Annotated in this window: 95 protein-coding genes (2 of these 95 running past the window's edge); 22 read left to right on the top strand and 73 right to left on the bottom strand. The window is 38.1% G+C overall.

Translation table 11 applies throughout. The features are described from left to right. Window positions 1–8,711: the beginning of a Calx-beta domain-containing protein gene (locus ACZZZW_RS14395; protein WP_463494339.1), read on the bottom strand. It extends 17,263 nt beyond the left edge of the window; the window shows 8,711 of its 25,974 coding nt (coding positions 1–8,711); its start codon is at window positions 8,709–8,711; its stop codon lies off the left edge, out of view. Window positions 8,712–9,286: 575 nt separating this feature from the next. Here ACZZZW_RS14395 and ACZZZW_RS14390 point away from each other — a divergent pair. Next, window positions 9,287–9,460 (top strand): hypothetical protein, encoded by a 174-nt coding sequence (locus ACZZZW_RS14390; RefSeq protein WP_463494337.1) that lies wholly within the window; start codon window positions 9,287–9,289, stop codon window positions 9,458–9,460. 33 nt (window positions 9,461–9,493) lie between these two features. Here the strand turns inward: ACZZZW_RS14390 and ACZZZW_RS14385 are convergent, their stop codons facing one another. From ACZZZW_RS14385 to proS, 5 genes are all read right to left on the bottom strand, one after another. Next, entirely contained in the window at window positions 9,494–10,141 is a 648-nt protein-coding gene (locus ACZZZW_RS14385) for a response regulator (protein WP_463494336.1), read from the bottom strand. 620 nt (window positions 10,142–10,761) lie between these two features. Further along, window positions 10,762–11,376: a Crp/Fnr family transcriptional regulator gene (locus tag ACZZZW_RS14380; RefSeq protein WP_055911496.1), complete on the bottom strand. Its 615-nt coding sequence runs from the start codon at window positions 11,374–11,376 to the stop codon at window positions 10,762–10,764. Window positions 11,377–11,490: 114 nt separating this feature from the next. Then, window positions 11,491–12,342: a TIGR02757 family protein gene (locus ACZZZW_RS14375; protein WP_463494334.1), complete on the bottom strand. Its 852-nt coding sequence runs from the start codon at window positions 12,340–12,342 to the stop codon at window positions 11,491–11,493. 211 nt (window positions 12,343–12,553) lie between these two features. Continuing rightward, on the bottom strand, window positions 12,554–13,693 hold the full coding sequence (locus ACZZZW_RS14370; RefSeq protein ID WP_055911502.1) for a cystathionine gamma-synthase: 1,140 nt from the start codon (window positions 13,691–13,693) through the stop codon (window positions 12,554–12,556). A gap of 82 nt (window positions 13,694–13,775) precedes the next feature. Further along, window positions 13,776–15,248, bottom strand: a complete 1,473-nt coding sequence (gene proS, locus ACZZZW_RS14365; protein WP_055911505.1) for a proline--tRNA ligase — start codon at window positions 15,246–15,248, stop codon at window positions 13,776–13,778. A 196-nt stretch (window positions 15,249–15,444) separates the two neighbouring features. Here proS and ACZZZW_RS14360 point away from each other — a divergent pair, with 196 nt between their 5' ends. Together ACZZZW_RS14360 and ACZZZW_RS14355 are read left to right on the top strand one after the other, a co-directional pair. Continuing rightward, window positions 15,445–16,455 carry a hypothetical protein gene (locus tag ACZZZW_RS14360; RefSeq protein ID WP_055911508.1) on the top strand — a complete coding sequence of 337 codons (1,011 nt, stop codon included), beginning with the start codon at window positions 15,445–15,447 and terminating at the stop codon, window positions 16,453–16,455. Window positions 16,456–16,476: 21 nt separating this feature from the next. Further along, entirely contained in the window at window positions 16,477–18,015 is a 1,539-nt protein-coding gene (locus tag ACZZZW_RS14355) for an OmpP1/FadL family transporter (RefSeq protein WP_463494331.1), read from the top strand. A 49-nt stretch (window positions 18,016–18,064) separates the two neighbouring features. Here ACZZZW_RS14355 and ACZZZW_RS14350 read toward each other — a convergent pair whose 3' ends face one another. The 3 genes from ACZZZW_RS14350 to ACZZZW_RS14340 form a co-directional block, all read right to left on the bottom strand. After that, window positions 18,065–20,488, bottom strand: a complete 2,424-nt coding sequence (locus ACZZZW_RS14350) for a hypothetical protein (RefSeq protein WP_463494329.1) — start codon at window positions 20,486–20,488, stop codon at window positions 18,065–18,067. A 47-nt stretch (window positions 20,489–20,535) separates the two neighbouring features. Continuing rightward, entirely contained in the window at window positions 20,536–22,371 is a 1,836-nt protein-coding gene (locus ACZZZW_RS14345) for a UbiD family decarboxylase (protein ID WP_463494327.1), read from the bottom strand. Between the two features lie 105 nt (window positions 22,372–22,476). Continuing rightward, complete coding sequence (locus ACZZZW_RS14340; protein ID WP_463494325.1) at window positions 22,477–22,956, bottom strand: Dps family protein; 480 nt, start codon at window positions 22,954–22,956, stop codon at window positions 22,477–22,479. Between the two features lie 282 nt (window positions 22,957–23,238). Here ACZZZW_RS14340 and ACZZZW_RS14335 point away from each other — a divergent pair, with 282 nt between their 5' ends. Continuing rightward, complete coding sequence (locus ACZZZW_RS14335; protein ID WP_463494323.1) at window positions 23,239–24,768, top strand: muramidase family protein; 1,530 nt, start codon at window positions 23,239–23,241, stop codon at window positions 24,766–24,768. Continuing rightward, the gene (locus tag ACZZZW_RS14330) at window positions 24,765–25,415 is read left to right on the top strand and encodes a uridine kinase family protein (protein WP_463494321.1); all 651 of its coding nucleotides are present in this window, start codon (window positions 24,765–24,767) and stop codon (window positions 25,413–25,415) included. Before ACZZZW_RS14335 ends, ACZZZW_RS14330 begins: the two co-directional genes overlap by 4 nt. A gap of 245 nt (window positions 25,416–25,660) precedes the next feature. Here the strand turns inward: ACZZZW_RS14330 and ACZZZW_RS14325 are convergent, their stop codons facing one another. The 5 genes from ACZZZW_RS14325 to ACZZZW_RS14305 all read right to left on the bottom strand — a co-directional run bounded on the left by ACZZZW_RS14325 (window position 25,661) and on the right by ACZZZW_RS14305 (window position 31,917). Then, window positions 25,661–26,320 carry a CoA transferase subunit B gene (locus ACZZZW_RS14325; RefSeq protein ID WP_055911530.1) on the bottom strand — a complete coding sequence of 220 codons (660 nt, stop codon included), beginning with the start codon at window positions 26,318–26,320 and terminating at the stop codon, window positions 25,661–25,663. Between the two features lie 74 nt (window positions 26,321–26,394). Beyond that, window positions 26,395–27,111 (bottom strand): CoA transferase subunit A, encoded by a 717-nt coding sequence (locus ACZZZW_RS14320; RefSeq protein WP_463494319.1) that lies wholly within the window; start codon window positions 27,109–27,111, stop codon window positions 26,395–26,397. 296 nt (window positions 27,112–27,407) lie between these two features. Next, window positions 27,408–28,499: a PQQ-dependent sugar dehydrogenase gene (locus ACZZZW_RS14315; protein WP_463494317.1), complete on the bottom strand. Its 1,092-nt coding sequence runs from the start codon at window positions 28,497–28,499 to the stop codon at window positions 27,408–27,410. A gap of 504 nt (window positions 28,500–29,003) precedes the next feature. After that, window positions 29,004–31,382 carry an endonuclease MutS2 gene (locus ACZZZW_RS14310; protein ID WP_463494315.1) on the bottom strand — a complete coding sequence of 793 codons (2,379 nt, stop codon included), beginning with the start codon at window positions 31,380–31,382 and terminating at the stop codon, window positions 29,004–29,006. A 1-nt stretch (window position 31,383) separates the two neighbouring features. Further along, complete coding sequence (locus ACZZZW_RS14305; RefSeq protein WP_463494314.1) at window positions 31,384–31,917, bottom strand: DUF4296 domain-containing protein; 534 nt, start codon at window positions 31,915–31,917, stop codon at window positions 31,384–31,386. A 93-nt stretch (window positions 31,918–32,010) separates the two neighbouring features. On the opposite strand from ACZZZW_RS14305, the gene ACZZZW_RS14300 reads away from it, so the two are divergent. The 4 genes from ACZZZW_RS14300 to ACZZZW_RS14285 all read left to right on the top strand — a co-directional run bounded on the left by ACZZZW_RS14300 (window position 32,011) and on the right by ACZZZW_RS14285 (window position 35,784). After that, window positions 32,011–32,712 (top strand): YggS family pyridoxal phosphate-dependent enzyme, encoded by a 702-nt coding sequence (locus ACZZZW_RS14300; RefSeq protein WP_463494312.1) that lies wholly within the window; start codon window positions 32,011–32,013, stop codon window positions 32,710–32,712. Between the two features lies 1 nt (window position 32,713). After that, window positions 32,714–33,181: an N-acetyltransferase family protein gene (locus tag ACZZZW_RS14295; protein ID WP_463494310.1), complete on the top strand. Its 468-nt coding sequence runs from the start codon at window positions 32,714–32,716 to the stop codon at window positions 33,179–33,181. A 1-nt stretch (window position 33,182) separates the two neighbouring features. Continuing rightward, window positions 33,183–34,451, top strand: a complete 1,269-nt coding sequence (locus ACZZZW_RS14290; RefSeq protein WP_463494308.1) for an aspartate kinase — start codon at window positions 33,183–33,185, stop codon at window positions 34,449–34,451. A gap of 145 nt (window positions 34,452–34,596) precedes the next feature. Further along, on the top strand, window positions 34,597–35,784 hold the full coding sequence (locus tag ACZZZW_RS14285; protein WP_463494306.1) for a class I SAM-dependent methyltransferase: 1,188 nt from the start codon (window positions 34,597–34,599) through the stop codon (window positions 35,782–35,784). A 212-nt stretch (window positions 35,785–35,996) separates the two neighbouring features. Here ACZZZW_RS14285 and ACZZZW_RS14280 read toward each other — a convergent pair whose 3' ends face one another. The 4 genes from ACZZZW_RS14280 to ACZZZW_RS14265 form a co-directional block, all read right to left on the bottom strand. Next, a complete protein-coding gene (locus ACZZZW_RS14280) occupies window positions 35,997–36,194 on the bottom strand; it encodes a cold-shock protein (RefSeq protein WP_463494304.1) in 198 nt (65 codons plus the stop codon). 210 nt (window positions 36,195–36,404) lie between these two features. Further along, a complete protein-coding gene (locus tag ACZZZW_RS14275; protein WP_463494302.1) occupies window positions 36,405–37,040 on the bottom strand; it encodes a peroxiredoxin in 636 nt (211 codons plus the stop codon). A 160-nt stretch (window positions 37,041–37,200) separates the two neighbouring features. Further along, the gene (locus ACZZZW_RS14270) at window positions 37,201–38,298 is read right to left on the bottom strand and encodes a S1C family serine protease (RefSeq protein WP_055911565.1); all 1,098 of its coding nucleotides are present in this window, start codon (window positions 38,296–38,298) and stop codon (window positions 37,201–37,203) included. An 8-nt stretch (window positions 38,299–38,306) separates the two neighbouring features. After that, window positions 38,307–38,873 (bottom strand): RNA polymerase sigma factor, encoded by a 567-nt coding sequence (locus ACZZZW_RS14265; RefSeq protein ID WP_055911568.1) that lies wholly within the window; start codon window positions 38,871–38,873, stop codon window positions 38,307–38,309. A gap of 205 nt (window positions 38,874–39,078) precedes the next feature. Here ACZZZW_RS14265 and ACZZZW_RS14260 point away from each other — a divergent pair, with 205 nt between their 5' ends. From ACZZZW_RS14260 to ACZZZW_RS14235, 6 genes are all read left to right on the top strand, one after another. Continuing rightward, a complete protein-coding gene (locus tag ACZZZW_RS14260) occupies window positions 39,079–39,300 on the top strand; it encodes a hypothetical protein (RefSeq protein WP_055911571.1) in 222 nt (73 codons plus the stop codon). 146 nt (window positions 39,301–39,446) lie between these two features. After that, window positions 39,447–39,665, top strand: coding sequence for a hypothetical protein (locus tag ACZZZW_RS14255; RefSeq protein ID WP_055911574.1), 219 nt, complete (start codon window positions 39,447–39,449; stop codon window positions 39,663–39,665). A gap of 129 nt (window positions 39,666–39,794) precedes the next feature. After that, window positions 39,795–40,016: a hypothetical protein gene (locus ACZZZW_RS14250; RefSeq protein WP_463494298.1), complete on the top strand. Its 222-nt coding sequence runs from the start codon at window positions 39,795–39,797 to the stop codon at window positions 40,014–40,016. A 140-nt stretch (window positions 40,017–40,156) separates the two neighbouring features. Further along, window positions 40,157–40,357 (top strand): hypothetical protein, encoded by a 201-nt coding sequence (locus tag ACZZZW_RS14245; protein ID WP_055911580.1) that lies wholly within the window; start codon window positions 40,157–40,159, stop codon window positions 40,355–40,357. A gap of 122 nt (window positions 40,358–40,479) precedes the next feature. After that, entirely contained in the window at window positions 40,480–41,826 is a 1,347-nt protein-coding gene (purB, locus tag ACZZZW_RS14240) for an adenylosuccinate lyase (RefSeq protein ID WP_055911583.1), read from the top strand. Window positions 41,827–41,913: 87 nt separating this feature from the next. Next, on the top strand, window positions 41,914–42,465 hold the full coding sequence (locus ACZZZW_RS14235; protein WP_055911586.1) for a NifU family protein: 552 nt from the start codon (window positions 41,914–41,916) through the stop codon (window positions 42,463–42,465). Between the two features lie 160 nt (window positions 42,466–42,625). On the opposite strand, the gene ACZZZW_RS14230 is transcribed toward ACZZZW_RS14235, so the two are convergent. From ACZZZW_RS14230 to ACZZZW_RS14170, 13 genes are all read right to left on the bottom strand, one after another. Continuing rightward, window positions 42,626–43,414, bottom strand: coding sequence for an inositol monophosphatase family protein (locus ACZZZW_RS14230; RefSeq protein WP_463494295.1), 789 nt, complete (start codon window positions 43,412–43,414; stop codon window positions 42,626–42,628). A 55-nt stretch (window positions 43,415–43,469) separates the two neighbouring features. Further along, window positions 43,470–44,621 carry a prolipoprotein diacylglyceryl transferase gene (locus ACZZZW_RS14225; protein WP_463494293.1) on the bottom strand — a complete coding sequence of 384 codons (1,152 nt, stop codon included), beginning with the start codon at window positions 44,619–44,621 and terminating at the stop codon, window positions 43,470–43,472. 274 nt (window positions 44,622–44,895) lie between these two features. After that, the gene (locus tag ACZZZW_RS14220; RefSeq protein WP_463494291.1) at window positions 44,896–47,322 is read right to left on the bottom strand and encodes a GAF domain-containing protein; all 2,427 of its coding nucleotides are present in this window, start codon (window positions 47,320–47,322) and stop codon (window positions 44,896–44,898) included. A gap of 140 nt (window positions 47,323–47,462) precedes the next feature. Further along, window positions 47,463–51,065, bottom strand: a complete 3,603-nt coding sequence (locus ACZZZW_RS14215; RefSeq protein ID WP_463494289.1) for a BamA/TamA family outer membrane protein — start codon at window positions 51,063–51,065, stop codon at window positions 47,463–47,465. A 161-nt stretch (window positions 51,066–51,226) separates the two neighbouring features. Further along, window positions 51,227–52,138: an SdiA-regulated domain-containing protein gene (locus ACZZZW_RS14210; RefSeq protein WP_463494287.1), complete on the bottom strand. Its 912-nt coding sequence runs from the start codon at window positions 52,136–52,138 to the stop codon at window positions 51,227–51,229. 63 nt (window positions 52,139–52,201) lie between these two features. After that, the gene (gene ppk1 / locus ACZZZW_RS14205) at window positions 52,202–54,241 is read right to left on the bottom strand and encodes a polyphosphate kinase 1 (RefSeq protein WP_463494285.1); all 2,040 of its coding nucleotides are present in this window, start codon (window positions 54,239–54,241) and stop codon (window positions 52,202–52,204) included. Then, complete coding sequence (locus ACZZZW_RS14200; protein WP_463494283.1) at window positions 54,241–55,455, bottom strand: Pycsar system effector family protein; 1,215 nt, start codon at window positions 55,453–55,455, stop codon at window positions 54,241–54,243. The genes ppk1 and ACZZZW_RS14200 overlap by 1 nt, the downstream gene beginning before the upstream one ends. Window positions 55,456–55,831: 376 nt before the next feature. Beyond that, window positions 55,832–56,854, bottom strand: coding sequence for an IS110 family RNA-guided transposase (locus ACZZZW_RS14195; protein WP_463494156.1), 1,023 nt, complete (start codon window positions 56,852–56,854; stop codon window positions 55,832–55,834). Window positions 56,855–58,192: 1,338 nt separating this feature from the next. Continuing rightward, window positions 58,193–59,353 (bottom strand): efflux RND transporter periplasmic adaptor subunit, encoded by a 1,161-nt coding sequence (locus ACZZZW_RS14190; protein ID WP_463494282.1) that lies wholly within the window; start codon window positions 59,351–59,353, stop codon window positions 58,193–58,195. 10 nt (window positions 59,354–59,363) lie between these two features. After that, complete coding sequence (locus ACZZZW_RS14185) at window positions 59,364–63,740, bottom strand: CusA/CzcA family heavy metal efflux RND transporter (protein WP_463494280.1); 4,377 nt, start codon at window positions 63,738–63,740, stop codon at window positions 59,364–59,366. A gap of 113 nt (window positions 63,741–63,853) precedes the next feature. Next, window positions 63,854–64,171 carry a DUF6660 family protein gene (locus ACZZZW_RS14180; RefSeq protein ID WP_055911619.1) on the bottom strand — a complete coding sequence of 106 codons (318 nt, stop codon included), beginning with the start codon at window positions 64,169–64,171 and terminating at the stop codon, window positions 63,854–63,856. Between the two features lie 141 nt (window positions 64,172–64,312). Beyond that, window positions 64,313–64,873: a DapH/DapD/GlmU-related protein gene (locus ACZZZW_RS14175; RefSeq protein WP_463494278.1), complete on the bottom strand. Its 561-nt coding sequence runs from the start codon at window positions 64,871–64,873 to the stop codon at window positions 64,313–64,315. Window positions 64,874–64,945: 72 nt separating this feature from the next. Next, on the bottom strand, window positions 64,946–65,494 hold the full coding sequence (locus ACZZZW_RS14170; protein WP_463494276.1) for a lipocalin family protein: 549 nt from the start codon (window positions 65,492–65,494) through the stop codon (window positions 64,946–64,948). A gap of 143 nt (window positions 65,495–65,637) precedes the next feature. Here ACZZZW_RS14170 and ACZZZW_RS14165 point away from each other — a divergent pair, with 143 nt between their 5' ends. Together ACZZZW_RS14165 and ACZZZW_RS14160 are read left to right on the top strand one after the other, a co-directional pair. After that, a complete protein-coding gene (locus ACZZZW_RS14165) occupies window positions 65,638–66,492 on the top strand; it encodes a hypothetical protein (RefSeq protein ID WP_463494274.1) in 855 nt (284 codons plus the stop codon). 200 nt (window positions 66,493–66,692) lie between these two features. Then, complete coding sequence (locus tag ACZZZW_RS14160) at window positions 66,693–66,848, top strand: hypothetical protein (RefSeq protein WP_463494272.1); 156 nt, start codon at window positions 66,693–66,695, stop codon at window positions 66,846–66,848. A gap of 106 nt (window positions 66,849–66,954) precedes the next feature. On the opposite strand, the gene uraH is transcribed toward ACZZZW_RS14160, so the two are convergent. From uraH to ACZZZW_RS14105, 11 genes are all read right to left on the bottom strand, one after another. Continuing rightward, a complete protein-coding gene (gene uraH, locus ACZZZW_RS14155; protein WP_463494270.1) occupies window positions 66,955–67,362 on the bottom strand; it encodes a hydroxyisourate hydrolase in 408 nt (135 codons plus the stop codon). A 3-nt stretch (window positions 67,363–67,365) separates the two neighbouring features. After that, window positions 67,366–67,917, bottom strand: coding sequence for a GlcG/HbpS family heme-binding protein (locus tag ACZZZW_RS14150; protein WP_463494268.1), 552 nt, complete (start codon window positions 67,915–67,917; stop codon window positions 67,366–67,368). Between the two features lie 51 nt (window positions 67,918–67,968). Continuing rightward, a complete protein-coding gene (locus tag ACZZZW_RS14145) occupies window positions 67,969–68,541 on the bottom strand; it encodes a Crp/Fnr family transcriptional regulator (protein ID WP_463494266.1) in 573 nt (190 codons plus the stop codon). Between the two features lie 42 nt (window positions 68,542–68,583). Continuing rightward, window positions 68,584–69,642: a Kelch repeat-containing protein gene (locus tag ACZZZW_RS14140; protein ID WP_463494264.1), complete on the bottom strand. Its 1,059-nt coding sequence runs from the start codon at window positions 69,640–69,642 to the stop codon at window positions 68,584–68,586. Window positions 69,643–69,907: 265 nt separating this feature from the next. Beyond that, window positions 69,908–70,303, bottom strand: coding sequence for a DUF805 domain-containing protein (locus ACZZZW_RS14135; protein ID WP_463494262.1), 396 nt, complete (start codon window positions 70,301–70,303; stop codon window positions 69,908–69,910). A 192-nt stretch (window positions 70,304–70,495) separates the two neighbouring features. Then, window positions 70,496–71,890, bottom strand: a complete 1,395-nt coding sequence (locus tag ACZZZW_RS14130; protein WP_463494260.1) for a DASH family cryptochrome — start codon at window positions 71,888–71,890, stop codon at window positions 70,496–70,498. 132 nt (window positions 71,891–72,022) lie between these two features. After that, the gene (locus ACZZZW_RS14125; RefSeq protein ID WP_055911647.1) at window positions 72,023–72,241 is read right to left on the bottom strand and encodes a hypothetical protein; all 219 of its coding nucleotides are present in this window, start codon (window positions 72,239–72,241) and stop codon (window positions 72,023–72,025) included. Between the two features lie 169 nt (window positions 72,242–72,410). Continuing rightward, complete coding sequence (locus ACZZZW_RS14120) at window positions 72,411–73,187, bottom strand: OBAP family protein (RefSeq protein ID WP_463494258.1); 777 nt, start codon at window positions 73,185–73,187, stop codon at window positions 72,411–72,413. Window positions 73,188–73,248: 61 nt separating this feature from the next. Continuing rightward, complete coding sequence (locus ACZZZW_RS14115) at window positions 73,249–73,506, bottom strand: SemiSWEET family sugar transporter (protein ID WP_463494256.1); 258 nt, start codon at window positions 73,504–73,506, stop codon at window positions 73,249–73,251. 179 nt (window positions 73,507–73,685) lie between these two features. Further along, entirely contained in the window at window positions 73,686–73,940 is a 255-nt protein-coding gene (locus tag ACZZZW_RS14110; RefSeq protein WP_055911655.1) for a hypothetical protein, read from the bottom strand. Window positions 73,941–74,169: 229 nt separating this feature from the next. Then, on the bottom strand, window positions 74,170–74,439 hold the full coding sequence (locus ACZZZW_RS14105; RefSeq protein ID WP_463494254.1) for a hypothetical protein: 270 nt from the start codon (window positions 74,437–74,439) through the stop codon (window positions 74,170–74,172). A 124-nt stretch (window positions 74,440–74,563) separates the two neighbouring features. On the opposite strand from ACZZZW_RS14105, the gene ACZZZW_RS14100 reads away from it, so the two are divergent. Next, on the top strand, window positions 74,564–75,043 hold the full coding sequence (locus tag ACZZZW_RS14100; protein ID WP_463494252.1) for a DUF1810 domain-containing protein: 480 nt from the start codon (window positions 74,564–74,566) through the stop codon (window positions 75,041–75,043). Between the two features lie 209 nt (window positions 75,044–75,252). Here the strand turns inward: ACZZZW_RS14100 and ACZZZW_RS14095 are convergent, their stop codons facing one another. After that, window positions 75,253–76,092: an AraC family transcriptional regulator gene (locus ACZZZW_RS14095; RefSeq protein WP_463494251.1), complete on the bottom strand. Its 840-nt coding sequence runs from the start codon at window positions 76,090–76,092 to the stop codon at window positions 75,253–75,255. 123 nt (window positions 76,093–76,215) lie between these two features. Here ACZZZW_RS14095 and ACZZZW_RS14090 point away from each other — a divergent pair, with 123 nt between their 5' ends. After that, entirely contained in the window at window positions 76,216–77,229 is a 1,014-nt protein-coding gene (locus ACZZZW_RS14090; RefSeq protein WP_463494249.1) for a zinc-binding alcohol dehydrogenase family protein, read from the top strand. A 331-nt stretch (window positions 77,230–77,560) separates the two neighbouring features. Here ACZZZW_RS14090 and glmS read toward each other — a convergent pair whose 3' ends face one another. The 28 genes from glmS to ACZZZW_RS13950 form a co-directional block, all read right to left on the bottom strand. Beyond that, window positions 77,561–79,399, bottom strand: a complete 1,839-nt coding sequence (gene glmS, locus ACZZZW_RS14085) for a glutamine--fructose-6-phosphate transaminase (isomerizing) (RefSeq protein WP_463494247.1) — start codon at window positions 79,397–79,399, stop codon at window positions 77,561–77,563. Window positions 79,400–79,482: 83 nt separating this feature from the next. Next, window positions 79,483–79,782 (bottom strand): hypothetical protein, encoded by a 300-nt coding sequence (locus ACZZZW_RS14080; RefSeq protein ID WP_055911670.1) that lies wholly within the window; start codon window positions 79,780–79,782, stop codon window positions 79,483–79,485. Between the two features lie 42 nt (window positions 79,783–79,824). Then, complete coding sequence (locus ACZZZW_RS14075; RefSeq protein WP_463494245.1) at window positions 79,825–80,382, bottom strand: hypothetical protein; 558 nt, start codon at window positions 80,380–80,382, stop codon at window positions 79,825–79,827. 160 nt (window positions 80,383–80,542) lie between these two features. Continuing rightward, window positions 80,543–80,959, bottom strand: coding sequence for a helix-turn-helix domain-containing protein (locus tag ACZZZW_RS14070; protein WP_055911676.1), 417 nt, complete (start codon window positions 80,957–80,959; stop codon window positions 80,543–80,545). 127 nt (window positions 80,960–81,086) lie between these two features. Then, entirely contained in the window at window positions 81,087–83,015 is a 1,929-nt protein-coding gene (locus ACZZZW_RS14065) for a polysaccharide biosynthesis protein (protein WP_463494243.1), read from the bottom strand. Between the two features lie 36 nt (window positions 83,016–83,051). Further along, on the bottom strand, window positions 83,052–84,110 hold the full coding sequence (locus ACZZZW_RS14060; protein WP_463494241.1) for a GNAT family N-acetyltransferase: 1,059 nt from the start codon (window positions 84,108–84,110) through the stop codon (window positions 83,052–83,054). A 27-nt stretch (window positions 84,111–84,137) separates the two neighbouring features. After that, window positions 84,138–85,175: a GNAT family N-acetyltransferase gene (locus tag ACZZZW_RS14055; RefSeq protein WP_463494239.1), complete on the bottom strand. Its 1,038-nt coding sequence runs from the start codon at window positions 85,173–85,175 to the stop codon at window positions 84,138–84,140. Between the two features lie 38 nt (window positions 85,176–85,213). Further along, a complete protein-coding gene (locus tag ACZZZW_RS14050) occupies window positions 85,214–85,708 on the bottom strand; it encodes a GNAT family N-acetyltransferase (protein ID WP_463494237.1) in 495 nt (164 codons plus the stop codon). Beyond that, window positions 85,705–86,676 carry a hypothetical protein gene (locus ACZZZW_RS14045; RefSeq protein WP_463494235.1) on the bottom strand — a complete coding sequence of 324 codons (972 nt, stop codon included), beginning with the start codon at window positions 86,674–86,676 and terminating at the stop codon, window positions 85,705–85,707. The genes ACZZZW_RS14050 and ACZZZW_RS14045 overlap by 4 nt, the downstream gene beginning before the upstream one ends. 11 nt (window positions 86,677–86,687) lie before the next feature. Next, window positions 86,688–87,491: a phytanoyl-CoA dioxygenase family protein gene (locus tag ACZZZW_RS14040; protein WP_055911694.1), complete on the bottom strand. Its 804-nt coding sequence runs from the start codon at window positions 87,489–87,491 to the stop codon at window positions 86,688–86,690. Window positions 87,492–87,544: 53 nt separating this feature from the next. Beyond that, entirely contained in the window at window positions 87,545–88,690 is a 1,146-nt protein-coding gene (locus ACZZZW_RS14035; protein WP_463494233.1) for a glycosyltransferase family 4 protein, read from the bottom strand. 87 nt (window positions 88,691–88,777) lie between these two features. Next, window positions 88,778–90,175 carry a pectate lyase family protein gene (locus ACZZZW_RS14030; RefSeq protein WP_463494231.1) on the bottom strand — a complete coding sequence of 466 codons (1,398 nt, stop codon included), beginning with the start codon at window positions 90,173–90,175 and terminating at the stop codon, window positions 88,778–88,780. A gap of 231 nt (window positions 90,176–90,406) precedes the next feature. After that, the gene (locus ACZZZW_RS14025; RefSeq protein ID WP_463494229.1) at window positions 90,407–91,486 is read right to left on the bottom strand and encodes an NAD-dependent epimerase; all 1,080 of its coding nucleotides are present in this window, start codon (window positions 91,484–91,486) and stop codon (window positions 90,407–90,409) included. 123 nt (window positions 91,487–91,609) lie between these two features. After that, window positions 91,610–92,692 (bottom strand): glycosyltransferase, encoded by a 1,083-nt coding sequence (locus ACZZZW_RS14020; RefSeq protein ID WP_463494227.1) that lies wholly within the window; start codon window positions 92,690–92,692, stop codon window positions 91,610–91,612. Window positions 92,693–92,700: 8 nt separating this feature from the next. Beyond that, on the bottom strand, window positions 92,701–93,597 hold the full coding sequence (locus ACZZZW_RS14015; RefSeq protein ID WP_463494225.1) for a glucosamine inositolphosphorylceramide transferase family protein: 897 nt from the start codon (window positions 93,595–93,597) through the stop codon (window positions 92,701–92,703). A gap of 1 nt (window position 93,598) precedes the next feature. Beyond that, entirely contained in the window at window positions 93,599–95,440 is a 1,842-nt protein-coding gene (gene asnB, locus ACZZZW_RS14010) for an asparagine synthase (glutamine-hydrolyzing) (RefSeq protein WP_463494223.1), read from the bottom strand. A 20-nt stretch (window positions 95,441–95,460) separates the two neighbouring features. Beyond that, window positions 95,461–96,561, bottom strand: coding sequence for a glycosyltransferase (locus ACZZZW_RS14005; RefSeq protein WP_463494221.1), 1,101 nt, complete (start codon window positions 96,559–96,561; stop codon window positions 95,461–95,463). A 6-nt stretch (window positions 96,562–96,567) separates the two neighbouring features. Then, on the bottom strand, window positions 96,568–97,170 hold the full coding sequence (locus tag ACZZZW_RS14000; RefSeq protein WP_463494219.1) for a sugar transferase: 603 nt from the start codon (window positions 97,168–97,170) through the stop codon (window positions 96,568–96,570). Next, complete coding sequence (locus ACZZZW_RS13995; RefSeq protein WP_463494217.1) at window positions 97,167–98,441, bottom strand: DegT/DnrJ/EryC1/StrS family aminotransferase; 1,275 nt, start codon at window positions 98,439–98,441, stop codon at window positions 97,167–97,169. The genes ACZZZW_RS14000 and ACZZZW_RS13995 overlap by 4 nt, the downstream gene beginning before the upstream one ends. A 19-nt stretch (window positions 98,442–98,460) precedes the next feature. Continuing rightward, a complete protein-coding gene (locus ACZZZW_RS13990; protein WP_463494215.1) occupies window positions 98,461–99,678 on the bottom strand; it encodes an O-antigen ligase family protein in 1,218 nt (405 codons plus the stop codon). Then, window positions 99,675–100,769 (bottom strand): glycosyltransferase family 4 protein, encoded by a 1,095-nt coding sequence (locus tag ACZZZW_RS13985; RefSeq protein ID WP_463494213.1) that lies wholly within the window; start codon window positions 100,767–100,769, stop codon window positions 99,675–99,677. The genes ACZZZW_RS13990 and ACZZZW_RS13985 overlap by 4 nt, the downstream gene beginning before the upstream one ends. Window positions 100,770–100,775: 6 nt before the next feature. After that, window positions 100,776–101,648: a glycosyltransferase family 2 protein gene (locus ACZZZW_RS13980; protein WP_463494211.1), complete on the bottom strand. Its 873-nt coding sequence runs from the start codon at window positions 101,646–101,648 to the stop codon at window positions 100,776–100,778. Window positions 101,649–101,658: 10 nt separating this feature from the next. After that, window positions 101,659–102,816 (bottom strand): DegT/DnrJ/EryC1/StrS family aminotransferase, encoded by a 1,158-nt coding sequence (locus ACZZZW_RS13975; protein ID WP_463494209.1) that lies wholly within the window; start codon window positions 102,814–102,816, stop codon window positions 101,659–101,661. After that, on the bottom strand, window positions 102,813–104,255 hold the full coding sequence (locus ACZZZW_RS13970) for a lipopolysaccharide biosynthesis protein (protein ID WP_463494207.1): 1,443 nt from the start codon (window positions 104,253–104,255) through the stop codon (window positions 102,813–102,815). Before ACZZZW_RS13970 ends, ACZZZW_RS13975 begins: the two co-directional genes overlap by 4 nt. A 4-nt stretch (window positions 104,256–104,259) precedes the next feature. Then, window positions 104,260–105,558, bottom strand: a complete 1,299-nt coding sequence (locus ACZZZW_RS13965; protein WP_463494205.1) for a nucleotide sugar dehydrogenase — start codon at window positions 105,556–105,558, stop codon at window positions 104,260–104,262. Then, window positions 105,551–106,099, bottom strand: a complete 549-nt coding sequence (locus ACZZZW_RS13960; RefSeq protein ID WP_463494203.1) for a UpxY family transcription antiterminator — start codon at window positions 106,097–106,099, stop codon at window positions 105,551–105,553. Before ACZZZW_RS13960 ends, ACZZZW_RS13965 begins: the two co-directional genes overlap by 8 nt. Before the next feature lie 314 nt (window positions 106,100–106,413). Beyond that, window positions 106,414–108,705 carry a GumC family protein gene (locus tag ACZZZW_RS13955; RefSeq protein ID WP_055911748.1) on the bottom strand — a complete coding sequence of 764 codons (2,292 nt, stop codon included), beginning with the start codon at window positions 108,703–108,705 and terminating at the stop codon, window positions 106,414–106,416. Between the two features lie 21 nt (window positions 108,706–108,726). Next, window positions 108,727–109,485, bottom strand: a complete 759-nt coding sequence (locus ACZZZW_RS13950; protein ID WP_463494201.1) for a polysaccharide biosynthesis/export family protein — start codon at window positions 109,483–109,485, stop codon at window positions 108,727–108,729. A gap of 705 nt (window positions 109,486–110,190) precedes the next feature. Here ACZZZW_RS13950 and ACZZZW_RS13945 point away from each other — a divergent pair. Further along, entirely contained in the window at window positions 110,191–110,868 is a 678-nt protein-coding gene (locus ACZZZW_RS13945; protein ID WP_463494199.1) for an acetyltransferase, read from the top strand. Between the two features lie 64 nt (window positions 110,869–110,932). Here ACZZZW_RS13945 and ACZZZW_RS13940 read toward each other — a convergent pair whose 3' ends face one another. Together ACZZZW_RS13940 and ACZZZW_RS13935 are read right to left on the bottom strand one after the other, a co-directional pair. Beyond that, window positions 110,933–111,322: a response regulator transcription factor gene (locus ACZZZW_RS13940; protein ID WP_025144721.1), complete on the bottom strand. Its 390-nt coding sequence runs from the start codon at window positions 111,320–111,322 to the stop codon at window positions 110,933–110,935. 44 nt (window positions 111,323–111,366) lie between these two features. Continuing rightward, window positions 111,367–112,131: a DeoR/GlpR family DNA-binding transcription regulator gene (locus tag ACZZZW_RS13935; protein ID WP_055911762.1), complete on the bottom strand. Its 765-nt coding sequence runs from the start codon at window positions 112,129–112,131 to the stop codon at window positions 111,367–111,369. Window positions 112,132–112,289: 158 nt separating this feature from the next. Between ACZZZW_RS13935 and ACZZZW_RS13930 the strand changes: the two genes are divergently transcribed. Beyond that, entirely contained in the window at window positions 112,290–113,882 is a 1,593-nt protein-coding gene (locus tag ACZZZW_RS13930; RefSeq protein ID WP_463494196.1) for a glycerol-3-phosphate dehydrogenase/oxidase, read from the top strand. Between the two features lie 14 nt (window positions 113,883–113,896). Beyond that, window positions 113,897–115,343 carry the 5' portion of a glycerol kinase GlpK gene (glpK, locus tag ACZZZW_RS13925; RefSeq protein WP_463494194.1) on the top strand. It continues 44 nt past the right edge of the window, so only the first 1,447 of its 1,491 coding nucleotides appear in the window; the start codon lies at window positions 113,897–113,899; the stop codon falls past the right edge of the window.

Below are 115,343 nucleotides of genomic sequence, written 5' to 3'. Positions count from 1 at the left end.
ATGGTTACTGTAGCACTGCCAGTTGCAATGGTTACTAAATTTCCTGTTACACTAGTTAACGTACCATTAAACGTTTCGCTCGGTTCAACTGTATTGTCGTTAATGATCGGAACAGTGAAAGTTTTAGTAGCACCCGCTGCAGAATTGGCAGGGAAGTTTAATGTTCCACTTGTTGCAGTATAATCTAAGCCGGCAATTGCAGTACCATTTGTTGTGGTATAATTAACATCAAATGCATTTTGTACGGCAGCGTTTAAAGTAACTGTAAAAGTTGCGGTTGCAGTTGCTTCATCAATACTGGTTGGTGTTGCAGAAATGCTTACCGTTGCAGTATTGTTATCAAGAATATTAATTGTAGCTGTTCTATCTGCAGGTGCAGTAGTGATACTTACCAAAGCGCTATTGGTAGAAACAAGATTGGCAATAACCGTTTCTGTGCCTTCTACTACTAAATCCGTTTTAACAGGTATAGTAATTGTTCCTGTGGTTTGACCAGCTGGAATGGTAATGGTTTTGGTTGTAATGGCAGTATAATCGCTACCCTCAGTTGCGCTTCCACCTAATGTATAGGTAATCTGCGTATCGGTTGATGATGGATTGCTCAAAGTTACATTGAACGTTCCGTTAACCGGTCCATTTTCATTACCGGCGGTACCTGCAGTAATTGTGGCTACTGAAGTATCATTATCGGTAATGGTTGCCGTAGCGGTTGCAGTTGCAATTGTAACTATGTTTCCTGTCGGATTACTCAACGTTGCCGAAAAAGTTTCACTTGGCTCAACTACATTATCGTTTGTAATGGCAACGGTAAAGGTTTGAATAGCACCAGCTGCTGATCCCGCAGGGAAAGTTATGGTGCCATTTTTAGCTGTATAATCTGTGCCTGCTTTCGCTGTACCATCTGCAGTTGCATAATCAACAGTGAAAGAATTTTGAATCGCTTTGCTTAAGGTAACTGTAAATGTTGCATTGCCACTAGCTTCATCATAACTTGTTGGTGTTGCAGAGATGCTTACGGTAGCTAAATCGTCATCGGCAATGTTCACCGTGGCACTTGAAGGGGTTACCGTGATGTTCGGGTTGTTCGTTGCAGCTGTGAAAGTCAGTACAACTGTTTCAGTACCCTCTACAATCTGGTCGTTGGTCACCGTAACCGGAACGGTAACAGTGGTCTGGCCAGCCAGGATTGTTGCAGTTGCAGGGATAGTGGTATAATCGGTGCCATTGGTGGCAGTTCCACCAACAGTGTACGTAATGGTGGTATTTGTAGCACTTGCCTTGCTCATCGTGAAAACAAACGAGCCGTTCGTACCAGGTTCAGCTCCATCTGTTGCAGCAACAGTGATGGCCGCCACATCGTCATCGGCAATGTTCACCGTGGCACTTGAAGGGGTTACCGTGATGTTCGGGTTGTTCGTTGCAGCTGTGAAAGTCAGTACAACTGTTTCAGTGCCCTCTACAATCTGGTCATTGGTCACCGTAACCGGAACGGTAACAGTGGTCTGGCCAGCCAGGATTGTTGCAGTTGCAGGGATAGTGGTATAATCGGTGCCATTGGTGGCAGTTCCGCCAACAGTGTACGTAATGGTGGTATTGGTAGCACTTGCCTTGCTCATCGTGAAAACAAACGAGCCGTTCGTACCAGGTTCAGCTCCATCTGTTGCAGCAACAGTGATGGCCGCCACATCGTCATCGGCAATGTTCACCGTGGCACTTGAAGGGGTTACCGTGATGTTCGGGTTGTTCGTTGCAGCTGTGAAAGTCAGTACAACTGTTTCAGTGCCCTCTACAATCTGGTCGTTGGTCACCGTAACAGGAACGGTAACAGTGCTCTGGCCAGCCAGGATTGTTGCAGTTGCAGGGATAGTGGTATAATCGGTACCATTGGTGGCAGTTCCGCCAACAGTGTACGTAATGGTGGTATTGGTAGCACTTGCCTTGCTCATCGTGAAAACAAACGAGCCGTTCGTACCAGGTTCAGCTCCGTCTGTTGCAGCAACAGTGATGGCCGCCACATCGTCATCGGCAATGTTCACCGTGGCACTTGAAGGGGTTACCGTGATGTTCGGGTTGTTCGTTGCAGCTGTGAAAGTCAGTACAACTGTTTCAGTGCCCTCTACAATCTGGTCGTTGGTCACCGTAACAGGAACGCTAACAGTGGTCTGGCCAGCCAGGATTGTTGCAGTTGCAGGGATAGTGTAATCGGTACCATTGGTGGCAGTTCCGCCAACAGTGTACGTAATGGTGGTATTGGTAGCACTTGCCTTGCTCATCGTGAAAACAAACGAGCCGTTCGTACCAGGTTCAGCTCCATCTGTTGCAGCAACAGTGATGGCCGCCACATCGTCATCGGCAATGTTAACCGTGGCACTTGAAGGGGTTACCGTGATGTTCGGGTTGTTCGTTGCAGCTGTGAAAGTCAGTACAACTGTTTCAGTGCCTTCTACAATCTGGTCGTTGGTCACCGTAACAGGAACGCTAACAGTGGTCTGGCCAGCCAGGATTGTTGCAGTTGCAGGGATAGTGGTATAATCGTTACCATTGTTGGCAGTTCCGCCAACAGTGTACGTAATGGTGGTATTGGTAGCACTTGCCTTGCTCATCGTGAAAACAAACGAGCCATTCGTACCAGGTTCAGCTCCGTCTGTTGCAGCAACAGTGATGGCCGCCACATCGTCATCGGCAATGTTAACCGTGGCACTTGAAGGGGTTACCGTGATGTTCGGGTTGTTCGTTGCAGCTGTGAAAGTCAGTACAACTGTTTCAGTGCCCTCTACAATCTGGTCGTTGGTCACCGTAACAGGAACGCTAACAGTGGTCTGGCCAGCCAGGATTGTTGCAGTTGCAGGGATAGTGTAATCGGTACCATTGGTGGCAGTTCCGCCAACAGTGTACGTAATGGTGGTATTGGTAGCACTTGCCTTGCTCATCGTGAAAACAAACGAGCCGTTCGTACCAGGTTCAGCTCCATCTGTTGCAGCAACAGTGATGGCCGCCACATCGTCATCGGCAATGTTAACCGTGGCACTTGAAGGGGTTACCGTGATGTTCGGGTTGTTCGTTGCAGCTGTGAAAGTCAGTACAACTGTTTCAGTGCCTTCTACAATCTGGTCGTTGGTCACCGTAACAGGAACGCTAACAGTGGTCTGGCCAGCCAGGATTGTTGCAGTTGCAGGGATAGTGGTATAATCGGTACCATTGGTGGCAGTTCCGCCAACAGTGTACGTAATGGTGGTATTGGTAGCACTTGCCTTGCTCATCGTGAAAACAAACGAGCCGTTCGTACCAGGTTCAGCTCCATCTGTTGCAGCAACAGTGATGGCCGCCACATCGTCATCGGCAATGTTAACCGTGGCACTTGAAGGGGTTACCGTGATGTTCGGGTTGTTCGTTGCAGCTGTGAAAGTCAGTACAACTGTTTCAGTGCCCTCTACAATCTGGTCATTGGTCACCGTAACAGGAACGCTAACAGTGGTCTGGCCAGCCAGGATTGTTGCAGTTGCAGGGATAGTGGTATAATCGGTACCATTGGTGGCAGTTCCGCCAACAGTGTACGTAATGGTGGTATTGGTAGCACTTGCCTTGCTCATCGTGAAAACAAACGAGCCGTTCGTACCAGGTTCAGCTCCGTCTGTTGCAGCAACAGTGATGGCCGCCACATCGTCATCGGTTATTGTAGCCGTACCTGTAGCTACTGCAATTGTGGTTGGTCCGGTAATGCCCGAAAGCGTAGCCGAAAAGTTTTCGTTTCCTTCAATAATATTGTCATTGATAACCGGCACGGTAAAGGTTTGCGTTGCACCGCTAGCGGCATTTGCAGGAAAAGTTATTGTTCCTGTTTTAGCCGTGTAATCTCCAGGCTGAACGGCTGTACCATCAGCAGTGTTATAGTTTACTGTGAAACTATTTTGTACCGCTCCTGTTAAAGTAATAGTAAAAGTAGACAAACCTGTAGAAATATCTTCCGCAACAGTAATATTGTTGATCGCTATCGATGAAGCATCGTTATCGTTTATAGTGGTAATCTGAGAAGTGGTTGTACCAAGTGAGGCAGGGCCAGTAGGCGTACCGATGCTAACCGTATAGTTTTCTGTTGGTTCAGAAATATTGTCGTTTACGATTGTAACCGTGAATGCTTGTGTGGCAATGCCAGATGCGTTAACCACCGTACCAGCAGCAAATGTTACACTTGCAGGTACATTGCTGTAATCGCTTGTTAGCTGGGCCGTAACCCCAACAGCCGATACAGGAATGGTAACCGCTGAACTCAACGTGGTATTCGCAGCTCCTGTAAGCGTTACGGTATAGTTGGCAACAGCATTCGTTCCCTCGGTAACTGTGGCATCACCGCTCAATGTCGCAACAGGACGGTCGTTATCTATGATCGTTGCCGTTCCTGTTGATGTAGCAGCAGGGATAGTAACCTGAGTACCGATGCTAGTGCCGTTCAACGTAACCGTAAAAGTTTCATCAGCCTCGGCAATATTGTCATTGATCACCGGGATACTGATTGTTTGGGTAGCCCCGCTTGCCGAGTTGGCCGGGAAGCTGATTGTCGCGTTGGTTGATCCCGTATAATCCGATCCAGCGGTTGCGGTACCATTTGCAGTTGAGTAAGTAACCGTAAAAGCGTTCTGTACCGCGCCTGTTAAGGTAACGGTAAATGTAGCAGGTCCGTTCGCCTCTCCTACCGAAACGGTTGGCGTAATGGCAACAGTGGCAAAATCGTTATCGTTTATAGTGGTAATCTGAGAGGTGGTTGTACCAAGTGAGGCAGGGCCAGTAGGCGTACCGATGCTAACCGTATAGTTTTCTGTTGGTTCAGAAATATTGTCGTTTACGATTGTAACCGTGAATGCTTGTGTGGCAATGCCAGATGCGTTAAGCACCGTACCAGCAGCAAATGTTACACTTGCAGGTACATTGCTGTAATCGCTTGTTAGCTGGGCCGTAACCCCAACAGCCGATACAGGAATGGTAACCGCTGAACTCAACGTGGTATTCGCAGCTCCTGTAAGCGTTACGGTATAGTTGGCAACAGCATTCGTTCCCTCGGTAACTGTGGCATCACCGCTCAATGTCGCAACAGGACGGTCGTTATCTATGATCGTTGCCGTTCCTGTTGATGTAGCAGCAGGGATAGTAACCTGAGTACCGATGTTAGTGCCGTTCAACGTAACCGTAAAAGTTTCATCAGCCTCGGCAATATTGTCATTGATCACCGGGATACTGATTGTTTGGGTAGCCCCGCTTGCCGAGTTGGCCGGGAAGCTGATTGTCGCGTTGGTTGATCCCGTATAATCCGATCCAGCGGTTGCGGTACCATTTGCAGTTGAGTAAGTAACCGTAAAAGCGTTCTGTACCGCGCCTGTTAAGGTAACGGTAAATGTAGCAGGTCCGTTCGCCTCTCCTACCGAAACGGTTGGCGTAATGGCAACAGTGGCAAAATCGTTATCGTTTATAGTGGTAATCTGAGAGGTGGTTGTACCAAGTGAGGCAGGGCCAGTAGGCGTACCGATGCTAACCGTATAGTTTTCTGTTGGTTCAGAAATATTGTCGTTTACGATTGTGACCGTGAATGCCTGTGTGGCAATGCCAGATGCGTTAAGCACCGTACCAGCAGCAAATGTTACACTTGCAGGTACATTGCTGTAGTCGCTTGTTAGCTGGGCAGTACCCGCAACAGCCGATACAGGAATGGTAACCGCTGAACTCAAAGTGGTATTCGCAGCTCCTGTAAGCGTTACGGTATAGTTGGCAACAGCATTCGTTCCCTCGGTAACTGTGGCATCACCGCTCAATGTCGCAACAGGACGGTCGTTATCTATGATCGTTGCCGTTCCTGTTGATGTGGCAGCAGGAATAGTAACCTGAGTACCGATGCTAGTGCCGTTCAACGTAACCGTAAAAGTTTCATCAGCCTCGGCAATATTGTCATTGATCACCGGGATACTGATTGTTTGGGTAGCCCCGCTTGCCGAGTTGGCCGGGAAGCTGATTGTCGCGTTGGTTGATCCCGTATAATCCGATCCAGCGGTTGCGGTACCATTTGCAGTTGAGTAAGTAACCGTAAAAGCGTTCTGTACCGCGCCTGTTAAGGTAACGGTAAATGTAGCAGGTCCGTTCGCCTCTCCTACCGAAACGGTTGGCGTAATGGCAACAGTGGCAAAATCGTTATCAGAGATATTTACTGTAGCTGTAGCATTAGCAGGTGTTGTAGTAATCAAAACCCCATTATTTGCAGATGTTAACGTAAGGGAGACATTTTCAACTCCTTCAGCCACCACATCATCTATAGGATTTACATTTACTACCACAGAAATACTCCCAGCAGGGATTATTGCCGAAGCGGTTATTGTAGAGTAATCTGAAGTATTGTTGGCTGAGCCCGTAATGTTATAATTAACCGTAACTGGATTTGCATTCGCATTTTGTATGCTAATCGTAAATACGCCAGGGGTTGCACTTCCCTCTGCTGTATTAGGGGTGGTAGCAACAATACTTACATAGTTATTTACCGTAACTCCGCTATTTGCAGTTATGTTATTACACTTATAAGGATTTAAAGGCGCAGAACCTGTTCCTTGTGTTGAAGAGCCTGTACACTCTGCATATGGATCAGTTGGTGTTCCTGTTGTGGCATTATTAGTTGCATCCGGATCAGTAACATCGGCAGGCCGCAATATAGTAGCTTCAACCGTATAACCTAATCCGGCTGTTGAAGCAGCAACAGGTCGCAACACAATTGAATAAGTCACAGTGCTTCCATTTGCCATGTCCAAATTTGATTTAAATGTATTGGAGGTAATGGCCGGATTATTTGCCGTTGCACCTGTTGTAAAAGATGGTGTTGCAGATACGACTTGAAAACCAGTTGGAGCATTAAATCCAAATGGAGCAGTAACCACATCACTTGGTCCGTTATTTTTTACAACAACGGTATAGGTTACCGTACCATTTAAATCAACGGTAGTTGCTGAAGGAGTTACACTTACAACTTGTAAATCTGCTTCTTTAACAATAATATTTTGATTTGCAGAGACAGATTGACCAATAATAAAACTCCATGTATCCATTCCTCTATTGTTACCATAATCTGTACTCCAGGAATGTGCAGTTGAAGATACACCGCTTGGAGAACCTCCAGATGGAGTAGCAGTATTAAACTGACTCCTGTCTAAATTAGCCGGAGGCGTACCCCCAGTTGTAAATGGATCACGCCAATAAACCCGATCAGTAGTGACTACAGCCGGATTAGTTACATCCAATAATTGAATAATAGTTCCACCAGGGTTTTCCTCCATATCTATAAAAGGAAAATGAACTTCAGCCCCTTGAAGCTGAACAGTTACTTTAGCAGGTACAGAGCCAGGGGGTAATTTATTTCCTGCACCATCCTTCCCGTCCCACTGAACAGGGTTTCTTCCAGCAAAGCCACTTCCACTAATAATCCTGGTTACGAAATAGTTTGGGTTTGTCGATGGTACAGTACTTTCAATTGTAACAGTATATCTCCCTGCAGAAGGAGAAGTATAATAAATAATACCACCTTTGCTACTTACCTGATTTGGCTGTCCCTCCACACCAGTTACTTCTACCATTGAAATAGTGGGAGGTGTTGGTGGATTTAATAACCAAGTACTTCCACCAGGTACAGCACCAGTGGAACTTGCGGGCAATTTATCTGTTGTACTAGAATTAGGTAAGGTGTAAAATATCTTATGAGTAATACTTGTTGGGGAATCATCAACCAATGGATTTTTGGATTGAGCAGCAATAGCAGTAGAACTTAAGCCTGTTTGAGCAACACTACTATACAAAGGGTCATCATTTGAATTAATAAATCCTTTATTATTAACAAAAAATGTAAAGCCTAAGCCGTTATTGCCATTATTATTAACTTTATAGATATAACCATCCTTAGTCAAAATATATAATACACCGTAAAACCCATAAGAATTAGTATTAGGTATGTCCAAATTAAGCACATTAGTATATACCCTGCCTGTTATTAATCCGCTATTTGCTGCATTAACAACAGAAACATCCCATGCCGAAATACAAGCTAAAGCACCTGAGGTACCACTTGCAACGCTTGACCCTGTTGTAGCTTGTGTCCAACTATCATATTTCACTTCTTGCCTATCCGTTCCTGTAGCTCCCTCCCCACCCGGACCAACAAATTCAACCTTATAAATACCAGCCGCACCACCGGTTGGCACTTTGTAATAAATTGGTAAATACCTACTCGATCCAACAGCCTGATTTGATCGTCTTGGCCCTGCAACCTCCCCTGCCCTATCCGGAATTAAACCAGTAGTACCATCAGGAGTGTAAGTAGTCACCGTTCCATCTGGCCTGGTAAGCTTAATAGTTGATGAGGTTCCTAATAACATCGCACTTGAAGCCATTGTAATAGTCTCATCTGGCTTAGCATACACATAATGAATACCTAAATTTGGATATGGAAATGATGAAGATGCTGTGGATGTTGTTGCTTTTAATTTAGCCCTACCTTGATTTGCAGCGGCTGTTCCAGGATATAAATCCTTACTACCATCGGCAAATGCTGAATTCAAATTTGTAAAAAGAAGTAAAACGGCTAAAATCAGTAACTGCACAAAATATTTACCGAAAAAGCTCGCTAAATTATTGTTAGTCCTCGAAAAATTTCGCGCAGGGGTACGCGAAGAGAGTAAATTTTTATTCATACACGGGATACTAGGGACTTACATCACTTGGAATGATGCAATTTGCAATAGTTATTTGTCGGTTATCAGCGTTACCTACGTAATCTCAAAACCTATGGTTTTAAAAAAAATGAAAAAATTTAAAACAATTTTGAAATTTTGTTCATTCCATTCATTTCAAGCCGCAAAGATATATTATTCCGTATCATAATTTTTACCTCCCGCCCAAAAAATGTCGTATTTAAAATACAAAAAGTTCCGAATTTGATTTTTATCATCAGTAAATTGCGTTTGCTAGTAATTAGACAGGTTTTTGAAAGTGTTGAAATTCAGAGAAGTTTGATTCTAATCAATTACTTTTCAACAACTTATAGCTATATAATTGTTGTGTCATATTGAATAATTAATTTCAAAATATGATAAGTACCAAATATGCGCAGTCATATTACTAATCCTTTATAAAATTACTTTTAAATCCTTTTAGTAAAACTTACAGGCAGCCACTAATAAAGTTATCAGGCACTCAATATCAAAATGAAAACGTTTAACAAAACTTTGCCTTTTAGAGATTGTTAGTTATACATAAAAACATGATTATGAAAACTCAAAGCAAAGAAAATACGGAAAAAACTAAAGGCACCTCTAAAGAAAAGGCATCATTTGATCAAAATGGAGAGGGTGCAGCGCCTAAATATGGCCAATCAGGCTCTACCCCGAACGAATCCGGAGAGAGCGGAGTTGGTACGACTAAAAAAAATAAAGAAAACTAATGCAATAAGATAAAAAGAGTGCTAACACTCTTTTTATCTTTCATAGATACTCATCTTTTCAGCAAGTTCTATAATGCTCTTTATTTTTAATTTCTGAAAAAGTCTTAGTTTGTAGGTACTTACTGTACCCATTTGAAGATTTAGCTGATTGGAAATCTCCAATACGCCAATGCCTTTGGTAAGTAATTCTGCAACTTCAAGCTCGCGGCCAGAAAGTTTTGTAAATGGATTATCTGCATCATTACCCAATATGCTGTTAAACATATTTTCTTTAACATTTCTGCTCGAATAACGGCTGCCAGCTAAAATGGTAGTAATTGCGGTTACAATTTCCGATTCTTCTGCATTTTTGGTTAAATATCCTGATGCGCCAGATTTTAAATAAGGAACAGCATAAATGTTTTCATTTAATGAAGAAAATACAAGGATTTTCCCATTTGGCTGAACCAATTTTAACTGATCTATAACCTTAAGGTTGTTACCGCCCGGTAAATTTACGTCGATGATAATTAAACTCGGCGACTTTTCTGCTTCTACAAGCGCCTGCTCCATAGTGGAAGCATGAATGATCTCGACACCAGGCCAAAAATCTGATATTAAACCTTTTAGGCCACGACGGATGATTTCGTGATCATCAGCAATGAGCACACTAAAAGTACTTACGGCATTTTTTGTTTTCATTATTTATAAGAATATTTCTGCAAGTTAATAAAAAGTTATTTTTTTGTACGCAATTGTAGTAAATTTTTCGTTCAATTATGTAAATATTATTATACACAAAATTAAAATTCTGTTAAAAACTAACCTAACACCAGAATTACCAGATTGTTTGGAGCCATAAATAATCAATAAAAACCTGTTTTGTTGATACCAAAAACACTCAAATTCCTCATCATCAACTTAACCAAAATGAACTTTATTATGCATCTCTAAAAACTTTCTGCTCTGTATTGGCAGCATTTTAACCATAAATACCGCTTAAGATCATATAATCAAACAATATGTGTAAATTTTGGTAAACCGTTAAACGTTTAAATATTATAAGCTTAAAAATTTGGGCAATAAACCTGTATTAAATATTAGAAATAAAACACATTATATATGTTATTTCTTTACAGAAATACATCATTATTCTAACAAGTACGATTATTGACAAAAATCAACAACAATATTAAAACTATATAACTTATTATACGCGTTTTAACTAAAAATAGAAATGGTGAACTTGGTAAATTGATTATCGAATAACAACTTTACACGAAAATACATTCAAGAGAGAAAATAAATTTAGAGATGAATTTTTAAATTTTAGCTCTAATCCTACTAAGTGTTTCAAGCCGAATGGCTAAAAATGAAGCAATATGCTTTAAAGAGACCCGGTTAATTAAACCCGGAAAAGACACTAAAAATCGCTTATACCTTTTTTCAGCAGATGAAATTCTGCATAAATAAGCCCTTTCCTCAGCCGAGCGGTAATACACTTCCATCATCTTCCTCCCTACAACATTGGCTTCAGGAAAATTCTCGTATAAATATTCTGAAAGTACATGTGGTATGGCAATTAAATCAACATCTTCCAAAGCCTGCAAATACTCCTCCGAATCACTATCTATCCATAGGTTACGAATCGTACCAACCACCTCATTCTCTTTGGCAATCCAGGTGGTAATTTCACTCGTTCCATCCTTTACAAAGCCTCTGACTACACCTTTTACAATCAAAAAAAGGAATTTATTACGGTCTACCGGAGAAACTAAAAATTTATTCTTTTTGTAACTTACAGGAAAAGTGTGTTGATTGATGCGTTTTTCAATTTCAATGTTTAAAGGATGAAATTTTTTGAAAATTGAGACCACGGGAGAAAAATTATTATATTTCTTCCATCTATCTTCATCAGATAAGTTGACTGCGAGCATATGAATACGGTTGGGACAGACAAATCCTGCGTTTTAAGCAGAATAACAATGTAATGATAAGAAGATAGAATTGAAAAAAGAAGTTTTTTTTGACATTTCTCAATTTTTTCGACCTTACAATATCTTTTCTACCCCTAGGCCAAACAAGGCGAAATCATATTTCACAGGATCCGAAGGATCAAATTGTTTCAAATTTTCGGTGAGTTCAACCGCCGTCAGCCAGTCAGTTTGCTTTCGGTTAATCAATCCCAACAAACGCCCTACCCTATCCACATGCACATCGCATGGGCAAATCAAATCCTTTGGTTTAAGCGTATCCCAAATGCCAAAATCCACACCATTATCATCTGCCCTAACCATCCACCTTAAAAACATATTTAGGCGTTTACAGGTCGATTTTTGCTTTGGCGAAGAAATGTGCTTTTTAGTGCGGTGCGGAAAATCCTCCAAAGAGAAAAAATAGGCCCTGAAGTGATTTAAAGCCTGCTCAATGGTGAAAGTTAATGTTCCGGATAAGCAAACTTCTGAAGCGTATTCAATTTCACTTCCAATGGATGAAACCGTTAAATATTCTGATAAAAAAGTATCTTGCTGAGGCACAAATGCCTGCTCCAAACTATCAAAATGCTGGTAATGCTGTTTAAAAAATGAAATAAAATAGAGTAAATCCGTATCGTTAAAAGTACGGTGCTTAAAATTTAGCAACCGCTTTAAATCATCGTCTGTATGGTTAATCACAAAATCATAAGGAGCATTATCCATGCGATTAAGCAATTCCTTACACTTGTTAATGATGGTTTTACGCTGCCCCCAGGCCAAAACAGCAGCAAAAAAACCTGCAATTTCAATATCCTGCTTTTTATCAAAAAGATGCGGAATACAAACGGGATCATTTGCTATAAAATATGGTCGGTTATACTGATCAACTTTACTATCCAAAAAATTTTTCAGCTCTAAAAATTGCATAGGTTATTTTGATTATAACGAAAGAAGTAGCGAACCCCTCGAACTGAATGCAGATGTACGAATGTGCTGGAATCCGTTAATATTTTAAAGGGTTCAATAAAAATTACGTCATTTCGACTGAAACGCAGTGGAGCGGAAAGATCTACCTAAATAAAGATTCCTCAACTTCATTGTACTCCAATCGAAATGACGGCAATTTATTACACTTAGCCTAAGCCAATGCGCGTTCCAGATCTTCCAAAAGATCATCAATATCCTCTACCCCAACGCTTAAACGCAAAAGGTTATCGGTAACGCCTACTTTCTCTCTTTCTTCCTTAGGAATTGAGCCATGAGTCATTGTTGCAGGGTGATTGATTAAGGATTCTACCCCACCTAAAGATTCGGCAAGGGTGAATACCTTAAAATTAGATGAAATTCTAAATGTTTCCTCCAAATCTGCACCTTTTAAGGTAATTGAGATCATTCCTCCAAAACCACGCATTTGTTTTTTAGCGATATCATGGTTAGGATGGTCTTCAAAACCCGGCCAGTAGATTTTATCAACCTTTGGATGAGTTTTTAAATAACGGGCAATGCGCTCACCGTTTTCGCAGTGCGCTTTCATTCTTAAATGAAGCGTTTTAATGCCTCTTAATACCAAAAATGCATCTTGCGGACCAGGGGTTGCACCACAGGCATTGTAAATAAACCAAAGGTCTTTATACAATTGCTCATCATTTGTTACCAACGCCCCCATCACCACATCAGAGTGACCACCAATGTACTTCGTTACCGAATGCATCACAATATCTGCTCCTAAATCTATAGGGTTTTGCAGGTATGGTGAAGCAAAAGTATTATCAACTGTAAGAATTAAGTTTTTCTCTTTTGTAATTTTTGCCACACCTTCAATATCTATAATTTGCATTGTTGGGTTTGTAGGGGTTTCAATCCATACCAACTTCGTTTTATCATTGATATAAGACAACATATTTTCTGGCTTCGAAAGATCCAGAAAATGGAATTTGATGCCATATTTGGTATAAATTTTTGTAAAAATACGATAAGATCCTCCGTAAAGGTCGTTTCCGGTAATAACCTCATCGCCAGGCTGCAATAGTTTTAATACGGCATCAGTTGCACCCATTCCACTCGAAAAAGCCAAACCATATCTGGCATTTTCCAAAGCAGCTAAACAGTCTTCCAAAGCTTTACGTGTTGGATTTGTTCCCCTCGAATATTCATATCCTTTGTTATCGCCGGGAGATTTTTGCCAATAAGTAGAAGTTTGGTAAATCGGTGTCATTACAGCACCAGTTGTTGGATCAGGCTCTTGACCTGCATGTATAGCTTTGGTTGCGAATTTCATTTTTTTTCAGATTTGAGATGCGAGACTTAAGATGTAAGATGAGATCCATTCTCAAATCTAACATCTCAAATCTCATGTCTAATTAATATGCTCTAGCGAACAATACCCTTTGGATTGAAGGCTTGCCTGAATAAATACATACCCCATCTTCCAGTTTATTATCTAAAGGAATACAACGTATGGTTGCTTTTGTTTCTTCTTTTATTTTTTGTTCTGTTTCTGGTGTACCGTCCCAGTGCGCTGAGATAAAACCTGCTTTGGTATCTAAAAGCTCTTGGAACTCTTCGTAACTATTGGCCTCAGTTATATGTTCATCACGATAAGCCAGTGCCTTGTTAAACATACTTTGCTGAATATCTTCCAATAATTTGATGATGTAGATATCCAATCCTTCCTGAGGTACAGTTTGTTTTAACTTGGTATCTCTACGGGCAATTTCTACCGTTTTATTTTCTAAATCCCTACCGCCAATGGCAACACGGATTGGCACACCTTTCAATTCATAATCAGCAAACTTAAAACCAGGTCGCTGTGTATCTCTGTCATCATATTTAACAGAAACGCCCATTCCCTTTAACCGCATGGTTAACTCATTTACATAAGTAGAAATTTTGGCAAGATCCTCATCACTCTTATAAATAGGAACAATTACAACCTGGATTGGTGCCAATTTTGGTGGAATAATTAAACCGGAATCGTCACTGTGTGCCATAATTAAAGCACCCATTAACCTGGTAGAAACACCCCATGATGAAGCCCAAACGTGATCGAGTTTTCCATCTTTACCAGTAAATTTAACGTCAAATGCTTTAGCAAAATTCTGGCCCAAAAAGTGCGAAGTACCTGCCTGTAAAGCTTTACCATCCTGCATCAATGCTTCAATACAATAAGTATCTAACGCGCCCGCAAACCTTTCATTTGGCGATTTACGCCCCCTGATTACAGGAACTGCCAACCAGTTTTCGGCAAAATCGGCATAAATGTGCAACATGCGTTCCGTTTCTTCAATTGCTTCCTGTGCAGTAGCATGTGCAGTATGGCCCTCTTGCCATAAAAATTCTGCAGTACGTAAAAACAACCTCGTACGCATTTCCCATCTTACCACATTGGCCCATTGATTAATCAATATCGGCAAATCGCGGTAAGACTGAATCCATCCTTTATAGGTATTCCATATAATTGTTTCTGAGGTAGGACGAACGATTAACTCCTCTTCCAATTTGGCAGTTTCATCAACCACAATGTTCCCGTTACCGTCATTTTTTAAGCGATAATGTGTTACAACGGCACATTCTGTCGCAAAGCCCTCAACATGAGAAGCTTCCTTAGAAAAAAATGACTTTGGGATGAATAATGGAAAATAGGCATTTTGGTGGCCTGTATCCTTAAACATTTTATCTAAAACAGCCTGCATTTTTTCCCATATGGCATAACCATTTGGCTTTATAACCATGCAACCACGTACAGCAGAGTGCTCTGCCAAATCTGCTTTTAATACAATATCATTATACCACTGGGAATAATCTGCTTCTCTGCTTGTAATTTCTTTGCTCATGTTATGTATTTGGAACGTAATTTGTGTGTTTAAAAGTGTAAAATTCGCTGGCAAATTTATAAATTTATGCCTACAAAATATTAAGAAATTAATATCTATTATTTTTGCTCATTTTTGACTAAATTACCAGTTAAGAATTATTTACCATTAAACTTGTTTATTCATTCGTGAACACACACAACTAAATATAAACACAATGAAACCAATTAAATTTTTACCCATTGTTATGATTGCTGCCGCTGGGTTGGTGGCATCATGCTCAACATCAAAATTGGCTCAAACTAAGCCGGCAGATGATGTTTATAATTCTGTTGCCAAGGCGCGGGAAGTTGAGGTTGCTTTACCTCCTCAAAATCAACAGGCACAAAATCAAAATCGCGGTCAGGAAGAGTACGATGAATATTATGGAACCAGTAATCCTTATTACGATATGGATTATTCTTCAAGGATAAACCGTTTTTACAATGGTTACAGTTTCCAAAGTTATTACGATCCTTATTTCGATAATTATTACTCTGGCAGCAGCTATGGCCCGTCTAACTATCTTGGTTATGGCCTGGGTTGGAGCAGTGGATACGGTTTAGGTGGCTGGGGCGGAGGTTTCGGTTACAGCAACATTTGGAGCAATCCATTCTATTATGGCAACTTTGGCTACGGATGGAATAATCCTTATGGATGGAACTCTTGGGGACCAAACTCTTATTACGACCGTTATGGTTGGGGCGGTGGATACTACGGCGGTGGCTGGGGTATTGGCGGCGGATACTATGGTGGCGGCGGTGTGTATACCAACAGAGGTTACAACAGACCAAGACCAGGTAGTGATGACAGAGGTACACCAAGATATGGAAACGGTAATGGCGGCAATGTAGGCAGACCGAGCAGATCTGGTGTTGGTAATCCAAATGGTGGAGTATCTTATGCACCAAATAATAATGCTGGCCGACCAGCAAGAAATCAAGGTGGCGTTTACACACAAGGTCAAGGTAACCAAAGTGGCAGACCAACCAGAAATGATAATTATTCACCTCAAGGTACACAAGGCAGCAGACCAACCAGAAACGAAAATTATACACCACAACAACCAGCAAGAACTGAAAGCAGACCATCTTATTCACCTCCACCATCAAATGGCGGCGGCGGTGGCTCTAATGGCGGCGGAGGCGGCGGCGGTGGTTCTAGACCATCAAGAGCTGGAAGAGGTTAATTATAAAATCTAAACACACAAATGAAAAAAATCATCCTTGCTTCTCTAGTAGCTACAGTAGCTACTATGGGAACAACATATGCCCAAAGTTATGCACCCGATGCATTCCGTTTCTCACAAACCAATTATGGAAGCTCTTCACGATTTAAAGGAATGGGCGGCGCACAAATCGGTGTTGGAGGCGATATTGGTTCAATCAATGCCAATCCGGCCGGGTTGGGTTTATTTACCAAATCTGAATTCAGCATCACCCCTGAATTTAATTCCGTTTCGAACAATAGTGCATATTTAGGCAAAAATATCAAAGCGAATAAAAGCCAGATTAACCTGAACAATATTGGCGTAGTATTTTATAGTCCTGCTGCAAAAATGAAAGGATCTGATGTAGATAAAGGCTTAGTAAGTACCGTTTTCGGTTTAAGCTATAACCGCAACAATGATTTTTTAAATAATATCAGCTATAATGGTACAAATACCAATAGCTCGATCAGGGATTCATATGTTGATCAGGCAAATAATAACGGAATTGAAAACTCTATTGCTGGCGATGCTTATAATAGTTACATCATCAATAGAAATACACCGACTTTTCCTAATCAATATTCTGCTGAACCCTATAATAACGCCAATTTTAAACAAAACTGGGATGAAGCCCGCTTAGGTTCTACTTCAGAATTTAACGTGGCAGGAGCCCTAAATTTTGGCAATAAGGTATATATTGGTGCAACCGCCAGTTTTGTTAATGTAAAATATACAAGTGATGCTACATTTACCGAATCAGGAATTCTAAATTCTTATAATGATGGTGCAGTTTTACCACAGGTACCAACTTACAACGGAAATGAAAATTACAACCTTACCCATTTCAGAAATCAGGAAACTAAAGGTGGTGGTTTCAATTTAAAATTAGGTGCAATTTTTAGGCCAGTAAGCGAATTAAGAATCGGTTTAAATTTTCAAACTCCTACATGGATGAATATTGAAGATAATACTAGTGAAACCTTACAGGCTACTACGGCTGGAAATGCCAATACTCCGCCAACAAAATCCAATAATCCAACCCAATATTATTCATTCACTTATAACCTGCGTACGCCTTTAAAAGCATCTGCAGGTGTTAGTTATGTAATTGCTGGTACGGCATTAATATCGGCTGATGTAGATTATATTGATTATTCTTCAATGCGTTTTTCTGATTCAAACGGATCTGATCTTTCTACAATCAACAGCAACAACGCTTTCATTAAAGAAGCTTATAAAGAAGCAGTGAATTATAGAGTTGGTGCAGAAGTAAAAGCAACTAATGAGTTAAGTCTTCGTGTAGGATATGGTGTAAATGGTAACGGTGTTAAAGGCGGCGATAATAAATTTTACCAGGGCCAATACTACACAGGTGGTATTGGATACCGAATAGATAACTATTATTTCGATGTGGCATACCAAAGTTACAAAACAAATTTCAACTCAAGCCCATACTTGTTAGATGATTACAGTGAGCCTGTTGCAGATGTTAAAAGCAAAAGGAACAATGTATTTTTAACTTTTGGAGTAAGATTTTAAGATTACATAATAATTTAAAAGGGCGAAGATTTTTAATCTTCGCCCTTTTTTACCTAGCCTTTACCAATATCTCCTTTTCCCCATACACCACTCCCCCATCTGTAACGCCTTGCACAACAATTTTAAACTGTCCGGTTAAATCGCCGGTATTAAAAGTAATTGGGGTTTCTCCATTAACCAATAACTGGTAATTCCAATAAACCGTTGCAAAATTGATGGGTTCATTTTTATTATTTATATCGGCTACATAAAATTCTTTAGGAAGGTTTATTCCTTTTAAAATAGTGATGTTGGGTTTTGATTGCTGATCTGTACATCCTTGATAAACAGTTGTGCCTCCTCTACCATTTGCATAGGCTTTGCCTTTAACCGGACTGGTGTTTTCAAAATCGCCGCTGTGATTAGGGCAGTTTAAAATATTGTACCTGCAAACATAATCGCCGCAGCCATTTGCAAAAGCATTTTTGGCAAAACCGGTTCTGTCATCTTTGGTTTTCTTAATTACCACTTCTTTTAAGCTAATTCCTGCAACTGATGTTATACTTTGTGTATCCTCATTTAAAATGGCTGATTTAGTGGTTAGCGATTCAAAATTTTGCTGCATCAAATACTTTTTCAATTCATCCTGTGGCTCTTTTATTTTAAGGTCGTACTGATCATATTTTGATGTAGCCATACTTAACCAAACAGGTACTTTTGGCGTTGCAGTAATCAGATTGGTAAATGGAATACTAAATTGTCCTGCACTGTCTGTATTAAGAAAATAAAGGTTTTCTCCAGCTATTGTTGATAAACCCATCGGACTTTCAAGCAACTTTTTTTTCCGGGTAATGCTGCCTGAATAATCTAAACTGGAAATAATCTTATTTTTTTCAGTTTCTGCTACCACGCTTTGAGGCCATTTATACCTACTCCATGTTTTAACCAACAAAACATCATTAAGGTATTTCTGATCAACATATTTTACACCCATCGGATGGTTGGGGAGTTTGTTTAAGTATTGCCCTAAATAAAAATAATCAATAATATTCTGATTATTGCTGCCCGAAATCCTGTTATACTGCACACAAGCAACTGATACCACTGCAGCAACATGCTTGTTATCTTTCAAAACATTGAGTTTTAAATTTACCTGATCCCTGGTGTTGTATTCATTTTTATCTGTAATTAGTTCAGTTTGGTTAAGCTGATCATAATGTGCGAAAAAAATTCTTTCTGCAATGGGGCGGTAATTCGCATCTAAAACAGTTACAGTATGCAATCCAATTGGAACAGAATCCAACTTAAACTTTATATTTTGAATTTTATTTGTAGTCAGGTTTAACTCAGTATGAAGCAAAACAGAAGAAAAATTGTGCACCAGAACATGAACTTTAGTATTTGAATTACTTTCTAGCTGAACCCTGAAATAGCCATTTGCAATAGCAGAACCAGCACTTAATACCACACCATTTTGAAGTGGTGTTGGCAAATTAAATTTAACATCAGCCTGATCTTTTGCCAAAAGTTTAACGGAATAAAGTTTTGGTAGTTTTGGACAAATTGAAAATGAACCAATTCCAATCGAACTGGTTTGTATGGTATCAAGGGCCAAATCATTTTCATACAAAACAGCAGTTGTTTGTATTACCGATCCATCTAAATCTTTTATTTCGAAACCTACATTAGATGTTAAATGATCAACAAGATAACCGCCTTCAGGATAAAACTGGACATTATACCGGCTTTGAGTTCTAATTGGAAGCGCAAGCTTCACGTACCTCACTTCTTTTCCTTTTTTAACCCTCACTGTGAGCAGATTATTTGCCGATGTGATCTTTTGGGCGGGGTAACTAATCATCAATTCGCCAATTACACTGCTTTTGGCAACACCAGTTTGCAAGCGTTCTTTATCGCCTCCAATCTGATACTTAACCTCAGCCCCTTCAACAAAACGGTTATCGCTTGATAAAACTTTTAACAAAGCTGTTCCATTTTTAGTTTCTTCATCGTAGGCTTTAAAAATAGAAAGGTTTGCCGTTAACGCATTTACGGTTGTAGATTTAATGGTGATGGGCTGAATAAATGCACCATCGGGTTGATTATTAATTTTAATATTGGTGTTTGCAACGAAACGATAAGCACCACTAGGCAACGAATCCGGAAGTGTTAATGCACCTAATGCAAAACCTTTATCAATTAAAAATTTCTGCTGAAGAACAATTGAGCTGTCTTGATTATTAATCAGTGATAAATATAAAGTATGGTATCCGTCTAAACCAGTAATGGTTTTGAGCAAATAGCCAGTAAACCAAACCTGATCATTATTGGTATATACATTTTTATCATAGTGAACAAACAACTCAGAGGTTGCTGTTTTTGAAGCATAACGATCAAGATTTAGGGCAATGCTATCTAATTTTCTATCCTGAGCTTTTGCTTTTACAAAAAAAAAGAATGCAAGCAATAATAGAATATAGAATTTTGACAGCATAATGGAATGATATGCCTAAAATTCAAAAATTTAATTCAAATTTTCAATTAAATAATTCCTTGCAGGCTTCCTCCGCTTTTTGCCAAAACATCCAGTTTCTTTTCTGTTTCAGCATCTTTAATTAATTCTGGTGCATGGTGGGGCTTTTTCCGTGCATCAATGATCAAAGAACCTTTGCAACCCCAGTGCTTATTGATTGTAAAATCATTAATACCATATATATCTGCTGCCGGATTACTTCTTGTAAAAGCTACCCAAACCAGGTTATCAACAGTAGCAGCCGTAAACTTGGCATCATCTGCCAATACTATTAAAGGCAATCCTGACAAATCCTGATCAATCAACGCCATATTTAGCAAAGCAATTTCAGCCGCAGTTTTTTCAGGATTTAAATATTTATTACTTTCTAAAACAAGTACGCCAGGCATGGCGATCTCAGGCTGATAAAACCCATCACTCAATTTCAATCCATCAGGAATTTTATTCCAAAGTTCCCGCTTTTTATCGCCTGCGGCAGCTATTACAACTTTTGATCCGCTGTTCAGTCCGTCGCCACTATAATCAAGTGTATCAATTGTGGTATTGGTATAAAAATGAACATCACGGGTTAAGTCGATCCGTGTTAGAATATGTTGAATAAAATCTTCAATATGATGGGTATTCAAATGTTGATCATCTTCCTTGGCTGCGATAAACAGGTATTTGGCCAAACTCAATTGGTTTTTACCCAAAATATGATTCGCGATAGTTAAAATTTCCTGCGGTCTTCTTTCCTTTAAATAGGGCGTGTAACGCTCGCTGCCAATGGCAAAAAGCAAAGGATGCACGCCTGCGGCGTCAACAGCATGAACTTCTTTTAAACCATGTATTTCTTGTGGTATTGCCGAACCTGTAATTTCGTGAATTAAAGCACCGAAACTGGTATCCTCTTGCGGTGGCCTGCCTACTACGGTAAACGACCAGATGGCATCCCTTTTATGATACACATTATGCACTTTCATCAAAGGAAACGAGTGCGTTAGGCTATAATAACCTAAATGATCACCGAATGGACCTTCTGGCTTATTTTCATTTGGATAAACAGTACCCGTAATGATAAAATCTGCATCTGCAGAGATACAAAAACCTTCATCATCATAAAAGTAACGGAATCTTCTATCCCCCAGGGCTCCCGCAAAAGTCATTTCAGAAAGACCTTCAGGCAAAGGCATAACAGCTGCTAAAGGGTGTGAAGGTGGGCCGCCGACAAAAACACTTACTTTTAAAGGTAAACCTAAGGCATTGGCTTTTGATTGATGCACGCCTATACCCCTATGAATTTGATAATGCAAGCCAATCTCTTTATCCTGAATATAATCGTTTCCACCTAATTGAATGCGGTACATACCTAAATTGGCATTTAAAACACCAGGTTTATCTACATCCTCAGTGTATACCTGCGGCATGGTTACAAAAGGGCCGCCATCCATAGGCCAGTTTACAATTTGCGGCAACTGACTGATGGTCGTTTTTAAAAATTTGTTTTTTGCAGAAGGTGTTTTAAGTGGCAGCGCAGAAAGGGCCGACATTGCCGTACCTGCATATTTGAAAGGATTCTTCAGAGCCTTCATCGGATCGTTTCGGAGCGAAACCAATTGTTGTACTTTTGGCAAAGTATCCCTAAAAATAAATTTTGACCGTTCTAAGGTACCAAACAGGTTAGAAACTGCCGGAAAAGGACTTCCTTTTACATTTTCGAATAATATTGCAGGCCCTTTATTTTCGTAAACCCTTAAATGGATGGCTGCCATTTCTAAATAGGGATCTACTTCTTCTTTTATTCTGATTAAATGACCGTGCTTTTCAAGATCGGATACACATTCTGCTAAACTTTTGTATGCCATGCCCAAAGATAAATAATTAGATTTTCTGAGAAACAAAAAAGCCCTATATAAGCAGATTTTACAATAATGCTACTTATTTAGGGCTTTCAACAAGATCATTTGACTCTATTTTTTTCCTGCAAAAGAGCGTAACATCCAGGTGTTTTTCTCTTTAAATTGCATAAAGCGGTTTACCATATCATTCGAACCGTCGTCTCCGGCAGCATCAGTTGCATCTAAAAGTTCTCTTTCCAATTCAATCAAGGTAGCCATATCGTCTAAAATTGCACCAACCATATCAAGGTCTTTAAGGCCAATAGTATCAATCTCTTTAATTTTAGATTCTTTAATGTAATCCGCAAAACGGCTATGTGGAGGTTTACCTAAAGTTAAAACACGTTCGGCAATTTCATCAATGGTTAACTGCGCATTGGTATATAATTCTTCAAACTTTACATGAAGTGTAAAAAAGTTTTGCCCTTTAATATTCCAATGGCAACCTCTCAGTTTTTGGTAATGGATGTGGTAATTAGCCAGGTAATCGTTTAAAAGATCAACAACTGGTTTAACTTCTTTTTCGTTTAAGCTTATTTCTTTGGCGTCCATTTTGTTATTATTTATGGTGTATTTTAGTGTCTACCTAACAACCCAAATTTATAAAAGTTTTATCCAATTTTGTCTTTTGAACAATACGTTATTTATTAGATCGTTTAATATTCAATATTACAGGGATAACAATTTTATAAACATTTGTTAATGAATAGCATACCAACATCAGCTTAATAAAGTCATCTTATTTTTACCCTAAAACGAGAAGCATAACATAGGCTGATTAACAATATTATTCGTATAATTGCTCCCTTTGACTTAAAAATTTACATAAAATAAATGCATAAAATATATTTATCTGCTGTGGTGTTATTTGCTTTAAACATTGCAAATGCCAAAGCCAGTACAGCAAGAGACTCTATCGGTGTAGAAAATAATAAAGGCAAAAAACTGATTGTTCACCAAACCGTTGCAAAGGATACTTATTATTCCATCGGACGGAGATATAATGTTGCCCCTAAAGACATTATCGCCTTTAACGATAATAAGTACCTTCAGGTTGGTATAATTATTAAAGTACCAACAAATATTCCTTTCACTGCAACAGGATCAACCGCTACTGCACAAACTCCAGGTGCTGCTACCGGTAATGTGATTGAACATACCATTAAGGCAAAGGAAAATTTAAATATGCTGGCCGAAAAATATGGCACAACCATAAATGAGATTAAAGCTTTAAATAACCTAAGCGGAAATAATTTAAGCATTGGTCAGGTATTGAAAATTCCTGTAAAAAATGGAGAACAAACTGCTACAGCTGCTCCTGTAACGCCGCCGCCAGTAAAAAACAATACAGAAACTCCACAAACCAATACACCATCTGCTGATCAAACCATGATTGAGCATACTGTTGCACCAAAAGAGTTTTTAGGTAAAATTGCCGAGAAATATGGTACTACCGTAGAGGAAGTAAAAAAAGCCAACAACCTTTCGGGAAATAATCTCCGTATAGGGCAGAAACTTAAAATTCCGGCAACTAAAAATATCAATGATAATAAGGTTGTAACAGCAACTGCTGAAGAAAAACCAGTTCAGGAAAATAAACCTACTGATGCATCAGGAACACATACTGTGCTAAGGAATGAAACCATTTTCACCATTGCCAAACAATATGGCATTACTGCTTATCAGATCAGAAAACTAAACGACCTTCCTGATAATGCGATTACCATTGGACAGGTTTTAAAAGTTCCGGGAGGTATTGTTGCCGAAGTTCAGGTTCCGGTAGAGAAACAGGCAGAAACAAAAGTTAAAGAAACACCAGTAACAAAAGAAGAAAGTTTTATCCATATAGTAGCTACCGGAGAAAATATTTTTTCAATTGCAAAAAAATATAACCTAACTGCTTTTCAGATCAGGACAGCTAATAAATTGGAGGATAATAACATCAAAGTTGATCAGAAACTGATTATCCCGAAACCACCACAACCAAAGTCGGTTAATGATGCTTCGAAAGAAGACCAGGAGAATGAACCGGACAGTACCATGGTAAAAGACCCCAAACTGCGTCGCGATCCGAGTGTTTATGGCTTGAGTCAGATCGAGGAAAAAGGTACCGCAGTATGGATTGCCGATCAGGATCTTGATGGCACAAAAATGCTGGTTTTACACCGCACAGCACCTGTAGGAAGGGTAATTAAGATTACCAACCCAATGACAAACCGCACAACCTTTGCAAAGGTTGTTGGTAAATTTACAGAGAACGAATCCACAAAAGATGTTATCATTGTAATGACTAAAGCAGTAGCCGATTCACTGGGCGCTTTAGATAAACGTTTTTTCTGCAATTTAACTTATAGTGCTCAATGAGTTCGAACAAAAAGCCTTTCATTATTGGCATTGCCGGTGGTAGCGGATCGGGTAAAACTTTTTTCTTAAACTGCTTTCTTCATCATTTTAAACAAGATGAGGTAACGCTTGTATCACAGGATGATTATTACATTCCGGCTGGCGACATGACCCAGGAAGAAAATAAGCTTTACAATTTTGATCTGCCATCAACCATTGATAGCGAACAGTTTTTAAGAGACATAAAGCAATTAATGAGCGGTGAAGTTGTTTATAAAAAGGAATACAATTTTAACAATCCATTAGCCGTAGTTAAAATACTCGAAATTAAATCCGCACCAATAATTATCGTTGAAGGTCTTTTTATTCTTCACTTTAAAGAAATAGCTATGCTTTTGGATCATACAATATTTGTTGATGCAGATGAACAGGTTGCTTTAGACCGGCGCATTAAACGCGATGGACTGGAACGCGGTTATCCCGAAGAAGATGTATTGTATAAATGGCACAACCATGTTGTACCCGCTTATAAAGAATACCTACTTCCCTATCGTGAAGCATGCAACAAAGTGGTGATGAACAACACCAACGAACCAGATGAAATTATCGCCATTACTGAAGATATTTCGAACGATTTAAGGAATAGTATTTTAGTAGATATACATTAAAATGAAAGAAGTCAAGTTTTTAAAACTTGACTTCTTTTTTTTCGTAAAGAATCGTTATTCCAACTTGATTTGGAATCATAATGCCTTTATAGCTTTACAGAATCTACTAAGCCCCCCTTCGGGCCAGAGAAGATCATCTTCGTCTGCCTGATTTGTATCCCCACAAACCACCACTTAATCCAACCTCATTTCAGGTATCTTCCCCCTTCGCTATTACCGTGGTTTGTGTCCCCACAAACCACCACTTAATCTAACCTCATCTCAGGGATCTCCCCTTCCACTACCAATCTCCCCGCAGTAGATTTTTGTATAAACTCGATACTCACACCAGGGGCACGCTCCAAAAGTTTAAAACCACCTTCAGGTAAAACATCTAAAACAGCCAGCTCAGTCACAATTTTTTTGATACACTTTACACCCGTTAATGGCAATGTACATTTCGGTAACAACTTGCTTTCGCCTGCTTTATTAATATGCTGCATGGCTACAATAATATTTTTGGCCGATGCCACCAAATCCATTGCTCCTCCCATCCCTTTAACCATTTTACCAGGAATTTTCCAGTTCGCGATATCGCCATTTTCCGAAACCTCCATGGCACCAAGAATAGTTAAATCTACTTTCTGCGAACGGATCATCCCGAAACTCATCGCTGAATCAAAAATAGATGATCCGGGTAAAGTGGTAATGGTTTGTTTGCCGGCATTAATTAAGTCGGCATCCTCTTCTCCCTCAAACGGAAATGGCCCCATACCGAGTAAACCGTTTTCTGATTGTAACACTACGTTAATGCCCTTTGGAATATAATTGGCAACCAAAGTGGGTATACCAATGCCAAGGTTAACATAGTATCCGTCTTTTATTTCTTTAGCAATGCGCTGAGCGATCTCTTCTTTTGAAAACATAAAAATTGTAAATAATTGAATGTTGGATGATGGAATAACTGATTTTTTTTATGACTGAATGTTCGAAGCTGCTACTAAATTTCAGACTCGTCACTCCTCTTCCTCACCGTTCGTTGTTCAATTCTTTTTTCGTAATCCTTACCCTGAAAAATTCGATGCACATAAATACCCGGTGTATGAATGTAATCTGGATCAAGTTCACCAGCCGCTACCAATTCTTCAACTTCGGCAATGGTAATTTTACCAGCCATGGCCATTACAGGATTAAAATTCCGACTTGTTGATCGGAAGATTAGATTACCTGCTGAATCCCCTTTCCATGCTTTAACAATTGCAAAATCAGCATCGAAGGCATGTTCCATTAAATAATCTTTACCATCGAAATTGCGCACCTCTTTTCCTTCTGCCACTTCTGTACCTACGCCTGCGGGAGTAAATATAGCAGGCATACCATATCCCGCAGCCAAACATCTGGTAGCCAAAGTACCTTGCGGAATAAGATCTACCTCAAGTTCACCGCTAAGCAACTGCCTTTCAAACTCCGCATTTTCGCCCACGTAAGAAGATATCATCTTTTTAACCTGACGCTGTTTAAGCATTAAACCGATCCCAAAATCATCTACCCCGGCATTATTGGAAATACAGGTTAAATTTTTCACCTGTTTGGTTACCAAAGCATTTATACAATTTTCCGGAATACCACAAAGGCCGAAACCACCGAGCATGATGGTAGCACCATCTGATATATCTTTGATGGCTTCTTCAGCACCAGATACCACTTTATTTATCATTTTATGAATTTTTGGTTAGTTCGCTAAATTACAAATTGCCTTCATAAATGATGCATTTATAATTTTTAAATCCAATAGGAATACTAATCAATTGGAATTAATCTAAATAACCATTATATTTGTACTGCAATGATTTACGAGAGAGAAGATAGCCTATTCACATTACCCACCGATCCTGAGTTTCAAAAAGGAATGGGTTTTATTTTCAGCTGCACTGCTGAGCACAAAAAATGTTGTGAGAAATTTAAAAAAGGTAAGCGTTGTAAAAAATGCCCCGGAAATAAAAAGAAATAAGCTTATTTCGAAATTTCAATAATTTTATCGTCACTTCCATTACTGGTGCAGATATAAATTTTTCCTTCAGGTGATTGGCATACAGCCCTTATCCTTCCATACGTATTCACATAAAAATCTTTTGTAGCTGTAATTTTTGTTTGTGCCTCATCTAGTTTTAGCTGCATCAATTTGGTACCTTTTAGTACCGCCAACAAAAGCGAATTTTTAAATTGCGGTATATAATCAGAATTGTAATATGTTAATCCACTCGGTGCAATGGTTGGTGTCCAATTGATTAAAGGTTCTGCTACCTTATTCAGGCTGCAAAAGGATTGTTCGTTACTTTCATTGCAAAAACCCTTGATGTTCGGCCATCCATAATTTCTCCCTTTTTCGATAATATTAATTTCATCATCAGAATCCGGTCCATGTTCAGAAGAAAATATTTTGCCACCAACCTGAACTAATCCCTGCGCATTACGATGCCCTAAACTCCAAACCGGATTATTGGGAAAAGGATTATCAGCCGGGATTGATCCATCTAAATTTATCCTCAGAATTTTACCAGCCAGCGAATTTAAATTTTGAGGGTTGGCCGTATCAGAGGCATCGCCAGTACTGATAAACAGTTTACCGCCACTTATTAATAAACGCGATCCATTGTGAATGGAAGCTGCCGGAATTTGATCCATTAAAGTCTGTGCACCCGTTAAATTACCACTACTATAAATATATCGCACTACTTTAGCTTTATAGGTGCTTCCGTAACCATAAATTACATAAACGTATGGGTTTGAAGAGAAATCGGGATGGAGTGCCATACCTAACAAACCGCCTTCTCCATTCGTACGCACTTCGCTTATGGTAAGTAATGGAGTAACCTGACCAGTTGAAGGATTTAAGCGACTAATTTTGCCGGCCTTTTCTGTAAACCAGATAAAGTTATCAGGACCATAAACCATTTCCCATGGTAAACTTAAACCAGAAACTAAAACCTTTGATTTTAACGTTACATCAGGTAGTGTTCCTGGATCTTCATTACCATCATTATCATTCTTTTTGCAAGTTGTGGCAACCATTACCACAAAAAGACAGAGTAAGATTTTTTTCATAACCGTAACGTTTTAAAAATAAAACAGTTACGAGCAAAAAAGTTTTATTATTTATCGCCAGCTCCGTCATTTCGAGCGAAGCAAAGCGCAGCCGAGAAATCTTTTAAGATTTATATAAGCCTATCCAAAGATTTCTCCACTACGGTCGAAATGACGGTGGATAGGAATTCACCTCCATACCGCCATCCTCGCGCAGGCGGGGATCTTAACACACCAGTATTATATCAAGATTCCTTGTCAAATCGAATAACAATTTTCATCGCTCGCTCCGTCATTTCGAGCGAAGCAAAGCGCAGCCGAGAAATTTTTAAGGTTTATTTAAGATTATCCAAAGATTTCTCCATTACGGTCGAAATGGCGATTAGATGGGGATTCGCCCCACTTACTAATATTTAAAGTATTTCACCTCTTTACCGTCATCCTCGCGCAGGCGGGGATCTTAAAGCTATTAGACTTGTGCTTGTGTCGATTGGAAACATTCGACACAAGACTAATACTATTTTATCAATTCAAATATACATAGGTAATTCCATCCCCGCCTCTATCTGCATGCTCATCTTCCATCCGGTTTACCTGACTATACTTCCGCAGATATTCTCTAATCATTTTCCGCAGTATGCCATCGCCTTTTCCATGGATTAATTTAATTGATGGAAACCCAAGCATAATGGCTTTATCCAGGTATTTTTCTACCTCATGCAAGGCATCTTCTGTACGCTTTCCACGAAGATCCAATTCGGCCCTGAAGCCAGAAACTGCATCATTCATGCGCCCGGCAAAAGAGTTTGCGCTGCTTTGAATTACTTTTTTTGCCTCCTTATTGCTCACTTTTTGCACACGGTTCTTTTTAACCGTCGATCGTAAATCGCCAATAGCTAAAATCAGTTCATTGCGGTTAATCTCTAAAACTTGCCCAATGGTTTCGCTATCAGTAAACTTTACTAAATCGCCAACCTCAATCTCTCCGCCAACAACAACTTGTACTGGTTTAGGCCGTTCTTTTGGAACAGTATTTTTTACCAGTTCCTTTTGCAAATTCTGGCGGAGTTCTTTAGTAACCTCTTTATCGGCCTGTTTCTCTTTAATTTCAGCAATGGTATTCTCAACCAGTTTATTGGCATTTTTAATGATGTTCTGTGCCTCCTGTTTTGCCTCTTTAATCAGTATTTTTCTGTTTTCCTCTAAAAAGCTTTTTAACTTTTCATTCTCAGCAACCAGGTTTTTAGCCTTATTCTGCTGATTGGCTAAACTCACTTTGGCATCATAAACATTTTTCTTTTCACGTTCCAAATCAACAAGCATGGTATCTACCCTATTTTGGTTAGACCCTGTTTTCTCTCTGGCCAATTGAATCACCTCTTTGGGCAAACCAATATTCTGGGCAATTTCAAACGCATAAGAACTGCCAGGTTTGCCCATTTCTAAAATGTAAAGCGGTTTCATTTTTGCGTTATCGAAAAGCATAGATGCATTTTCCAAACCTGGTGTATTGCCTGCAAAAAGCTTTAAGTTAGAATAGTGGGTAGTAATTACACCCCTAACTTTTTTATTGTTCAATACCTCTAAAACAGCTTCAGCCATTGGGCCGCCAAATTGCGGGTCGGTACCAGTTCCAAACTCATCAATCAGTACCATCGTTTTTGGCGAAGCGTGCTCCACAAAATAGCGCATCTTTTTAAGGTGCGCACTATAAGTACTTAGATCACTTTCTATCGACTGATCATCACCAATATCTGCAAAAATATTTTCAAAAATCCCCACTTCACTATTGGCATCAACGGGTATTAACAAACCGGTTTGCAGCATAATTTGTAACAATCCAACGGTTTTCATACAAACTGATTTACCACCGGCATTCGGACCAGATACCAATACTACACGTGTTTCAGCATCAATATGAATATTTAAAGGAGTAACGCTTTTCTTTTCAGCAGCAAATGATATCGATAAAAGAGGATGCCTTGCATTGATTAATTTTGTTTTAGGTTCTTTTAACAAACCTGGCATTTCTGCCTCAATATCTAACGCAAACAATGCCTTTGCACGAACAAAATCCAACTTGGTAAGGAAACCATGATATGAAATCAATAATGGCGAATATGGTCGTAAGTCGTCTGTTAAAGCAATTAAAATCTTGATTATCTCACGTCTTTTATCAAATTCTAAATCGCGGAGTTTATTATTTAAGGTAAAAACTTCTTCTGGCTCAATATAAACCGTTTGCCCGGTTGCAGATTCATCATGAACAAAACCTTTCAGCTTGCGTTTATTTTCTGCCAAAACCGGAATACACATTCTACCATCGCGTATGGTTAAACTACCATCGGCAACCCAATTATTTGCAATAGCTTGCTTGTAGATCGAATCCATGCGCTTACGCACATCCTGCTCTGCTTTTGAAATGGCTGAAGTAATTTCCTGCAGTTCTTTTGAAGCATTGGGCTTTATCTTTCCTTTGGCATCAATTACGGTTTCAATTTTACGAAGGATATTTTTTTCAATCGGTAAATGTTCAAATAAAGCTTCGAGCGTTGGGTAAACCTCTGCGCGTTCTTCAAAAAACCGAAGTACGGAGAAAACGGTATGCAGTGAAGTATAAACCTGAAACCACTCGTCTTCCAACAGATAAGTGCCTTCTACCCTGATCTTTTCGACCAGCGATTTAATATCAAAAAAAGTATTAATTTGTAAAGGCTCCTGGTTTTGCAGGATACCCTTAAATTCGTTAGTTTGGCGTAAAAATTTATCAATTTGATCAAAACGGGTCATCACCTGCATCTTTTCCACCATCGTTTGTCCCATTGGGCTCAAACAATGTTTGCTGATCAGTTGCCTGATCTCCACAAAACCTAAACGTTCTAAACAGTTTTCGGGATATAACATATTATTGTACGAGTGCCGGAGCGGAGATTGTACTCATCACTTCCGATTTTTTTATATTTATGAGTGAATCGGCCAGTTTTTTCTTTTTAGCAATTTCTGCCAGTGCCTTTACTTTAGATAAAGAATCTGGTTTCATTTTTTTCCTGATCGCAATAGAATCGGCCTTAAATTTCTTTGCAATCACCAGCGAATCTGCCTTAAATTTCTTTTGTTTAATCATTCTATCGGCAATTTCAACCGCTTTTTTCTGCTTAACCAACGATTTTTGGATATTCTTGTACATGGTTTCCAGCTCTTTAGGATTGGTATTGTACCAAATCAGGCTTTTGTTATATTCGGCAGAATCGGTTCCAAATTTCTTATAAATACCCTTATAATAGGCTGCTGCAACTTTTTTAGCTGAATCTACAACGTATATAGTAGAAATATAGCCATCAACCATGTGCATATCGTATAAAATCTTTTCCATTTTATCAGGTTTAATAATGCCGTCAGGAATACCAGGTTTGCAACCAAACCATAATATAGCTGTCATTAAAACCCATATTAATCTTTTCATGCTGAATTAAAATATTATTTTTTGCCCAAATTGCGGCAAGGTTATTAATTTTACCAAAAATAGTTATAAATGAGCATAGCTGATAATCTTAAACAATATAAAAGCGAAGTTGAATCAGATGGGGTTAAACTGATAGCCGTTTCGAAAACACAATCGATAGAATCAATTTTAGAAGCCTACAATGCTGGTCAGCGCATCTTTGGTGAAAACCATGTGCAGGAAATGGTTGATAAGCAGGCGCAACTTCCTAACGATATTGAATGGCACTTAATTGGGCATTTACAAACCAATAAAGTAAAATATATTGCCCCTTTTGTACAACTGATCCACGGTGTAGACAGTTTAAAACTACTCCAGGAAATTAACAAACAGGCAGCAAAAAACAAACGCGTAATAGATTGTTTATTACAGGTTTACATTGCAGATGAAGATACAAAATTCGGACTTGGTTTTGATGAAGTAATCGAATTGCTACGCGATGAGGCTTATGCCGAATTGAAAAACATTCGCATTGTTGGGTTAATGGGAATTGCCACAAACACTAAAAATGAGAAACAGATCACTATAGAGTTTCATGAGCTAAAAGTATTTTTTGATGGCCTTAAAGTGAGTTTTTTCCGCAAGGACGATGCTTTTAAAGAAATATCGACAGGAATGAGTGCTGATTATAAACTTGCGATTGAAGAAGGGAGTACAATGGTGCGTATTGGCAGCAGTATTTTTGGAAAAAGAATTATCAAACATTTCAAGAACGACATTTCAGCCAACTAATATGGATTTTAACATCAGATTTGCAACTGCAAATGATTGCCCAAGAATACTTGAACTGATTAATGAACTAGCAGTTTATGAACGTGCTCCGGAAGAAGTGACAGTAACTTTAGATCACTTTATAGAAGCTGGCTTTGGCAAGCAACCGGTTTGGAAAGCCTACGTTGCAGAAGTGAACAATACAATTGTTGGTTTTGCCTTGTATTATACCCGTTATTCTACCTGGAAAGGTTGCAGATTATACCTTGAGGATTTTATTGTAACTGAAGAATTCAGGGGAAAAGGAATTGGAAAAGTATTATTCGAAAAGGTTATAGAAGAAGCCAAAAACGGCAACTATAGTGGTATGGTATGGCAGGTATTAGACTGGAACGAACCCGCAATTAACTTTTATAATAAATACAAAGCACATTTAGAGAGCGGATGGTTAAATGCAGCTTTCTCTAAAGAACAAATCAAGGCATTTTAATATGGATATTTTTAAATTTGGTGGTGCCTCGGTAAAAGATGCAGATGGTGTAAAAAATCTGGCAAATATAGTCCGCGATTACAAAAAAGGAAATTTACTGATTGTAATTTCGGCGATGGGCAAAATCACTGATCAATTAGAGAAACTTACCCATACTTTTTTAGCGCAAAATAATGAGGCACATGCCATTTTTGAGGAGATTAAACATTTCCATTTCAACATTATAGATCAACTTTTTCAAGGTAAACACCATCCTGTTTATGATGATGTGGCCAATACATTTGTAGAAATTGATTGGTTGATTGAAGATGAGCCGGATAATAATCCTGATTATATTTATGATCAGATCGTTTCTATAGGCGAAGTGGTTTCTACCAAAATTGTAGCCGCTTGGCTAAATGAAACTGGTAATAAGGCTTTATGGGCCGATGCCCGCAACTATATCCAAACCGATAATACCTACCGCGAAGGAAAGGTAGACTGGCCTAAAACCAATCAGATTATTCAAAAAGATTTATTGCCACTTTTGAGTGATAATATTATTGTAACACAGGGTTTTATTGGTGGCACCAGTGAAAATTACACCACAACGTTGGGTAGAGAAGGCTCAGATTATTCTGCCGCTATATTCGCTTCTTGCTTAAATGCCGCCGCCTTAACCATTTGGAAAGATGTACCCGGCGTATTAAATGCAGATCCAAAATGGTTTGATGAAACCGAAAAAATTGCACAGTTATCCTACCACGATGCAATTGAGCTTACTTATTACGGCGCAACGGTAATACATCCAAAAACAATAAAACCACTTCAAAACAAAGGCATACCGCTATTTGTAAGGTCATTTATCCAGCCAGAAGGATCAGGAACAGCAATTACAAAAGATAATAATCCATTGCCTATTCCCTCTTTTATTTTTAAAGTAAACCAGGCATTGATTTCGATTTTCCCGAAAGATTATTCTTTTATTATAGAAGAAAACCTGAGCAATATTTTTGAACTTTTTCATAAACATAAGATCAAAATCAATACCATGCTCAACTCTGCCATCAGTTTCTCAGTAAGTGTTGATGATCATCCTAAACAGATTGAAAAATTGATTAACGACCTTTCTGATGAGTTTACAGTAAAATACAACAAAGGGCTTGAATTGGTAACCATCCGCTATTATAACCAACAAACCATCGATCGTGTAACGGTTGAAAAAGATATTTTACTCGAAGTGAAAAGTCGCCATACCTGCCAAATGGTGATGAAGAATAAAACCGCATAGCACCTGTTCATTGAGAACATTAAATGTATTCGTCTTTTCGACCGCAATGGAGAAACCTATCTAATTTAGATTTCTCCACTTTATTGCAACCGATAGCTATCGGGCCCGGTCGAAATGACAATCTCCTTTGAAATGATATTTAGATATGAACAATAAACTTTTAGCCAAAACAGTACAAGATTATATCAACGCAAATATAAATGCAGATGTAAATCAGATTGCTTTAGCTAAAAGTATGTTTGAGGGGATTACTCCTGGAGAATTGGCAACGCAAATCGCTGCCAAAAAAAAATCAGAAAAGAAATTACCAACCTGGTTTAATGCCGAAAATATCTATTACCCGCCACTACTCTCTATAGAGCAAACTTCCTCTGAAATTACTGCGCAATACAAGTCAAAACTGGTTAAGGGCAATACCCTCATCGATATTACAGGTGGATTAGGAGTGGATGCCTATTATTTTTCTAAAAAGCTGAAAGCCGTCACCCATTGCGAAATTAACTCCGAATTATCAGAAATCGCAAAGCACAATGCAAATTTATTAAAGGTTTCCAACCTTGAATTTAAGGCTGAAGATGGCATTGCTTATTTATTAAACAATGATATACATTTTGATACCATTTATGTAGATCCGGCACGCAGAGCTGAAAAAGGCAAAGTTTTTATGCTGAAAGATTGTACGCCCGATATTGTAATCAACCTGAACCCACTGCTTGAGAAATCAGATAGGATTATCGTAAAAACAGCTCCTTTACTTGATATTTCAGCAGGATTACAAGAACTCAACTATGTTAGCGAAATCCATATTGTGAGTGTAAAGAATGAGTGTAAAGAACTTTTATGGATTATTGACAAAGGCTTTTATGGGCATACAAAAATTGTTGCGGTTACTTTAAATGCTGATCTCGAGAAAACTTTCTCTTTTAACTTTCCTGCAACACCGGTAGCGGTAGCGTTTATTGATAATTTGGCCATTGACGATTATTTATACGAACCAGACGCAGCATTGTTAAAATCCGGAGCTTTTAATTTAATCGGGACTACATACCATCTTAAAAAACTACATCCCCAAACACAACTTTTTACCTCTACGGAAATAAATGTTGATTTTCCTGGCAGGATTTTTAAAATAGAAGCCATACTAACCACAGGAACGCTGAAACAACAAGAAAATTTAAAAGGCAATGTAATTGTTAGAAATTACCCTGCAAAGCCTGAAGATTTGGTAAAAAAGTACAAAATTAAAGCAGATCAAAATCAGTTTTTAATTTTTACCAAACTCGGCAACGGAGAAAATACCATAATTAAAGCGTCAATCATTCAATATTATTAATGTAGTCTTAATTCCGAGCAAAGTGCTACGCAGTTGAAAACCACGTAGTGCCCAGCGAAGCTAAACCTATTTAGAATAGATTGCTCCAGTACGATGAGACTCTGGCGGAAATCACCATTTTTAGCGTTTAAAGTGACATATCACTTAATGCAAAAAGCCTCCCGATTAGGAGGCTTTTTGTTGGTTCAAAGAATTAATTAATATATTATTGCTTAAACTTTTTTTACGTTTACCGCCTGTAAACCTTTTCTGCCTTCAGCTACTTCAAATTCTACTGAGTCGTTTTCTTTTAAGCTTTCTATTCCACCTAAAACATCTTTAAAATGTACAAATAAGTCTTTATTGTCTTCTTGTACAATAAATCCAAAGCCTTTCTGAGTGTTAAACCACTTAACTTTTCCGGTTGCCATAAAAAAATAAAAAATTGTATAAAATAAATAAACCTTTTACGCTTTGATCAGCATTTCAGTCAACCGATTGAATAAAAATTGAATAAACCAACCAGTTTTAGCGTTAATATTGACACAAAACTACCAAATATAATAATTTACACATGGTATACAACCCGATTTTGGCCATTTAACAATAATGTTGCGTTTAAAAAGGGCATACTATTCTTATTATTTATTCGGTTGTGGTGTAGTACGTAAATAGGATTTAACAACTTTGTGTCCTTTAGGAAATTTAGCAGGAATATCTTCTGTTTTAATGCTGTTCACCACAATTACGTCTTCCCCATCTTTCCAATCGGCTGGTGTTGCCACGCTGTAATTTGCGGTAAGCTGTAAAGAATCAATGACGCGTAACACTTCATTAAAATTTCTTCCGGTTGATGCAGGATAGGTGATCGTTAATTTTACTTTTTTATCAGGGCTAATTACAAATAACGACCTTACAGTTAATGTTTCTGAGGCATTCGGATGAATCATATCATAAAGATTAGCCACAGTTTTATCAGGATCGGCAATAATCGGAAATTCAACCGAAGTATTTTGAGTTTCGTTAATATCATTAATCCAGCCCTTATGCGATTCTGCTGTATCAACACTTAATGCTAAAACCTTAACATTTCTTTTCTCAAACTCATCCTTCAATGCCGCAGTTCTACCCAATTCTGTTGTACAAACAGGGGTATAATCAGCAGGATGAGAAAATAATACTCCCCAGCTATCGCCTAAATAATCGTAAAAATCTATTTCTCCAATAGAGGTATTGGCCTGGAAATTTGGTGCGGTATCGCCTAATCTTATACTCATGATAGTTTATATTTTATATTGATTAAAACAAATTTAAACAATAGTATACTAAATACATAGACATAATATTATTTTAGGACATCTAAATTATAAATGCAACAAAAAACCCTGAAGATGATAATCAACAGGGTTTAAGAATATTAATTTATTTGGGGTATAATTAATTATAAGCTTTGATCATGAATACATAATCTTGTAATTTCTCAATCTGTTTCGTCCGCTTTAAGCCAGATAGGGCACTTTTTTTATTCGCTGAGAGTTTGTTCTTACCTAAGGAATCTTGAGGAATAGCCCTCATTGCCTCTAAAATATATCTAGACTTAACAGCAAATGCCGCACCTTCAGTTTGATCTGGTTTACTACTGATAATTCCAACCAAATTACCGTTATTATCTAAAACCGGTCCTCCGCTATTACCTGGATTTACAGCAATGGCCACCTGGTATTGCGTGGTATCGCCTACAAATCCATTTTTAGAACTAACATAACCTTCGCCCAAAACCGCATCATCTTTCGGATAACCTAAAGTATAAACCATTTCACCAATACTACTGGTACTTTTTTTAATGGTATAAGGTAATGAAGAAAGATTATCGAAATTTTTATCACTGATTTTAAGAATTGCAATATCGTTCTGAGGATCGGTATAAACAGATTTAACTTTAAACGACTCACCCCTGTTGTTTTGTACATAAAGTGAATCTGCACCATTAATTACATGCAAATTGGTTAAGATATAACCATTTGTAGAAATGGCAAACCCGGTACCCCCTACACTATTCTGAACAGCTGGCTTTCCAACGGCTGCAGAGGTGCTGTTTATTTTCCTGATTAAACTATTCTGTGTTTTTATGGCTTTATTAACCTGACTACTTAACAACACCAATTGCTCTTTTTGCCTTGTGTTATGCTGTATAGAATATACTGAAACCAATGACAATACCAGAAAAGAAGCAGCAACCGCTATAGCAGATTTATGTTTACGCCATAATTGAACCACACGTGATGGATGCGGCCTTAATGTTGTGGCTAAATGTGCTACATCAATTTCTGAATGAATTTGATTAAGCTGATCTTTCAACCGCAATTGCCCGGCAAATGCTCCCATAGATTCTAAAAAGAACTTATGCGAAACCACCTTATGATCTACTGTGGCATCATTGCGACGTAACTGTTCAAAAGCTTCAGTTTCCTGTGCGTTAAGTTTACCTAAAAGATAATCTTCAATAATTGCATCTAACTCCAAATCGTTTCTCATTTCAATTATTATGGTTGAAAAAATATTTTCTTTAACCGTTGCAGGCACTTGTATTTCTGTGTTTTTGCGTTATCAGTATTGGTATAGCCAAACTTTTCGCAGATATCCTGCATGGATAAATTGTGAATATAAAAATCCTGAATAATGGTTTTACAGGGTTCGCCCAAATGATCGAGTGCAGACTGCATTTTAACAAATTGCAGGTCTTTCTCTTCATGTTGTTCTACATCTTCTTCTACAGCAAATACATCTTCATAATCGGTAATATTGCCTGCTTTTTTACTATTTAAGCTTAATTTCTTTAGCCAAATACGCCGACAAACCGAATAAATATATGTTTTCAGTTTGCTGCTGAGCTCAAAATTGCCTTCCTTAATTTTGTTATATAAAATAATAATAGCTTCTTGATAAACGTCTTTTGCATCATCTTCATCCCCGTTATTGTTGAGGATAAATTGCAAAATCATCGCATAATAAGCCTTGTATAACTTGTTAAGTGCATCTTCGGAGTTATTTAGGATACCTAAAATAACCTCTCTATCTGTTGGAACTGAACTCTTTAAACTGTTATTCACTAGTTAATACATTTTTCGATAAATAGTAACCCAATATTAGACAAAAAAATATTTATAGCTACTATAATTGCTTAATACAAACTTAACCCATACGGTAACCCAAAGCAGGGGGAAAAAAATATTTTAACTTTTTTAAAAATTATCGGGTTACCTTTATACCTTTGCGGCATTAATAAGAAATTAATTACTTAAAAAAATTCAAAAAATGAAAAATGCATTCAAATTAGGCTTTTTAGCTTTAGCTTTATCTTTATCAGTTGTTGCTTGTAACTCAGAAAAAAAAGCTGAAGGTGCTGATACTACTTTAACTGATTCTTCTACTATCGTTACTGATACTACTGCAAAAGATACTACAGTTAAAGATTCTACAGTGAAAGATACTACTGTAAAAGCTACTACAACTACTACAGAAGAAGTTAAACACTAGTTTAATTTTACTCATAAAAAAACGGCTTGAAGACACCTTCAAGCCGTTTTTTATTTTTATTTCATTTTTTTTTATTTTTTTGGGTTACCTTTTTAAATAACCCGTATTAACAGATAAATTAATTAATTACTTAAAAATACTCAAAAATGAAAAATGCATTCAAATTAGGCTTTTTAGCTTTAGCTTTATCTTTATCAGTTGTTGCTTGTAACTCAGAAAAAAAAGCAGAAGGAGCTGATACTACTTTAACTGATTCTTCAGCTATCGTAACTGACACTACAGCAAAAGATACAACTGTAAAAGATTCTACAGTAAAAGATACAACTGTAAAAACTACTACAGAAAAAACTGAAGTTAAACACTAGTTTACCTTACCCATATAAAAAGCCTCTTGATGTTAAATTAAGAGGCTTTTTTATTTTTTATATAAAAATGGGTTACCTTTTTATCTTTTGAGTATAAACAGTATATTTTAACCTAAAACAAAGATCAAAATGAAAAATGCATTCAAATTAGGCTTTTTAGCCCTAGCTCTATCTTTAACAGTTGCTGCTTGTGGCGGTTCAGACAAAAAAGCTGAAGGTGCTGATACTACGGTTACTGATTCATCTACAATTGTTACTGATACTACTAAAGTTGACACTGTTGTTAAAGATTCTACAGTAAAAGATACTACAGTTAAAGCTACAACTGAGAAAACTGAAGTAAAACACTAGTTTAATCAACTAATTATAATAAAAAAGGTCGCGATATTAATATCGCGACCTTTTTTGTTATCTAAAAACGAATTAATTTTTGAGTATTTTGCATAAATTAGTAAATAATTAATTTTAGAACCACAACAAAACACAAAAACATGAAAAATTTATTCAAATTAGGCTTTTTAGCTTTTGCTTTATCATTATCGGTAGCTGCATGTAAATCAGAAAAGAAAGATGGTGCTGCAGATTCTTCTACAGTTGATTCAACAGTTGTTGATACTACAGTAAAAGATACTACTATGAAAGATAGCATGGCGAAAGACACTGCTAAGATGGACAGCACTAAAAAAATGTAGTTTTAGCAACACCTATTTTAAAGGCTTTAGATTTATCTGAGGCCTTTTTTATTTTAGCTTCATTCTTTAAGGGATAAACCGACCATTTATAGTAAATTTGCGGCAAAAATATAATCCGCATAATGAATTTAACATCACTACAAGCTATTTCACCTGTTGATGGGCGTTACAGAAAAACTACCGAAGGTTTAGCTGCTTACTTTTCTGAAGAAGCCCTGATTAAATACCGGGTTTTTGTAGAAATTGAATATTTTATCGCCCTTTGCGAAATCAACTTGCCTGGCTTGGAAAATTTTGATCGAAATCTTTATGCACAATTGCGTCTGATACATGAAAATTTTTCAGAAACAGATGCTTTAGAAATCAAGGAAACTGAAAAAGTAACCAATCATGATGTTAAAGCGGTTGAATATTTCATAAAAAGCAAATTCGATACCTTATCACTTCAAAATTATAAAGAGTTTATCCATTTTGGATTAACCTCTCAAGACATTAACAATACGGCCATTCCATACTCAATTAAATTGGCTTTAAATGAAAGTTATTATCCTGCAATTGCTACCTTAATTGAGAAAATAAATGCCCTGGCAACAGAGTGGAAAGATATCCCGATGTTGGCCCATACCCATGGCCAACCTGCCTCTCCTACCAAATTAGGTAAAGAATTCTTAGTTTTCGCCGAACGTTTGAGCATACAGTTGGCGGGCTTAAAGGCCATCCCGAACAGCGCAAAATTTGGTGGTGCCACCGGAAACTTTAATGCACACCATATTGCTTACCCTGAAGTAAACTGGGTTGATTTTTCGAACGATTTTGTTAACGGAACATTAGGTTTAACAAGAGCGCAACATACCACTCAAATCGAACATTACGATCAATTTGCAGCGCAATGTGATGCATTGAAACGCATCAATAACATCATTATCGATTTGGACAGGGATATCTGGACATATATCTCTAAAAACTATTTTAAACAGAAAATCAAAGCAGGGGAAATTGGATCGTCGGCCATGCCACATAAAGTTAATCCGATTGATTTTGAAAACGCTGAGGGAAATGCAGGGATTGCCAATGCATTATTTGAGTTTTTTGCAGCAAAATTACCGATTTCACGCTTACAGAGAGATTTAACAGATTCTACTGTATTGAGGAATGTTGGCGTACCTTTTGGCCACACTTTAATTGCAATTAACGCTACTTTGCGTGGATTAAATAAAATTTTATTGAATGAAGCTGCTTTACATGCCGATTTAGATGATAACTGGGCTGTTGTTGCCGAAGCCATTCAAACGGTATTGAGAAGAGAAAATTACCCAAATCCATATGAAGCGTTAAAAGAGCTGACCAGAACCAATTCTAAAATCAATGCAGTAAGTATTGCCGAATTTATTGAAGGCTTAGCTGTTACAGAAACTGTAAAAGTACAATTAAGAACCATTACTCCATTTAATTATACTGGTGTTTTTTAGTTGAATTAAATTGACGTTAAGCAGACAGCACCACAAGGTTTTATTAATGAGTAATTGTTAATTTTGTTTATTCAAATTGATTAAGACATGACGATTAACGTATATACAGAACAGACTCCAAATCCAGCTACCATGAAATTCATGGTAAACAAGCTGTTAATTAATGGCAGTGAGGATTTTGCTACTAAAGAAAGTGCAGAACACTCGCCGTTTGCTAAAGAGTTATTTAAGTTCAACTTTGTTTCTGGAGTATTTTTCGCCAGTAACTTTGTAACCATCACCAAAACTGAAGATGCAGAATGGGCAGATATTGAAGCCATTTTGAAAGAATTTGTTAAAGGTGCTGTTGAATCTGAATTAAAAATTAAAGAAGCAACTGCTGAAGAAGCTCCTGCTTTTGAAGGTTCGGAAACTGAAATTAAAATTCAGCAAATTCTTCATGACTACGTTCGTCCGGCTGTAGAGCAGGATGGTGGTGCAATTACTTACAAATCTTTTGATGAAGGTGTTGTTACTGTAGAATTACGTGGTTCTTGTAGCGGCTGTCCATCTTCTACCATTACGCTTAAATCGGGTATCCAAAACTTATTACAAAGAATGGTACCTGAGGTTACAGAAGTTGTTTCTGAAGCGCTTTAAAATTGTGCATTTTTCATAGTATATATAGTGAAAAGGTCCCGATGAGAATCGGGACCTTTTTTTATTGCAAATTAGCCGTCCTGTAAATATTTGTCATGCTAAATTTATTTCAGCATCTTCAAGACTAGACACTGAACTAAATCCAGGGTGACGACATCAATTAAAAGTACTGCTTAATCGCAGTCAACATTTCAGCACTAAGCTTACCGTTAGTTGCTAAAATTTCTCTTTTTTCAAAGTAATCGTTACCCCCGGAAAAGTCGTAAACTTCTCCTCCAGCCTGTTGAACAATGAAGCATCCGGCAGCAAAATCCCATTGTTGCAGATTAAATTCGAAGAATGCATCAAAACGTCCGCATGCTGTATAAACAAGGTCTACTGCGGCTGCACCAATTCTGCGTACACCATGGCTTTTCTGCATCATCTCAGCCAATAATTTCAAATACTGGGGCTGTTTATCAAATTGGTAATATGGAAAACCTGTAGCGAGCAAACTCGATTTCAAATCAGGATTTACAGAAACCTTAATTTCCTTCTTATTTAGAAAGGCCAATCCGCCTTTATAAGAATAAAACATTTCTCCCCTATTTAATTCATACACTACCCCAATTACAGGCAAACCATCTTCGTAAAGCGCTACGCTTATGCCATAAGCAGGGATACCATGTATAAAATTGGTTGTACCATCCAAAGGATCGATAATCCAGGTGTGTGTTTTACCTGTTCTGTTGATGGTTTTTTCTTCGGTGATAAAACCAGCATCAGGAATAAGTTTTTCGAGGTTTTGAACCAGTTTCTGCTCTGCTGTTTTATCAACATAGGAAACCATATCATTTAAACCTTTGTATTCAATTTTTTGGGCATCAAATTGCATCGCTTCTTTGCGGATAAAGTTTCCGGTAAGTTTTACAATAGAGATTACCTTATTGCATAGTAATTCGTAATTCATAGTTATTTAACAACAAAAATGTGCTGTTGTTGGATTTTAAATGAACTTATTGATCTTATTGAGCCAGTTTATTTTTATTTCTTAAGGCATAAGCACTTAAAGCAATACCGCCAACCACAAGAAATGTAGAAATCATTTCGGCTTGTGTAAAACTTAAACCAAAAACATGGTATTTTGAATTAACACGAATTAATTCGATGCAGAAACGTTCTATACCGTTCAAAATCATATAAATACCAAACATTAAACCAGGTGCTTTTATTTTATCTCTGATGCGCCATAAAAAAGCGAAGAGAATTAAACAGATTATTACTTCATAAATTGGTGTTGGATATACACCCTGCGCAAGTTCGTAACAAAATTTACCATTGCAGCCCGGAATTGGAATCCCTTCTCCTACTACATTGTTTGGGTATTTGTACGACCAGAGCCAATCTGGCAGCCAAGAAAATGGCTTTGGATTATTGTTTACAATTCCCCAGTCTCCATCTCCAGCCAGGTGGCAGCCGATACGGCCTACTGCGTAAGCGAGCATCATGCCTGGTCCACCAACATCAAGCATGTGCAAAGGTTTAATACCGTACCTTTTTGCAATAATTAGTACTGCGGCACCACCACATATTAAGCCACCATAAAATGTAAGCCCACTAAATGATAACAACCTTTCGATGGGGTGCTGAACGAAATCATCAAAATATTCTAAATTATCAAAGAATTTTGCACCCAGGAACCCCCAAATTGCTGCCCAAACAATTAAATTGCTCATGGTTTGGTAAGGGTGAATGGTTACCAGTGTTTCTTTTGGTTTATCCAGTTTATGTTTATTTTTTTCGGTATAATCCCAGTAGGCAAACAGCCCTGCAAAAAACAAACCCCCAATTAAATTGCCTTTGGTAGACATTAAAATACCTTGAGCATCGTTTACAAAAAGTTTGTAATTCAATAATGCATAAACCAATTTGTAGCCAATTAAGAAACCAAAAAGCCCATTCATGATCAGCTCTGAAGTAGTGGCTGGTTTACCAACTGTAATTGTTTTTTTAATTGGGTGGAGTATGCCCAGTGCTTCTTTACGCTTAAGTTCTTTAGTAAAAGCCCAATAACCAGCTACAAAGGCCAATGCCACAAAAACACCGAACGTATTAAATGGAAGTGGCAAATTAATGCCAAATAAATATTCTAAAAAATGTGAAACGGTAGGAAACATACAAATAATTTGTTGCGAAGATAGGAAAGAAAGACCAAAGCTGAAAGCTTAAACACTCGAGGCAAATGAGAAACACTTAAATGGAAAAGCAGAGATAAAAAGACTGGCTGTTGAAGGTTTAAAATTATAAATAACACACTCATTTATAGGTGCTTATCAAATAAACTCACAAGCTTCATCTGTTATTTGAATAAAATAAAAAAATCCCCTGGCGTTATGCCAGAGGATTTAAATTTATTATTATTAAAATAATTTCAGCTCCTTAATTTGAGCATTAATGCTGTAATACTTTAGCGATTTCCTTTTCGATAGATTTTATCTCTTTAGGTTTAAGCTTTTTTGCTGCATCGGCCTTATTACCTGTTTTACTTTCGGGGTACTTTACTCCTACTCTTAAAGCTTTTAAGCCAGAAACACCTTGTAATTCATCCAGTTCCAATTGCTCTAAATCATCATTTAAATAACCCTGAACCTGCATGTATTTAATGTACTCCATATATTCTTTGGCTTCTTCGGGGTTAAAATAAACCATGGCAATTTTATGGGGCTGTGTTAAACGTTCGGTTGTTCCTTTAATTAGAACTTTATCTATTCGTTTCTTAACTACCTCGTAACGGATGTTATATGCACCTTCTACATCAAACCGACGTTCATCATTTCTAAAGCTGATATCGATCGCATTTGAATGGATAAAAATCAATTGGGTAGTTTCCAATGGCCGTGGCATTTCGCCAATTAAGCCTTTAGATAAACGTGCAATATCAACCATGGATGTTAACTGCCAAAGGCGGATATTTTTCAGGTATAAGAGATCAAAAGGTTTATCGGGAGCAATTTCCTGACCGATGTAAATATCATACTCCACACCATCTGTTCTAAATTTGGCGAAATAACATGGATAGGAAGCCTGTAAATTTGCTTGTGATTTTTCTAGATATTGACTAACCTCTGTATTGATCAGTTGCATTGATATTTCCAGTTGCCTGCGATTTGCAAAAGCTGCTCCGGTTTCTGGAATAATGACTTCGAAATAACGGTCGACAAATTCAGCAGTCTGAGGATAATTTCCTTTAATAATCGACAGGAAAGGGTAAACTTCTACCTCTAAAAACTCATTCAGTTTGTTTTCTTCGTTGGATGAAGCGAAATCTCCGATACGTTTTATCCAATCTTTACAATTGAACAATAGCTTATCTGTTAGCTCTAAAGAAACATGTTTACGAATCGATTTTAAGGTATCAATTAAACTGTTCAATTGCACTTCCATATCATCTTTTAAAGCCTTATTGCGCTCAATGGTGGAGTTGCGGATATCAATTGCACCAAATAAAGGATACATGTGTTTAAAAGTGATGGTTTCAATCTCCTTTAACTTATGGTAACTGTTGTTTTGTTGAAGAAAATGCCAAACAGCCTCGTTAAACTTCCATTGTACAGAGGGTTGCAATGCTGTAAATTTATCCATCAATACTTCATCCATTTTCGAATCGAATTCTTCGATACTGTATTGGAAAAGCTGACCTATTAGCGGCATTGCAGGACGCAATCTTGATAACAACTTATCATCAACCAAAACTTCCTCGTTAGAATACACTTCTAAAACACCAGCCAATTGGGTATTGTAATAAATTGGCAGTACGGAATAAGAACAAACGCCTGCTGCTTTTAAAACCCTTAAAAACGGATCTTTATCAATCTGATCGTCGTTTATTGCACTAACGAAAATGGCCCTTGGGTTTTCTTTATATTTATCTACCAGTGAGTAAAAAACTTCTTCTTCGAGATTGGATGATTTAGCGGAGTTGATGAGCATACTCTGCGAAAATTCCTTGTTATCGAAAACCAGCTTATTGTTAACGGTTAAAAAAGGCATTAAACCAAATTCCAGTTTTCCGTTTCCGCTAAGGGTTTTTAAAGCATGGATTACGTGGGTATATGCTTCTGTTTGGTAATTGTGGTTAACCAAGGCATCGCGTATACCATCAATTGCATGCTGTAAGGTAACATCTGTTATCGAAATGATACTGAAACCCTCGAAAAGGAAATTTTGCAATGGTAAATGCTCTACCAGGTAGTCCAATTCGGTTTCATCCTGAAAATGTTTACCAAGTTCTTCAAAATTAAGTTCAGGCAGGTCTCCTTTGTGCATAATATCAACAAACTTTGTATCTGTTTGAATATTATAGTATTGCGTAAGGGTGGTTTCCTGATTAATGTGAGCATAAATAATCTCATTTTTCAATACTGAGGTGAAATTATAAAAACGCCCCAAGATGATATTGTAGATAAATTTAAGCTGTTTTTTCTCAACAGGCTCGTTATCTTTCGTTACCTTATTTTTAGGATCGTGATCCTTAAAAAATTTATAGAATGCATTGGTACTGAAGAAAATCTGATCTGGAATTGGGGTACTTAAAGCCCAAAACAAATCATCTTCGTTATCCATTAAAGGTGTTAGAATGGTAAAAATTAATTCTAAAGTATCTTTATATTGGGATAAATCTTCGGCACTGATGTTGCCAAGCAGCACATCGTCTTTTTCAATTTTTTGAAGTAAAAACCTGTAAAATTCTGATTTTACTGATTTCTCTGTTTTCAACCTGCCTTTTAAATACTCCACAAGGGGGCGAAAAGACAGTGATGATTCTACCTGGCAATGTATACATTCATTTTTGTGTATCTGTATTACATTGGTATTCATTGTATAAGTTTGCTATAGTGTAAAATTTATAGTTATCTATTTAGTTACTAATTCATTGCAAAGATACAAACTCCTCAAAGCAATGTTAGTCTGCTGAACGTAATACTTGGATATTACATCTATTAATATGTTACACAAATTTAGTACCTAAAATTAAGTGATACGTATGGATACCAGCCATCAGTAGAGTGTCCCATCACAAATCGCACAACTGTGAGTGATGCCGGGGCAAAATAAACGCCCCCTCCTACGCCGTGGTGCCATAATGTTGATGCTTCGTCACGTTTCCATACCCTGCCAACATCATAAAAACCCAATAAGCCAATTTGGCCGGGTAAAACATAACTTACTAGATCGCCAAGTTTGGCCCTAAGCTCTAAGTTGTTATAAAAGGTATGCTCACCGGCAAATCTAAACTGGCGATAACCGAGTAAATTGCCTTGTCCGCCAAGATAAAGTGCCTGATAAAACGCTGGTTTGCCAATGGTTACTCCTCCGCCAAAACGATCTGCCAAAATGAAGTTTTTTCTGCCATCGAGGTTTTTATATAAAGCAATGCTTGCGGTAAACTGTCCATAAGAATTGGAATATTTGTTAACTCCTTTATATCCTAAAAGCTTAAAATCTACGTAACTCCCTAAGGTTGGCAATAAATCGTTATCGCGGGTATTGTTGGTAAAGTTTATAAAAGCACCTGCAAACATCTTTTCGTTACGTACTGTTAAAGAATCAGCGGAGTGCAAAAGCGAAGGATTTTCGATAAAGCGGCCATCGTTATCTTCTTTGTTATACTTATAATACTGCCAAGAGGGGCCAACACTAAAAGTAGATTTCGGACGGCGCCACCTGATTGCTGCATCTACCTGATAGAGGTTAAAGCGTGCGCGGTAATACCTGATGTTGTCTCCATCATTAAATGGTGTTTCATTGCCCAGACCAAAGAAATTTTGTGTATTGTTAGGAGCAAAAGCATCAGCTTTTAAAACAAAATCGGCTTTGCCTAATGCTTTTAACCATTCGCCTTTGTAGTTAAACCTAAAAGCTTTTGTAGAGAAAGAATGAAGAAAAGAGATGGTTTGTGAATTGCCATAAGGCTGTTTTCTGAAACCAGGATTGGTTTGTTTGTAAATTAATCCCAATAAAATACCATCATCCTGATTATAACCTGCATTTAACAACCAAGAACTGCGGCGATACATATCTTTTGGGATGTAGCTAAAATTAGAGGTATCGTTCGAAATTATTTTTCTGATTTTACTGGCATCTTCTCCATTATAAGTGGCTTTATCTTTTCTACCGTATAATTTTACCAGACCGTTACTGTTTGCAAAATCATAAACCTTGTTTCCTTTGCCGCCTATAATCCTCAATTTGATGTTCGAATTTTTATTGTTCAGGATTAAACTGTCGTTACCATTGTGCATGTAAACCCTAATTTCCTTTGTTACCTTGGGATCGAATTTACGGTCGAAAAGTTCATCTTTAATATTGCCTTCTTTCGAAATTTTGTTGATTTTAACACGCAAACCATTATCAGCAGCATCAGAAATCTGGATGAGTTCGTTTTTATTGGTTACTTCAATATCCACAATCCGGTTAAAGAAATGATAATACTGGTTCATTAACTTTGGCAAAGTGGCTATCCTGTTGCGCATTTGCGCCAAAAAGGCATCGTGGTGTAGCGAATAACTTGGCTGAGGAAGCTTTTTTAATGCTTTTTCAAAAACGGCATCGTTGTAGTTTGCACAAAAATCTTTTACAATTTTATCAAATTCTTCTTCATCAATGTTTGCCGTCCAGCGGCTGCTTATTTCTCTACCTTCCCATAAAAACCAATTGATATTTTTGATGCCACGTTCATAGCCTTGCATCATTGGCAAAAGTGAAGATGATTGGGTGTAACGCTGTAAAAAGCCGTCTGATCTGAAAAATACCTGGTCGCGATCTCTCGGAACCGGCGAATACAAGGATCCATCTTTGGTTTTGGTCTCTTTCCAACGCCACTGGTCTTCGTGCCTGTCCCAATCGCCCAGTAAAACATCAAATGCCCTGGCTTTAACCCAGGCTGGGCCATCTAGTTTATTGTCATTATCTTCCGTTAGTTTTTTGTCCATTTTTGGCGAACTGTCCGATTCTCCCGTAGGTTCTCTTTCCTCGAATAAACAAAGGGTATTGGCAAATGCGGATTCAAATTCTCCAAGATTATCATCGGGTGAAACCCATCCAATAATCGGGTTACTGTGCGCAATACCGCCAGCTTTGGCCAATTCGGGCACTACAAGGGCCGAAAACGGATGCTGGGCCGACATATTATCTTTAATTACATCTTTAGCAAAAGTTTCGCGCAGGGCTGCTGGCAAAAGCACTTCCGGATATTTTTCTACACTCCGCAGCACATATTCTTTGCCGTTTTTATCTTCCAATCGTAATGAGCGCGATTGATTTCCTCCGCCACGCTGTGTAGCCTTTAAGCCACCCATCATCTGCGAAACCCTTAAAACTGGCACTTTCGTTCGTGCAGCATATTCTTTACGGTAATTTTCACCAAAAACGTAGCGGTGAAAACGCCCAACACTATCGTATTCTGGTTTAACACGAACAAAAATACTATCGGCAGTGAGTGGTTTATCTCTGTTTCTTACCTTTTGAGGAATGGTTTCGAACTTTTTGATGTAACTGTATACTTTTTTAACGCTGGTATCGGAATATATATAATATTCGTAACGCATATCGTTGTTTTTTAGCTGATCGGCTACTACATAGCCTTGTTGCATTTCGTGAAAAAGCGAAGTTTTGCCTTCTTTGTTTGGCGATACTTTTGAACCTGAACCGCTAATAATCTGTAACTGTTTTCCTTTAATTAATTGTAAGCCATGCTCGTGCCCGGCAACGTAGGTAACATTTGGATAATCACCAAATACGCCTGTTATTGATTTGATCATATCCTTATAAGCAGGATGATTTAAATCTTCTGGACTCAGTAATGTTGAACGCAACATTGGGTAAACAGAGCCTAAAACAGGCATTGGGATGTATAGATTTTTATTAAGTGAAGTTAAGGGAAAGAGGTGATTGCGCAGGTTAAAATAACCTCCATGTGGCCCATAACTTTGAAATGGATGGTGAGAAGCCAACAGGATTACTTTATCTTTATTTTCTTCTAACAGCTGCTCCATTTTAACTAAAACCTCATCTTTGCTACGGCAATCGCACTCGCCATTTGGATTGGATTTATTATAAGGAAAAACCCACCATTCGCTATCATAGGCAATAATGGTTAATTTATCGGTAAGTTTAATGGCAACGGGATCAGGACATCCGTTTGCAGGAATTAACTTAAGTAAAGGATCGTTTTGTGCGCTAAGATAGTCACCCTGTGCTTTAATTTTTGCCAAACCTTTGGGGCCGGATTTATCCCAATCATGGTTACCGGGAACAAAATAAACTGCTGCCCCCATTTTACGCATGGGTTCGAATTGTGAACGGAGGATTTTTTTAGTTTCTTCTTCTTCCAAACTTCCCGGAAGCCCCATACCGGTTGGATAAATATTATCACCCAAGTAAACAACGGTGGTTTTTTTTGGAAGAATCTGCTTTGCAGCATTTTTGAGATCCTGCATTTGGGCAGGGTTCATTTCCCCTGCATCCCCAAAGAGAATGACCCGATATTTTACATCATCCTGAGCAATGGCAATGAAATTGATTAAAAATAAAATTGTAAAAAGAGTAAATCTTTTGATCATAGACTCAGCGTTTGTATAAATATAGTTATTTTAAAATTATTATGTTTTTGGATTTTATTCCATAATAACGTCACACTGAATTCAATTCAGGGTCTTTCCTGTGGAAAAGACGCTTACATAAATTCAGCATGACGCAAGATTTGAGGAAACAACACCAACCTTTATTTTTTCAATTTAAACATCAAAATGTTACCGGCCGCCAGGGTTCCGCCTTCATTAGAGATGTAGAGGTTATTATCGCGATCGAAAGCTATCCCTTCTGGCTGGTTAAAAAGGTTGCCATCCAATGGATATGTTGCCTTTACGTTAAAATCGGAATCGGTTACCACAATCATTTTATTTATTGAAGAAAGCACATACCACTCGTTCGTTTTTGGGTTTTTAGCCAGTGCAGATGGGCGGAACCTTGATTTCGAACTTCCTGATGCTTTTTCAATCGCTTTATGCGAAAGGCTAAATTCTCCGGCAGGGGTTAATGTGGCATCAGTTCCAACCTTAAAGCCATAAATACTTGATGCTTTTGCCTTTGAATCTGGCTTGCTATCTTTTGTTAGCACATAAACCATGTTGTTTTTTTCATCCGCAGCCAAACCTTCATATTCTGCCTTTGGAACAAGATCTTTGGTTTTAACAACATTGGCAACCTCGGGTTTGTTAATTTCAGAAATCGGAAATGTATGCAGCTCACCATTACTTTTTAAAACAATAATATAATTGTTAATGATGGTTAGATCTTCGTAATCGCCTTTACCTCCAAATTTGGTGTATTTAGAATCCTTATCGCTTAAACCCAGGTGAAAAAGATCTCCATCCTCATCCTGGATAGCAAAAACTTCTTTTGGGTCGCCGTTATGAAACACAATTCCAGAAATTTCAAAGAGGTTATGTGGCATGTTGTATTTAACGGGCGCAGATAAATCGTAAGGAAAATCTGATTTTGTAGCACTACTTGTTGATACTGTTTCAGTAGAATCACTTTTTTTATCATTGCGGTTACCATTAACGCAGGATAGGCCTAAAAAGGCGGCTGAAAGTAGTAAACTGGAAGCAAGGAAAGTTTTATTGTATTTCATAAGGGTACAAATTAATTTTAATGGTCTGTGTTATCACAGCTCATCAATAAGTAAAATCATGCGTTATTTATTTTTCAATAATGCATAAATATCATGTTGAGACTGGACAAGAATCCCGCCACTTTTTACGGGAATGTTATTCATGTTATCATCTATACAAACTGCCTGCACATTATCTTGTTTTTGTATTTCGATAATGGCTAAAATTTCTTCTTTAATCTGTTCATTGTAAATCGGGAAACAAACCTCTATTCTTCGATAAATGTTCCGGTTCATCCAATCTGCCGAGCCGAGGTAAACATCATTTTTCCCTAAATTATGGAAGATAAAAACCCGTCCGTGTTCTAAATAACGGTCAACAATGCGCGTTACCTTAATGTTTTCGCTCATTCCTTTTACACCTGGAATTAAGCGGCAAATGCTCCGCACAATCATTTCTACCTTTACACCTGCCTCGGATGCTTCGTAAAGTTTGTTAATCAATACTTTTTCTTCGAGGTTGTTCATTTTAATGGTAATGCCCGATGCTTTACCTTGTTTGGCATGTTCTATCTCTTTATCAATCAATTGAAGAAAAACCTGCTGCAGATTAAACTGCGCCACCAATAAATGCTTAAAATTAATGAGATCTGCACTACTTGGTTTAACTCTTTTGGCCAAAAAGATAAAAAGCAACTCCACTTCTCGGAGCATTTCCTTATTGGCTGTCATTAAAATATGGTCGGTGTAAAATGCAGCGGTGCTTTCGTTAAAGTTACCGGTGGCAAACAAACCCGAATAGCGCATTCTATCGCCTATCTGCCTTTTTACCAGTGCTACTTTGGCGTGTACTTTTAAAGCTGTTACACTATAAATAATGTTTACACCAACTTCTTTCATTTTTTTAGCCCATTTGATGTTGTTGGCTTCATCAAAACGGGCTTTAAGCTCTACCAAAACCGTAACTTTTTTACCATTTTTGGCTGCACTGATTAAGGCATTTACAATTTTAGAATCGCTGGCCACGCGGTATAGCGTCACATAAATTTCCTTAACATCAGCATCAATGGCGGCTTCGTTAAAAAAGCGCAATACGCTATCGTAACTTTGATAAGGTGTATGTACAATTATGTCGTTTTTATAAATTGCCTCTGTCAGCGATCCTTCAATTACATCGGTATTGCAAAGTTTTGGCCAATTTTGGTTGGAAAGCTGGGGCACATTTACCGGGAAACCCATAAAATCTTTCAGGTTGTGGTATTGCCCGCCTTCTATCCTGTTGGCTTTCTTTAAATTGAAAAGTTTTTTTAGCAGCTCGAAAACATTTGCTGGTATGCCTGGCTGATGCAGAAAGCGTGTAGCTAAACCTGCATCGCGTTTAAGCAATTGTTTTTCCAATTGTTCTGACAAACTGCCTGAATATTCATCTTTAAGATCAATTTCGGCGTCCCTTGTAATTTTGAAACTGTAGCAACCTGTAACTTCTCCTTCAGGAAAAATACGGTCTAAATGAAAGCGGACAATATCATCCAAAAAAACGATAAAGGTTTCGCCTTCGGCTTCTACCTTATAAAAACGGGGCAGCTGATTGGAAGGGATGTTTAAAATGATAACTTCGGCATCAAGCTCTTTTTTTAGCGTAACCAGGAAGTACAGCTCATTGTTTGAAGGAAAAAAATCGGTGTTTTGATCAACGTAAACAGATTGCAGAAAAGCCATTACCTGACTTAAAAAATACCGTGTGATGCTTTTCTGAATTTCTGCTGGAAAGGGCTGACCATAAATTAAATTTATTTTATTTTCTTTCAGCTGAGGAATGATATCAGACTTTAGAACAACGCCATATCGTTGTTGTTGATCGGAAATTAGCTGATTGGCGGTATTTAGTAAATTATCGTCAATTCTGATGTCATTATTTTCCTTATTGCTCAACTTTTCGAGGGCCAGTAATACAGGCATCCGAACACGATAAAACTCATCTAGATTGGAAGAAAATATAGACAAAAATTTAATTCGTTCGAGTAACGGAACGTTATTCCGCTCGGCTTCCATCAAAATACGCTCGTTAAATTTTAACCAGCTTAAATCTCTGTTAAAAAAAGAGGTTTCTGTAATTTGTTCCATTAAAGTTTACCGTAAGCTGCGTAAGCGATTACAAAAGCCAATACTGCTGCAATTAAGCCAAACATAAAAATGTTATATGCCAGGCGGATTAATTTGTATTTACGGCCTAAAACCACACCCTGCGAGTAAACATCGGTAATTAATGTTCCGTATAGAAAATCTTTATCGTTCATTACCTTAATCATTCCATCGGTATAGCTCGGCAAACTCATTTTATAGAAATTACCGAAAAACAGGAGATTAACTTTTTTATTGTCCATATCTTCTTGAGTAAATTCTCCTTTAGGAATGGATGGACGGGTGGACAGGATGGACACCACTACACAGGTTAAACTCACCATTAATAATATAAAGGTTGGTATAATCAGGTTGCCGTGATCTTCTAACCGCCTTAGCAACAAACTCACAATCAACGATAGCATGATTGAATTTACAGTAATGAGGATATGTGCTTTATTATCGGCCATATCGCTCAAACGCTGGTTATTTGCCGAAGTAATCCTGAACATGGTTTCAATTCCTTTGTCTGGACGGTCGTCTTTATCCTTTTTCTTTTTCTCTTTTACAATTTCAGGTGCAAAGTTTTTAGGTTCTTCGAGTTCTGTGCTGATTTCTTCCTGTGCGGTTAATTTACTTTTCAGCTTATCGATATTTTTCTGTTTCTGATCACTTAGCAACAAATTGGCATAATCGGTATGGTAATGGTGAGATTCCATAAACTGGATATCTTTTTTACGCCAATCGAGTTTGCTGATGTCTTTTTTATAGATCAACTCGTTTTCTTTGTGCATCAGTTTTCCTTTCGCTCGGAAATCAGATAACCCTATATGGAAAAGATCTGCATCGCAAATAATCTTATCGATTTCATTTTTAGGATGCTGAGGAATTTTGGTCGCCAATATGGCGCTTTTAACACTATCACGAACTTCCTGATTTACTTTGTGTTTGGCCAAAAACTGGTCGGCAAGTTCGGCACCTTTAGCCTCATGGTTTAAGGCATCTTCAAAATAACCTGTATCGTGGAAGTAGGCGGCTACAGTTATGGTGAAAAAATCTTGCTCATTTAGCTGGTAGTGGTTGGCAATCTGTTGTGCCGCATGTACAACTTCCTGAGTATGTTCCAGATTATGATAAACCAATCGCGGATCGCTGTGGGTATGGAAGTAATCGCTAACATGCTTTTGTACATCTTCCTGCAATTGTTTATAGTTCATGTGTGGAGCGGGATTGTGGTAATTTGTGGTTATGAGGGAAATGCATTTGTTTAAAATGTTTAAAACTGAAAATTGTTTGGTTTTATGGTTATAAAATTACGCTAATTTTTTAAAAACAACGCTGCTCTGCCTTGAACAATAATAATGCCTTATTTATTTTACAATGAGCTTTAATGGATAAGTAGAAATTAGGGGTTGTGTATTCGAAGTGATAGAACTAAAAAACTGCATTAAAATTGGTATTGAAGTTTGGTATGACGATTTAATGATGGCCTGTTTCGAGCGCAGCGCAGGCGAGAAATCTTTTAAAGTTGCACAAACATGTTCAAGGATTTCTCCACTACGGTCGAAATGATTGTTATGACAATTACAAATTTTATGCGGCTAAATTATAGTTGTTTTTGAACGGTGTTTGTTTTTTTATTACCGAGGCTACCCTAAGCACTATTTTGTTTCTAACGGCGTTTAGAATACTCATGCTATGTTTTCCCTCATCCTTTTTTCTGTTATAATAGTTCCTGATTTCTGGATTATTTTGGATAGCGGACAAGGCGCACAGGTGCAATAGTCTTTTTAGTTCCTTGTTTGCCATCCTATGAACTCTTGGTTTGCCCTTTATGCTAATGCCGCTGCTGTGCTCAAATGGGGCTACCCCTGCATAACAGGCCAGTTGTTTTCCGCTTGGGCTACCTGCAAAATTAGCTGTGCATCCAATAAGGTATATGGCAGTCACGTGTCCTATTCCCGGTATGCTGACCAGAAGTTCGTAATTGCTTTTGAAAGCCCTGTTTTCTCCTATTATTTTTCTGATCTCCATTTCAATATTCTTGATGGACCGGGCTATTCCATCGATGGCTGATTTCAGCGATCTCTCAATGAGCTTCTGATGTGGCTTCTCATTTACATTTCCCAGCTCTTTAATGGAAACTTTTAGACTGGTTATCTGCTTCAACAGCTTTGTCCTGGCAGATATAAAGTCCTTCAGGTGTATCAGAACAGGGTCTAACGGAGGTGTGGCAGTCAAAGAGTCTGATTCCCGATAGGCATAGTTGCATAAGCGAAGGCTGTCTATCCTGTCATTCTTTCCCCTGGCTATCCCAAAGCTCCACTTGATGTGTGCCGCATTGCCAATGTGGATGGGAAGATTTTTCTTGCTGCAGAAAGACCAGATCAGGCGGTGATAGATACCGGTGTTTTCGATCACAACAAGTGAATGTTCATCCATAGTAACCCTATGGCTCTTGAGCCACCTGTCAAAAGCTTTGATCCCTGTGATACTGTTATCAAATCGGGCAGTATCGACAGCCTGTTTTACATGGCTGACAACCGCCATAAGGGAAGCATCGAAATAAGGTTTTGAAACATCGATACCGATGAAGAATTTTGTAGTGACAATCATCTTATTATTTTTATGTTTGCAACAGTTACCTAATTCCAGCCCATCGATCCAAGTCCTTAATAATGGGTAATTCCCTAATTGTTATCTGGTCACTAAGGGAGAAAAACCGGTAGCGGATTGCATCATTCCATAGGCATAAAAACCTTGACGAATCATTAATGTGCCGCTACCGGTTAGGTAACATTTTAAATATTTTAGTCATAGCTAAACTAATCGTAATTTCAATTAATCCCTAAATAAAATACTTAGACAAATCTAAAGGACGGTAACGCGAGGATTTATCGCTCTTTCCGTCATTCGAGCGCAGCGCAGCCGGAAAATCGTTTAAAGATGCACAGAAACACGTTCAAAGATTTCTCCACTACGGTCGAAATGACGATTAGACTAGGATTTATCGCTCTTTCCGTCATTTCGAGCGAAGCGCAGCGCAGCCGAGAAATCTTTTAAGCTGCACAGAAACATGTTCAAAGATTTCTCCACTACGGTCGAAATGACGATTACACTAGGATTTATCGCTTTTTCCGTCATTTCGAGCGAAGCGCAGCGCAGCCGAGAAATCTTTTAAAGCTGCACAGAAACACGTTCAAAGATTTCTCCACTTCGGTCGAAATGACGGTTCGAGGAGGATTTATCGCTATTTCCGTCATTTCGAGCGAAGCGCAGCGCAGCCGGAAAATCGTTTAAAGATGCACACAAACATGTTCATAGATATCTCCGCTACGGTCGAAATGACGGTTCGACTAGTATTTAATTCACCGGTCGTCATCCTCGCGCAGGCGGGGATCTTACAACTCAGGCAATATTTGAGCATTAAGATCGCCAACCGACCCGATAGCTATCGGGTTGGGAATGACGATATATCGCTATTTCCGTCATTTCGAGCGAAGCGCAGCCGAGAAATCTTTTAAAGCTGCACAAATATGTTCAAAAATTTCTTCACTACGGTCGAAATGACGATTAGACTAGTATTTAATCACCGGTCGTCATCCTCGCGCAGGCGGGGATCTTACAACTCAGGCAATATTTAAGCATTAAGATTCCCAATCAACCCAATAGCTATCGGGTTGGGAAGGACGATTACGCGAGGATTTATCGCTCTTTCCGTCATTTCGAGCGAAGCGCAGCACAGCCGAGAAATCTTTTAAAGCTGCACAAATATGTTCAAGGATTTCTCCACTACGGTCGAAATGACGATTACACGAGGATTTATCGCTATTTCCGTCATTTCGAGCGAAGCGCAGCGCAGCCGAGAAATCTTTTAAAGCTGCACAGAAACATGTTCAAAGATTTCTCCACTACGGTCGAAATGACGGTTACGCGAAATGAAGAGTTGTTCAATTAGTGTCCTTCCTCTTCTTCGTTTTTAACTTTGCTCAATAAATCATAAGCTCCTTTTACCACTATTTTCGGTTTGGTAAGTGCTTCTGCAAATGATACCTGAGTAAAGCCATTTTCTGATACATCTGTTTTCACCTCTATCAATTGGTAATGAAAGGCTGATTTTGAAGCAGATTTTTCTATAAATACATATTTTTTACCTTCAAATTCAACAATGGCGGCATCGGGCAAAGCTTCTACCTTATTGGTACCACTTTCTACATAAGCTTTGAGGTACATGCCAGGCAGCAGTTGCGTATCTTCTTTGTCAAGGTGGCAATGCACCTGTACAGTACGCTCTTTACTAATTTCCCTGCCGATCAGGTGCACGGTAGCCATGCGCTCTTTATCTTCGTTCGCTAAAGTAAACCGCACTTTTTGGCCAATTTTTAGTTTGGGTACATCTTTTTCGAACACGGTAAGTTCTGCATGTAAATGTTCGGTATCGGCAATTTTAAAAAGTTCATCCGTAGTACTCGCGAAAGCACCGATATTGGTGTTTACTTGTGTTACGTAACCTGCCATAGGCGCATAAAGGTTAAAAGTTTTTAGAATCTCACCTTTCTCAAGCGCAGCAAAACTGATGTTTATAAGCGAAAGTTTAGACCGCTGACCAAGCAATCGGGCACTTACACTTTGGTATTCGCTCCGGGCTTTTTGCAATGCTTTTTTTGAATTTACGTTTTCTTTGGCCAGTTCTTCCTGCCGATCTAACTCTTGTTTTAAAAATTGCAGCTGACTTTTATAATCCAAATAATCCTGCTGCATCTGAATAAATTCGGGATTTTGCATTACTGCAACCAAAGCACCTTTTTTTACCTTCATGCCCTGAAGCATATCCGTGCTTTTTACAATGCCCTCTAGCGGTGTAGAGATTGAAACCAAACTTTGGGGAGGCAAATCGAGCATTCCGTTTACTTTCGTTGTTCCGCTTAATGCTTTAAGTTCAATCTCACCAAGGGTAATTCCGGCAAGTTTGTGCTGCTCTGGCGTTAAAGTAACCATATCGCTCTCTTGGTGAACAGGCTCTTTTTCTACTGCATTTTCCTCTTTGGGGCTTCCGCATGCTGCAAGGTAAAGCGTTACCACGATTAGAACTATATATTTATATATGGATTTCATGTTTATAATTTTATAGTGATTTAAGGTTACCAGTCAAAAATTCGATGTGGTTAATGCTTTGATTAACCTGTAACAGAGCCATCAGGTTGCTTTCATAAATAGAATTTACCTGTTTAAGGTTGAGGAGATATTCGGAGTATCCAATTTCACCATTTTGGTAGGCAATTCTGCTGTTTTTTAAGATTAATGCCGCATTGGCAAGTGCCGAAGTTTGGTAATAACCGTAACGCTGTTGGTTTTTAAGGTATTCTTGAAGCACTTGTTGAAACTGCCCTGTTAGTTTACGTTCTTGCAATTCAAGGTCGGTGGTGGCGATATCTTTACTTATAGCCGCTGCTTTTGCCTTTGCCGAATACGATTTGTAAAACAAGGGAACAGCTAGTCCAAGCTGGAAACCCTGGAAACGTTTATTTTGATTAAAATACACTTCTGAGCCATTCACATTTTGGAAACCGGTAAGCGATTGGTTAAAGTAGCCCACTGTAATATCTGGCAATGCTTTTGCCAATTCTATCTTTCGCTGTTTATCGGCAATAACGATTTGTTGTTTAAAATAAGCCAATAAAGGATTTTCCTGAACGGATAAACTATCAGTTAAAATGATCATTTTTTGCTCATTCAGATACCTTTCTGCAATTTCTTTAATTGGCCCTCCAATAAGTATACTTAACTGATTTTTGTAAATTTCGATGTCGGCATTATTTTGTTCCAATTGGTTTTGAACATCTTTCAATTGTGTTTCAGCAGCTACTTTTTCTAAGAGATTGCCTTCTCCAGTTTTATATTTTAACGAGGCTGATTTAACAAAGCCCTTGTAAATACTATCCTGTTGCTGTAGCAGTTTTTCTTTAGTGTAGAGGTATTGAAGGTTGGTGTAAACGGTTTTTACCTGGTAAATTAACTCATTTTTAGTAGCAGCAACCTGAAACTGACCTGCTTTAATGCGTTCATCACCTAAAGCTGCATTGGCTGTAAAAAGTGTTGGAAATGGTACCGTTTGAGAAATGGTAAAGTTTTTATCGTTTTTAACCAAACTGTTGTATTGTCCGTAAAGCATCGAAATATCCGTTTTGGGCATTTCGAAAGCTGTTTTTTTTAATTGCTCCTGTAAACCGACGTTGAGGTTTGCACTGTTTATGGTTTTGTTTCGCTCGAGCGCAGATGAAATGGCCTGGTTTAATGTAATATCAGTACTTTGTGCCTTAACGGATGGTAATCCAAAAAGAAACATCATCAAAACAAGCGCCCCTGCAAGAGAAGATGTACCGCGTTTTCTTGTTCCTATTTTATCTACCCAAATGTAGAGAATCGGCAATACCAATAAGGTAAGTAATGTGGCTGAAAGCAGGCCGCCTATTACTACCGTTGCCAACGGACGTTGTACTTCTGCCCCACTACCGCCAGAAATTGCCATTGGCAAAAAGCCAAGTGAGGCTACCAAAGCGGTCATAATTACAGGGCGCAGCCTTATAGTGGTTCCTTTTTTTATAATTTCGATGATATTTGTCATTCCTTCTTTTTTTAAGCGGTTAAACTCGCTGATCAATACAATTCCATTGAGCACTGCTACACCAAAAAGTGCGATGAAACCGATACCTGCAGAGATACTGAAAGGCATCCCCCTGGCCCATAGAGCCAGTATGCCACCTATTGCAGATAATGGGATAGCTGTAAAAATTAACAGCGCATGTTTAATTGATGAAAATGTTAAGTAGAGTAAGAGCAGGATGAGTAACAATGCCAATGGAACAGCAATACTCAGCCTTTTATTGGCCGCCTGAAGGTTTTCGAACGTTCCGCCGAAGGTTGGATAGTAACCTGGCTCAAATTTAATTTTGTGATCTATTTTTTGCTGAATTTCTTTAACAATGCTTTCTACATCCCTGCCACGAACATTAAAACCGACAGTAATACGTCGTTTTGCATCATCGCGCTGAATTTGGTTTGGTCCTTCCTTATATTGGATATCAGCCAGCTGTTCTAAAGTGATTTGATTGCCATTGGGTGCAGTTACGAAAAGGTTTTTTACATCTTCCAAAGATTGCCTGTTCTCCTTTTCAAGGCGCACCACCATGTCGAAACGTTTCTCACCTTCAAATACAAGGCCTGCTACCTCACCGGCAAAACCCGAGCGGATGGCGGTATTTACATCTTCAATATTTAGCCCGAATTGTGCAATTTTATCCCTGTGGAATTTAATAATCACTTGCGGTAAGCCTGAGGCCTGTTCTACATAAATATCCTGAGCACCCTCTATTTTACCTGCAATGGCACCGATCTTTGATGCATAACTGCCCAACTTGGCAAAATCTTCACCATAAACTTTAATTACAACATCCTGTCGCGCACCCGTCATCAACTCGTTAAAACGCATTTGAATAGGTTGCTGAAAGCCAAAAGTTACCCCCGGAATATACTGTTCTAACTTCTGCTGCATTTTTTCGGCAAGTCCATCTCTTGATGAAGCACTCGTCCAATCACTTTTATCTTTCAGGATAATGATTAAATCGCATGCTTCAACAGGCATTGGATCGGTTGGAATTTCACTTGAACCAATCTTCCCGATTACTTCTTTTACCTCCGGAAAGTTGGCTTTCAATACCTTTGCTGCCCGTGTTGAGGCCTCGATGGTTTGCGACAAACTGCTGCCAGTTAATACCCGTGTTTCTACAGCAAAATCGCCTTCTTCCAAAGTGGGGATAAATTCTGCCCCAAAGTTGCTGAAGATAACCAATGAGATTGCAAATAGCGTTAAAGCAATACCTAAAACTACAAGTTTTGCCCTTATCGCAAAATTAAGCATGGGTGTATATACCCGTTGAAGATATGACATGATCCTATCTGAAATATTTCTTTTGGTGCTGATGGTTTTATTCAGGCATAGGGCACTCATCATTGGCACATAAGTTAATGATAGTATAAATGCACCAAGAATGGCAAAAGCCACGGTTTGCGCCATTGGTCTGAACATTTTACCTTCGATGCCTACAAGTGCAAGAATGGGCAGATATACAATGAGGATGATGATTTCGCCAAAAGCGGCACTGTTGCGGATTTTAGAAGCAGATTCAAAAATCTCCGCATCCATTTCGTGTTGGTTTAAGCGGTTCTTATTTTTTCGAATACCCAAATGATGAAGCGATGCTTCTACAATAATTACGGCTCCATCTACAATCAGTCCGAAATCTATTGCACCAAGGCTCATCAGGTTGCCGCTTACGCCAAAAAGATTCATTAAACACACCGCAAAGAGCATGGCTAATGGAATTACAGAAGCGACTATGAGTCCGGCGCGAAAGTTGCCCAATAGCAAAACCAATACAAAAATAACAATCAGCGCACCTTCAGCCAGGTTTTTGGCCACAGTTCCTATTGCATTGTTTGCCAGTTTTGTACGGTCAAGAAAAGGTTCAATTACCACACCTTCCGGCAGGTTTTTAGCAATTTGCGCCATCCTGGTTTTAACATTGGCAATTACCTTTGATGAGTTGGCTCCTTTAAGCATCATTACCACAGCACCTACAACCTCTCCTTGGTCGTTCCTCGTCATTGCACCATATCGGGTTGCGGCACCAATTCTTACTTCTGCTACATTGCGGATCAGTACGGGAATGCTATTGTTGTTGGTTTTTACAACAATGTTTTCAATATCTTCAATGCTTTTAATCAAACCTTCACTTCTGATGAAATAGGCATTGGGTTTCTTATCAATATAAGCACCTCCGGTATTCTGGTTGTTTTTTTCGAGTGCCGAAAATATATTACTGATGGAAATGTCCATACTCCTGAGTTTATCAGGATTAAGTGCAATCTCATATTGTTTAAGGTACCCGCCGAAACTGCTTACATCGGCAATGCCTTCTACACCTAAAAGCTGACGGCGTACTATCCAATCCTGAATGGTACGGAGTTCGGTTGCATCGTATTTTTTTTCATATCCTTTTTTAGGGTGGATAACATATTGATAAATTTCGCCCAAACCAGTAGTTAAAGGTGCCACTTCTGGTGTTCCTATCCCCTTTGGAATGGCCCGTTCCACTTCGGCAAGCCTTTCGCTTACCTGTTGGCGTGCCCAATAAATTTCTACATTTTCTTTAAATACCACCGTTACTACGGAGAGGCCAAACCTGCTAAATGAACGAATTTCTTCAATTCCGGGGATGGTTGCCATGGTTTGTTCTACCGGATAGGTTACAAACCTTTCGATATCTTCGGCACCGTTGCTTGGCGAATTGGTAATAATTTGAACCTGGTTATTGGTAATATCGGGAAGTGCATCAATAGGCAATTGCTTTAGGGAGTATATACCCCAGGCAATTAACGCCATCATCATAATCGCCACCAGTAATTTCTGCCTGATGGAGAACAGTATTATTTTGTTCAGCATTGTTGTAATTAATCAAAAATTAGGAAATAGCGGCATAGCCTGGCACGTAACCTTATGGTTATTGCATAATGCCCACTAAACTAATGGCCGGGCCATGGTGAAGAAATTATTGATTAAACAAGTTTAGGCGGTTGCCAAACATCAACAGGCTGTTTTTTTAAATCGGAACAATAAAAGCCTGGGTAAGATTGCTGAAAAACGGAAGCCATAACAACAACATTTTTTTCAAGAGGAAAATGCCGGGCTACTGAGCAGCAGGCACAACTACAAAACGGCGGACACATTTCGCCTCCGGCATGTTCTCCCTTGGCTGCATCATGATGAACAACGGTTTCGAACTGGTTATTTGTAAGCATATCTTCCCTATCCTGACAAGGCGTAATACCCAGCAAGATCAGATAAAAAGAAAATAGCAATACAAAGTATCTCATTGCCAGCAAATGTAATGATTATTGGGGAAAGGGAAAAGTGGTTGGCGGAGAGCGGACCACATTGGGCGAGAGTGACTACCTTAATTAGAAAAGATTAAAAAGATATTTTCACTTTTTGCAATTAAAACAAGCTTTTTATGCTTAAATGTTTTTTATAAATTTTGCCGGTATGCCACCAACAACTGTATTTGGTGCAACATCTTTAGAAACAACTGCTCCGGCAGCAACAACGGCATTTTCTCCAATGGTTACTCCAGGTAAGATTGTTGCCCCTGCACCTATCCAGGCATTTTTTTTAATGTGAATTGCTTTTGGAATTAATGTATGCCGATCTTCAATTGAGGTAGGATGACCTTCGGATAATACACTAACTTTTGGAGCGATAAATACATTGTCATCAATGGTTATTCCCCCCAAGTCCAGAAACACACAGTCGAAGTTGATGAATACATTTTTACCGATTTTAATATGCTTACCGTAATTTATATACAAAGGTGTGAACACATTAACAGTGCTGTCGATTTCAGCATCTGTAATTTGACTCAAAAAATTTCTGATTTCTTCTGGTTCGGTGGCATTATTCATTTGAACCAAAAGTTTTTTTGTTGCATAAGAAGCCAGTAACATCTTATATGCATCTGGATCGTTTGGCGAAATGGCTTCTCCATTACGTAACTTTTCAAAAATATCTGTGTTGCTCATAATCGTATAATCTATCCGGTAAAGATAGCGGTTACAAAAAAGTGATTAGCTAAATTAATGTCGCAAATCAATCTAATTCTGCTTAGTCCACACCAGTTTATTTGTATCATAACCTAAACTTTGGGCCTTTTTAAGGTAGGTGGCTTTGATTTCATCTGGTACCGCTTTATCACGGGAAAGAATCCATAAATAGCTTAAGTTATTTCCAGCAACCAATGCGTATTTATAATCGGGATCAAGTGCGATAACATTATATCCGGCATAAAAAGGTCCAAAAAAGGACACTTTCAAACGGGCACTTTCCTGTCCTTTAACCAGCTTTGCTTTGCCCTCACTTTCTTTCCATTTCTCTTCAACAAAATTATAACCCTTGTTTACCACACGTATCGATCCGTCAGCATTTTTTGAATATTCAGCAGTTACATGATCCAGATTTTTTTCAAATTTAAAATCCATTCGTGCAATTTCATACCATTTACCCAAATAGCGATCGGTACGGAATGGACTAACGGCTACCGCCCCTTTTGGAATAGACACGCAAGCCGCAAAATTAACAGCCACAGCTGCTGCACCAATTCCGATGGCCAAACCAAGCTGCCATTTTTGAAGTTTAAATATCATAACCCAATTAACAAAATAGTAGCCTCCAGGTTTGAACATTTCTAATATTATAATACTTATTAAAGCAATTAGTGGCGGGTATTACTTACAGTCACAAACAAATTCCTTTACTCATTGTTCAACATAAATCTGAAAACACTCATATGGACCAAAAATACACTCCTGCCGGGCATGCCTCTGCTTCCAGCATTTTAATTACCCTTGGTATAGGCATCGTTGCTTCTTTATTACTTTCCATACTTTATATTATTCTGTCGCAATTAATTCCCAATATCTGGTTTATTGCAATATGTGCGTTTTCATTGGGCATGTTGTTAGGCTTAGCTATTGATTTGGGAATCAGAATAGGAAAAATAAGGAACTTAAAGGCGGCTGTGGTTATTGCTTGCGTTTGTGGTTTGTTGGCATTTTATATGCAATGGGTTTTCTTCGATGCCGTAATGTACAGCCAAAAGGGTTTTACTTTTAACCAAAGTTCTGCTGAGCTGAAACAGTTACTTGCAGATATGGGCTTTTTATTTTTACATCCCAGCATTCTGTTTCGCGAAATAATCGCGCTAAACAACGTTGGCACTTTTAGCATTCAGGGAAGTGGTAATGTTTCCGGGATTTTGCTTTGGATAATCTGGTTGGGAGAATTTTTAGTGATTATAGGCGGAAGTTTGGTTGTAGCTTGGAATGGACAGGTAAGCAAGCCATTTTCTGAGTTGAATGATGCTTGGATGAAAGCAAGAACTCCAAATCCTCTTATTCCATTTGTTGCCGATAAGGACCAATTTTTAAACGAGCTAAGAAATAAAAATTTTGAGATCTTAAAAAACCATCCTGATGCCATCAGACAGCCAGATTATGCAGAAGTGATCATTTATGAATCACAAGGCGACCCTACAAAATATGTGAGCGTTGTTAATGTTACGCCGCCTTCTGGCAGAAATAAGCAGATTAGAAAAAAAAGTGTATTCACCCATTATTTCATCGGGAATAATCCTTCGATATGATTCATCATGAATTGGGTAAATAATTACTGAATCTATTTGAAAACGAGATATTTACATTTAAGAGATTTTCCCAAACATTTTAAAGCCATTTTAAATTCGATATAACTAGGAATTATTTTCTTTTGAACTTTGAATGGCCGATAAATAAATATAAATTTAAGCATGGGCGAGCTTATTCGATCCATGATAACTTAAAATAAATGAACCAGAACCACAAACCATCATTTGGAAACGCAGAAAAGAAATTTACTCAGCTATTAAGCTTTGAAACTTTAGCAGGAAATATTTACAAAAACGGGCCAGATGAAGAAGAAGAAGATGACCAAAGTGACTCTGCCGGAGCTGCTGCCGGATAAATTGAAATAATGCTTTGCCTGGAAAAATCTAACATTCAATTTTTCCAGGCAGCAAATTAAGGTGCATATTTTATTAATACTTAAACCCAAGGTTTAGAAATCAGATTTAACTTCCCCGGTAGGTAGAGTAGCCATAGGCTGAAAGCGTGATGGGAACATGGTAATGCTTTTTGTCATTTATTTCGAACACCACATCAATAAACGGATAAAAGCTCTTGATTTTTTTATTGGAAAAATAATCCTGCACCAAAAATGTAAGCTTATAAATGCCTGTGTTTTCCTGTTGTTGATCTAAAAAATCTTTAATTCTTCCTTGTTCATCAGTAACTTTTTCTGCAACAAAAGTCCACACTTTGGTTTTTGTATTCAACTTATTTAATTGAACTGTAACCCCGGGGGCTGGTAATCCTGTTGAAACATCCAATATATGGCTTGATAACTGGTAAGTTTGCTCTTGCCCATACGCAATTTGGAGCATTGTTGCCAACAGGATACTTAAAATTATTCTCTTCATTTTTTATCTATTTTTGTTTATATCTGAAATTGCATTTAAAGCAGCTTTTGCGATTCTATCATCGTTGTCAGCACTTCCGCCTCCTGCCACACCAATACTTCCTACTACTTTGTTTTCGTACCACAAAGGCACTCCGCCTCCAAGCAATAACAATTCTGGTAAATTGGCAAGGTTTTCACTGTCGTGGTCTTCCCTCACCTTCCTGGCTAGAGCAAGCGTTGCTGTTTTGGTAGAGAGTGCCGTGTAGGCTTTTCTGCGGGCGGCCTCGGTATTATGTGGGCCTACCCCATCACCACGACTAATCAATATGGTAACGCCATATTGATCGAGAATTGCAATACTAACATCTTTTCCTAAGGTTGCTGCTGCATTTCTTGCAATTTCTGTTAAGGTATAAGCTGCTTTTAAGGTAAGCTGTGTATTTGATGTAAAATATAGATTGATAGGTAAAACTGGGTTTTCGAAGTGTTTTATATTCGCGGTTTTAACCTGGGCAACAATTAAATTGTTTAAGGAAATAAGAAAAAGCAGGCATAAAGGATACTTTATTTTCATGCAGCCAAGGTAACTCGCTATTTATGCAAAAACGTTGACCTGGGTCAACATTTACATTCTGGCTTTTATTCGGCTAAGCGTAGATGGAGATATACCTAAATATGATGCAGCCATTTTATTGGATAGCCGCATTAAAAAATCGGGTTGAAATTCAATCGCCCAACGCACTTTTTGCAGCGCATCGAAACCCTGAAAACCATAAATTCTTTTTTGTGCGTTGATAAATCCCTGTTCAAGTATTTCGCGGTAAATCATGGCAAATTGAGGAACGCTATCTACAAGTTCGAAAAAATGCTTGTGATTAATGTACAGCAGTTCTGATTTTTCTATTGCCTGAAGATATTCCTGAGCAGATTTTTGTTGAATGAAACTTGGTAATGCGGTACAGAATCCTCCTTTAAATCCAAAATATCGTGTAATTGGATTTCCATCATCACTATAGGTAAATAACCTTAAACAGCCTTCATTTATAAAATAATATCCCTTACATACTTCATCAAAACCAACAAGTATTTCATTGCGTTTGGCTTTTACAATTTTAAAGTGACTGCAGATTAAATTTAGTGTAGCTTCTGATGCCTCACTTCTTTCTGTAATAAAGTTTTTTAATAAACTGAACATCATTTATTATTATGGACATTGATAATTGGCAATTTATATACTACATTAAAATTTCTTGATGACAACGATTTTACTTATCAATGCAGCCTGTGATCCATCTGTTAGGGGTATAACTGTTCCATTTTTCCAATATTGAGCAAATCCTGAACCTCCATCGCGGTAGCCACCAACAAAAACATCAGAACCCGAAACTGCAATAGATAAACCAAAAGCACTTTCAGGTCCGTTGGATAAAATAACTGGAGATCCGTTTTTCCAGTATTTAGCCATAATTGCACTATTCAAATTTGTAGTGCCTGATCCGCCAACATAAACATCATTTCCACTTACAAAAATCGAGTTTCCCCTCACATCCGGGGTACCATCGTTAATCAGTATTGGGGTACCTAAATTTTTACTGTAGCTGGTTCGCGACTGGCCGGAGTTGTTATAGGTTTCAGACCATAATAAGTATAAATCACTTCCAGATACTGTAATTGCCTGCTCTGAAGCACCTGTAGTTCTGTCGGTAAGGTCAAAAAGCTGGCCATTTTTCCAATATACCGTGATAGAGGTAAGCCAATCGAGGTTTCTCCGCTCGCCGATAACATAAACATCATTCCCGATCAGGGCTATCCCCGTGGCAATGGCCTGCTGTGTATCATTAGTTAAAACAACCGGCACACCGTTTTTCCAATACTTGGCCTGGTAGGTCGATTTGCCGGGAGCAATTTCCTGTCCGGCAATGTAAACATCAGTTCCTTGTACAAATATGTCATTCGCAAAAGCATCACGGCTACCATCGGTAAGTGAGGTTGATACTCCATTTTTCCAGTATTTGGCCACATATTTTCCTTGTGCATTAACTTCGTAACCGGCAATATGAACATCAGTACCAGCTATGGCTAGGGCATTAGCAGCAGATGAGCCGACACCACTACCAAGATTTACAGCTTTACCATTTTTCCAGTATTTGGCTACATAACCCTCTCTCCCAGCTGCATATATATCAAATTGTGATGTAGGCGCAGGTGGATTATCAACTGGCGTTTTCTTTTTGCAGGCCTGAAGAGAAAAAGTTAATGTAATTAAAAGGATTAAAGCTGTTTGTAAATGATGCTTCATATTTTCTGATTTTATTTGGTTGTTCAACAGCCGTAAGAGGATATAGTTTCACATTTAGCCATTTATTTTAATATGTGGAGTAATTTAAATGGCAGTATTCAGAATAGTTGGGATTTTCCTCAATTGAATTGTTTAATGAAATGGATAAAATTTAGCCTGGGAGAGAAATTCCTGTTATGAGGGTAAATCTATTAAGAAGGTAAAAAAATATAGTTTTACATACCATATGCGTAAATGGTTGAGTATGTGCCTTTAATGTATTTGTTTATTCCAACTCTTGGGATATATTATTTGCGCTAGCTTCTGCCATTTTACCTGATTTAAAATCATATCCAAAGGCATCAAAATTATCATTCCCTTCTCCCTTGGGATTATCACCATACTCATTTGGCCCATAATCACCAGCTGCAAAAAACATAAAAATTGCATAGAAAGGAATCAATTGCCACCAGCCCGATTTACCCAGATCATGGCAGCGTTTTGCTCCCTGAGAAATTAACAGATAGAGCGGTAAAAGCAACGTAATTTCAATCCAGCTACCAAAAGTTTTATTTTCTTGCAGGATAATAACAAAAAAGTTAATAATCGTATAGAAAATCTGCGTTAAGGCTAATTCGGTACGGCGGATTCTGCCATAAAAGGAAAAGGGATCTTTAAACATTGGAGAGGCGTTAATCTGTTTGTTGGTTAATTTTGATTAAACATACCAAATATTAAATTTTATCTCAAATTTTTTACTGAAAAAAATCCAATAAACGCAACTGCCTGCTAAACATTAATCATCCTCCAATTTAATTCAGCAAGAGAATTTCTACTTAATATAAGTACCACATAAACAAATGCTTACAACTGATTACTTAACCTTTAATTGTTGTATTAAATTTATCGCTCTATCCCATTTTTTATATACCTGGATGGGTTTTGGATAAGCAGGAATATCGAATATCCATGGGATTAGAACTTCAATATTATTTCCATCCGATAGTTCTGGCACCCACTTCCTGATAAAATCCTGTGCTTTATATTTATTGGATTGATGAACGGGGTTAGTGTACCAAATTTCAAAAGCTTGCATGTGCCAGTTCATCCAGTTTGAGCTTACATCATAATCGATTAATTTGGCTTCGAAATAAGCTGCACCCCAGGTCCAGTTTATCTTTAAATCATGCACAAAATAACTTGCACAGTTAACCCTGCCCCGATTGCTCATGTAACCGGTTTGGTTCAATTGCCTCATGTGTGCATCAATAAAAGGAATGCCTGTATTACCTTTACACCACTTATCAAATTTCGCCTCGTCATTTTCCCACTCCATCGTCTTATTTTTGTAGCCGGTGGTTTTAAAAATCGAAGAACCAAAACGCATGGCCTTAAACGTAAAATAATCCCTCCATACCAGTTCAAAAACGAGCCACCATGTACTCTGGTTTTTTTTGACGTTTTTTTCGTAGTCGATTACCTTTTCATAAATTTCCCTGGCCGAAATGCAGCCTAATGCAAGGTAAGGCGAAAACTTAGAACTATAGTCTAACCCATCCGATTTATTCCTGCTCCAACGGTATCCTGTTAAAAGTTCCGATTTAAAGGTGTAATATTCAAGTCTTTCCAAAGCTGCTGTTTCGCCACCTTTAAGCAAAGGCTTTGCATTTTTATATTCATCCTCATCAAATCCATAAATGCTGTAAACAGGAAAAGGTTTGTTCTTTATATTCGGAACCTCATTTAATTGTGTAGGACGGCTAAAAGTTTTGCGTGGGGCAGCCTGATTACCAACAGGAATTCTAAAAGCTTTGCTTGTTAGCGGGATATTTGGTATTGAAAAAGGAATATCGTCCTGATGATAGAGCGTTTTTCCCCAAAAGAAATGAAAATTAGTTTTAGGAAGCTTATGGATGAGCTTGTTTACCAAATCGAGTTCATAACTTGCGTATTCTTCTTCGGCATAAACATCAGTAATGCCATATTTTTCAATCAGCTCGGGAAGGGTAACAAGTGCCGAAACCTCTCCGATAATTAAATGCACACCGAGAGATTTCAAATTCCTTTTTAAATCAAGAAGAGATTGCTCCAAAAACCTGAACCTCACCACATCTACCCTTCTGAAACCAAGCTCAAGCATTTCAAAATCTTTCTTTTCTATACAATAGCAAAATACAAGCGTTTCACACGCTTCACTCGCTTTGGTTAAAGCTTCATTATCGTGCAGTCTTAAATCATTTTTGAACCACACGAGGCCACATTTCGCCATTTTAATAACTTTAACTTTTTTATAAATAGATTGTATAGCATTTAACTGATGTATAGCACATTAACATCAGTTATAGAAATTTAAAACAGCAAGTTTTGGTTATTAAAGCTGTTTAAATATTGTGGCAGGTTGCTATATGCTGTTGTTATGCTCGGTAATTTGTTCCCCAATTGTCAATACGAGTTGATCATCCAGTTCATCCATGGTGCGCCATTGAACAACACCTTGATCGCCAGGCTCGGCATATACTGTACCGATTTTATTTTCTTCCTGAAGAATACGATAGGTACCATTTTCCTGTGGTTCGATGGTATATTCGCCATCATCCGTAATTATATTAAAGTTTTCCATTTTAAATTGATATGTTTTTTTCAACTGAATAACATAACAACACGGCCTGGTGATTAAAGTTTAAGAATATATGTTAGGCCTTGGTAGATAGCGGCATTTTATTCCTGTTAAGAATGAATATTTATATTTTTGCTCAAAAATAACCTTAATAAATTAGCAAGAATACATATTAATGTATGTGCGCTTCTCCCTGATGTTTGGTTTGGGCACTGTCTGCATCACTGGAAATAATAAACTGCCTGATTTTTCCTTTTTCCCATGCATTGGCCAATGGATCTACCTTTGGCATGGCGATATCTGCCCTTTTCTGCTTAATTTCTTTGCTCGAAACCTTAAAACGCTTGTCTCTTGCAGCTAAAAGATTGGGTTTTAACTGGCCGTTTTTAGTAAAGCCCATCATAATCATTGGTGATCCTACAGGCAGTGATCTTTGTTGATCTGTATGCCAGGTATGTATGGTTTTACCATAAGTTGATACCAATTTCTTCATTAATTCATGCTCGGCAACATCAGGAATTCCCGGTGCGATGAGCGAACCCGATTTTACTTCATAGTGATGCGAGTGCCACAATAACTTTTCCTCATCAGAAAGCATTTTAAATAATTTAGGCGTTATGATATATTCGATCCCCATGAGCTTGGCATCCCGCCCATTTCCATCGAAAATGATGGCTTGGTAAAAGTCTTCATTTAATTGATTAACATAGTGGTGTGCCTCCATTTGGGCATTGAGGTTTCCGTTATAAAAGTGGAAACCATCAAGATAGGCATCAAAGCCCGCAAGTGGACGTTTATCCTGCAGCAAATCGGCACCGCTGTTCAGGGCCTTATCTTTTGCCGTTTTCTGATCTCCCGGACTTTGCACATTTGATTTTGTATTGTTTCCGCCGCAGGCAACCAGAAAAATCACTAAAAACCAATAAACTTTAAGAATAATAGCTTTCATTATCTGTTTAATTTAATATTTGGTAAGTTACAACTGGCAGTGAAGATTAATTTCTTAATAATCAGGATCGATAGCGGTATTTTAGCACCAACATGGTGATGTTTAAACCCAGTGCCAAAAAATTGGTGGAAATAATTGCAATGTCGGATTTATCGAAACCATAGTATACCCAAAGTGCGTTACCTGTCATCATTACAATAAACATAAATACCGAAACCTCTGTAGCCTTTTTCTTTTTAAGTGTTTTTACAATCTGCGGAACAATTGAAGATGAGGTAAGGATGCCGGCTACAATGCCTATGATATCGATTAAATCCATGTATTACGCTAAATTTAAGCTCAAAAAATTATTCGTACGCCGAACTTATATCAGAAATGAGAATTTGATATTCTGATGCCTTTTCTTTTCCTCTTATCCATTAACATAAGCCATTAATAAAGAGGTATTTAACTAATTAAAGAAAAATATAGAGGCCTTGCGTTTCGGTATTTGCTGCGTTACGGTTGAGGATCTTGTTGATCATGACCTTGGGTTTTCACTATTTTATTGTAAATACCCAATAGCAGAAATGGAGCTGCCCATTGGCCCACAAATAAAGCATTATGACGGTGACCGAGGCATTTTAACGTTAATGAAACACCCATAGCAGCGATTGAAGCCCATAAAAAGGTATCAGATGGCAGCTTTGATGTTTGTTCTTCGATTACGCGGGCAATTTTCCCTTCGCTGTGTGATTCGTTTTGCAATTCCATAACAATAAATTAAAGTGAATGAAGTTTTGTAAGTTTTAGTTACCCTTATTTCAGATCTATTATTATGACAAGCGGATTCTGCTGAAAGTTCGGCAATTTTGAATTACAGGTATTTTTGCACCGCCAACAGGTAATTATCGGGTGTAGACCAGTATATATCGCGTTTTAAGGTCGCATTCTGTAAAAAACAGTCAGAATTGGTTAAAAACCAGTCCACTTAAGTTTAAGTTTATATTTCCTCTGATAGGTCTTTATAAATTCCATATGGATGATGTGCTTCAATTTTATCAGCCAGTAAATGAAGCAGTTCTTCATTAAGCCCCGCGGGATTTTGGCAGATGTGAAGAAAATTATTCGGATCGGGCTCAAAAGCTGCTACAAATTTGCCTTGTTGAAATACTTTCACTTTGCAGCTTTGACCATTATGATGCAGGTATTCAATAACTTCAAAATGATGAATTTCTTTATCTGCACTGATATTGATCTGATAATTTTCCATAGCCTTTAGTATTTTATTACAACAATAAGAACAGCAGCTTGGTTTTTTAAGCGGGAATTGGGTGGAATATTCCAAACCATTTCAAGAATCATATGGTTAAATAATTGTAGTTTAAAATTCTGTTATGAAAAATACAACCAACCAAATGCAATCTCTTAAAAATCTGGATGAGCAGGAACTGGAAAGATTTATCTCCGCCCAGGAACGTGATTATGCCAGGGCACTTGATGAAATTACCACAGGAAGAAAACAGTCGCATTGGATGTGGTATATATTTCCACAGATCCAGGGATTGGGGTTTTCAGATACGGCTAAATATTATGCCATCCGCGACCTTCAACAGGCTTCAGATTATTTAGCTCACCCCATATTGGGTAAAAGGCTTATAGAAATTTCGGAGAAACTGTTAAGCCACAAAGACCTTAATGCACACAGGATTTTTGGCAGTCCGGATGACCTTAAACTCTGTTCTTGCATGAGTTTATTCGCTTCTGTGCCTGGTGCACCATATATTTTTAACCAGGTGATTGATCAGTTTTTTTCTGGTGAAAAAGATTTAAAAACAAAACGGATTCTGGAGCTACAATCCTATTATAAAAATTGATTGATTAATGTTTTTTGGAATTTTAATAGGAGCTAAATTGCTTTTGGGATGGGCTATTTTTGGTGTAAAGCACCAATGCTGGCCAACTATAATTTAACCACAGATAAAAAGAATGCACACAGATATGAAGATCCGTGTATATCTGTCTCTAACTGTGGTTAAAAACGCTTAAATTGATGTTGAAGATACTAAGAACAGATATTTCACAATTAACTTGCAACAGCACTTCTAAAAGCTTTCAAACTCAATCCCTTTTGCGATTTAAAGAATTTATTTAAATGACTTTCATCTGTAAAGCCCAATTCGTAGGCAATTTCGTTAATCCGCATATTGCTAAAGCGTAAACGTGCTTCAATAAGTTTTATCCTTAAATTGGCAATGTACTGTTGTAATGTTTCGTTTGTATGTTTTTTAAAATATTTACCGAAATAGTTCTCCGAAATGCCAAATTCTCTACTTAGTTTTTCTGCCCTCAACTTTTCCGGATTATAAATATTGGCCTGAATGTAATTAAGCAAGGCCAACGTTTTTTCTTCAGCATCTTCTTTTACAGCCGCGGGCATGTATTTAGCAATATTTCTGGCTACCACTACAATCATCGTATCAACCATTTTAGTAATCAGCTCTTTATTGTATAAATCGTGGTTAAAGTGTTCTGCAATTACAGCTTGTATAAGTGATTTGATAAAAGGTTTATCTGATTGGTTTTTAAGGATACACCCTGCCTGGTGACTTGCATTTTGCAAAATATATTCCATCCGCTGTACATCACCGGTATTAAAATCTTTGGAGCGGATGTACACATTACCAAAACGGAGAAAGAAAAATTCGGTAGTCGTCTCAATTTCAAACGAATGGCAATCTTCCGGAGTAATCAGGAACATATGGCCAGGCCGGTAATCGAACTTATTGTTGTTTATACATTGTTTCCCTGTGCCTGATAAGATATAAACCAGTTCGAAAAATAGGTGTTTATGGCCGTACTTAGGGCTTTCATCTAATTTTTCGTAAACAATTTCGTAGGGATTATATATAGTTTCTCTATTCATTACGCTTTAATATAGCGCAAATTTACCAATAAAAAGCAAAGTTATACTGAATATGAACACAATATCAGTTTATATTTGCTATATAAAATAATTAAGCATTGCACATTTATATAAGCAAATAATATGAAAGCTATAGGATTTAAAACATCGCTCCCGATTGCAGAAAATGAAAGTTTTATCGAATTTGAAACCCCGATTCCGACCGCACAGGGGCGTGATATTTTAGTAAAGATTAAGGCCATCAGTATAAATCCGGTTGATTTTAAGATTCGCCAAAGCGGGGCTAAGGATACCACGCTTGATACGCCTAAAATAATTGGCTGGGATGCGAGTGGAACAGTGGAAGCTGTTGGAGATGCAGTTACACTTTTCAAAGTTGGCGATGAAGTATACTATGCCGGAGATTTAACCCGCAGCGGATCAAATGCTGAATATCAGTTGGTAGATGAGCGTATTGTAGGTACAAAACCGACTAAACTTAGTGATGCTGAGGCCGCAGCAATGCCATTAACTGCCCTAACCGCATGGGAATCGCTTTACGACCGCATCCGTATTGATGCTGAAAAGGACAAAGGAAAAAGTATACTGATTATTGGAGGAGCTGGTGGCGTAGGTTCAATTGCAATTCAGCTTGCAAAAAAAATAAGCGGATTAAAGGTAATTACCACTGCCTCGCGCAATGAAACCAAAGAATGGTGTAAGGCTATGGGTGCAGATTTGGTGGTTAACCACAACAACTTAATTGAAGAAATACGGCTGGCAGGTTACAAGGAAGTAGATTTTGTGCTTGATTTTGTTGACTTAAACAGCTATTGGGATGCGATAGTAGAATTGATAAAGCCGCAGGGACATATTGTTTCTATAACCGGCTCTGCCACCCCAATTGTACTGAATAAACTAAAAAACAAAAGTGTTACGTTTTCATGGGAACTGATGTATACCCGTTCGATGTACCAAACAGAAGATATGGAGGAGCAACACCGTATTTTAAATAAAATGGCGGTACTACTGGATAACGGAACGCTTCAGGCAACTTTAAACACCACATTAAAAGGGTTTACAGTTGAAAATTTGAAGGAAGCACACCGTTTGTTAGAAAGCGGAAAAACAATTGGTAAGGTTGTAATCGAATATTAAGGAGTAACGATTGCCGCTAAATCGGAGCGTTGACTTCGGATGAAAGCAAAAACGGATTCATCATTGCGAGCCGGCTTTTTCAGCCAACGAAGCAATCCTACAACGATCGCTACCAAGCGTGTACTTTAAGATTGCTTCGTTCTTCAGCAGTGGCGATTGCCTTAATGAAAACCATCGATATTAAAAGTTTGATTTCTTCATGGGTGTTTTACAGGCTTCAGACTGGCAACATGATAGATGTTATTAATAAGTATGGTTGTCATTTACATTTGCCCGAAAACAAGAAAAGGCCACTCCTTTCGGAGCAACCTTCCCGTATATTATTAAAAAATTATTCTACTGTAACCGATTTTGCCAAATTTCTTGGCTGATCTACATTACAACCCCTCATTACAGCTATATGATAGGCCAGCAATTGCAATGGAATGGTGGCCAACAGCGGTAAAAATGCTTCATCCGCATCGGGTATTTCGATAAAGTAATCAACCATATCCCGTACCTTTGTATCTCCTTTAGTTACAATGGCAATTACAATTCCTTTACGTGCCTTAACCTCCTGAATATTGCTGATTACTTTTTCATAAGATGAATTGTGCGTAGCAATAAAAATAACCGGCATTTGCTCATCAATTAATGCAATTGGTCCGTGTTTCATTTCTGCCGCAGGATAACCTTCAGCATGGATGTATGATATTTCTTTGAGTTTTAAAGCACCCTCCAGGGCTACAGGGAAACCACTACCCCGGCCCAAAAACAGGCAGTTGCTCGATTCTTTTATCTCAGCTGCAATGTATTTAACCAACTCGTTGGCCGCTAAAGCCTCCTGAACTTTGTTCGGAATATTTTCCAATTCGGCAAGTAGGCTTACTAATTTCTCTTTACTGATGGTTCCTTTTTGCTGGGCCATGTAAAAGGCCATTAAGGTTAAAACCGTTACCTGTGCGGTAAAAGCTTTGGTTGAGGCTACTCCAATTTCTGGTCCGGCATGGGTGTACACTCCGGCATGACTTAACCTCGGTATAGATGCTCCGGCAACATTGCATATGCCAAAAATGGTTGCTCCTTTTTCTTTGGCCATCTCAATCGCTGCCATGGTATCTGCCGTTTCGCCAGATTGAGAAATGGCAATAACCACATCTTTTTCTGTTATAATGGGATTACGGTACCTAAATTCGGAGGCATACTCTACTTCTACAGGTATCCTTGCGTACTCCTCTATCAGGTATTCGCCTACTAAACCCGCATGCCAGGAGGTACCACAGGCCACAATAATAATCCGGTCTATATTTTTAAGTTTTTCGGCAAATTCTTTAATCCCGCCCAATTGTACCTTGCCTTGTTGCGGGTAAATACGTCCGCGCATACAATCCTGAATGGAACGGGGCTGTTCAAAAATTTCTTTTAGCATAAAATGATCGAACCCGCCTTTTTCCAGCATCTCGAGTTTCATGTTTAATTCTTGTATGGTTGGTGTTTGAATAACGTTATCCAGGCGTTTGATCAAAAGTTCACTTTTACTAATTATAGCGATTTCATTATCATTCAGGTAGATTACATTTTTGGTATATTCTATAATGGGTGTGGCATCAGAAGCAATAAAATATTCGCCACTGCCTACACCAATTACCATCGGACTGCCTTTACGTGCAACCACCAAACAATCTGGTGTCCGCTTGTCCATAACCACAATTGCATAGGCACCTACTACCTCGTTTAAGGCCAAACGCACAGATTCTAGTAAATCGGTACCTTCCATGTTCTGTATTTCTTCAATCAGATGAATCAAAACCTCTGTATCTGTATCGCTACTAAACTGATGTCCTCTGGTTAAAAGCTCTTCTTTAAGGGTTGCATAATTTTCGATTATTCCGTTATGGATGATGGAAAGTTGTTTATTATTTGAGGTATGAGGATGCGAATTACGATCAGATGGCTGTCCGTGGGTGGCCCAGCGCGTATGTCCCATTCCAACATTACCTGTGCAATCGAAATTTTTGGCATAATCTTCTAAAACAGAAACCTTACCTGCCTTTTTGTACATATTTTGCTTTAGGCCATTCATTACAGTAATGCCTGCACTATCATAACCACGGTATTCTAACCGTTTTAAACCTTTTAATACAACTGGCCATGCCGCTCTAAAACCGATGTAACCTATAATTCCGCACATAATTTTTTAATTAGTTGTTATTGAATTTTCTTTATTCCGCAACCGCTTTGCACGGTTATTTTAATAAAATGCTCAACTGGCTGTTACTTTTTGCCGCTCATATCCATAAAAATAGACTTTATACCTTCCAGGAGTTCTTTCCTATCACTGGCCAAAACCAATGGAAACCACTCATCGGTGTGCAGTTCTACCACATGCTCATGAATCAGATAGTGCCGCCCGGATCTAACCCTGCGCCTGTTACCGGAAATAATTGTTCCGGAGAGCATTTTGATTATAATTTTCGTAATCATCCTGATATACTTAGGCGAATCTTCGTATTTGCAGTCGATAAAAAGGATCCACAACCCATTCATGGTATTGTACTGTATACTTGCTTTCATGTATAAAGCGATTAAAGATGATCACTGAGGCGCCTCACCTTTTTACAGGCTGAAGCCCCAGGCAATTCTGAAACCAACAAAGTTGTTGGTATGATCGCAGAGGTAGAATTTGCCATTGCTTTCAAAGCGTAGCCCTGCATCGATATAATTGCTATCGTGCAGGTAAAATATCATTCCAACCTGCGGTGCATAAATAAAGGCTGCATTTTTTCCTTCAACGCAATCTGCTTTGTTGAGCAGGAAGGAAAAACCGATTTCAGATTGGAGATAAAGATTGCTCCGGTAAAAATATTTTAGTCCTGCTTTAAAGGGAACAAGTTTTAAATCGTCTACCAAATGCGCATAGCTGGCAGATGCAAAAATGTTATTGAAACCGGTATTTACGGTAGCATAAAGTATGCTTTCGGTTATTGGAAACTCCGCCTGAGCTGAAACACCCAGCGGAGCTTCATATTTATCAGCCAAATAACCAGTTGCAAGGCCGGTTTCGATACCTACAGAATACCGGATACCTGTGCCACCATAAACCTGAGATTGGGCTTTAGCGCCCTGAAAAATAAATAGTGATAACAGTAGAGTTAACGCGTTAATTGTTTTCATGATTCAAAAAAATTTAGTGAATAGAAATCCAGCACCATAAAAAAATTTATGGCGCATGTGTTTAGAGAGATAAATACTAATTAAAAAAGAGCCTGCAGGGCTGCAAACTCAAAGGAATGTATTGAATTTTTAATGTAAACTAAAAGATTATAAGTTGGTGTTAAGAAATTGTACGGTGGTTGTTTCTGGGCATGGTGTGATGGGCCACTGTTTCAGAAGCGTTTTTTTCAAGATTGGTGTGGCTTAATATTTCATTATATTTTTCCAGCAGCTTAATGTATTTGTTCATCCAGAAATAAACAGAATTGGGATCGCCTTTTGTATAATCTTCAGTATGGGTATCGAAAGCTTCGTTAAGCTGATTTCCACTTTTAGAAAAGGTTTCTGGTAATTCTACAGAAAAATCATGACCGATTACGGTACCCACTTTCCAGATAATTTCAGGGTTTAAGCTTTTTTGATCAAACCAATTGTAAATGGTTCTTCTACTTACATTCAATTTACGGGATAATTCACTTATTCCCATTCTATCCCGGCGTACAACACGCTCAAGAACCTGGCCTACATTTAAACTCATAGCAGTTAATTTAATTTAAAATAAACATTTAAACTCGATCAACAATCTGGGACGACTACTTGATGCAATTTAATAATTATTTAGATAACTAATACTAAATAATTTTATTAGGGTGATTTTACGGTACTTAATTAGCCACCAATAGATCCAACTCTTCGTAACGTGAGTTGTTGCTGATGTAATCTGGTATAATTTCTTTCATTTTCTTTACCATGTTTAAATCATTTCCATTGTTGTTGAGCACAATAAGATCTTTAATAATCTGGTTAACATAGAGGTAATTATATGCTACTTTTTGAGAAATTTTTATTTTAGGATGGTGGGTTGCCATAATTTCTTCTTCCATTAACAAAAGTTCTTCGTAAAGTTTTTCGCCCGGCCTTAAACCTGTAAACACAATATCAATATCGGCATAAGGTGTTAAACCTGCCAATTTGATCATATTTACAGCCAGATCTACAATTTTAACGGGCTTGCCCATATCAAAAAGAAATATCTCGCCTCCCTTTCCCATTGCTCCGGCTTCCATCACCAGCTGAACGGCTTCAGGGATGGTCATAAAATACCGCGTAATTTCCGGATCGGTTACAGTAATCGGACCTCTTTTTTCAATCTGGCTTTTAAACCTTGGAATTACCGATCCGTTGGAGCCCAATACATTGCCGAAACGGGTGGTTACAAAACGGGTACTGGATGCTTGGGTAGTAATTTCGCCATTGGCTAATATTTCAGGACTGTTTAAAGATTGAATATAAATTTCTGCAAGGCGTTTGGATGCGCCCATAACATTGGTAGGCTTTACAGCTTTATCGGTAGAAATCATTACAAATTTTTCTACGTTATATTCCATTGATACATCTGCCATGTTTTTTGTGCCTAACACGTTGGTTAAAACGGCTTCGGCAGGGTTATCCTCCATCATAGGTACATGTTTGTAGGCTGCCGCATGAAACACAATTTCGGGTTTATAAAGTTCAAACAACGTTCTGATGCGGTTTAAATTCTGCACATTGGCCATAAAAATTTTCACGTTGGCCGATTGAAAATTATCTTCGAGTTCGAGTTTTAAATCGTGAAGCGGAGTTTCAGCCTGATCGCACAGAACAACAGTTTTAGGATTATACTGCAAAGCCTGGCGAACAATTTCTGAGCCAATTGAGCCCGCAGCACCCGTTACCAGAATACATTTCCCGCTTAAATCTTTAAGGATATTTTTCTTGTTCAGCTTAATTGGTTCGCGCTCCAAAAGGTCTTCAATTTTTAAATCTCTTAGTTGATGGGCATCCAATTTGCCATACAGCCACTTATCTGAGGGGGGCACCATAATTACTTTAATGCCCTGGTTAACGCAGATGTCGATAATTTTCTTTTTATTCAACGTATTCAGTGCATCTTCAGCAAACAGAATTTTTTTAATGCTGTGTTTATCTTTCAAAAGTTCAACTGAGCACGAATGATAAACTTTTTTCTGTTCGAGGTATTTGTCTACCCGATCTCTGTTATCATCAATAAAGCCAACAACATTCAAATCTGAATCTTCATTCTGCTCTATTGCCTTTTTAATAAGGATTGCCTTTTTTTCTGAACCATAAATTAAAATATTTTCTTTGGTTTCTGATTTAAGCTCTTTAAAAAACAAGAACACCCCTTTTACCAAAATCCTTAAAAGAATAAGTAGTGATGAAGAGATAAAAAAGTTCAGGATCAAGGCCTTATCCATCTGGCTCCAAAGCAATTGAAACCGTTGAGACAAGATTTTATTTACGCTGATAAAAAGCAAACTGGTTACAAAAACAGCCATAAAAACCCGCAAAATATCTTCAGTATTGGAATAGCGGATGATACCGGTGTGGATCCTTAACGACATAAAAACACCCGCCGCAATAAAGCAATATAAGGCTACATAAATGGAGTTGCTGGAGCTAAACACATCTGCATAGCTCAAAGTATTGGTTAATACGATTGATACAAACAATGTCCAAACCACAATTAACTGATCGATCAGTAAAATCAACCATCTTGAGTGCGCTTTATCGGGAAAAAAAATCTTTTTCATAATTGAGAATCATTAAATATTTGTGTAAGGTTTGGTTTAGTGAGGAATCATTCTGTAAAGGGGAAAAAAATCTGCATTGCTTTGCAAGTGGTTACCCGAGTTTTCTACCAATTGATTGTAAACGGCTTTATTGGCAACATAACGCCAACTGTAATAATCTAAAACCATATTGGAAAAGCCCAATTTCCATTCGAAAAGGGAATCTTCTTTAAAAGCAAGGCCACCACCTAAGTGGTAATATTTCATATTCCATTTCCGCCCGAGTTCACTCACTTCATCCACTAAAAACTTGGCCGGGGAGTTTTTAAGGTAAATGGCATTGGTAGCAATTAAGTGGCCTTGTATAATGCCGTTGGTACACATAATAATACTTCCGCAAACAATATCCTGGTTGGCATAAATCAAGATCAGTTTACAGTCGAATTCGGTGGAGTTAATAAGGTTAGTAAAATATGCTTCATCAAAAAGGTAAAAATCTGCCGCACTGATGCGGGTCATGTTTGATTGATAGAGTTTGGCAAAAGCAGCAATATCAGGTTGCATCTTACTTTCTACAGCAACATAACCAAATTTGCGGCACTTTTTAATGCTATCTCTTGTGGTTTGCCTGTATTGTTTACGTTGTTCTCCTATATTTTGCTGTAAATTAATGGCGATGGTTTTTCCATTCTCAAATAAACCCTCAGTTCGCTGCAAAAGTTCATTCTGGCTGAAAAACGGATGCAATTTTGAAAACACCGATATGTAATTGCCTTTATCTAGAAATAAAAAAAAAGCCTTTAAAAAATTATCCATTAAGCCATCATCCAAATCGGCAAACTTTAAGTTCGAAATTGGTCCGGTATAACCATAAACACAATGCAGATCATAATAGATGGTATCCGGAATGGCACGTTCCAATAACGGGATGGCAATAAAATTACCCGCCTCTGCATATACAAATAAAATGGGGTTACCATTTGCTGCTAAAGAATGATAATGCCAGGAATGATAAAAATCATAATCCGCAGCAAGCTTAACATACTTTATCCAATCGTCTTTTTGTTTTAACGTAAATTGTAAAGCAGTACCGGTAGCATTATTTTCAATCTGCATAACAGTGTTTTAAAAAAACTTAATTGATTAAGAAGCAATTACGGGACTACGGTAGAGTGGAAAAAAATCGATGTTTGAGAAAGGATCAAGCGATCTTTCGTTTAATAAACTATTGTATAAATCATTATTGGCAATATAACGCCAACTGTTAAATTCGAAGCATAAATTAGAAAAACCCATTTTCCAGCCAAAGAGGTTATCTTCTTTAAAGTTAACCCCACCGCCCAGGTTAAAATACTTATAGCCAAGCTGCCTGCCGATTACGGTAATTTCATCTGTTAATAATTTTGCAGGAGACTCGAACAGGTAAGTGGTTTTGGTGGCCAGCAAATGTACCTGCATAATTTCATTGGTACAAACCACAATCGCCCCCGAAATGGCTATACCATCTTTGTACACCAGAAAAAGTTTACTGTCAAACTCATCCGAAGAAAGCAGTGCCACAAAATATGCATTGTTAAAAAGATAGTGATCTTTGGCCCCAATGCGGATCATGTTTTCTGTATATATTTCAGAAAATATGCTTGCGTCATTAATATCAGTAGAAATTTTGACTTCGTAATCGCGCTTGCGTAAACGCCTTATTTTTTCTTTTACACTTTTTCGGTAACCTGCACGCTGGCTTTCAATTGTTGTGGTTAAATCAATCGCAACGGTTTTCCCATTTGCATGTACGCCCGAAAACTTTTCCATTAACCTTTCCTGGTTAAAAAATGGATGTAACCTCGAAAAAACCGTTACATTTTGCCCTGTTTCTAAAAAACCGACAAAAGATGTTTTAAAACGCTCCATAAAATCATCGTCGAGGAATTCGAAATCCATGTTGGATATTGGGCCTGTATATCCATAAACAGAGGTAAAATCAAAAAAATCGGAGCCCGGAATATTTCGTTTTAAAAGCGGAAAAGCAATAAAGTTTTCATCTTCTTCGTATACAAATAATATTGGCAGGCCACTTTTATCTAATGAATGGTAATACCAGGTGTGATAAAAATCGTAGTGGAGCGCACGTTTTACATAGTCAGACCATTCTTGCTTATTATCAATTGTAATAATCTTTCTCATTTGGAAGTTGTATTTATTGTTTTTCTTTACAGGATAGATTAATGTATGGTTGCTAGAACTGAAGCATTAATTACCATTTTTATAAAATCTGATTGTTGCGAAACAGGTTGAAAGCCAACTTTTTTATAAATTGAGTATGCTGCCAAATTCTCTGCATGAACTTCTAAAAACACATTTTTAAGGTTAAGGTTATAAAAGGCATATTTAAGCAGCATTAATGATGCATGGTAGCCAATACCCATGCCCCAGTATTTTTTTTCGCCAATAAAAAGATGGAATTCGGCGGTTTCATTTGCAATATCAAGCAGCTGGATGTTGCCTATATATTCGTTTGTATTTTTTACACAAATGGCAAAACGTTTTTCATTTGTTAAATCAAGCTTATTCAGTAACCATTGTTTCTCAATTTCGGCCGTGATGGGTTGTTTAAGCATAAATTTGGTATATAACCATACTTCAGGGTCATTCCGCCATCTGTACGATACCTCTGCATCTTTCAATGCCAATGGCCTAAGGTAAATTTCCGTGGTCATATCAGTTGCTTTAATGCTTTAACTATCAGGGCCATATCTGCTAAGCTGTAGCGATGATCGATTGGTATTGAAACCAGATTTGCCGCCAGGAAAAATTCAAAACTATCGGCATGGGCCCATTCAAAAACATTGGGCCAATACGTAGCCACAAAGATTTTTTGATTGATGAGCTGCTTTTTTATGGAAGGATCTTCTAGCAGAAGCGGATAAACCATCGGAACATCGTCGCCTGAGAAATTTAGCCTTAAAATATTTTCCTCACCTAAATGCTCATCGAGGTAAGCAAAATTGCTCTTTCTAATTTGAGCACATTTTTCATAATCAATGCTGGCCAGGATTGTTGCTGTTAAAACAGACATCTTTTTGATTTCGTTATGGCAAAGCACATTGTTATTTGCAATATAATCGGCATAACCTTCCTCAATATTTAGATCGATACTTTTAATCAGGTGCGAAAAACGGTCTGTAGATTGATCTTGTTTCAAACTTAAACCGAGTTGGGTAGAAATATTGAGGTACGCACCATCGGGTACGCCAAAAAACTTTCTACAGGAATAAAAAGTGTCGCAATTTGCTATAGGCTCACAGAAAAAGGCCTGTGCATTGTCAATAATCAGATGTTTAATCTCTTTAGCAAACCTTTTAACGGTAGCAGTTTTTATCCCAAAATAATTGGTATAAAGGAAACAGCTTCGTTCGCCAATTTCGAAATCAATTACCGGATCTAAATCCTCGTCTATATGGTAAAAATGATACTTTACATTTAATTTTTTTAAGGGCTCCAATAAAACTTCACAGGTAAAGTATGGCAGGTAAATGCTGGTGTACTTTCTTATCCTCAGTATATATTCCAAAGCATTCCTACCTGTGTTAAGGGCAATTAAATTTGGATAATAAACTGCTCCTTTCGATAATTCGAGTGGTATATAGCCTCCAATTGTTTTGGCTGCATGCGTTATTGTTTCCATTGTAATCACATCTATCCCTGATCTGTTTTGTACATTCTGCTTTCTACCGGCCTGTAATATTCTTGTAAGCTGGCTGGCACCCTGGCATTATAGCCAATGATCTGCCTTAAATCGCTATCTATTTTTTCGCCGAATTCGTAACCCAGAAAACGAGGGTAATCGAACTGTTGTTTAATGTAAGGTTTTGTAAAGCCCAAAGTTAAAGCCCTGCGGTGTTTACGGGTAAAATTGATTCCTCCAGCATGCCAGATATTGGAATCAAAGAGGATGATACTCCCCTTTTTAGCAATGGCCTGTTTAGAAAAAGCCTTAAAATGCTTTTCATCAGGCTTAATATCCAGCTTATGAGAACCTGAAAGAAAATGTGTGGCTCCATTGAAAATGGTAAAATCATCAAGTACAATAATCATCTGGATCATAAATTTCGATTCGGATGAAAAGGTGCGCACATCACGGTGGATATTCTGGATATAAGATTTACTTTTTTTGGAGTTAATTACCCCGTTAATGCCATTGAGGATATAGTTACCGCCCAAAAAATCGCGGATTTCCCTGTGGCAGTATAATTTGCTCAAAAGTTCAATTGCAAAATTGTCTTTCTCGAGCAAATGATGCAGCGTGCCCTCCATATTTTCATCAATTCCATTCAAAACCTGTATTTCTCTCCTTAAAAGATAAGATGTTTCAAAACCTGTGGTGATTTCTGAAATTAATTTCTGACTGATTGCTTTTTCATATACAACCCATCCATACTCATCTATAGCTTCTCTGAAATCGGCTAAGGTGGCTCGTTTGTAAATAAATGTATTGTTCACAGTTTAAGGTTTAGTTTATTTATTTGGTTAGTTTATTTGTGTGCCCGGGCTGGTTAGGCCTGTAATTGCATAATCTTAAAAAGTGCTGCATTAACAATGTTTACATCAAATTTTGCCTTTGCAAATTGATGCCCATTGTTTCCATAAGCAATAATATCATCACTGTTATTAATAAAGTACTCCATTTTACTGGCCAGTGCACCGGCATCTTTAACCGGGATAAGAAAGCCGTTAGCTTGTTTAGGATCGTTATTAACCGTTTCGCGGCAACCCACAGAATCGCTGGTAATTACCGCTCTTCCCATAGCCATTCCCTCCAGTACAGATCTCGGTACGCCTTCGCCATAATAAGATGGAAGCACCATTACAGAAGAACCTTCTACTTCTGGCCGCACATCATCAACCTGCCCCATGTACTGTATGGTATCTCCAGAGGCTATTTCCTGATATAAGGCAGGGGTAATTGCATCTATATTGCTATCATAAGGACCAATTAATTTAAAAACAGTTAACGGAAAGCGGCTTCTGATCATTTTTGCAGCATCGTAATATTCTTTTATTCCTTTTGCATTGATCAATCTGGATACCATTAAAAAGGTAATGGGCGATGTACTTGGTTTTGAGTAGTTGTAGTGACTTAAATCTACGCCTGAGCCGTTTACCACATATACCTGATGTTTTTTATTCAGGATTTTTAAATCAATCAATCGCTCAGAATCATCCTTATTTTGAAATATGATATTTAATCTGGGATTGGGTTTTAGACTTAACTTTAACAATAAGCGGGTTATTTTAACAATCAGTTTGTTACTGGTGCCGTTATCTGTAAAATTATAGCCTAACCCGGTGAGCATTGGGGCAATTAATTTAACCTTGCATATTTTGGCTAAAAATGAGCCATAAATAACCGGTTTAAAAGTGTAAGGAAAAAAAACGTCGGGCTTAATTGCCCTGATTAGTTTATAAAGTGAGTAAATAAACCTCAGGTCGGATAAGATAGAAACATTACTGCCATCGAGCTTACTTTCGTAAGTAATTACCTGGAGTTCTTTTAACCTGTTCCGAACCGATTCTTGTTCTATTTTAGGTGTAAAAACATACACCTGGTTGTGCTGCTGCATCTTTTCGATCAGTTTGCCGCGAAAATCGAGCAATGACCTGGAAGAATCGCACACGATAAAAATCTTTTTTTTGGTCATATTCATCATGTCAAAATTTTAATTTAAACTGCAAAGCCACCTATCCAGGTGGCTTTTTGCAGAAAAAATATGAAGATTTTGGTTTACTTATCTGGCACCAGCATTTGCCATAACAATGGCAGGCACACTGGCTGCATCGTTAAGGAATGATTTGTAATCATAATCTGGAATCCAGTTAGAAACTGTCGTCGTTATATTGTTTGCACCACATTTATCGTAAATATTGGTGTTAATGCCGCTAAAATATCCTTCAGGATCGCTTGCTACTTTTGTTGTTAAAGGTTTGGCACAGTTAGAGAAATATTCGTTATCTGTTCGTACAATACCACCAGCTCTTGTGCCGATAGAGTAACCGGCATTGTTAAGGTGATAATTGTTAAACATATGCACACTTCCATAATTCATTGAAGGCTCGCGCTCGGTAACATTGTACCACATGTTATGGTGCATGGTGATGTGTAATTTTCCCTTATCGGATTCATGACCTTCAATACCGCCGCTAATCAGCACAGATAAATTTGTATCGTGAAACTTATTCCATGATACCGTTACATAATCAGATTCTCTGGTAATGGTAATGTCTTTACCCCAATATTCCCAACCGCGTGAACGGTCTGTAGAAAAATCACAATGATCTACCCAAATGTGGTGGGCAGCCTCTTTAATCTGTACCGCAGCTTGTTCTACATAATTTTTAAAGGTAATATTCTGAATTACAATGTTGTTTACCGTATAAATAAATAGGTTAACACCTTCTATAACAGCACCAGATCTACCAATAATGGATTTGTTGGATTTAACATAAACCGGATCGGTACCCGCGCCTTTAATGGTACCATTAATATAAACTGTACGGGTTACATTATCGCCAAGTGCAGCTTTTAACTGCGCCAAAGTGCTTACAGTAGTTTCTACCCCGCCCTGGCCACCTGTTGTTTTACCATTTACCAAAGCATAACCTACCAACGCTGCATTAACTGTGGTGTTTGCTGGTGTGCTGGGTGTTTGTACCTCTGCCGGAGGCAAAGCTGCACTGGTACCGCCTATTAAATAAGTATAAGAACGGCCGTTTGTTCTCGGGTCTGAATTATCAGATGCTGAAAATATAACCGTGGTGCCCCAATGGCTAAACCTTCCTTTACCAATGTTTCTTATATCATCGTGTACGCTATGAGCAGGGCCAATTTCTACACCGTTTTCAAATAACCTTAATACTGATTGCTCTTTTGCGCTTTCACTATCACCACCAGAAATTGATTGTGCAATTTTAAAGGCGTAACCACCTTCTGATTTTAATCCTGAAAGGCTTAATTTGCCAGTACTGCCACTGGTTGCGGCCAATACCGCGCTCGAATCTTTCGAAAACAGCTGAGTACTATCAACCAGCACATCATTCGCTTTCACACTTTTTTTACAGTTACTAAAAAAAATAACTGTCATTAATATTAAACCAATTAAACTCACTTCTCTAAACAATTTTGTCATTCTCTGCATTTTTATTTTTTTAAATTTACAACTTAACGCTATGCGCGATAAATGAGTATATCTAAGAAAATGCAGGTAAAACGCTGATAATTAATTAATAGGAATAATATTTACGATTATTTATACTGTAAACCAATTGCTTACAGATTGTAAAATGAAGATTTAATTATTCAATATATAGTAGTTTATTATACACCTAGTTTACAAATAAATGACAAACCAAATTGCATGTTATGCTGTTTTGAGCGAAACCTGTAAATCTGGGTGGTAAAAAGCTGTAAACCAGTTTACAAAATTCTTCACACCTTCATGCACGGATACTGATGGTTCATAATTGAGCAGGTTTTTAAGATCATCAATATTTGCCGATGTTTCTGCTACGTCTCCATCCTGCATCGGCATAAAAATTTTCTGTGCAGTTAATCCGGTTTCTTTTTCAATTTCTTCTACAAAATCAAGCAGATTAACGGGTGCTCCCCTTCCTATGTTAAATACAGCAAAGGGTGCTGCAGAGGTTGCCGGATCAGGATTTTGATTGTTCCAGTGCGGATTTGGCTGTGCAGGCTGATCGAATATTCTTACGATACCTTCTATAATATCATCCACATAAGTGAAATCTCTCTTCATCTCCCCATTATTAAAAACTTCGATCGGTTTACCTTCCAAAATTGCCTTGGTGAATAAAAAAAGAGCCATATCCGGGCGGCCCCACGGACCATAAACGGTGAAAAAACGCAACGCGGTAGTTGGCAAATTAAATAAGTGGCTGTAGGCATGCGCCATTAATTCGTTGCTCTTTTTAGAGGCGGCGTATAATGAAACCGGATGATCTACATTATCATGTGCCGAAAAAGGCATTTTTTTGTTCAAGCCATACACGCTGGATGAACTTGCATATAATAAATGACCAACCTTAAAATGGCGGCTACATTCTAAAACGTTTAAAAAACCTTTAATGTTGGCTTCAATGTATGCATCTGGATTGGTAAGACTATAGCGTACACCAGCTTGAGCAGCCAGGTTACATACCGCATCAAACTGGTAGGTTTTAAAACAGTTTTCCAGGCTTTCCTTATCGCAGATGTCCAATTTTATAAAAGTATAATTTTCATATTTATCACTAACCTGAGGGATGCCATAAACCAGATCATGATGATCGATACCACTTTGGGCCAAACGGGCATGTTTTAAGTTTACATCGTAATAGTCGTTAATGTTATCAACGCCAACAACAACATCTCCCCTTTCCAATAAGCGTTTTGCCAGGTGGAAACCAATAAATCCGGCTGTACCGGTAATTAAAATTTTCATAAAGTTTGAGTTTGAGAAACTGTTAAGAATTGCCCGTTCAAAGGGCTTAGTTTTCGTTTTTTTCGGGACGCAAGAATGCATCCCATTAGCAATGCGGTAATAATTGTTTATATTTTTTGGGTTTTAGTTTTGTTGTTTTAGCGCACTCAGAATAGATTGCGCAAATATTTCGGGCTTACGGCCATACAAATACTGCATGGTGATTTCAGCATTGTGATTTGCTTGGCCTTTAAGTGTTTTACCCATCGCCTCGGCAAGTGCTTCTACATTGTCTACCTCCACTTTGGCAATGGCCGGAATTTCGTTAATTCCCCCGGCGCAAAGTGTGGCCACCACTGCATTGTTTACCGACATCATTTCTAACAGCACATTTGGGAAACCTTCTTTTATAGAGGATACTACACAAAGTTTAGCCTGTTTAAAATACGGGACCGGATTATCTATTTGTCCTTTTAAAAAAACCGAATCCGTTAAATTATTTTCCTGGATAATGCTGGTGAGTACTGCTCTTTCTTTTCCTTCTCCCAATAAAAGTAATTTCATTTCCGGATGCGCCTGCTTTAGCAATTTAAAAGCTCTTATCAAAACCGGAAAGCCTTTTTCAGGGATCAGCCGGCCTGCCGAGCAGATAAATTCGAGTTTTGCATCACCATTAATCAGCGGTTGGGTAGATTTAGCTATAATTTTATCAAAATCAACCGGATTTGGCTGCACCAGTACCTTACCTGCTACCAGGAACTTGTTATGTTCCAATAGCTGTGTTTTCATCAGTTCGGTTTGGCAAACCACTAAATTTACCGCTGGGTAACCCATGCGGTAAATAATTTTATATATGCGTTTTTTAATTCCGCTAAAACGGGTAAATACCGACGTACATTCACGTACAATCAATTTTGATTTGAGGAAACCGATTCTTTTTAAAAACCCTAAAAAGGCATTTAAATAAGGATGCGTGCTCATTACAACATCATCTTTTTTAAATTTCCTTAGCATGGGGGTCAGTTTTATAAAACCCCAAAAAATGGAATGCTTTGAAAGGTACCGCTTTGTAATCTGTTCAGAAATTTTGAGCCCAGAAAAAGGATGTTTTTTTAAAAAGTACATTTCTCCGCCAGCAGCATTAGCCATCATTAACAGTACATTTTCTGCACCATTTGGTGCATCAGTAAGTGAAATGAGAATTATTTTTTGTGGAGCGATAGTCATTCGGTTGTTTATCTGTTTTTAAAGTTTCTTACAAACTTCTTAAAGGGCATTATGATACTGAGTACTTTGCGTTTGCCATCTATTACGATAATATTATGAGCGAAGCTGATGTTGTGCAATCCCTGGTTATAGGCCTTATCGGGTAATATTTCGAACTGAAGGCTAGTTTTAAACTCCTTATCGTTAAGTTTTTCTATTTTATTGATGATAATTGATCCCCCATAACAATTGCTTGGGTTCTGCGTTGGCCGATAAAGTGATTCACCAACCTTAAAAAGATTGCCAGCAGCCCTGCAAAACTCCCTTTCTACAGGGATAGGATTTAGATAATGCCCAGTGTATTGGCCATCCAAAGTTTTTGAATGGTAAATGTAGAGGTGTTGATGATATCCGGATACACTGGTAAAAAGCCAATAGCTACCGGCATGGTAAATGACAGAACTATCTACAAAAGCTTTTCCGCTCACCAATACTTTTATTTTAATTAATTGGCTGGGGTTTTCCTCATCTATTTGATAGAGCGCAATTTCCTTTCCTGCGGAGGTTTCGGGGATGCAGTACAAAACACCATTTTCTTCAATTAAATAAGGATAGGATAAATGAATCTGACCAGGTTTAATGCCCTTTACTTTCTGTTTATTTTTAAAATCAAAACCATCAATTACCATAATCTCTCCTTTTCCTTTCCAGAAATCGAGTTCTTCATAATAAATCCGAGGTTTATCGTTTACATTTACCACAAAAGGATCTGCAGCATAATCTACGCGGTCTTCTTTTAACCAGTTTATGGAAGGAGCAAGCTTTTTAGTCCTGATCAGCTCTTCTGCCGTTTGGTGCACATAGCCGATATTCCATTTATCAGCAGCAAAAATTTTATTGAAGAGGTTAACTGTTGCATTCATCATATTAGGCTACTAAGGGAATTTGACGGGCGGCTGATTTATTTTTAATCAGCCATTGCGAAAGCACCAACAATTTCCATATTTGAGGGTACCTGTTCCACTTCCCGCTCATGTGTTCGTTAATAATTTCCTTTGTTCTTTTTAGGTGGATGCCAGGAATGTTTTTCAGGTTATCTGCTGATAAATTATCCATTACATAATCTTTAAGCTCATTTCTGAACCAATTTTGAAACGGCATGGTAAAACCCGCTTTTGGCCTATCAAACAACTGTGCAGGCACCCGGTCAAACAATAAATCTTTTAAAATCCGTTTTTGGTTTCCGCTGGTATATTTAAATGATGTGGGCAAACTTCTTGCAAATTCCATTACCCGGTAATCCATTAAAGGAGAACGCGATTCCAATGAAAATGCCATTGATGCACGGTCTACTTTGGTATTGATATCACCATTTAAATAAGTTTTAATATCAAAATCAGAAATCCGCTCCAATAACGGTTTGGATGGATTGGTGAGAATATGCATCAATGGATTAAACTTTGCTAAATCGGGTTGTTTTACCCATGAGTTTTCCATATTGCCGAACATTTTTACATAGAGTTTTTCTACATCTTCCATTGATATGCCCATGGCAATAAGTTTATGGCGATAGCTTGGCGATTGATTGATTAAACCCGCCAACGCTTTTCTTACGCCATGTGGGGCGTAAAACAGGCTATTTACCTGTTTAATCCATTTATAACGGTGGTAACCCAAAAAGGCTTCATCACCGGCATCGCCACTAAGGGCAACGGTAACATGCTGCCTGGTATTTTTGCTGAGCAGCATGGTTGGTATGGCACTCGAATCTGCAAAAGGTTCATCATAGTAACGGTTAAAGTTTTCAATCAGTTTAATTCCGTCATCATAATTGCATTCAATTGTATGGTGATCGGTGCCTAAATGTTTGGCTACCTGTGCCGCATAAGCACTTTCATCAAAACCTTTTTCGTTAAATTTTATAGAGAAAGTTTTAACATGATCGATCTCTTTCGTGGCCAGCGCAGCAATAAGCGACGAATCTATCCCGCCGGATAAAAAAACACCAAGTGGCACATCTGCATTCATCCTGATTTTAACAGCATCGGTAAGGATCAGTTCCAAAGCCTCTTTTGCTTCATCATAAGTGCCTGTAAATTTGTTCTTCCATCCATAATCAAGTGTCCAGTATTCGGTAATTTTAATTTTATGGCTGCCCAGATCGTAAGTAAAATAATTTGCGGCAGGCAGCTGTTTTACTTCCGCAAAAATAGATTGTGGCTCTGGTACATATCCCCAGATTAAATATTGGCTAATGGCATCTTCATCAACAGTTAAGCTCCTATCTATACTAATTTGTGATGGTTGGCTTGCAAATTCAAACGATCCATGGTGATGAGCATAATAAAATGGCTTTTTGCCAAAACGATCCCTTGCACCAAAAAGTTCATTTTTTCGGGTATCGTAAATTACAAAAGCGAACATTCCGTTAAAACGGGTAAGGCAGGCTGCGCCATATTCTAAATAGGCAGCACAAATTACTTCGGTATCAGAACTGGTGCTAAACTGGTAGTTTTTACGTTCTAATTCTCTTCTGATATCTTTGTAATTGTATATTTCTCCGTTAAAAACAATATGAAGATGCAAATATGAAAACGGCTGGTTTGAGCGGGCATCAAGATCGATAATTGCCAGGCGGTTATGCGCAAAAACAACTTGATCGTAGCGTTGAACCCCTGTATAATCGGGACCTCGAAAACTGATCCTTGCCATTTTCTGGCGGATTGTTCCGTCTGAGTAAGGTATAGTTGTGCCGTATATTCCACACATAACAATAAAAATTAAGATGGTTAACTGATTAATTCTTCATATGCTGCACTGATTTTATCGAGTGCGCATTTTTGGTAAACATTTTCTCTTATTTTGGAAGGTTTCCAGTGATCTTTTGTGCAAGCCTGGATAATTTTTGCCCTAAACCCGGCTAAATCGCCTTGTTCTATAACATAGCCGTTAAAACCATCTAAAATTAACCCCGGTATGCCGCTTACTTTAAAGGTTACCACAGGCAGGCCAACGGTAAGGGCTTCTAAAACAACATTAGGAAATCCTTCAGTGTATGAACTCAGCACCATTAAATCATGCTGTACCATTACTTCGTGAATGTTTTTAATTTCTCCTATTATTTTAAGCCGATGATCGAGTTTCAAATCTCGAATTTTAGCGGCAATCTTCTCTTTAAGTACTCCGGTACCTACAAAATCGAGGTGGTAATTTTCGGGCAAACCAGCCATAATATCAACCAATCTTTCCAGGCCTTTTTCGAGGGCGAAACGCGCCACTACCAACAATTTATAAATCTTATCGGGTGTTTTAAATTCCTTTAATTTACTGGTCGGCAAAACCGGATTGGCAATTACTTTAATGAGCTGCTGGTTAACGCGATAGGTATTTACCAGCGATTGTTTCATTTCGTTTGATTGACATACAATCTGTTTATAGCCCCGGTAACTTGCACTGGCAAAAAGTTCGTAAAATCTTGATTTAAAGCCTTCAAACAGCCTTTGTTCGTGCGGAATGTTAGATGCACGGGCAATAAGCATCGGGATTTTTAAAAACCTGCCAACAAGCGAAACCAGAATATTTATATGATCCGTAGTTGAAAAAACAGCATATGGAGATTCATTTTTCAATACATTGTAAAGGGCAAAAAACGACTTTGAAGCTTTTCTGGTTTTTAAATCAATAAAACGTACGCCTGGTAAATCCATCGAGAAACAGTTTACCGTAGAATCGAGGATGATGATGGTTACATCAAAACGGTTTTTATTAAAGCCTTGTGCCAAATTCCAGAATACCCTTTCCGATCCGCCAGAGGTTAGTGAGCTAAGCACAAAAAAGACTTTCTTTTTATGCTTAACATCTTCGTTAATAATATTTTGTAACGCGTACATACTATTTTAGTTGATCACAATTTTATTGATCGTTAGCCAGATAATTTTAAAATCAGTTAGAATATCGTGTTCGTTGATGTACCGCATGTTCTGTTTAATTTTTGCTGGTATAATTCTTTCGATGTAATACGTTTCTGGATCTTCGGCATGTTTAAGGAGTTCGTTTTCATTGCAAAATTCTACTGAAGCCCAATCGGTAATGCCCGGTTTTACAGATAATACATAACGTTGTTCTTCATTATAGAGGTTAACATATTTCCGTACTTCAGGCCTTGGCCCCACAAAACTCATCTGCCCTTTTAAAACATTCATAATTTGTGGCAGCTCATCCAATTTATACTTTCGCAGCCAATAGCCAGTGCGTGTAATGCGGCTATCCCGGTTTCCAATAGTTAACAGGCTATCGCTGCGCTGTGTTACATACATGGTTCTGAATTTCACCAAATGAAAATCTTTCATGTTTCTGCCAACCCTGATCTGTTTAAAAATCACCGGTCCTTTTGAATCGAGTTTAATTAAAATTGCAATCAGAATTAAAAGCGGACTGAACAACAGCAAACAGAAGATTGCAAATACCACGTCGAATATTCTTTTCTTATTTATTTTCATGATGCTACTGCCATTTGTTTGTGTTTAGAAAAACCATCTTCATCTAGTGCTAAATGGCTATTTAACTGAATTTGCACACAACTGATTACTGAAGTGATGATAAATTCTACTTCTGATGCTGTTAACTGCGGATAAATGGGTAAAGAGATTTCGCACGCATAATTTTGGTAGGCCATTGGATAATCTTCAATTTTATAACCTAAATTTTTAAAGAGTGTAAGCATTGGCATCGGGATAAAATGAACATTGCTCGCTATACCTAAAGAAGCCAGATCATCAATTACCTGATCGCGCTGTTCTTCCTTTAAACCGCTCACCCGTAAGGGGAAAAGATGGTAACAGGATTCGCGTTGAGTACTTACTAAAGGCGGGGGAATAAACCAATCTTCATTTTCAAAGCCATCACAATATTGCTGTGCAATTTTTTTCCGTTGTGGCAAAAGTTCCTGATTATATTTCCTGATCTGTGCCAAGCCAATTGCGGCGCAAATATCTGGCATATTGATCTTTAAACCCTGAAATAGAATATCGTAACGCCAGCCTGCACCTCTCGATTTTGAAAGCGCATCTTTGTTCTGTCCATTAAGCGTATACATTTTTAAATAGTTGTATTCTGCCTGAGGATCAAATGCTGACGGAAGATTTAAGCAAATGGCACCACCTTCGGCCGTTGTGATATTTTTAACCGCATGGAAAGAAAATATGGTTACATCACACATCTGTGCAGCAGGCCTATTGTAATACAAACTACCAATAGAATGTGCTGCATCCGAAATCAGTAAGATTCGTTTAAGCAAAGCTTGTTTATCAGATTTACATTTAAATTTTTTCTTAATGTCGAACCGATTAATCAACTCTTTAAGAGCTGCATAATCACAAGGCCAGCCTGCAATATCAACAGCAATTATGGCTTTTGTTTTTGGGGTTATGGCCGCAGCAACCTTTTCAGGATCGATGTTAAAATCATCCAACACATCTACCATTACAGGCGTTGCACCGCAATGCATAACTGCCAGTGCTGTAGCACTATAGGTAAAAGCTGGCACAATTACTTCATCGCCAGCTTTAACACCAAACCACTTTAACATCAATATAGCACCCGATGTCCACGAGTTTACACAGATTACCTCATCAGTACCTGTAATTACTTTAATTTCCTGCTCAAGGGCTTTAACTTTTGGTCCGGTGGTAATCCATTTATCGTTTAGTGTTTCCAATACCTGATCAATAACCGACTGATCGATGTAAGGCGGAGAGAATGGGATATTCATATTCGTCAATTTAATTGTGTTAATTATATTCGACCAGAAGTGGGTCTTCCATTTTTATTTTTGAAAGTTGTAAAATGGCAAAGTAGAGAAATAAGGTAGGCCCGCTTGTAGCCAGCAACCATTCGTTATGAAAAAATGAGTTGATTGATATGGCTATAAATGAACAACTTAAGCAAACCAGCAAAGCATTCTTTTTATCTTTGATGTGCAAAAAAGCGTAAAAAATGATCTTGCCAACCTTTCGGTACAATAAAATAAGCAAAATAATGCCCAATAGTGGCCCTAAATAGGTAATAAACATTAAATAAGCATTATGAGAGGTAATTACGATAGGCCCTTTTTTGTATACAAAATTATGCTGAACCACATCATTCCAGGTTTTACCATAAAACAATAAACCAAAAGGATAATCGGTAATGATTTCGATATTTTCACCCATTAAATCACCGCGTTCTTCTTTTCCTTTTGCGTTTTCGGCACTTTTATTTAGAATATTCTGTTGCTTTTTACCTTCCGAAAACTGCTCTATCGAACTTTGGGCAATAAAAAATACCGCACATAAAGCACCAAAAATTAAAACTGACTTAGCTTTGTAATAGCTTAAAAAAAACAGCCCGGTTACTATTGCAAACGCAACCAGAACCGAACGTTGCATGCCAAAGAAAATCAGGCAGAGCGACAACCCAAATAACAACAGGTTAATTAACCAGCTTCTTTTAAATAATATGGCATTAATGACCAAAAAAGGGGTTAAAGCGGCCATTTGATAACCGAAAGTAAAAATGGTGGTAGAAATACCTGCTGGTGCCTGTAATACATCTTCTTGCACCAATAGCGACCTGATGGGTGCCATATTATACTGGTGATCGATAAACATAATTATTCCGGAGAGCAATAAAACACCAAAGAAAAACCAAACTGCAATATTCATTCGTTTTAAATCGGTGCCGATAACGTAGTTAAAAAGCAATGCAAAACAACTTGCAACGATTAAAAGGGCAAAAAAACCTGTTACATCTGCCTGACCGATCAGGTAAAAAAACAGTGCTGCAATAAAAAAAACAAACAATTCTTTGCCATAACGGAAAGATTTTTCTTCGGTACGGTAGAAATAGATTAGCGGTGCCAGGAAAACCATAGGTGCCGGAATTCTAAATACCCCCGTCATGAAGATGTTGAATGTGGTTGCATAAACATACGCGAACAACAAAAGGAGAAACATTATTTTTTTCGTCATGACATGATGAGTTGTTCCCAATTGGCAGAAATTCTTTCGATTGAATTTGTTTCGTTAATTAACTTTGCTTTTTCTGAAATATTTTTTCTTAATAAATTGTTATTAAGTATTTTAGCTATCGCTTCTGAAAGTGCTGCTACATCTTCTTTATCAACAAGAAGGCCGTTAATTCCATTGTTAATAATTTCTGAAGGACCAAATTCGCAATCCATTGCAACGCAGGCACAACCCATTCCCATTGCTTCTACCAGTGCATTTGGATAACCTTCATTTCTTGATGAAAGCACAAAAACCTCAGCTTGTGTATAATAATCCTGGAGATTGGATTTAAAACCAATTAATTTCACCCGATCTTCCAACTTTAAGGCAACAATTTGCTGCGCTAAACTGGCTTTTTCAGGCCCCACTCCGGAGATCAATAGATCCACATCCGTATGCTGTAAACAGGAATAGGCATCAATTAATAAATCGAAACCCTTTTGATGATTTAAACGGCCAACTGCGAGTATAAAACGTTTTTGATTTACCATTGCAGCAGTAGCCTGTTTAAAATTATTGACCGGATTATGAATGGTTTTAAAGTTTTTAAGTGTTTTAAACAATTTGTTGCGCTTAAACCCTTTGCCCATTTCTCCTGCAGGCAATACAATTGCTTTCGATTTGCTGTAAACCTTGAAAGAAATCCACTGCAATAATTTGTTGTATTTGTTTATCGTGTAGTCGGGTGTAATCCTTTCAGAAACGAGATAAGGAAGTCGCAAAATAAGGCAGCATAATCCCGCCCAAAGGTTGGCTGATGTCATAAAACAAATGGTACAGGCAGGCTTTTCTCTTTTTAAAATCGAGATTAACCTATAAAATGTCAACCAGGCATATTTTAACCTATTGTAAAAATTTTGACTGTTTTTCCTGTTTACCAGATTTACGATTTTCACCCCACTATCCATCTTATATTTAACTTCAGCTGTATTGAGACAAATCATTGTAACAGTGTAACCTTTGCTGTAAAATTTATTGGCGATATTACTGATTACCCGCTCTGCGCCACCACCTTCTAAACTGTTGATTACGAAGCATAATTTAGTATTCATCAGGCGTCAGTTTACAATGGTTTTAATGGTTTGGAAAGCGTTTCCAATCGTTTTATGTTTCACTTCGAAAAGGAAATATTTTTTGAAATAGAAATACAGTAATTTAACTTTCTGTAACCCGGTATAAGTAAAAATCCTGGCGATGAGATAGAAATCACTCAACTGCATTTTCTTTAACGGTACATACGCAACAGGGCTCCAAATGCCCCCGCCATGCCTGCGGTAACAGCTCATCACCTCAGGTAGCACATAAATCTTTTTTCCGCTAACCCATGTTGAATACAACTTTAAAAATTTGTCGCATGCATGACACTTCAAAAACCACTCGTTTTTATATAATTCCCTAATCGCTTCTGTATTGCGGTATACAATGGTTGCCGTACTTGTTTCTACCTGTTTATTAATCATTAAATCACTAAAGCTATACGTTAACGGAACGGGGTTAAAGTTCATGTAAAACAGCTCAGTATCATCAAAATTAATTTCGCGTGTATAATGGCAGCACATAATATAATCAGGATTATTTTCTAAAAAATCTACCTGTTTTTGCAGCTTATTTGGATCTGACCAGTAATCATCACCATCACAAGTGGCCACATATTTACCTTTTGTTGCCAATGCAACCCGGATAACATTTTGCGTGGCACCTATATTTTTCGGTGCTTTTAACCTTTTAATTTTACCAGGATGTTTGGCTGCGTAGGCATCAATAATTTCAGTTGTGCCATCAGTAGAGCAATCGTCTCCGATGATGATTTCGGTATTGAAATTACATTGCTGCATCAAAAAACCATCAAGTGCCTTGGCAATAAATTTACTGTGGTTATAGGTTATGCAAAAAATGCTCACCATTATTTCGGTACTGTCTTCTTTCTTCATTGCAGCCTGGTTAATTGCCGTTAATTGCTATGCCTAAGCTGCCATTAACCAAGGTTCCGTAGTCGGCCAGCTTAACAACTTGTTTTTTGCGGTAATTTTGAGTCCTTAAAATAATTCTGACCACAAGATCCTGATCGGAACTTGTTAGGGTATGATACAATGGCAAACACATAATGCGTTTTGAAATTGAATCGCATATTGGCATATTTATTTTATCAATGTAAGGCAGGGCTGATAAAGATGGGTAGAAATACCGCCTGCAATACACCTGTACCAACTCCAGCTGCTTCATGCAATCAAGCATAATTTCTTCAGATCTAAAGATTACAGGAAAATAAGCATAATTAAAATCGGTATCTGGTTGAATAACCTGAAACTGAGCCTCAATCTTATTCAAACGCATTTCGTAATGCAAACACAGCTCTTTTCGTTTACTAAGGATCTGATCGATGTGCTGCAGGTTGCACAAGCCCATAGCCGCATGAAATTCGGAGTTTTTGGCATTGGTACCCACTTCCGAAAAGGTATCAACCCCACTATAACCGAAATTGCGCATCAGGGCCATTTTCTTTAAAATATCGGGGTTTTGCGTAAATACCGCACCACCTTCAATGGTATGAAACAATTTGGTGGCATGGAAACTTGTTGTGCTAACATCGCCATAGGCGAAAATAGATTTGCCTTTATATTTGGTACCAAAGCAATGTGCAGCATCGTAAATCACTTTTAATCCATGTTTTTTCGCAATGCGGTCTATTGCTTCAATATCGCATGGATTTCCAAACACATGGGTAGCTAGTATTGCGGTGGTATCAGCCGTAATAGCGGCTTCAATTTTATTGGGATCAATATTTAGGGTATCTTCATCTATATCCACAAAAACTGGTTTGCACCCCTGCCAAACAATGCTGCTGGTTGTGGCCACGAATGAGAATGGTGTAGTAATTACCTCTCCTTTTACTTCTAAAGCCTGTATGGCCAACTGTAAAGCTATTGTTCCGTTGGTAACATATAACAAATGTGGCAGCTCAAGGTACTGTTGCAACTTTAACTCCAGTTCGTTTACTAAAGGACCATTGTTAGTGAGCCACTGTCTGGCCCAAATGCTGCTTACGTAGCTTTTAAATTCTGCCTGTTTAGGCAAAAAGGGTTTGGTTACAGGTATCATTGTTTAAGGATTAATTGTTTAAAATCAATTAGTGCAGCCAATCGGAAACTGCTGCTTATACCGAGGTAAAAACTTCCATAGATTATGCTTAAAGCAATAATCCGGAGGAGATTGTGGATGGTGTAGTGTGCTACATACCAATGATCGAGATAAAAGCAGCCCAAACCCAACAGGATGGAGAGCGTTAAAGCAGGTGCGATATCCGAAAGCTGTTCTTTTAATGGATAATTAATGAGTTTACCACTGTAAGTTGAATTGATATAATAGGCGAAAACGGTAAAAAAAAGCTGAAAATATAAGAGTCCCATTATCCCAAAAGGGATAACGCAGATAATCCCGACTACACTTAGCACCTTTTTTACAACTTCGAGTTTTAAAAACTGCCCGCTATGCCCTTTAACCTTTAAAATATTTAAGTTGTAGGCATGTAAAGGATACAAAATGCCTGCTAAGCATAAAATCTGAAAATATGGTACAGATGGCAACCATTTATCGGTTAAAAGCAGCGAGATTAATGGATGGGCAATAAGCGCCAAAAAAATCAGGATCGGTGCATTCCAAAACAGCACCTGTTGCATTAGCCTTTTATATACCATTTTAAGCTTTACATCATCATTGCTGATGGTTGAAAACATGGGATAGGTAACCTTATTGATCGCGGTAGAAATTATGCCGATGGGCAACTGACTTAAACTATCGGCCCTTGCATAAAAACCCAACTGTGCAGCCGCATAAAACCGACCAATAATTACTGTATATAAATTCTGGTAAACGGTATCAAGCAAGCCAGAAAGCGTCATCTTGTAACCAAAATGAAAGTGCCTGCTAAAACTTCTTTTATTAAAAATCAACCTTGGCCGCCAATCCGAATAATACCAGTGCAATGCTGTAGAAATGCTTGCACTCAACAAGCTCATCCAAACCAGGCTCCAGGTGCCATAACCATTTTTAGCAAGGTAAACCCCTAAACATCCGCCCAGAATAACAGCAGGAATTTGAATAACGGTCTGCAGCTTAAATTTCATTTCCTTGGTTAGCAAAGTACTTTGGATGCTAAAAAAGGCATTAATTAAAAAGGTTAAGCCATAAACCCTAACAATATCGGTAAGTGCTGGCTGTTTGTAAAAGGCGGCGATTAAAGGTGCGGCAACAAATAAAACACCGTACACAATGATGCTGCCCAACAGGTTAAAAAAAAATATGGTAGAAAAATCTTTTTGCCCTGCCCTTCTCGTCCTGATTAAAGACGAGGTTAAACCACTATCCATTAAGGAGTTGCCTACGGCGATGAATATGGAGAGCATGGCAATTAAGCCAAATTCTGCCGGACTCAACAAACGGGCCAATACAATGGTTATGAACAAGTTGATGAATTTAACACTAAACTGCTGCCCAATCGACCATATAATGCCCGATCGCGCTTTATATGTTAAACTCATGATGTTACAATCGAACGGTTTCCATTGATGCTGGCAAAACCGATTTAATGTCGTACACCACACATGTCGGTTTACGCAATTCGGCTATATCCAAATCGTTAAAAGCTTTATGTGCTACTGCAAGCACTATACCATCGTACTTTCTGGTTTTAGAGGAGCCATTTTCGCAGATAACCCCATAACTATGACTGGCCTGATCTGCATTTGCCCATGGATCGTGGATAACTACCTTTACTTTATAGACCTCTAAACGCCTAACAATGTCGATCACTTTGGTATTACGTACATCAGGGCAGTTTTCTTTAAAGGTGAACCCAAGCACAAGCACTTCGGCACCTACAATGTGGATATTTCTGGCAATCATTTCTTTAATAATCTGATCTGCCACGTACTTACCCATGCCATCATTTACCCGCCTTCCGGCCAGGATAATTTCAGGATGATAACCTGCTTCCTGTGCCTTTTGTGCCAGGTAATAAGGATCTACTCCAATACAATGGCCACCTACTAAACCTGGTTTAAAATTTAAGAAATTCCATTTTGTGCCCGCAGCAGCCAAAACCTCGCCAGTATCAATATCGAGCTGATTAAAAATCATAGCCAGTTCATTAACAAAGGCAATATTGATATCGCGTTGCGCATTTTCGATTACTTTGGCAGCCTCGGCCACCTTTATGGATGAAGCTTTAAAGGTTCCGGCTGTAATTACAGAGCGGTATAAGGCATCTATTTTTTCTGCAGCCTCAGGAGTAGATCCTGAAGTAATTTTTAAAATATTGGCTACGGTATGCTGCTTATCGCCAGGGTTAATCCGTTCTGGAGAGTAACCGGCGAAGAAATCTTTATTAAAAACCAGGCCCGATCCCTTTTCTAAAATCGGCACACATTCATCTTCAGTTACACCTGGATAAACGGTTGATTCATAAACAACTATATCGCCCTTTTTTAAAACCCTGGCCACTACAGCACTTGCTTTATACAACGGGGTTAAATCAGGTCTGTTATTTTTATCAACCGGGGTTGGTACGGTAACAATATACACCGAAGAACTGCGTAATTTTTCAATTTCATCTGTACAGTATAAACCTTTTAAAGTTGTACATTCAAAAGTGAGCACATCATTCAGTTCCGCTTCATTAACTTCAAGAGTACTATCGTAACCCGATTTTAATTCAGCTATCCTGGTCTGGTTAATATCGAAGCCAAAAACCTTGTATTTTTTTGCAAATTCCACTGCCAGCGGTAAGCCAACATAGCCAAGGCCAATTACCGTCATCTTCAGGTTTTCTTCATTACTATACATAATGTTGTTGGGTATTTGCGGTTAATGTTAAATTACTTAAGGGCACTCTGGTAACTACTGCGCAATCTAAATGATCGAAAGACATCAGCACATGTTTACCTTGAATCTGGATCACCTCTCCTTCCTGGTTATGAAAAAGCCCGTTGCTAATGCGAACACGATCGCCTTTGGATACACCTGTTAAACTCACCACATCAACATCATTGTATGATTCCATAATGTGTTTCAGCTTATCAACTTCGCTATCGCGCACTACCGCAGGCTTACCCATATAGTTGATAAAATTTAATACACCAAGTGTATACCTGATTTTATAGCCATCTCTTTCGTCGATTTTTATAAACACATATCCGGTAAAAAGCGGCAGACTCACTATTTTCTTCCTGTCTGCCCATTGATTTTCCACATTACGCACCGGGCAAAAAGATTCAAAGCCCTGCTCTTGCAGTAACCGGTCTACTTTTTTCTCCCAGCGGGGACGGGTATAAATCACAAACCATTTTTTTGCGAACGAGGGTTTGTAGTTAATTGAGGATTCCATTTTTGAGGGATTATTAATTTAATTTTCAGTCTATTTGGTACAGCTTCGCTATATCACTTACATGGAGTAGGTAACAAGTTTTATGTTTTTTTGAAGGCTAAATTGTTCAATCTGTCCGTTGGATACAGCTTCGCTATATCACTTACATGACGATTGTTTGTTATTATTAAATTGCGGGAACCGGTTTATTGCAACATGCATTTTACGGTAACCAATTAACCGCTTTAAACAGTTAACCAGTTAAAAATTTAAATCGTTTGGGGACGTTTTATTTGGTAATGGGTAAGGTTATTCTCTTTTAAAACAAGGTGATTTTAGTTTGCCATGGCATAACCGTAACCTCCATAACTGTATTTTTGATTTTTTTCCCGTTTTGCGTCGTTAAAAACAACCATTGGGTTTTTAAGCTTATTGTTATCACAAATATCTTTTAATATGGCCAGTTGATACTTATTGGTATAATTATAACGCACCAGGTAAATGCTTACATCGGCGTATTCGGCAAGGCTAAATGCATCCGCTACCTGGCCAACCGGAGAAGTATCGATAATGATGTAATCAAATCTTTCTTTCAGTTCATCAAAGAGTAAATCCATTTTAGGGCTCATCATTACTTCCGAAGGATTTTCGGGCGATTTACCACAGCCAATTACCGAAACATGATCAGAAACAGCAGTTGGCTTAATAATATCCTCTAAAAAAACAGAATCACTGATTAAATAATCTGTTAGCCCTTTAGTTTGCTTTAAACCAACTTTATTTAAAAGATCGGGTTTCCTCAAATCAAATTCGAGCACAACCACTTTCTTATCCAGCATACCCAAAGTAGTGGCAAGGTTAACGCTGAAAAATGTTTTACCCTCTCCTTTCATACTTGAAGTAACCAGCATTACCCTGTTTTCAATATTGTTAGACATCAGCCCTAAATTCATTCTGATATACCTAAACAGTTCTGATATGGTAGAGCGGTTATCTTTTTGAAAAACAATGGTACTTTTATCAAGGTTATGGGAAAGTTCGCCAAGCATTTTAGCGCCGGTTAGTTCTATTGTACTCGCATCTTGAACTTTATTGTTAAACAACCCTTTTACGTAGATTGCTCCTGCTGGTACGAAAAAACCAAAAATAAAGCCACATAAATATAATAGTGGTTGTTTCGGACTATCTGGAATGGTATTGTAAGCCGGTTTATCCACTACCTGAGAGGTTGGCACTGTAGCAGAAAGTGATAAGGCAGTTTCCTCTCTTTTTTGTAAAAGGTATTTATACAAACCAGATTTTACACTTTGCTCGCGGCTTCTTTCTATCAAACCACGTTCTATTGTTGGTACCGACTTAATTTTACTGTCGAACTGAGAATAATTAGCCCGAAGGTTGCTCCTTTCAATAACAAAGCCCTGTTTAATGCTCGATAAATTTTCTAAAATATTGTTTTTTAATGTAGCCAGTTGCTCAGTGAGGTTTAAAACCAATGGATTTTCTGCATTTGCAGTACGCAACATTCTATTTCTCTCCAACTGGAGGTCATTAAACTTAGAAATCAATGAATTAAGGATAGGATCTTTTAAGCCCATCGCACTTGGTGCGAGCGTAAACTGACTTTGCCTGCCTTTAAAATAGCCTTCTATTGATTGTAATATCCGCAATTGTACAGATGAATTTTCGAGCAGCTGGTTATATTCTCCTGAGCGTGCAGCATTCATCTGTGCATCCATATTAATATCCGTAACGCGGTTTTGCTGTTTGTAACTCTCTACATCTTCTTCAGTACCAGATAAATCGGCAACCAGGTATTTTAACCTGTTATCAATAAACTTAATGGTATTTCTGGCAATGGCGTTCTTATTGTTTACATTATTAATGTTATACGTTTCAATCAGGTCGTTCAAAATATCTATTCCCCTTTGCGGAACCGCATCATTAAGGCTGATGGTGATGGTATTGGCATCTTTAACAACAGGAACAATTTTTAACGAAACCAAGCTGTAAGCCTCTGTCATTTTATAAAGGTTTTTAAACTGTAACCTTATTTTACCGAATTCAGTACCAAAAGCTGGTCCTTTATCTATTTTAACCGCATAATTTTTGTTATGAATGGTATCTCCATATTTTACGATATTGGTACTTAAGCTATCCTGAAAAAGGTAAGAAATTTCATCCAGGTAAGAAACATTGATTTTTCTGGCATAAGCACCGTTTTTTAAACTAATGGCGGTAACCACTATCGGAGCAGTTTTACCATACAACTCCTTCTCTCTAAAACCTTGCTTTTTAAAATAAGAAGTTTCCAGCTTAAGTTTTTTTAGTACTTTAAAAATTAAATCCCTCGATCTTAAAATTTCAATCTCATTATCAACAGTTTTAACCGTTTGGAACATGTTTAGATCGCTAAAGGCTGTGCTGTTAGACATTGCGGCACCGTTTTTATCATCAGAGATCAATAATGTGCTGCTTACCTTATATTTTGGCGGCGTAATGTACAAAAACGTATATACCGCAGCCATAGAAACCAATATACTGATTAAAAAATAATGCCAGTTTTTGGCAAACCTGGTTATAGTTTCTGCAAAATCTTTTGCACCAACATTTGTACTTTGTTTAAGCATGATATAGTATTTTAAGAGACGTTAGCGACGAAGAACAGCTGTAATTAATACCGCAACGGCAGATATAGAAGCAATTACTACAGGCATAATACGGGTATTCGGACTATATTCGATGGCTTTCGATTTATCTGGTTCTACGTAAACCACGTCATTTTGCTTGAGGTAAAAGAATGGAGAATTCATCACGTCCTGGTTGTTTAGGTTTAACCTTTTCATTACCCTCTGTCCATTCTGCTGCCTAATTACCAGGATATTTTCTCTTTTGCCATACACCGTCATATCGCCAGCCATACCCAATGCCTCCAGTAAGTTAATGTTATCACCCTGCACAGTAAATGTTGATGGCCTATTAACCTCGCCAATTACCGTTACTTTAAAATTAACCAGTTGTACATCTACCACAGGCTTTTTAACATATTTATCCAGTTCTCTGGAGATGGTGGCCTGCGCCTGCTCAAGGGTTAAACCCTCCATCCTAACATTGCCTACAACAGGCAGGTTAATCATCCCTTCCTTACTTACCCGGTAACCTTCTATTTTATAATTGTTATCCGAACTTGGGTTTTTGGTATTTACGGCAAAAAGCACATTCGATTCTTGGTTTAAACTGTTAATGGAAACACTTAAAAGATCATTCTGCTGGATTTTTACTTCCTGCGCAAGCAACTTCTCCTCACCACTTTGTTTGGCCAGATTACTAAAATATACCAGGTCTCTCCTTGGGGCACAACCCGTATTGATACATATGTATATGGCGATTAATAGTATTACTTTTCTCATAACTGAAGTAATGTTTTAATTTACGTTTGATTTATTGAGAACTAAGCTAGGGAATTAAGGTTCAATGTTTTATATACTCTCCTAGGTTGTATTTAAATTGTATAAATTATAGGCAGCATGCACAACATTTTAAATAACGCATTAACACATTACACACGATTTGTGAATTTTCCGGAACAAAAGATGTGAAAATTATGCGGCCGATTTTTACTCAGAAAAGAGCAAAACAGTTTTAAAAATTACTGCTGAAAATAAAAAAATGCCGAAAAATGATTTAACATTTAAAAAAGCTGTTTAATACTACATTTTTTCTGGTGTGTAAAATCCTTTTTTCTGATAAACACTAAAAAATTTGTCTTTCCAGCAGACTAATTTGCATTATTTTCTATCCGCTGCTGCATTGTTCACTACTTTCTGCCTTACCTATGGCTCAAATCACCAATTGTTGTGAAAGCAGTTTCACATCGCATTTGCTAAAAAAACAATTGGGAAAGATAAACGTGATATCCTGCCATTTTAGTTAAAAAGGAGAATATTAGGAATATGAAGGTGATAAATCGTTTAACAGGCAGGCGAATATGAAAATCAGAAGACCGTGTTACACAATTGTAAAGCTGTAAACAGCATTTTCCAAAATAAGTACAGTATGCTTTTAACCGGTTTAAACAGTGCTTTAATTTATAAATTAGTGAAAACCAAAAAAATATGAAAGTTATTATTTATGGAACAGGAAAAATGGCCGAGTTTATTTGCTATTCATTTATGAACGATAGCAACTACCAGGTTGTTGCCTTTTGTGTTGATGATGCTTATGTTCCGCCAGCCGGAAGCACGCTCTTAAAATTGCCAATATTAAGCCTAAGCCAGGTGATTAAAGATTTTCCTCCAGATCACCACAAAATGCACATTGCCATAGGCAGAAACAGCGCCAGAGAGAGCGTATACAATAAAGTAAGTGATTTGGGCTATACCTTCGCCAATTATATCTCATCAAAAGCAAATGTTTGGCCCGATCTGGTAATGGGAAATAATACCTTTATTGATCAATGCTGCGATATACAGCCATTTGTAACCATTGGCAATAATTGTATGCTTATTGGTGCCCGCATTGGTCACCATTCTACTTTGCAGCATAATGTGCTGTTATCAGGAAATATTTTAGCAGGCAATGTAACCATTGGCAATAATTCTTTTTTAGGTATTAATTCTGCCGTGAAAGAAGATATCACCATCGGGAGCCACAACATTATCGGAGCAGGTGTATTTATCAATAAGCATACAGAAGATTATGCCATTGTATCCAATGCTTCGGTACCACAACGCGTGGGTAACTCCAAACGCTTTGTAATGTTTAATAAGGCGCAGGATGTGAAACAGGCCTAAAATTGACTATAAAAAAAAGGGAAGCCAATTAAAGCTTCCCTTTTTTTATGCGTATAATAATACCTTAAACCTTTGTTCTATTTTCTGAACTTCTTTTCAGCTGCGCATTAATACGCTCCAAAACATCATAAATATCAAATGGCTTGCTAATGTAATCATCAGCAAATGCATCAATAGCTTTTTGTTCGCTATTGTTTTGTGCAGACATTACAATAATCGGGATGTGTTTGGTGAAAATATCCGTTTTTAAATCTTCACAAATTTCTGCTCCGTTTCCATCTGGTAACATTACATCCAGTAAGAAAAGATCAGGCATTGCATCCTGTATATTCTTCTTTAATTCTGCAAAAGATGATGAAAGCTGCAATTCAAAACCCTCTTCCTTTAACAGAATTTCAATAACGTTTCTGATCTCCTGATCGTCTTCTAAAATGTGTATTCGTTTTTTTTCCATGTTCAAATTATAATGTTTGGGATTTACCGTTGGCGTGGAATGCGCTACACGATAGTAACAGTAACACCCAAACTCTCTAAATGTTTAACAATTTGTTCAGAAATTCCTTTATCTGTAATAATATGATCTATTTCTTCCAATCCGCATATCTTTCCAAAGCCTCTTTTACCAAATTTAGTAGAATCGGCAAGTACAATTGTTTTTTGAGATACACCGATCATTTTGCGGTTTAAATGTGCCTCCATCGCATTTGTAGTGGTTAAACCAAAATCGAGATCAATTCCATCAACCCCTAAAAACAGTTTGTTAAAATAAAAATCCTGCAATACCTGCTCAGCATAAGCACCCATTACCGATGATGAACTTTTTCTCAGCAAACCACCCAATTGAATCACTTCTATACTGGGCTCGCGCATTAATTCCAAAGCTACATTGAGCGCAGAGGTTACCACCGTTAAATTTGTAGCTGGTGTAATATTTTTAGCAAAATACAATACCGTAGTACCCGATGCAATAACAATAGAGTCATTATCATTCAATAAAGCCGCTGCGGCAATACCTATCTTGTTTTTCTCGGTAGATTGTATTTTTTCTTTCTCGTTAACAGGCCGGTCTACCGTGTACGGATTATTTACTGTAGCTCCACCATGCGTTCTAAACAACAGGCTTTTATCTTCCAGCAGTTTTAAGTCCTTTCTTATTGTAACAGACGACACTTTCAATTCCTTACATAAATCAACCACGTTTATGTATTGATCACGTTGCAGGCGACTTAAAATAAACTGGTGCCTTTCAGCCAAATTCATCATAGTATATTTAATTAACGTGCCGCAAATTAGCAATAAAAACATTCTTTAAAATATTTTAAAGAAATAATTAATAAATTTTTAACATACATATTATATGATTTCGATTACGATTTCTTATAATTGCGTATTGTTTCGTTTTATTACCTTTACAATCAATAATGAAAAGATTACATCAACCACATATAGCGGAAAACACAAACTGGGACTTAATTATCATTGGTGGTGGGGCTACAGGGCTAGGTACAGCACTTGACGCCGCGAGCAGAGGCCTTAAAACCCTCTTGGTTGAGCAATCGGATTATGCAAAAGGAACATCAAGCCGCAGCACCAAACTGGTACATGGTGGTGTACGTTATCTTGCGCAGGGCGATATTGGATTGGTTAGGCATGCATTAAAAGAAAGGGGATTATTACAGCAAAATGCCAATCACCTCGTTAACAAAGAGGAATTTCTTATCCCCTGTTACGATTGGTTCTCTGTTGCAAAATACTTAACCGGACTTACTTTATACGATTGGCTGGCCGGAAAATACAGTTTCGGCAAATCTAAATATTTTTCTAAAAAAGAAACATTGGCCATGATGCCAGGCATTAAAGCGGAAGGTTTGAAGGGAAGCATCAGGTATTACGACGGAAAATTTGATGACGCCCGCCTCGCCATCAATATTGCACAAACAGCAATGGAAAAGGGTGCATCATTGCTTAATTATACAAAAGTTACCGCTTTGCTGAAAAATGGCGAAACCGTTACCGGCATCGAAACTGAAGATGCAATTACTGGTACGGTAGCAAAATATAATGGCAAAGTAGTTATTAATGCCACAGGGGTTTTTGTTGATGATATTTTGAAGATGAATAACCCCAATTCGAAGAAAATGGTTCGCCCAAGTCAGGGCGTACATGTAGTTTTGGATAAAAGCTTTTTAAACAGTGAATCGGCTTTAATGATCCCTAAAACGTCGGATGGCCGTGTTTTATTTGCTGTGCCTTGGCACGAACATTTACTGGTGGGTACAACCGATACCCCTTTGGATGAACACAATCTTGAGCCAAGGGCCCTAAAAGAAGAAGTAGATTTTATTATGGGTACTGCGGCCAGCTATTTCAACCGTAAACCGCTGGAAAAAGATATATTAAGTGTTTTCTCAGGTCTTCGGCCCTTGGCGGCTCCCACAAATGGTGAAGGGAACAGTACAAAAGAAATCAGCAGAGACCATAAACTGATTGTTTCGGCCAAAGGATTAATTACCATTACCGGGGGAAAATGGACCACCTATCGCCGAATGGCTGAAGAAACAGTTAATCTGGCCATTACACATGCCGGATTGGAACCGAAAGCATGCGTAACCAAAAATTTGAGCATCCATGGCAGCCAGGCGATTAAAGGAGATCATTATTTAGACATTTATGGATCAGATCGAAGTAAAATTGAGGCTTTAATTGTACGAAATCCAAGTCTCGGTGTTAAACTCATCCCAAACTTCCCCTATACTGAAGCAGAAGTACTTTGGTTTGCCAGAAATGAGATGGCAGAAACTGTAGAAGATATTTTAAGCAGAAGATTCCGCATACTTTTTATTGATGCCCAGACTGCTAAAGATATGGCACCAAAAGTAGCTTCAATCCTTGCCAAAGAATTATCGGCAGATGAAAATTGGGAACAAAATCAAATTGAAACTTTTAATAAATTAGCCGACGGTTACATTTACCAGTCGGCAAATAAAATAACCAATACGGCTTTAGCCCACTAACCAAATTTCCAGTTATGAGTAAATACATCCTGTCTATCGATCAAGGAACCACGAGCTCGAGAGCAATCATTTTTAATCACAATGGCGAGATTGTTGCCATTGCCCAGCGAGAATTCATACAGATATACCCAAAAGCTGGTTGGGTGGAGCACGATCCGATGGAAATCTGGTCTACACAATTGGCTGTGGTAACCGAAGTTATCGTTAAAGCAGGCCTTAGTGTAAGCGATATAGATTCTATTGGCATTACCAACCAGCGCGAAACGACGGTGGTATGGGATAAAGAAACCGGAATGCCCGTTTACAATGCAATTGTTTGGCAAGACAGGCGTACCTCTGCCTATTGCGACGAAATTAAAGCGCAGGGTTTAGCACCTAAAATTCAGGAAAAAACAGGATTGATCATAGATGCTTACTTCTCGGCCACGAAAGCCCGGTGGATACTTGAAAACGTAGCCGGTGCCAGAGAAAAAGCTGATGCCGGTAAGCTGGCTTTCGGTACTATCGACACCTGGTTGATCTGGAAATTAACAGCCGGAGAAAAACACGTTACCGATGTAACCAATGCATCGCGAACAATGCTTTACAACATCCACACTTTAAGTTGGGATGAGGAGTTGCTTAACTTGTTTTCTATCCCAAAATCAATGTTACCAGAGGTAAAATCATCAAGCGAGGTTTATGGTCAAACAGCAGGAAGAATTTTAGCCGCCAAAATACCTATAGCAGGTATTGCAGGCGATCAGCAATCGGCATTGTTCGGACAGATGTGCACCGAAATCGGGATGGTAAAAAATACGTACGGAACTGGCTGTTTCATGCTCATGAACATCGGATCAAAACCAAAAATATCGGCAAACAACCTGCTTACAACCATTGCATGGCAAATTAATGGCGAAGTAAATTATGCATTGGAAGGAAGTATTTTTATTGGTGGTGCAGTTGTACAATGGCTCAGGGATGAAATGGGATTGATTTCCAAATCCGCAGACGTAGAAACATTGGCTAAAAAAGTTAAAGATACGGATGGCGTTTATGTTGTACCTGCTTTTGCGGGTTTAGGCGCGCCACACTGGGACCAGCACGCGAGAGGAACCATTACAGGGTTAACCAGGGGAACTAACAAATCGCATATTGCCAGGGCGGCCCTGGAAAGCATTGCCTACCAAACCATGGATGTTTTAAAAGCCATGGAGGCTGATGCAGGCGTAAACATTACTGAGCTTAGGGTAGATGGTGGGGCCACAGCTAACAACCTGCTGATGCAATTTCAGGCTGATTTGTTAAGTTGTAAAGTAATCAGACCGGAAGTTACTGAAGTAACCGCCATTGGTGCTGCTTACCTGGCCGGATTGGCTACAGGTTTTTGGAAAAGTATAGATCAGATCCGCTCCCAATGGAAAATCGACAGCACATTTATTGCCGAAGAAGGGTTAGACAATACAGCCAGGATAAAAGGCT

It is taken from the genome of Pedobacter sp. AC379 (assembly GCF_979258145.1).
The sequence above is the reverse complement of the archived record's forward strand: the minus strand, read 5'-3'. Positions and strand labels throughout refer to the sequence as shown.

What these genes read in the sequence shown, in the direction of transcription:
- ACZZZW_RS14245 (WP_055911580.1), top strand. Translation starts at nt 40,157, where the DNA reads ATGAAAAATTTATTCAAATTAGGCTTTTTAGCTTTTGCTTTATCATTA.
- ACZZZW_RS14000 (WP_463494219.1), bottom strand. Translation starts at nt 97,170, where the DNA reads ATGAAAATAAATAAGAAAAGAATATTCGACGTGGTATTTGCAATCTTC.
- ACZZZW_RS14140 (WP_463494264.1), bottom strand. Translation starts at nt 69,642, where the DNA reads ATGAAGCATCATTTACAAACAGCTTTAATCCTTTTAATTACATTAACT.
- ACZZZW_RS14175 (WP_463494278.1), bottom strand. Translation starts at nt 64,873, where the DNA reads ATGAGCAACACAGATATTTTTGAAAAGTTACGTAATGGAGAAGCCATT.
- ACZZZW_RS14090 (WP_463494249.1), top strand. Translation starts at nt 76,216, where the DNA reads ATGAAAGCTATAGGATTTAAAACATCGCTCCCGATTGCAGAAAATGAA.
- ACZZZW_RS13955 (WP_055911748.1), bottom strand. Translation starts at nt 108,705, where the DNA reads ATGCTTAAACAAAGTACAAATGTTGGTGCAAAAGATTTTGCAGAAACT.
- ACZZZW_RS14275 (WP_463494302.1), bottom strand. Translation starts at nt 37,040, where the DNA reads ATGAGTATAAGATTAGGCGATACCGCACCAAATTTCCAGGCCAATACC.
- ACZZZW_RS14050 (WP_463494237.1), bottom strand. Translation starts at nt 85,708, where the DNA reads ATGACCACGGAAATTTACCTTAGGCCATTGGCATTGAAAGATGCAGAG.
- ACZZZW_RS14355 (WP_463494331.1), top strand. Translation starts at nt 16,477, where the DNA reads ATGAAAAAAATCATCCTTGCTTCTCTAGTAGCTACAGTAGCTACTATG.
- ACZZZW_RS14015 (WP_463494225.1), bottom strand. Translation starts at nt 93,597, where the DNA reads ATGATGAATGCAACAGTTAACCTCTTCAATAAAATTTTTGCTGCTGAT.
- asnB (WP_463494223.1), bottom strand. Translation starts at nt 95,440, where the DNA reads ATGTGTGGAATATACGGCACAACTATACCTTACTCAGACGGAACAATC.
- ppk1 (WP_463494285.1), bottom strand. Translation starts at nt 54,241, where the DNA reads ATGGAACAAATTACAGAAACCTCTTTTTTTAACAGAGATTTAAGCTGG.
- ACZZZW_RS14280 (WP_463494304.1), bottom strand. Translation starts at nt 36,194, where the DNA reads ATGGCAACCGGAAAAGTTAAGTGGTTTAACACTCAGAAAGGCTTTGGA.
- ACZZZW_RS14230 (WP_463494295.1), bottom strand. Translation starts at nt 43,414, where the DNA reads ATGAATTACGAATTACTATGCAATAAGGTAATCTCTATTGTAAAACTT.
- purB (WP_055911583.1), top strand. Translation starts at nt 40,480, where the DNA reads ATGAATTTAACATCACTACAAGCTATTTCACCTGTTGATGGGCGTTAC.
- ACZZZW_RS14105 (WP_463494254.1), bottom strand. Translation starts at nt 74,439, where the DNA reads ATGGAAAATTATCAGATCAATATCAGTGCAGATAAAGAAATTCATCAT.
- ACZZZW_RS14255 (WP_055911574.1), top strand. Translation starts at nt 39,447, where the DNA reads ATGAAAAATGCATTCAAATTAGGCTTTTTAGCTTTAGCTTTATCTTTA.
- ACZZZW_RS14055 (WP_463494239.1), bottom strand. Translation starts at nt 85,175, where the DNA reads ATGAGAAAGATTATTACAATTGATAATAAGCAAGAATGGTCTGACTAT.
- ACZZZW_RS14180 (WP_055911619.1), bottom strand. Translation starts at nt 64,171, where the DNA reads ATGAGATACTTTGTATTGCTATTTTCTTTTTATCTGATCTTGCTGGGT.
- ACZZZW_RS13945 (WP_463494199.1), top strand. Translation starts at nt 110,191, where the DNA reads ATGAAAGTTATTATTTATGGAACAGGAAAAATGGCCGAGTTTATTTGC.
- ACZZZW_RS14340 (WP_463494325.1), bottom strand. Translation starts at nt 22,956, where the DNA reads ATGGACGCCAAAGAAATAAGCTTAAACGAAAAAGAAGTTAAACCAGTT.
- ACZZZW_RS14320 (WP_463494319.1), bottom strand. Translation starts at nt 27,111, where the DNA reads ATGATAAATAAAGTGGTATCTGGTGCTGAAGAAGCCATCAAAGATATA.
- ACZZZW_RS14250 (WP_463494298.1), top strand. Translation starts at nt 39,795, where the DNA reads ATGAAAAATGCATTCAAATTAGGCTTTTTAGCCCTAGCTCTATCTTTA.
- ACZZZW_RS13940 (WP_025144721.1), bottom strand. Translation starts at nt 111,322, where the DNA reads ATGGAAAAAAAACGAATACACATTTTAGAAGACGATCAGGAGATCAGA.
- ACZZZW_RS14370 (WP_055911502.1), bottom strand. Translation starts at nt 13,693, where the DNA reads ATGAAATTCGCAACCAAAGCTATACATGCAGGTCAAGAGCCTGATCCA.
- ACZZZW_RS14075 (WP_463494245.1), bottom strand. Translation starts at nt 80,382, where the DNA reads ATGAAAACAATTAACGCGTTAACTCTACTGTTATCACTATTTATTTTT.
- ACZZZW_RS14195 (WP_463494156.1), bottom strand. Translation starts at nt 56,854, where the DNA reads ATGATTGTCACTACAAAATTCTTCATCGGTATCGATGTTTCAAAACCT.
- ACZZZW_RS14060 (WP_463494241.1), bottom strand. Translation starts at nt 84,110, where the DNA reads ATGCAGATTGAAAATAATGCTACCGGTACTGCTTTACAATTTACGTTA.
- ACZZZW_RS14035 (WP_463494233.1), bottom strand. Translation starts at nt 88,690, where the DNA reads ATGACCAAAAAAAAGATTTTTATCGTGTGCGATTCTTCCAGGTCATTG.
- ACZZZW_RS14150 (WP_463494268.1), bottom strand. Translation starts at nt 67,917, where the DNA reads ATGAAAATAAAGTATCCTTTATGCCTGCTTTTTCTTATTTCCTTAAAC.
- ACZZZW_RS14325 (WP_055911530.1), bottom strand. Translation starts at nt 26,320, where the DNA reads ATGTTTTCAAAAGAAGAGATCGCTCAGCGCATTGCTAAAGAAATAAAA.
- ACZZZW_RS14315 (WP_463494317.1), bottom strand. Translation starts at nt 28,499, where the DNA reads ATGAAAAAAATCTTACTCTGTCTTTTTGTGGTAATGGTTGCCACAACT.
- ACZZZW_RS14210 (WP_463494287.1), bottom strand. Translation starts at nt 52,138, where the DNA reads ATGAAATACAATAAAACTTTCCTTGCTTCCAGTTTACTACTTTCAGCC.
- ACZZZW_RS14095 (WP_463494251.1), bottom strand. Translation starts at nt 76,092, where the DNA reads ATGAATAGAGAAACTATATATAATCCCTACGAAATTGTTTACGAAAAA.
- ACZZZW_RS14005 (WP_463494221.1), bottom strand. Translation starts at nt 96,561, where the DNA reads ATGTACGCGTTACAAAATATTATTAACGAAGATGTTAAGCATAAAAAG.
- ACZZZW_RS14070 (WP_055911676.1), bottom strand. Translation starts at nt 80,959, where the DNA reads ATGAGTTTAAATGTAGGCCAGGTTCTTGAGCGTGTTGTACGCCGGGAT.
- ACZZZW_RS14295 (WP_463494310.1), top strand. Translation starts at nt 32,714, where the DNA reads ATGGATTTTAACATCAGATTTGCAACTGCAAATGATTGCCCAAGAATA.
- ACZZZW_RS14125 (WP_055911647.1), bottom strand. Translation starts at nt 72,241, where the DNA reads ATGGAAAACTTTAATATAATTACGGATGATGGCGAATATACCATCGAA.
- ACZZZW_RS13960 (WP_463494203.1), bottom strand. Translation starts at nt 106,099, where the DNA reads ATGGAATCCTCAATTAACTACAAACCCTCGTTCGCAAAAAAATGGTTT.
- ACZZZW_RS14260 (WP_055911571.1), top strand. Translation starts at nt 39,079, where the DNA reads ATGAAAAATGCATTCAAATTAGGCTTTTTAGCTTTAGCTTTATCTTTA.
- ACZZZW_RS14065 (WP_463494243.1), bottom strand. Translation starts at nt 83,015, where the DNA reads ATGAAAAAGATTTTTTTTCCCGATAAAGCGCACTCAAGATGGTTGATT.
- ACZZZW_RS13970 (WP_463494207.1), bottom strand. Translation starts at nt 104,255, where the DNA reads ATGAGTTTAACATATAAAGCGCGATCGGGCATTATATGGTCGATTGGG.
- ACZZZW_RS14270 (WP_055911565.1), bottom strand. Translation starts at nt 38,298, where the DNA reads ATGAGAAACGATTTGGAGTTAGATGCAATTATTGAAGATTATCTTTTA.
- ACZZZW_RS13980 (WP_463494211.1), bottom strand. Translation starts at nt 101,648, where the DNA reads ATGAAGAAAGAAGACAGTACCGAAATAATGGTGAGCATTTTTTGCATA.
- ACZZZW_RS13950 (WP_463494201.1), bottom strand. Translation starts at nt 109,485, where the DNA reads ATGAGAAAAGTAATACTATTAATCGCCATATACATATGTATCAATACG.
- ACZZZW_RS13930 (WP_463494196.1), top strand. Translation starts at nt 112,290, where the DNA reads ATGAAAAGATTACATCAACCACATATAGCGGAAAACACAAACTGGGAC.
- ACZZZW_RS14380 (WP_055911496.1), bottom strand. Translation starts at nt 11,376, where the DNA reads ATGCTCGCAGTCAACTTATCTGATGAAGATAGATGGAAGAAATATAAT.
- ACZZZW_RS14390 (WP_463494337.1), top strand. Translation starts at nt 9,287, where the DNA reads ATGAAAACTCAAAGCAAAGAAAATACGGAAAAAACTAAAGGCACCTCT.
- ACZZZW_RS14225 (WP_463494293.1), bottom strand. Translation starts at nt 44,621, where the DNA reads ATGTTTCCTACCGTTTCACATTTTTTAGAATATTTATTTGGCATTAAT.
- ACZZZW_RS14170 (WP_463494276.1), bottom strand. Translation starts at nt 65,494, where the DNA reads ATGATATTTAAACTTCAAAAATGGCAGCTTGGTTTGGCCATCGGAATT.
- ACZZZW_RS14200 (WP_463494283.1), bottom strand. Translation starts at nt 55,455, where the DNA reads ATGAACTATAAACAATTGCAGGAAGATGTACAAAAGCATGTTAGCGAT.
- ACZZZW_RS14030 (WP_463494231.1), bottom strand. Translation starts at nt 90,175, where the DNA reads ATGACAAAATTGTTTAGAGAAGTGAGTTTAATTGGTTTAATATTAATG.
- ACZZZW_RS14130 (WP_463494260.1), bottom strand. Translation starts at nt 71,890, where the DNA reads ATGGCGAAATGTGGCCTCGTGTGGTTCAAAAATGATTTAAGACTGCAC.
- uraH (WP_463494270.1), bottom strand. Translation starts at nt 67,362, where the DNA reads ATGAAGAGAATAATTTTAAGTATCCTGTTGGCAACAATGCTCCAAATT.
- glmS (WP_463494247.1), bottom strand. Translation starts at nt 79,399, where the DNA reads ATGTGCGGAATTATAGGTTACATCGGTTTTAGAGCGGCATGGCCAGTT.
- ACZZZW_RS14300 (WP_463494312.1), top strand. Translation starts at nt 32,011, where the DNA reads ATGAGCATAGCTGATAATCTTAAACAATATAAAAGCGAAGTTGAATCA.
- ACZZZW_RS14220 (WP_463494291.1), bottom strand. Translation starts at nt 47,322, where the DNA reads ATGAATACCAATGTAATACAGATACACAAAAATGAATGTATACATTGC.
- ACZZZW_RS13995 (WP_463494217.1), bottom strand. Translation starts at nt 98,441, where the DNA reads ATGAATATCCCATTCTCTCCGCCTTACATCGATCAGTCGGTTATTGAT.
- ACZZZW_RS14335 (WP_463494323.1), top strand. Translation starts at nt 23,239, where the DNA reads ATGCATAAAATATATTTATCTGCTGTGGTGTTATTTGCTTTAAACATT.
- ACZZZW_RS14310 (WP_463494315.1), bottom strand. Translation starts at nt 31,382, where the DNA reads ATGTTATATCCCGAAAACTGTTTAGAACGTTTAGGTTTTGTGGAGATC.
- ACZZZW_RS14025 (WP_463494229.1), bottom strand. Translation starts at nt 91,486, where the DNA reads ATGAAAATTTTAATTACCGGTACAGCCGGATTTATTGGTTTCCACCTG.
- ACZZZW_RS13985 (WP_463494213.1), bottom strand. Translation starts at nt 100,769, where the DNA reads ATGAATACTAAATTATGCTTCGTAATCAACAGTTTAGAAGGTGGTGGC.
- ACZZZW_RS14235 (WP_055911586.1), top strand. Translation starts at nt 41,914, where the DNA reads ATGACGATTAACGTATATACAGAACAGACTCCAAATCCAGCTACCATG.
- ACZZZW_RS14350 (WP_463494329.1), bottom strand. Translation starts at nt 20,488, where the DNA reads ATGCTGTCAAAATTCTATATTCTATTATTGCTTGCATTCTTTTTTTTT.
- ACZZZW_RS14345 (WP_463494327.1), bottom strand. Translation starts at nt 22,371, where the DNA reads ATGGCATACAAAAGTTTAGCAGAATGTGTATCCGATCTTGAAAAGCAC.
- ACZZZW_RS14135 (WP_463494262.1), bottom strand. Translation starts at nt 70,303, where the DNA reads ATGTTTAAAGATCCCTTTTCCTTTTATGGCAGAATCCGCCGTACCGAA.
- ACZZZW_RS14020 (WP_463494227.1), bottom strand. Translation starts at nt 92,692, where the DNA reads ATGACTATCGCTCCACAAAAAATAATTCTCATTTCACTTACTGATGCA.
- ACZZZW_RS13935 (WP_055911762.1), bottom strand. Translation starts at nt 112,131, where the DNA reads ATGATGAATTTGGCTGAAAGGCACCAGTTTATTTTAAGTCGCCTGCAA.
- ACZZZW_RS14285 (WP_463494306.1), top strand. Translation starts at nt 34,597, where the DNA reads ATGAACAATAAACTTTTAGCCAAAACAGTACAAGATTATATCAACGCA.
- ACZZZW_RS14385 (WP_463494336.1), bottom strand. Translation starts at nt 10,141, where the DNA reads ATGAAAACAAAAAATGCCGTAAGTACTTTTAGTGTGCTCATTGCTGAT.
- ACZZZW_RS13965 (WP_463494205.1), bottom strand. Translation starts at nt 105,558, where the DNA reads ATGTATAGTAATGAAGAAAACCTGAAGATGACGGTAATTGGCCTTGGC.
- ACZZZW_RS14145 (WP_463494266.1), bottom strand. Translation starts at nt 68,541, where the DNA reads ATGATGTTCAGTTTATTAAAAAACTTTATTACAGAAAGAAGTGAGGCA.
- ACZZZW_RS14100 (WP_463494252.1), top strand. Translation starts at nt 74,564, where the DNA reads ATGAAAAATACAACCAACCAAATGCAATCTCTTAAAAATCTGGATGAG.
- ACZZZW_RS14045 (WP_463494235.1), bottom strand. Translation starts at nt 86,676, where the DNA reads ATGGAAACAATAACGCATGCAGCCAAAACAATTGGAGGCTATATACCA.
- ACZZZW_RS14375 (WP_463494334.1), bottom strand. Translation starts at nt 12,342, where the DNA reads ATGCAATTTTTAGAGCTGAAAAATTTTTTGGATAGTAAAGTTGATCAG.
- proS (WP_055911505.1), bottom strand. Translation starts at nt 15,248, where the DNA reads ATGAGCAAAGAAATTACAAGCAGAGAAGCAGATTATTCCCAGTGGTAT.
- ACZZZW_RS14165 (WP_463494274.1), top strand. Translation starts at nt 65,638, where the DNA reads ATGGACCAAAAATACACTCCTGCCGGGCATGCCTCTGCTTCCAGCATT.
- ACZZZW_RS14290 (WP_463494308.1), top strand. Translation starts at nt 33,183, where the DNA reads ATGGATATTTTTAAATTTGGTGGTGCCTCGGTAAAAGATGCAGATGGT.
- ACZZZW_RS14305 (WP_463494314.1), bottom strand. Translation starts at nt 31,917, where the DNA reads ATGACAGCTATATTATGGTTTGGTTGCAAACCTGGTATTCCTGACGGC.
- ACZZZW_RS14160 (WP_463494272.1), top strand. Translation starts at nt 66,693, where the DNA reads ATGAACCAGAACCACAAACCATCATTTGGAAACGCAGAAAAGAAATTT.
- ACZZZW_RS14215 (WP_463494289.1), bottom strand. Translation starts at nt 51,065, where the DNA reads ATGATCAAAAGATTTACTCTTTTTACAATTTTATTTTTAATCAATTTC.
- ACZZZW_RS14185 (WP_463494280.1), bottom strand. Translation starts at nt 63,740, where the DNA reads ATGCTGAACAAAATAATACTGTTCTCCATCAGGCAGAAATTACTGGTG.
- ACZZZW_RS14120 (WP_463494258.1), bottom strand. Translation starts at nt 73,187, where the DNA reads ATGAAAGCTATTATTCTTAAAGTTTATTGGTTTTTAGTGATTTTTCTG.
- ACZZZW_RS14115 (WP_463494256.1), bottom strand. Translation starts at nt 73,506, where the DNA reads ATGGATTTAATCGATATCATAGGCATTGTAGCCGGCATCCTTACCTCA.
- ACZZZW_RS14190 (WP_463494282.1), bottom strand. Translation starts at nt 59,353, where the DNA reads ATGAAATCCATATATAAATATATAGTTCTAATCGTGGTAACGCTTTAC.
- ACZZZW_RS14110 (WP_055911655.1), bottom strand. Translation starts at nt 73,940, where the DNA reads ATGGAATTGCAAAACGAATCACACAGCGAAGGGAAAATTGCCCGCGTA.
- ACZZZW_RS14330 (WP_463494321.1), top strand. Translation starts at nt 24,765, where the DNA reads ATGAGTTCGAACAAAAAGCCTTTCATTATTGGCATTGCCGGTGGTAGC.
- ACZZZW_RS14360 (WP_055911508.1), top strand. Translation starts at nt 15,445, where the DNA reads ATGAAACCAATTAAATTTTTACCCATTGTTATGATTGCTGCCGCTGGG.
- ACZZZW_RS13975 (WP_463494209.1), bottom strand. Translation starts at nt 102,816, where the DNA reads ATGATACCTGTAACCAAACCCTTTTTGCCTAAACAGGCAGAATTTAAA.
- ACZZZW_RS13990 (WP_463494215.1), bottom strand. Translation starts at nt 99,678, where the DNA reads ATGACGAAAAAAATAATGTTTCTCCTTTTGTTGTTCGCGTATGTTTAT.
- ACZZZW_RS14080 (WP_055911670.1), bottom strand. Translation starts at nt 79,782, where the DNA reads ATGAAAGCAAGTATACAGTACAATACCATGAATGGGTTGTGGATCCTT.